A 111,508-nucleotide genomic window follows, 5' to 3' on the forward strand; every position below is an offset into this window, starting at 1 on the left:
CACCTCGCTGGGGTGGCGCACGCGGCGCCAGGCCATGTCGGTGATGTGCAGCAGGCCGTCGATGCCGCCGAGGTCGACGAACGCACCGTACTCGGTGATGTTCTTGACCACGCCGTGCACGATGGCGCCTTCCTTCAGGGTTTCCATCAGCTTGGCGCGCTCTTCGCCCATGGAGGCTTCCACCACGGCGCGGCGGCTCAGCACCACGTTGTTGCGCTTGCGGTCGAGCTTGATGACCTTGAATTCCAGGGTCTTGTTCTCGTAGGGGGTGAGGTCCTTGGTGGGACGGCTGTCGACCAGCGAGCCCGGCAGGAAGGCGCTGATGCCGTTGACCATGACCTTGAGGCCGCCCTTGACCTTGCTGGTGGTGGTGCCGGTGACGAATTCGCCCGACTCCAGGGCCTTTTCCAGGGCCATCCACGAGGCCAGGCGCTTGGCCTTGTCGCGCGACAGCAGGGTGTCGCCGAAGCCGTTCTCGACGGAGTCGATGGCGACGGACACGAAGTCGCCGACCTGCACTTCGAGTTCGCCTTGGTCGTTCTTGAATTCGGACAGCGGGACGTAGGCTTCCGACTTCAGACCGGCGTTGACCACCACGTGGTTGTGTTCGATGCGAACGACCTCGGCGGTGATGACTTCGCCCGCGCGCATTTCGGCGCGCTTGAGGGACTCTTCAAAGAGGGCGGCAAAAGATTCAGACATTGGGTTTTCCTGAAACCGCTTGGTGTCGGCGCACGGAGGCCCGCAGGGGGCGGCGCGGGTGACGACGGGTGGGCGGTGTAGCGTTGTGCCGTGTGGAACACGGCGGGTTGGTTGACGATCCCTGGGACCTGCGGACGGGGAACATCCGGCGGGGTCTTCGGGGCCTGGGGGTGGCTTGCTCAGCGGACCGGGAAAGCCTGTTGGCCGTGCCAGCGTTTCAACACGAATTGCACCGATTGCTCGATGTCCAGTTCGGAGTTGTCCAGCAGCACCGCGTCTTCGGCCGGCTTCAGGGGAGCGTGCGCGCGGTTCATGTCGCGAGCGTCGCGCGCCTTGAGGTCGGCCAGAAGGTCGTCGAGTATAGCCGGTATTCCCTTTGAAATCAATTGCTTATGGCGGCGCTGGGCGCGCTGCTCGGCGCTGGCCGTGAGGTAGATCTTCAGCGGGGCGCCGGGGAAGATGACGGTGCCCATGTCGCGGCCGTCGGCCACCAGGCCGGGCAGGTGGCGCATCTGCAGTTGCAGGTCGACCAGGGCGGCGCGCACCTGGGGCACGGCCGAGACGCGCGAGGCCGCCATGCCGGCGGGTTCGGCGCGCAGGGCTTCGGTGACGTCCTCGCCTTCCAGCCAGGTCTTGCCGGGGGTGAAGCGCACGTCCAGGCCGGCGGCCAGGCGGCCCAGGCGCTCGGCATGGGCGGGCTCGCGCAGGTCGGCTTCGGTGGTGGACAGGCCCTCGCGCTCGGCCGCCAGGCCCACCAGGCGGTACAGGGCGCCGGAGTCGAGCAGGTGGTAGCCCAGGCGCGAGGCCAGCTCGGCCGCCAGCGTGCCCTTGCCGGAGGCGGTGGGGCCGTCGATGCAGATGACGGGGATGCGCTCGGCCGGCGTGTGGCAGACGCCGAACAGGGTTTCGAAGTAGTCGGGGAAGGTCTTGCCCACGCACTTGGGGTCTTCGATGCGCACCGGCAGGCCGGCCGGGTTGAACGCCGCGAGCGAGAAGCACATGGCGACGCGGTGGTCGTCGTAGGTGTGGATGCTGGCCCGCCGCCATCCGTAGGCCCCCACGCTCCCCACTGCGTGTGGTTCGCTACCCTCCGAGGGCGCTGCCCCGCCTTGGGGCGTCCCGGCGGCGGGGCCCGCGGGCGGCGTGACGCGAATGAAGTCCGCGCCTTCTTCGATGGTGGCGCCGAGCTTGCGGCCTTCGATGGCCATGGCGGCGATGCGGTCGGTTTCCTTCACGCGCCAGCTGGCGATGTTGCGCAGCGTGGTGGTGCCGTCGGCGTAGAGCGCCATCACGGCCAGGGTCATGGCCGCGTCGGGGATGTGGTTGCAGTCGAGGTCGATGGCCTTGAGCGGCCAGGCGCCGCGGCGCACGCGCAGGCGGTTGCCGTCGCCCTCGACCTCGGCGCCCATGAGCCGCGCGGCCTCGATGAAGCGGATGTCGCCCTGGATGGAGTCCGTGCCCACGCCTTCGATCACGACGCCGTCGGTCCCTGGCGTGGCGGGCGCGATCGCGCCCAGCGCGATGAAGTAGCTGGCCGAGGAGGCGTCGGCCTCGACGGCGATGCGCCCCGGCGAGGCGTAGCGGCTGCCGCGCGGGATGGTGAAACGCTGCCAGCCCTCGCGCCGCACATCCACGCCGAAGCGCTGCAGCAGCTTGAGCGTGATCTCGATGTAGGGCTTGGAAATGAGCTCTGTGGTGACCTCGATCACCGCGTCGCGCTCCTGCGCCACCAGCGGCAGCGCGAGCAGCAGGGCGGTGAGGAACTGGCTGGAGACGTCGCCGCGCACGCGGATGGGCCCGTCCAGGCGCAGCGGGTGCGTGCTGCCGTCGCCCAGGCGCAGCGGTGGGTAGCCTTCGTTCTGCAGGCAGGCCACCGGGCAGCCGAGTTGGCGCAGGGCGTCGACCAGGTCGCCGATGGGGCGCTCGTGCATGCGCGGCACGCCGGACAGCTCGAAGCGTGCGCCCTGGGCCGTGGCCAGGAGCGACAGCGCGGCCGTCAGCGGGCGCATGGCGGTCCCGGCGTTGCCCAGGAAGAGGGCGGCCTCGCGCACCGGCAGCCGCCCGCCCAGGCCCTGCACGCGCACGCTGGCCGGGCCGGTCTCTTCGATGGCGCAGCCCAGCTGGCGCAGGGCCGCGAGCATCACGCGCGTGTCGTCGGAGTCGAGCAGGTCCTCGACCAGGGTGGGGCCTTCGCTGAGCGCGGCCAGCAGCAGCACGCGGTTGGAGATGCTCTTGGAGCCCGGCAGGCGCACGCGGCCGCCGGCGCTGGTGAGGGAAGGGAGGTCGAGGCTGGGGATGTCGAACATGCGCGGTCGGCGGCTCAGCCCTGGGGCTTGACGGCCGTCATGCGCCAGCCGGCGCGCGCCTCGCTGGCCTGGTCGATCAAGGTTTCGAGCGCGTCGGGGTCGTTGTTCTTGATCGCCGCCTCCAGCTCTTGCAGGGCGCGCAGGAAATGGCGCGACTGCGAGACCAGCTCTTCCTTGTTGGACAGCAGGATGTCGCGCCAGACGGCGGCGTCGCTGGCCGCGATGCGGGTGAAATCGCGGAAGCCGGGACCCGCCAGGGCCAGGAAGTCCTTGCCCTCGTCCTGCTTCTGGATGGCGTTCATGAGCGCGAAGGCCAGCAGGTGCGGCAGGTGGCTGATGGCCGCGTAGGCGGCGTCGTGCCCCTCGGGCGTCATGCGCTTGACCTGGCAGCCCAGCGCGCGCCAGACCTTCTCGGCCTTGTCCAGGTGCGCGGGCAGGGTGCGCTCGATGGGCGTGAGGATGACCTGGCGGCCGGTGTAGAGGTCGGGGTCGGCGTGGTCCACGCCGGCCAGCTCCTTGCCGGCGATGGGGTGGGCTGGCACGAACACGCCCACCTGCTCGCGCAGCACGCGGCGCGCGGCGTCGATGACCTCGCGCTTGGTGGAGCCCACGTCCATGATGAGCACGTCGTTGCGCACCAGGTGGCGGATGGCCTTGAAGGTGGCCTCGGTGGCGGACACCGGCACGGCCAGCAGCACCAGGTCGGCGCCCGAGACGGCGAGCAGCGCGGACGGTGCTTCCACGTCGATCACGCCGAGCTGGCGCGCGCGTTCGGTGGTGGACGGCGACTTGCTGTAGCCCACCACGCGCTTGACCAGCCCGGCGCGCTTGAGCGCGAGCGCGAAGGAGCCGCCCATGAGGCCGCAGCCGATCAGTCCGAGTTGCTCAAACATCATTCCGTCACCGGGTAGGCGCCCAGCACCTTGTAGAAGGCGCACAGGCGTTGCAGTTCTTCGAGCGCGGCCGCGACGTGCGGCTGCGAGGGGTGGCCGGCGAGATCGATGTAGAAGTAGTACTCCCATTGACCGGACTTGGCGGGGCGCGATTCGAAGCGCGTCATGGACACGCCGTGCTGCTTCAGCGGCACCAGCAGGTCGTGCACGGCGCCGGGGCGGTTGGGCACCGACACCACGAGGCTGGTGCAGTCGCGCCCGCTGGCGGGCGGCATGGCCAGGGTCTGCGGCAGGCAGATGATGGCGAAGCGCGTGCGGTTGTAGGCCTCGTCCTGCACCGCGTGCGCGACGATGTGCAGGCCGAACTGCGCGGCGGCGCGCTCGCTGGCCAGGGCGGCGAAGCGCGGGTCCTCGGCGGCCAGGCGCGCGCCCTCGGCGTTGCTGGAGACGGCGCGGCGCTCGGCGTTCGGCAGGTGCTGCGACAGCCAGCCCTGGCACTGCGCGAGCGCCTGGGGGTGGGCCATCACGACCTCGATGCCCTCGAGCGAGGCCTCGCGGCACAGCAGGTTGTGGCGCACCAGCAGGCTCACCTCGCCCACCACGTGCACGGGCGAGCGCAGGAACAGGTCGAGCGAGCGCGCGACCACGCCTTCGGTGGTGTTCTCGACGCCGACCACGCCGAACTGGGCCGTGCCGGCGGCGGTGGCGTGGAAGACCTCGTCGAAGCTGGCGCAGTGGATCAGGTTGGCGGCGCTGCCGAAGAACTCGATGGCCGCCTGCTCGCAGAAGGTGCCCTGCGGTCCCAGCACGGCCACGCGCTGCGGCGTCTCCAGCGCGAGGCAGGCCGACATGATCTCGCGCCAGATGGCGCCCACGTGCTGGTTGAGCAGCGGGCCGGGGTTGGCGGTCTGGATCTTCTCGATGACCTGGGCCACGCGGTCCGGGCGGAAGAAGGGCGAGCCTTCCTGGCGTTTGAGTTCGCCGACCTTCTCGGCCACCAGCGCGCGCTGGTTCAGCAGTGTCAGCAGTTGCTGGTCGATCGCGTCGATCTGAACGCGCAGTTCGCCCAGGGCTTCGGATTGTTGCGGTGAAGCTGCCATCGGATCAGGCCATTTCCTTTTCGAAGTCGCGCAGGTAGTCCACCAGGGCCTGGACGCCTTCGATGGGGATCGCGTTGTAGATGCTGGCGCGCATGCCGCCGACCGATTTGTGCCCCTTGAGCTGCAGCAAGCCGCGCGCCTGTGCGCCGGCCAGGAAGGCCTCGTTGCGCGACTCGTCCTTCAGGAAGAACGGCACGTTCATGCGCGAGCGGCAGTCGGGCGCGACGCGGTTTTCGTAGAAGGGCGACTGGTCGAGGAAGTCGTACAGCAGCTTGGCCTTGGCGATGTTGCGCGCCTCCATGGCCGCCACGCCACCCTGGCGCTTGAGCCATTGGAAGGTCAGGCCCGCGATGTAGATCGCGTAGGTGGGCGGCGTGTTGTACATCGAGGCGTTGTCCGCCACGGTCTTGTAGTTGAAGGCACTGGGGCAGATGGGCAGGGCGTGGCCGAGCAGGTCCTCGCGCACCACCACCAGCGTGAGACCGGCCGGCCCCAGGTTCTTCTGCGCGCCGCCAAAGGCCAGGCCGACGCGCGACCAGTCCACCGGGCGCGAGGCCACGTGCGAAGAGAAGTCGACCACCAGCGGGGCATGGCTGCCCAGGGCCTTGAGGTCGGGCAGCGCCTGGAACTCCACCCCATGGATGGTTTCGTTGCTGCAGATGTGCACGTACTGCGCGTCGGGCGAGAGTTGCCAGCTGGCCGGATCGGGCAGGGTGGTGTGGCGGCTGTCGGCGTTGCTCGCGGCCAGATGGGTCCGCGCGTAGCGCCCGGCCTCTTTCAGCGAGTTCTGGCTCCAGCCGCCCGTGACCACGAAGTCGACCACGCCGCCGTGCGACAGGTTCATCGGCACGATGGCGTTTTCGGCCAGGCCGCCGCCCTGCATGAACAGGATCTTGAAGTGCGAGGGCACGGCCAGCAGTTCGCGCAGGTCGGCCTCGGCTTGGGCGGCGATCTCGCCGAAGGCCTTGCCGCGGTGGCTCATTTCCATCACGCCCATGCCGGTGCCGTGCCAGTCGAGCATCTCGCGCGCGGCGATCTCCAGCACCTCGGCCGGCATCGCGGCCGGGCCGGCGGAGAAGTTGTAGGGCCGCGCCATCACGCGGCCGGCGCGGCGTCGCCGCTGTCGGGTTCACCACCCTCGGGAACGTTGGCGTCGTTTTCGACGATGCGCTGCAGGCCGGAGAGTTCGTCGCCATCGTCCAGCGAGATCAGCGTCACGCCCTGCGTGGCGCGGCCCATTTCGCGGATCTCGGCGACGCGGGTGCGCACCAGCACGCCCTTGTCGGTGATCAGCATGATCTGGTCGTCGGTGTGCACCAGCGTGGCGGCCACGACCTTGCCGTTGCGCTCGCTCTGCTGGATGGCGATCATGCCTTTGGTGCCCCGGCCGTGGCGCGTGTACTCGCCGATCGGGGTGCGTTTGCCGTAGCCGTTGACGGTGGCGGTGAGCACGCTCTGCGTCTCGTCCTCGGCCACCAGCATGGCGATCACGCTCTGGCCGTCCTCCAGCATCATGCCGCGCACGCCGCGCGCGTTGCGGCCCATGGGGCGCACGTCGTTCTCGTCGAAGCGCACGGCCTTGCCGCCGTCGGAGAACAGCATCACGTCGTGACGGCCGTCGGTGAGCGCGGCTCCGATGAGGTAGTCGCCTTCGTCCAGGTCGACGGCGATGATGCCGGCCTTGCGCGGGTTGCTGAATTCGTCGAGCGCGGTCTTCTTGACCGTGCCGCCCGCCGTGGCCATGAACACGTAGTGGTCGGCGGGGAAGCTGCGGAACTCCCCGGTGAGCGCCAGCACCACGTTGATCTTCTCGCCCTCGGCCAGCGGGAACATGTTCACGATGGGCTTGCCGCGCGAGCCGCGCGAGCCGCTGGGCACCTCCCAGACCTTGAGCCAGTACAGGCGGCCGCGGTTGGAGAAGCACAGGATCCAGTCGTGCGTATTGGCGATGAAGAGCTGGTCGACCCAGTCGTCTTCCTTGGTGGCCGTGGCCTGCTTGCCGCGCCCGCCGCGCTTTTGCGAGCGGTACTCGTTGAGCGGCTGGCTCTTGATGTAGCCCGAGTGGCTCAGCGTGACGACCATGTCGGTCGGCGTGATCAGGTCCTCGGTGGCCAGGTCCTGGGCGTTGTGCTCGATCTCGCTGCGGCGCGCGCCCAGCTTGGTCTGGCCGAACTCCTGTTTCACCGCGACCAGTTCTTCGCTGATGATGATCGAAACGCGCTCGGGCTTGGCCAGGATGTCGAGCAGGTCATCGATCTCGGCCATCACGTCCTTGTACTCGGCGACGATCTTGTCCTGCTCCAGGCCGGTCAGGCGCTGCAGGCGCATCTGCAGGATTTCCTGGGCCTGCGTGTCCGACAGGCGATACAGGCCGTCGCCCTGCATGCCGTAGCCGCGGTCCAGGCCTTCGGGTCGGTAGTCGTCGGCGTTGATCGTGCCGCCGTCGGCCTTGGCGCGCGTGAGCATCTCGCGCACCAGCTGGCTGTCCCAGCTGCGGGTCATCAGCTCGGCCTTGGCCACCGGCGGCGTGGGCGATTCGCGGATGATGCGGATGAACTCGTCGATGTTGGCCAGGGCCACGGCCAGGCCTTCGAGCACGTGGCCGCGCTCGCGCGCCTTGCGCAGGTTGAAGATGGTGCGCCGCGTCACCACCTCGCGGCGGTGTTCCAGGAAGACCGTGACCAGGTCCTTCAGGTTGCACAGTCGCGGCTGGCCATCCACCAGCGCGACCATGTTGATGCCGAAGGTGTCCTGCAGCTGCGTCTGCTTGTAGAGGTTGTTCAGAACAACCTCGGGCACCTCGCCGCGCTTGAGCTCGATCACCAGGCGCATGCCGGACTTGTCCGACTCGTCCTGGATGTGGCTGATGCCCTCGATCTTTTTCTCGTGCACCAGCTCGGCCATGCGCTCCTGCAGCGTCTTCTTGTTGACCTGGTAGGGCAGCTCGTCAACGATGATGGCCTGGCGCTGGCCGCGGTCGATGTCCTCGAAGTGGCACTTGGCGCGCATCACCACGCGGCCGCGGCCGGTGCGGTAGCCGTCCTTCACGCCCTGCACGCCATAGATGATCCCGGCGGTGGGGAAATCGGGCGCCGGGATGATCTCCATGAGTTCGTCGATGGAGGCCTCGGGGTTCTTCAGCAGGTGCAGGCAGGCGTCCACCACCTCGTTGAGGTTGTGCGGCGGGATATTGGTGGCCATGCCCACGGCAATGCCCGCGCTGCCGTTGACCAGCAGGTTGGGCAGGCGCGTCGGCAGCACCAGCGGCTCCTTCTCGCTGCCGTCGTAGTTGGGGCCATAGTCGACCGTCTCCTTGTCGATGTCGGCCAGCATCTCGTGGGCGATCTTCGACAGGCGGATCTCGGTGTATCGCATGGCCGCGGCGTTGTCGCCATCGACCGAGCCGAAGTTGCCCTGACCGTCCACCAGCATGTGCCGCAGGGAAAAGTCCTGGGCCATGCGCACGATGGTGTCGTACACCGCCGAGTCGCCGTGCGGGTGGTACTTACCGATCACATCGCCGACGATACGGGCCGATTTTTTGTAGGGCCGGTTCCAGTCGTTGTTGAGCTCGTGCATCGCATAGAGCACGCGCCGGTGCACCGGCTTGAGACCGTCGCGGGCGTCTGGCAGGGCGCGGCCCACGATCACGCTCATGGCGTAATCGAGGTAGCTCCTGCGCATCTCCTCTTCCAGACTGATGGGCAGTGTTTCTTTGGCGAATGAGGTCATGGAAGAAGGGCGCGTGATGGGTCTCTGCAAGGCAACGGAAGATTTTAATCGGCGCCAATCGGGCGCTTGCCTGGGCGGTCATGTTGTACCTGGGCAACGGATGTCGCGTCAGGCCCGTAGGCGTTGTCTGATCTTGGCGCCCCGGGATTGGCGCGATGATCCTTGTGGCACAATGACTTGAGCGTTTTGGAGTGCTCACATCCAGGCGCCTCTATATCTAAATACGTCACGCAGGTCGTCTGCGGCTTACCTAGAGGAAAACCATGAAGAAACTCAACCGAGTGGCAATGCTGTTTGCAACCGCCGCCATGGCAACGGCTGCTGGCGCCCAGACCATCGACAACTGGCGCAATGGCACCAGCGAGCTGGTGTGGAAAAACGGCACCAACGAACTCTGCTGGCGTGACGCCTCCTGGACCCCCGCGACCGCTGCCAAGGGTTGCGACGGCGCCATCGTGCCGGCGGCCGCTCCGGCCCCCGCCCCGGCCCCGGCTCCGGCACCCGCCGCCGCTCCGGCCCCGAAGCCCGCGCCTGCCGCCGCCCCCGTGGCCCCCGCCGCCACCAAGGTGACCTACGCCGCCGACGCCTTCTTCGATTTCGATAAGGCCGTGCTCAAGCCCGAAGGCAAAGCCAAGCTGGACGACCTGGCTGGCAAGGTGAAAGGCATCAACCTCGAGGTGGTGATCGCCGTGGGCCACACCGACTCGACCGGTAAGGCCGCCTACAACCAGACCCTGTCGGTTCGTCGCGCCGAAGCCGTCAAGGCCTACCTGGTGAGCAAGGGCATCGAAAGCAACCGCATCTACACCGAAGGCAAGGGCCTGACCCAGCCGGTGGCCGACAACGCCACCCGCGAAGGCCGCGCCAAGAACCGCCGCGTGGAAGTCGAAGTGGTCGGTACTCGCAAGAACTGATCGATTCGATCGTTCTCAAAGAACCGCGCCTCGGCGCGGTTTTTTGTTGTCTTCTCGATAATTGCCCAATGACTGCGCAAACGAATGCCGATCCGGCCGAACTGGCCAAATTTTCCGACCTCGCCCACCGCTGGTGGGATCCCGATGGTGAATTCAGGCCCTTGCACCAGATCAATCCGCTGCGCATGGCGTGGATTGATGGCATTGCGCCCTTGAAGGGCCAACGGGTGCTTGATGTGGGGTGCGGTGGAGGCATCTTGTCCGATGGCATGGCGCGGCTGGGTGCGGACGTGCTCGGTATCGACCTGGCGTCCAAGGCCTTGCGCGTGGCCCAGCTCCATGCCCTGGAGGCGGGTACGTCCGGCGTGCGCTACCAGGAGATCAGCGTCGAGGAACTGGCGCGCGAGCAGCCGGAGAGTTTCGATGTGGTGACGTGCATGGAGATGCTGGAGCACGTGCCCGATCCATCCTCCGTGGTCCGCGCCTGCGCCGCGCTGGTGAAGCCGGGTGGGCACGTGTTTTTCTCCACGCTCAACCGCAACCCCAAGGCCTTCCTGTTCGCGATCCTGGGGGCCGAGTACGTGCTGGGCCTGCTGCCGCGGGGCACGCACGAGTACGCGCGCTTCATTCGGCCGAGTGAGCTCGCGGCCCATTGCCGCGGCGCCGGCCTGGCGCTGGAGCACACGCGCGGCATGGAATACAACCCGCTCACGCGGCGCTATTGGCTCAGCGGTGACACCAGCGTGAATTACCTGTTCGGCACGCGCAAGGTCTGAGCGATGGGTCAGCGCTTCAATGGCCTGCAGGCCGTGCTATTCGATCTGGACGGCACGCTGCTCGACAGCGCGCCCGATCTCGGCGGTGCGGCCGATAGCCTGCGCGAGGCGCGCGGCTTGCCAGCGCTGCCGATCGGCTCGTACCGCGCCCATGCCGGCGCGGGCGCGCGTGGCATGTTGCGCGTGGCGTTCGACATGGCGCCCGATCACCCAGAGTACGCCGCCCTGCGTTTGGCCTTCCTCGACGCCTATGAGGCGCGCATGCTGCAACTCACGAGGCCCTTCGACGGCGTGCCAACGCTGCTGGAGGCCTTGAGTGGCGCGGACATGCGCTGGGGCGTGGTGACAAACAAGGCCGAGCGGCTCACCCACCCCATTGCCCGGTCGCTGCGGCTGTTCGACGCGGCGGGGGCCATCGTCTGCGGCGACACCACGCCGCACGCCAAGCCCCACCCCGCACCGCTGCTGGAGGCGGCCCGGCGCCTGGGGGTCGACCCAGGGCGCTGCGTCTACGTGGGCGACGACGAACGCGACATCCAAGCGGGGCGTGCCGCCGGCATGCGCACGGTGGCCGCGCGCTACGGTTACCTGGGTCCTGGCGCGGACGTCGCGGCCTGGGGCGCCGATGCGCAGATCGATGCGCCACTCGAGGTCTTGAATCTGATCGAACTGCCCTAAAATCCCACTCTCCTGGGGCTGCACCGGTTTCGACGTGGGTTCGGACGCGCAGCAGGGCATGCCGAGGTTCTGTCACCTCGTAAAACCGCAGAAACAAACCAACTGCCAATACTGAAGCAGCAAACGACAAAGCTTTCGCCCTCGCGGCCTAAGTAGAGTCGTTCGGGGCCTAACCTCCCCGATCCTCGCAACAGCTCGTCGATGGGCTGCGCCGAGGGCCGCAAGGCCTGAAGCCGCGAGGTCATTCACATCGACTGGTTCCGCGCCGGGCAGCTTGGCGCGGGATGAGATCCAAGGCTGCTGGTTGACCGGGTAGCGTGCCACTGCGCGATCCGGCCGGCGAGACCCAAAACAGACGGCTACGCATGTAGAACTGCTCGAAGAAGGCTTGCGGACGGGGGTTCAATTCCCCCCAGCTCCACCACCTTTTCCGCCCGTGGGCCGCTGGCCCGCGGGCTCGCGCTGTTTCAGGCGCCGACGCCTGTCCCAGCGCACGCGCAAGCGCCACGCCGCATGCGCGATGGCGTACGCCACCAGGCCGCAAGCGACGGCCAGGACCGCCAATCCCACGAACAGCGGTTTGCCGACCTGGCCGATCTGCGCCAGCCAGCGCTTGAGCCGGTCGACCAGGCCCAGCCGCTCGGCCTCCGGGTCGGGCGTGGCGGTGAGTTCTTCCACCAGGCGCTCTTCGCTCATGGCCGGCGGCTGAACGGCTTCGTCCTCGCCCAGCACGGCCTTGCCGAGCCGGTAGGCCACGTAGTACACGGGCCCGAAAGTGACGGGGTTGGTGACGAACGTGCTGGCCATGGCCACCGGCACGTTGGCGCGCAGCACCACGGCCAGGGTGGCCGCCACGGGCATCTGGGCGATCGGGATCAGCAGGCCAAAGAAAACGCCCAGCGCCACGCCCAGGGCCACGCCCTTGCGGCTCAGGTGCCACAGACGCGGATGGGCCATGAACGGTGCCAGCCAGCGCAGCCAGCGGTTGCCAAGGATGGTCTCGGGCGTGGGCAGCCAGGCCTTGAGTTTTTGTGAAAAACGGGATGTCACGGGGAAAGGCGGCAGATGGGGGTGGCGGCGGTCTCTCACCGATCCGGCCGGGCGCAGCGAGTTCGCGCGGAGCGCCTGGCGCCATTGTCGCGGCCTGCCGCCTCAGTAGACTCGCGGCCCATGAAACGCTTGGAAGAACTGCTTTTCACCCAGGGCTTCGGCACCCGCCGCGTGTGCCGTGGCCTGGTGCAGCAGGGTCGCGTGCGCGTCGGTTCGCCGCCGCAGCCTTGCCTGGACCCCGACGCGCTGTTCGAGCCGCAGGGCTTCGTGTTCGAGGTGGAAGGGGTGCCCTGGACCTGGCACGAGCGCGCCTACCTGGCGCTGCACAAGCCCGCTGGCTTCGAGTGTTCCCAGCGTCCCGGCGCGCACCCCAGCATCTACACCCTGCTCCCCGCGCCGCTGCGCCAGCGCGGCGGTGGCGCGGCCGCCGGGGTGCAGGCCGTCGGCCGGCTCGACCACGACACGACGGGGCTGCTGCTGCTGTCCGACGACGGCGCGTTCATCCACCGCCTCACTTCGCCCCGCCACCACGTGCCCAAGGTGTACGAGGTCAGCTTGCGCCACGCCATGGACGGTCTCGCCTGTCAGCGGCTGCTCGATGGGGTGGTGCTCGACGACGATCCCCGGCCGGTGCGGGCGGCTGGCGCGACCTTGGTGGACGCTCACCACCTGCGGCTGGTGCTCACCGAGGGCAAATACCACCAGGTCAAGCGCATGGTGGCCGCGGTGGGCAACCGCGTGGAGGCGCTGCACCGTTCGGCCATTGGCGCCTTGAGTCTGCCGCCGGATATGGCCCCGGGCCATTGGCGCTGGCTCACGCCAGAGGAAGTGCAGGGTTTGCGCGGGCGCTGAGCGGCGCACCGCGCGGGCCGTTCAGAGCAGGTCGCCCTTGCGGCTGTCCAGTGGCATCAGGAAGGAATTGTTGTCCTGCCACTGCGAGTGGTAGTCGCTGCTGCGCGCGTCGGGCACGCTGTTGGGCCAGCTGGACAAGGGGTTGAAGTCGCTGTGCGAGCGCGTGCTCCGCTGGCGGTTGAGCGCGCTGCGCAGGTTGGTCTGGGCCGCGATGATGGCGCGCTCTTCCATCTCGCGTTCGCGCATGGCGCGGTTGAGTTCGGACTCGCCCAGGAACTCGGCGCGGATCTCGGCCACCGTGGGCAGGCTGTTGGAGCGCACCACCCAGTACGGCAGGCCGATCTGGCTCAGCAGGGAGTGCTTGAGCGCGCGCGTGCTGCGCGGAATGCCCGCGGGACCCGGCACGTCCAGGCAGCCGATGACGCGGCCATCGGACTTGCAGACGGTGAAGGTGCAGTACACACCGCCCAGAAGCCGGTACCACTCCATGCCTTCCTCGCGTTGGCGAGGCAGGGTGAAGCGCGTCACCGGCAGCTTGATCATGACGTGGTGGTCGTAGAAGGCCCGCGCCAGCCAATGCCAGACGCGGGCTTCCTCGCTGTTGGCCAGCGGGCGCCCGGTCAGCGGCCAATGCTTGGGCAGGCGGCGCTTCTGCCGCGCCTGGCGCTCCGCCCAGGCCCGATGCGCCAGCGCGCCCACCGCCAGCAGGGCGGGTACGAGGGCGGCGATCAGCCAGGGGTGGGTCCAGATGCTCATGCGTTGGGGTCAGGGGCGACCAAGATGTATCAAAGTGTATAGAGGTGCCGGACGCACCGGGTATCCGCCTTGGGGCAAAGCCGGGCCGCTCGTGATTTGTTTGGTGATTTGGCGGCCAGGCTGTGGTCTGCAGGCTGCGGGGCGGGGGTGGGAACGGGGCGTGCGAGGCGATTGTGGGGTGGGATGGGGCGCACTCCGTCCCTCAGGGAAGGGAATCCCCGCTCAGGCCGTGATGGAAGACCGGAACCAGTGTTCAAGTGCCTCGGTGAGTTCGTGTGGTTTGTCACGGTGCGGGCTGTGTCCGCAATCCTGCAGGGTCAGGACGTCGGCGTGGCGCGCTTGTTCCCGCACGCGATGTAACTGTTGCAGCGTGCCGTATTCGTCCTGCTCGCCCTGCACCAGGAGCAGCGGGGCGCGGATGTCCGCGCAGGCGCCCAGGATGTCGAAGTCGCGAAAGGCCGGGCTGAGCCAGATGTCGTTCCACTGCCAGAAGGCGTTGTCCACGTCGCGGTGGTAACGGGCCAGGCGCTGGCGCAGGCCGCGCGGGTCGTCGTGCGTGGCCAGGTACTGGTCGCGCGCCTGGGCGATGGAACGAATGGACACGTCCTCGACGAAGGCGTGCGGCGCGATGGCGATGCAGCCCGCCACCGGGTGCCGGCTGGCGTGCAGCAGGGCGATGGTGGCCCCGTCGGAATGGCCCACGAGCACCGGTTCGCGCAGGCCCAGGCGGGACAGCAGCAAGGGCAGCACCTCGAAGGCCTCGCGGTGCATGTAGTCGGGCTCGTGGCGGCCGACATGCCAGAAGCCGTCCTGGCGCGGCGTGCCGCGCACGTCGGCCACCGGGTCCGACTGGCCGTAGCCGCGACGCGAGAACAGCCAGCCGGCGCGCCCGCTGGCGCGGCACAGCGCCTCGGGCCAGAACAGGTTGCGCTGGGTCCACATGGCGACGCTGCCCAGGCCTTCGTGCAGGAACACCAGGGGGGCGGGGCCGGACGGACCGGGAATGTGGGCGGCCTCCAGCCGCACGCCGTGAATGTCGATGCGATCCATGGGCGACATCCTAGCGGCCGGTTTGTCGGCGCTTGCGGGTATTCTTCGCGCCATGCGAGCGATGTTCGATGCCTTCTGGCGGGCGGTGGCCTACTGCCTGCACCCGCGCGTGATCGCGCTGTCCTTCCTGCCTCTGGTGCTCATGGTGGCCTTGTCGTTCGCCCTGGGCTATTTCTTCTGGGATGGGGCGGTGGCCTCCGTCATGGCCTGGTTCGAAGCCTTCGACCTGGTGCAAGCCTTCCTGGGCTGGCTGGAGCGCATGGGCATGGGGTCGCTGCGCGCGGTGTTCGCGCCGCTCATCGTGCTGGTGCTGGCCACGCCGGTGATCGTGCTGCTGTGCCTGCTGCTGGTGGCGGTGTTCATGACGCCCGCGATGGTCGATCTCGTGGGGCAGCGCCGCTTCCCCCAGCTCGAGAAGCGGCGCGGCGGCTCGTTCATCGTGAGCGTGTTCTGGTCGCTGGGCTCCACGCTGCTGGCGGTGGTGGTGCTGGTGCTGTCCATGCCGCTGTGGCTGGTGCCGCCCCTGGTGCTGATCCTGCCGCCGCTGATCTGGGGCTGGCTCACCTACCGCGTGTTCGCGTTCGATGCCCTGGCCACGCACGCCAGTGGCGACGAGCGCCGGCGCATCATGCGCGAGCACCGCGGCACACTGCTGTTGATGGGGGTGCTCTGCGGCTACCTGGGCGCCGCGCCCAGCCTGCTGTGGGCCTCGGGTGCCATGTTCATCGCCCTGGCGCCGCTGCTGGTGCCGGTGGCGATCTGGGTCTACACGCTGGTGTTCGCGTTCGCGTCGCTGTGGTTCGCGCACTATGCGCTGGCCGTGCTGGAGCACCTGCGCGCCGTGGTACCGGTCGAGGTGGTACCGGTCGAGCCCACGCTGGAGCCCCCAGCGCCGCCGCCCAGCCCCGATCCGCTGCCCCTGCCGCCCACCGCACCCGCGCCCGCACCATGAGCACCAGCTTCGGTCTGATCATCGTCGGCGACGAGATCCTGTCGGGCAAGCGGCAGGACAAGCACCTGCCCAAGGTGGCCGAATTGCTCGCCGAGCGCGGGCTGGCGCTGTCCTGGGCGCAGGTGGTGGGCGACGAGCGCGCGCGCATCACCGACGTGCTGCGGGCGGCCTTCGAGGGCCGCGAGCCGGTCTTCTGCTGCGGCGGCATCGGTGCCACGCCCGACGACCACACCCGCCAATGCGCGGCCGCGGCTCTGGGCGTGGAGCTCGCTCTGCACCCCGAGGCGGCGCGGCTGATCGAAGAGCGCATGCGCGACGTGGCGGCAGAGCAGGGCGTGCCCTTCGAACCCGAGCGGCCGGACAACGTGCACCGCTACAACATGGGCGTGTTCCCGGTGGGCGCCAGCCTCATTCCCAACCCGTACAACAAGATCCCCGGCTTCAGCTGCCGCGGCCCTGGCGGCGCCGACGTGCACTTCGTGCCCGGCTTCCCGGTGATGGCCTGGCCCATGCTGGCCTGGGTACTCGACCAGCGCTACAGCCACCTGCACCGACAAGGCGCTTGGCGCGAGCGCTCGGTGATCGTCATGGGGGCCATGGAAGCGGCGCTGACCCCGCTGATGGAACAGATCGAAGCCGCGCACGCCGTCAAGGTGTTCAGCCTGCCCAGCGTGGACCATCCCACCTACGGCCGCCACATCGAGCTGGGCGTCAAGGGCGCCGCGCCCGACGTCGAACCCGCCTTTGCCGAGCTGCTGGCCGGCCTGCGCGCGTGCAAGGCCGAAATGGGCCCCGAGTTGGTGCGTCCTTAAAAATCTCCAAATCAGTGCATGAGTGCACCAATACGGTGACAAATAGGCCGGCCAGGCGGTCCCAAGGCGGTGCGCGTGCACCCGAGGGCGCCGTTGCATGGCATGGAAACTGCATGTCACGCCCCCGTAGTCGCTTTTCAACCCACCCTTCCAGATACAGGAGCAATTGATGGCCAAGACCGTCGCAGACGTGATGCAGATGGTGAAGGACAACGAAGTCAAGTTCGTCGACTTCCGCTTCACCGACACCCGCGGCAAGGAGCAGCACGTCACCGTGCCGATTTCGGCTTTCGACGAGGACAAGTTCACCTCGGGCCACGCCTTCGACGGCTCGTCCATCGCCGGCTGGAAGGGCATCGAGGCCTCGGACATGCAACTCATGCCCGACCCGAACACCGCCAACATCGACCCCTTCTTCGAAGAGACCACCCTGTTCCTGCAGTGCGACGTGGTCGAGCCCAGCGACGGCAAGGCCTATGACCGCGACCCGCGCTCCATCGCCCGCCGCGCCGAGGCCTACCTGAAGGCCTCCGGCCTGGGCGACACCGCCTTCTTCGGGCCGGAACCCGAGTTCTTCATCTTCGACGGCGTGCGCTGGAGCAACGAGCCCGGCCGCGTGATGTTCGAGATCGAAGAGTACGAAGCGCCTTGGAACAGCGGCGCCAAGCTGGAAGGCGGCAACCGCGGCCACCGCCCCACCGTCAAGGGCGGCTACTTCCCGGTGCCCCCGGTCGACAGCACGCAGGACATGCGCGCCGAGATGTCCCTGATCCTCGAATCGCTGGGCATTCCTGTCGAGGTGTTCCACCACGAGGTGGCGGGTGCTGGCCAGAACGAGATCGGCACCAAGTTCAGCACGCTGGTCGAGCGCGCCGACTGGACCCAGGTGCTGAAGTACGTGGTCTGGAACGTGGCCAACGCCTATGGCAAGACCGCGACCTTCATGCCCAAGCCCTATGCCGGTGACAACGGCTCGGGCATGCACGTGCACCAGTCCATCTGGAAGGACGGCAAGAACCTGTTCGCTGGCGACGGCTATGCCGGCCTGAGCGACTTCGCGCTGTACTACATCGGCGGCATCATCAAGCACGCCCGCGCGCTCAACGCCATCACGAACCCCGGCACCAACAGCTACAAGCGCCTGGTGCCTGGCTTCGAAGCCCCGGTGAAGCTGGCCTACAGCTCGCGCAACCGCTCGGCCTCCATCCGCATCCCGCATGTGGCGAATCCCAAGGGCCGCCGTATCGAGGCGCGTTTCCCCGATCCTTCGGCCAACCCCTATCTGTGCTTCTCGGCACTGATGATGGCCGGCCTGGACGGCGTGGAGAACAAGATCCACCCGGGAGAGGCCGCCACCAAGGACCTGTACCACCTGCCGCCCGAGGAGGACAAGCTGGTCCCCACCGTGTGCCACAGCCTGGACCAGGCCCTGGACTACCTCGACAAGGACCGCGCCTTCCTGACCAAGGGTGGCGTGTTCACCGACTCCATGCTGGACGCCTACATCGAGCTCAAGATGGCAGAGGTGACGCGCTTTCGCATGGCGCCTCACCCGGTCGAGTACGACATGTACTACAGCCTGTGATGGCCGGCCCGCGCGAGCGGGCCCGCATTCGCAGAAGGGACGGCTCCGGCCGTCCCTTTTTTTTGGGCGCACGTCGCTGCGGGTTCGCCCCCGGCACTTTCGCCGGGCAATTGCGTCATACTGCCCCGCGCTCACCCTTGCTGGAGGTTCCGTGTCCGTTGTCCCGTCCCGTCCGATGCCCCGCCTGCCGCTGGTCCTGGCGGCCTTGCTGGCCACGCCGGCCATGGCGCAGGACACCATCTACCGCTGTGGCAACGAATACACCAACAACGCCGCGGTGGCCAAGCAGCGTGGTTGCACGCCGCTGCAGGGGGGCAATGTCACTGTCATCGAAGGCACGCGCCCCAGCCCGGCCGCTGCGCCGCGCAATCCCAGCGCCAGTGGCGGCAGCGGCAGCGCGCCGCGTGTGGACAACGCCGCGCAGCGCGCCCGCGACGCAGACGCCCGCGCCATTCTCGAGACCGAGCTGCGGCGGGCCGAAGAACGGCTCGCCGAGGCGCAGAAGGCCTATGCCAACGGGGAGCCCGAGAAGCAGGGCATCGAGAGCCGGAACTACCAGCGCTACCTTGACCGGGTGGCAGAACTGAAGGCCGCCGTCGCGCGCGCCGAGAGCGACGTGGCCGGCCTGCGGCGCGAACTGCAGCGCCTGGGACCCGCCGCCAACTGAGCCCTGCCGACAGGGCGCTGGCGCCGCGGCTTCTGCCGCACAATGGGTGGCTTGAAAACGCCTGACGCCACTTCCCTCATCCACCTCGTCGCGCGGCGCGGCGCGGCGCCCAAGGAGCCCGCCGCCCATCCGCGCTTCCAGGCGCTCGATCTGCTGGCCACCCTCGTGGCGGTGGTGGACCACCAGGGCCGCGTGCTCTTCGCCAATGCCGTGCTGGAAGACGCGCTGGGCCTGTCCCGGCGCAGCATCACCGGTGCCCAGCTGCAAGACTGCTTCACCGAACCCGTGTTGCTCGACAACGCCCTGAAGGGCGCGCGCGACAACGAGTTCGCGGCCCTGCGCTACGACGCCCACCTGCGCCGCCTCAACCACGACTCGCTGTCCGTGCATGTCGTCGTGGCCCAGACCGAGGGCACGGGCGAGGTGGTGGTGGAGATGCTGCCGCTGGAGCAGCAGACGCGGCAGGAGCGCGAGGCGCGCCTGCTCGACCAGGCCCAGGCCAACAAGGAGCTCATCCGCAACCTGGCGCACGAGATCAAGAACCCGCTGGGCGGCATCCGCGGCGCGGCGCAGCTGTTGCAGATGGAGCTGCAGGCCAAGGAGCTGATCGAGTACACCCAGGTCATCGTCCACGAGGCCGACCGCCTGCAATCGCTGGTCGATCGGCTGCTGGCGCCGCACCGCCGCCCGCACGTGGTGGGCGACGTCAACATCCACGAGGTCTGCGAGCGCGTGCGCGCGCTCATCCTGGCCGAGTTTCCCAAGGGCTTGCGGGTGGTGCGCGACTACGACACCTCCATCCCCGAGTTCCGCGGCGACCGCGAGCAGTTGATACAGGCGGTGCTCAACATCGCGCACAACGCGGCCCAGGCGCTGGCCGAGCGCATCGAGGCGGGCGATGCGCGCATCACCTTCCGCACCCGCGTGGGCCGCCAGCTCACCTTTGGCAAGCAGCGCTACCGGCTGGCACTGGAATTGCATGTCATCGACAACGGGCCCGGTGTGCCGGACTCGATCAAGGACCGCATCTTTTTCCCGCTGGTGTCGGGACGCGAGGGCGGCTCCGGCCTGGGGCTGACGCTGGCGCAGACATTCGTGCAGCAGCACCATGGCCTGATCGAGTGCGAGAGCGCGCCGGGGGAGACGGATTTCAAGATCCTGATCCCTTTGCCCTGACCGATTCGACACGCACGCACTTGCGCGACTGAAGGGACGACCGATACATGAAGCCGATCTGGATAGTGGATGACGACCAGTCCATCCGCTTCGTTCTCGAGAAGGCTTTGCTCCGCGAGAACCTGCCCACCCGCAGTTTCACGAGCGCGCCAGAAGTGCTCAAGGCCCTGAGCGACCCGGGCGACACCGACGGCCCGCAGATCCTGGTGAGCGACATCCGCATGCCGGGGGGCTCCGGCCTGGACCTGCTGGAGAAGGTCAAGGCGCGTTTCCCTCTGCTGCCAGTCATCATCATGACGGCCTTCTCCGACCTCGACAGCGCGGTCGCGGCCTTCCAGGGCGGCGCCTTCGAGTACCTGCCCAAACCCTTCGATCTGACCAAGGCGGTCGAATTGATCCGCCGCGCCGTCGACGAAAGCCTGCGCGAGGAGGTGTCCGAGGAGCGGCTGAGCGCGGCACCCGAGATGCTGGGCCAGGCCCCGGCCATGCAGGACGTCTTCCGCGCCATCGGCCGCCTCAGCCAGAGCCAGGTCACGGTGCTGATCACGGGTGAGTCGGGCTCGGGCAAGGAGCTGGTGGCGCGCGCGCTGCACAAGCACTCGCCGCGCGCCAACGGCCCCTTCGTTGCGATCAACACCGCCGCCATTCCCAAGGATCTGCTGGAGAGCGAGCTGTTCGGCCACGAGCGCGGCGCCTTTACCGGCGCGCAGACCATGCGCCGCGGCCGCTTCGAGCAGGCCGACGGTGGCACGCTGTTCCTCGACGAGATCGGCGACATGCCCTTCGACCTGCAGACGCGCCTGCTGCGCGTGCTGTCCGACGGGCACTTCTACCGTGTGGGGGGACACAGCGCGGTGCGCGCCAACGTGCGGGTCATCGCCGCCACGCACCAGAACCTCGAGCAGCGGGTGAAGGAAGGCGTGTTCCGCGAGGACCTGTTCCACCGCCTCAATGTCATCCGCCTGCGCCTGCCCGCGCTGCGCGAGCGGCGGGAAGACATCCCGATGCTCACGCGCTTCTTCCTGCAGCAAAGCGCCAAACAGCTCGGCGTGGAGCCCAAGCGCATCGCCGAGCCGGCGCTCAAGCTGCTCAGCGGTTTCGATTTCCCGGGCAACGTGCGCCAACTCGAGAACGTCTGCCACTGGCTGACCGTGATGGCGCCGGCCCAGGTGATCGAGGTCAAGGACCTGCCGCCCGAGGTGCTCCATGCCGTCGGAGCGACCGACGTGTCGGGTGGGGTGGTCAGCGCGCCGGTGCCGGTCACGCGGCCGGCGGAAGTGGTGGCCGTGAACGGGCCCGCGATGGTGGCGCCTGGGGCGCCGGCGCCTCAGGCCACCCCCGCCCCCGTGGACGCGCCGCCAGCGGAGAGCGCGCCGGCCGCCTGGGAGGCCGGCCTTCAGGCCGAGGCCCTGGCCTTGCTGGAAAACGGCCGCACCGATGTGTGGGACGTGCTCACGCGGCGCTTCGAAACCCGGCTGATCCAGACCGCGCTCGCGAACACGCGCGGGCGGCGCATCGAGGCCGCCCACAAGCTGGGCATCGGCCGCAACACCATCACGCGAAAGATCCAGGAACTGGGGATGGAGTGATCCATCCCTTGGGGCTCAACCGAGCGTGAGCACCACCGGCGCGTGGTCGCTGGGCTGCGGGTTTTTCCGCGGCAGCCGGTCGATCTGGCAGGCCGTCACGCGGCCGCGCAGGGTCTCGCTCACCAGGATGTGGTCGATGCGCAGCCCCCGGTTCTTCTGGAAGCCGAGCATGCGGTAGTCCCACCACGAATAGCTCTTCTCGGGCTGTTCGAACAGGCGGAAGGCGTCCGTCAACCCCAGTTGGAGCAGGGCCTGGAAGTGCTGGCGCTCTTCCACCGTGTGGTGGATCGTGTCCTTCAGGCCCACGGGGTCGTAGGAGTCGCGGTCTTCGGGCGCGACATTGAAGTCGCCGAGCAGCACCAGGCGGGGGTGCACCTTCAACTCCTCCTGCAGCCAGCGGTGCAGGGCCTCCAGCCAGCGCATCTTGTAGGCGAACTTTTCGGTGCCAGGCGCCTGGCCGTTGACGAAGTAGCAGTTGACCAGGCGCAGGGGCCCGTCAGGTGTGTCCAGGGTCCCTGCGATCACGCGCGACTGGTCGTCGGTGTGCTGCGGGATGTTGCGCACCACATCCGTGATCGGCGTGCGGCTCAGGATTGCCACCCCGTTGTACGTCTTCTGGCCGAAGGCCGCGGCGTGGTAGCCAGCCTCCTTCAAGGCGTCGAACGGAAACTTCTCGTCCACCAGTTTGAGCTCTTGCAGGCCGAGCGCGTCAACGGGGTTGGCGGCGAGCCAGTCCAGCACCTGGGGCAGGCGCACGGCGAGGGAGTTGATGTTCCAGGTGGCGAGCTTCATGGTTCTTGTCTTTGCGTATCGGGTCGAGCGGCCGCACGGTCGTGGCTGACGAAGGCGAAGGGCAGACCGTTCGCGGCGGTGTGGGCCTCGCGCGCCGTTTCGCGCCACTCGGGGCCCAGCGCGGGCATGAAGGCGTCGCCCTCGAAGTCGCGCGCGATCTCGGTCACCACCACGCGCTGCGCGCGCGGCAGGGCCTGGCGGTAGACCTCGGCGCCGCCGATCACCCAGACCTCGGGCGCGTCGGCGCACAGGGCCAGCGCTTCGTCGATCGAGCCCACCCGCAGGGCGCCCTCGGCCCGCCACGACGGATCGCGCGTGAGCACGAGATTGCGGCGCCCCGGCAGCGGCCGAAAGCGCGGCGGCAGCGAGTCCCAGGTCTTGCGGCCCATGAGCACCGGGTGGCCCAGGGTCTGGCGCTTGAAGTGCGCCATGTCCTCGGGCAGGCGCCAGGGCAGGGCGTTGTCCTTGCCGATCACGCCGTTCGCGGCGCGGGCATAGATCAGGTGGAGGCGCGGCATGGCGCTCAGACCGCGACGGGTGCCTTGATGGCCGCGTGGTGCTGGTAGTCCAGGATCTCGAAGTCCTCGAGCGTGTAGTCGAAGATCGAATCGGGGCGGCGCTTGATGCGCAGCGTGGGGTAGGGGTAAGGCGCGCGCGAAAGCTGTTCCTGCACCTGCTCGCGGTGGTTGCTGTAGATGTGGCAGTCGCCGCCCGTCCAGATGAACTCGCCCACCTCCAGATCGCACTGCTGCGCGAGCATGTGCGTGAGCAGGGCGTAGCTGGCGATGTTGAACGGCACGCCGAGGAAGATGTCGGCGCTGCGCTGGTAGAGCTGGCAGCTCAGCCGGCCGTCGGCCACGTAGAACTGGAAGAAGGCGTGGCAGGGCATCAGCGCCATCTTGTTCAGGTCGGCCACGTTCCAGGCGCTGACGATGATGCGGCGCGAGTCGGGGTTGGTCTTGAGCTGCTTGACCACCTCGGCGATCTGGTCGATGTGGCCGCCGTCGGGCGTGGGCCAGCTGCGCCACTGCACGCCGTACACCGGGCCGAGGTCGCCGTCTTCGCGCGCCCATTCGTCCCAGATGGTGCAGCCGCGCTCCTGCAGCCACTTCACGTTGCTGTCGCCGCGCAGGAACCACAGCAGCTCCACGATGATGGCCTTGGTGAAGACCTTCTTGGTGGTGACCAGGGGGAAGCCTTCCTTCAGGTCGAAGCGCATCTGGTGCCCGAACACGCTGACGGTGCCCGTGCCGGTGCGGTCGGTCTTGGGCACGCCCGTGGTGAACACGTGGCGCATGAAGTCTTCGTATTGGGAGCGGGCGGGGCGGGGGGCGGTCATGGGGGTGGCGCGGGAGAGGTGGCGCGGGTCGCCGGCATTGTGCACCGGCCCGCGCCGCTGCCGTCAGCGCTGCGCGGATACCGGCTGCAGCAGCAGGGGCGAAGGCGCCGTCAAGCGGGCGTCGAAGGGGTGCTCGGTGAGCGCGAAGAAGCGCTGGATGCGGCGGACGTAGTCGCGCGTTTCGGCGAAGGGCGGCACGCCGCCGTACTTGTCGACCGCGCCCTCGCCCGCGTTGTAGGCGGCCACGGCCAGCGGCACCTGGCCTCGGAAGTAGGACAGCAGCCAGCGCAGGTAGGCCATGCCGCCGCGGATGTTCTGCTCGGCGTCGAAGGGCTTGCTGACCGCGAAGCGCGCCGCGGTCTCGGGGATCAGCTGCATCAGCCCCTGGGCGTTCTTGTCGGAAAGGGCGTTGACGTTGAAGTTGGATTCGGCGCGGATGACCGCGTAGACCAGCCCGGGCTCCAGGCCGTAGCGCGGCGCGAGCTTGTAGACGATCTTCATGATGCGCTGCTGCTCGGCCGTGTCCACGTGCGCGCGGTAGGCGGTGGACAGGGCCTGCTTCTCCTCGGCCTGGCGCTGCTGCTCGGCCTGGTCGGCGGCGAGGCGGGACTCGCGCGCCTCGGCCTCGCGCACGCAGTCGGGCTTGTCGGCGGGCACTCCAAGGCGCTGGAACATGGCCTCGGCCTTGTCGTCGCCCAACAGGGCGGCGCGCGCGAACCAGTGGGCGGCCAGGCCGTCGTTGCGCGGCACGCCACGGCCGTTGGCGTGGATCCAGCCGAGGTTCCAGGCCGATGGCGCGTCGCCGGCCAGCGCGGCCTGGCAGTACAGGCGCATGGCCGCCGCCATGTCGCGCGCCACGCCCTCGCCGTGCTCCAGCGCCACGGCCTGTTCGCGCCAGGCCTGGCGTTCGCTGGCGTCGGCCGCCGCCTGCGCGGGGCCCGCGAGCAGGCCCAGGGCGAGCGCGCCCAGGGCGAGCCGCGAGGCGCCCCGGGGCCGGTCGGGCCGGCCCGCGGGCACCACTCCCTCGAGGGGGGCGCGCGACGCGTGGCGAAGGTGTGTCACTGGATCACTCGGCCGGGGTTGAGGCGGTTGTGGGGGTCGATGGCCTGCTTGATGCGGCGCATCAGCGCGAGCGCGACCGGGTCCTTGAAGTGCGCCAGGTGCTCCACCTTGAGGCTGCCCACGCCGTGCTCGGCGCTGATCGAACCATCGTAGCGAGCCACGGCGTCGAACACCAGTTGGTTGACCCGCGTTTCCTCCTGTTGGAGGAACTTTTTGGCATCTACGCCGGCCGGCGCCTGCACGTTGTAGTGAAGGTTGCCGTCGCCCAGGTGGCCGAAGTTGACCAGGCGCACACCCGGGATCTCGCGCGCCAGCCGGGCGTCGGTCTCGTCGCAGAAGGCGGGGATGCGCGACACCGGCAGGCTGATGTCGTGCTTGATGTTCAGGCCTTCCTGCGCCTGCGCCAGCGGGATGCTCTCGCGGATGTGCCACAGGCCATGCGCCTGGGCGATGGACTCGGCCACCACGGCGTCGCTCACCAGGCCCCGCTCGATGGCGGCCTCCAGCAGGCCTTCGAACTGGGTGCGGGCGTGGTCCTCGCCCTCGCTGTCGCTGTTTTCCAGCAGCACGCAGTACGGCGACTCCCGCCACAGGGGCACGCGCAATGGAGGCATGTGCCGGTCGACCAGTGAGAGCGCAAACTGGCCCATCACCTCGAAGCCGGTGAGCCCGGCGGCCAGGCGCTGCTGCGCCAGGCCCAGCAGATCGACGGCGGACTGCAGCGTGGGCACGGCCGCCCAGGCCGTGAGCCTGGCCGCGGGCGGCGGAAAGAGCTTGAGCGTGGCCGCGGTGATGACGCCCAGCGTGCCCTCGCTGCCCACGAACAGGTCGCGCAGGTCGTAGCCGGTGTTGTCCTTGCGCAGGCCGGTGAGGCCATGCCAGACCTCGCCATCGGGCGTCACCACCTCCAGCCCCAGGCACAGATCGCGCGCATTGCCGTAGCGCAGCACCTGGGTCCCGCCGGCGTTGGTGGCCAGGTTGCCGCCGATGGTGCAACTGCCCTCGGCCGCCAGGCTCAGCGGGAACAGCAGGCCCTCGGCCTCGGCCGCCTGCTGCACGGACTGCAGCACGCAGCCGGCCTCGACCGTCAGTGTGAGATTGGCCCGGTCGATGGCGCGCACGGCGTTCATGCGCTGCAGGCTCAGCACCACCTGGGTGCCGCTGCCGTCGGGCACCGAGCCCACCACCAGGCCGGTGTTGCCGCCCTGGGGCACCAGGCTGGCGCCGTGCGCGGCGCAGGCGCGGACCACGGCGGCCACCTCGGCGGTGGCGCCGGGGCGCACCACCGCCAGCGCGTGGCCGTGCGCGCGCTGGCGCCAGTCGCGCTCGTAGGCGCCCAGGTCGTGGGTGTCGCGCGTGAGCACATGGGCGGCGCCCACGGCCTCGCGCAGGGCGGCCAGCAAGGCGCCGCTCATGGCTGGCCGGCCGCGCGCTCGGCGGCCTCGTTGGCGGCGGCCACGTCGGCCGCCACGGCCTCGGGGCCGGCGGCGCGCAGGCGGATGCGCACGTGCAGCGCGCAGGCCACGAAGAGCAGCAGGCACAGCAGGGTCTGCCCGGCGGCCAGGGCGGTGGACAGGGCGCTTTCGCCGCTGGTGGCGCGCACCACGCCTTCGGTGAAGTACAGCCAGACCAGCAGGCTGAGCCAGCGGTAGGTGTACATGCGGTTCTTGAGCAGGCCGGCCAGCGGCAGGGTCAGCGGCAGCACCTTCAGCGCCCACCAGGAGCCGCCTTCGCGCAGCGGCGCCAGCCACAGTTCCCAGGCCAGGCCCAGCACGATCAGGCCGACGAGGCAGGCCACCGCGAGGCGGCGGGTGAAGGCCACGCGCGAAGCCGTGGTGGAGTCGATGGAAGGCATGCGGGCGGGGCGAAAAATGAGGCTGGCATGATACCGGCATGACCCTGTCCGAGCGCCTCGACACCCTGCGCGAACTGGCGCGCGACGCCTGGCACGGCGCGCTGCGTTTTCCCTGGCGCACCACGGCCATCACCCTGCGCGAGCGCTTCCGCGAGGACCGGCTGGGCATCACCGCCAGCAGCCTGACCTTCACCACCACCATCTCGCTGGTGCCGCTGTTCACGGTGGCGCTGGCCATTTTCAGCGCCTTTCCCATGTTCGATCGCCTGCAGCGCAACCTGCAGCGCAACCTGGTCGAAAGCCTGGTGCCCGAGAGCATCGCCCGCCCGGTGCTGATGTACCTGAACCAGTTCGCGGCCAAGGCCACGCAGATGGGCGGCGCGGGCGCGCTGGCGCTGCTGGTGACGGCGCTGGCGCTGATCCTCACCATCGACCGCAAGCTCAACGACATCTGGCGCGTGCGCCAGCCGCGCCCGGTGACGCAGCGCATCCTGGTGTACTGGGCCGTGTTAACGCTGGGGCCGCTGCTGCTGACGGCCAGCACGGCGGCGACCACCTACGCCATCGGCAGTGCGCGCCACGCGGCGGCGCTGCCCGCCCCGCTGGGCTTCCTGCTCGACTCGCTGCAGCTGCTGCTGGTGACCGGCGGCCTGGCGGCCCTGTACCGCTACGTGCCGAACACGCGCGTGCGCTGGAGCCATGCGCTGGCGGGCGGCTTCTTCGCCGCGGTGGCGCTGGAACTGGCGAAGGAGCTGCTGGCCTGGTACCTGAAACAGGTGCCGACCTTTTCGGTGCTGTACGGCACCTTCGCCACGGCGCCCATCCTGCTGGTGTGGATCTACCTGGCCTGGGTGATCGTGCTGCTGGGCGCGGTGATCGCGGCCTACCTGCCGAGCCTGCTGCGGGGCGTGGCGCGGCGCGGCGATTCGCCGGGCTGGAACTTCCAGCTCGCGCTGGAGGTGCTGGCGCAGCTCGGCGCCGCGCGCGCCGAGGCGCCGCGCGGCCAAAGCCTGGAGGCGCTGGCCGCCTCCCTGCGCGTGGAGGCCCTGCAGCTGGAGGAGCCCGTGGCGGCGCTGGTCGCGCTCGACTGGCTGGGCCGGCTGGACGAGGAGGGCGAGCGCTACGTGCTGCTCATCGACCCCGACCACACGGCGCTGGGCCCCTTGATGGAGCGCCTGCTGCTGGCGCGCCAGGGCCCCACGGCGCGCCTGTGGGAGCAAAGCCGCTGGGCGGGGATGACCGTGGCCGAGGCCTTGCCGGAGGCGATGGCGCTGCGCTGAGGCGCGGCGCGCCTCAGCCCGCCGCGAACGGTGCCGCCAGAAACCCCCGGAAGCGCGCCCGCCCGCCGCGCGTGGGCGCGGCCGTGAGCCGGTAGTTCGGGAAGCGGTGCAGGAAGCGCCCGATGGCGATGCGGCCCTCCAGCCGCGCCAGGCTCAGGCCGGCGCACTGGTGGATGCCAAAGCCGAAGGCCAGGTGCTTGTTGGGCTCGCGCGCGATGTCCAGCGCCTCGGGGTCGGCGAACTGCGCCGGGTCGCGGTTGGCCGCGCCGATGCACAGCGTGACCAGCGTGCCCGCGGGCAGGTCCACGCCGCCGATGCTCACGTCCTTCACCGCGCGGCGGTTGCCGAGCTGGTTGGACGATTCGTAGCGCAGGAACTCGTCCACCGCGCGGTCCAGCACGGCCACCTCGTCCTCGCCGCCCAGGCGCTGCAGCAGCCGCTCGCGCACCGCGGGGTGCTCCTGCAGCGCCACCAGGGCGTTGCCGATCAGGTTGGTGGTGGTCTCGTGGCCGGCGTTGAGCAGGAAGATGCAGTTCTGCAGCAGCTCCACCTCGCTGAGCTGCTCGCCGTCCGCCTCGCCCTGGATCAGGCGCGTGAGCACGTCGCGCTCCGGGTCGCCCGGGGCCTGGCGGCGCGCGGCCACCAGGATGCGCAGGTAGTCGCACATCTCGGTCACGGCGCGGTGACCGCGCTCGGCCTGGGCGGGGGTGAGGGTGGGCTCCAGCGCCCCCAGGATGGCCAGCGACCAGTCGCGCAGCGGCCCGCGCTCGGCGTGCGGCACGCCCAGCAGGTTGCCGATGATCTCCACCGGAATGGCGGACGCGAAATCCTCGATCAGGTCGCCGCCCTCGTGCACGGCGATGCCGTCGAGCAGGCGGTCCACCAGCTCGATCAGACCGGCTTCCATGTCGGCGATGGCGCGGCGCGTGAGCGCGCCCATGATCAGGCGGCGCACGCGCGTGTGCAGCGGCGGGTCGTTGAACACCAGGCTGGTGGTGTGGTGCTCGAACAGCGGCGTGCCCAGGCCGTACTTGGGCGCGAACTCCACGTGCTTGTCGGAGCTGAACGAGGCCGCGTCGCGGTAGACGGCGGCCAGGTCGGCCCAGCGCGTGAGGAAGACCGAGCCGTCGGGCATGCGGCGCACCGGGTCCTGCTCGCGCAGCGCGCGGTACACCGGGTAGGGGTTGGTGAAGAAGTCGGGCGGCAGGGCGCGCAGGTCGAAGGCCTGCGCGATGGCCTGCGCGCGCGCGTCGCCCATCGGCGGGGTGATGTGGTCGGCGGTGATCGTCATGCCTGGAGGAAGTCGCGGATCGCGAACAGCGTGGCGTCGGGGGTCTCGGTCATCTGGTGGTGTCCCACGGGCAGGGTGACCACCTTCACGGTTTTGCCGGCCGCCTGGGCGGCGTCGATCAGTGGCTTCGCGGCCTTGGCCTGGGTCATCTGGTCCTGCGCGCCGAGCAGGAACAGCACGGGGCAGGTGAGGGCTTTCACCGCGGCCTCGCCGTGGGCATAGGTGTCGCAGGCCACGAAGCCGCGGTGGAACACGTTCACCTTCGGGTTGCTGCGCAGCACGCGCCGGCCCAGGGCCATGCTGGCGCCGTACACCCAGGTGCCCGGCCCCAGCGCCGAGGGCGGCGCGGCCAGGGTGCTGCGGCTGAAGACGTTGATCATGGCCAGCGCCTTCTCGGGCTGGTTCAGCGAGGCCTCGATCAGCGCCGGCGAGACCTTCATCGGGTAGGCCGTGCCGACCAGCACGGCGTGCGTGATGCGCTCCTTCAGCCGGCCCGCGGCCTCCAGCGCGATCAGCGAGCCCCAGCTGTGGCCCACCAGCGCGGCCTTCTGCACGCCGGCGGCGTCCAGCAGCGCGGCGACGAAATCGGCCGCCGCCTCCACGCTGGCCGGCGCCTCGCCCTGGCTGCGCGCGTGGCCCGGCAGGTCCACGGCGAGCACGTTGAAGCCGTGGTGGGCGAGGTAGCGGCTCTGCAGGATCCAGACGCTGTGGTCGTTCAGCACGCCGTGGATGAAGACCACGGTGGGCTGGGCGGCGTCGAAGGGCTTGCCGCCGGTGTAGCAGTAGGTTTTGGCGCCGTTGACGGTGAGTTCCATGTCAGGCCTTCCGCAGGGCCGCCCCAAGGGGGGGCTGCGCCCCCTCGGGGGGCAGTGAATACACGAAGTGATGAACGTGGGGGCACATGTTCAGGCCCCCGTTTTTTCAGCGGCCTTGAGCGCGCGCTTGAGGTCGTCGATCAGGTCGTCGGCGTCTTCCAGGCCGATGGACAGGCGGATGGTGCCCGGGCCGATGCCCGCGCCCGCCAGGGCCTCGTCGCTCATGCGGAAGTGCGTGGTGCTGGCCGGGTGGATCACCAAGGAGCGGCAGTCGCCCACGTTGGCGAGGTGGCTGAACAGCTTGAGCGCCTCGATGAAGGCGCGCCCTTGGGCGCGCGAGCCTTTGATGTCAAAGCTGAACACCGAACCCGCGCCACGCGCGCCGAAGCGCAGCAGCCGGTTGGCCAGCGCGTGGCTGGGGTGCGACTCGATCAGCGGGTGGCCCACGCGGCCCACCAGCGGGTGGCTGGCCAGGAACTGCACCACCTTCTCGGTGTTGTCCAGGTGGCGCTCCATGCGCAGCGACAGGGTCTCGATGCCTTGCAGGATCAGCCAGGCCGTGTGCGGGCTCATGCAGGCGCCGAAGTCGCGCAGGCCTTCGCGGCGCGCGCGCAGCAGGAAGGCGCCCACCGTGGATTCCTCGGTGAACACCATGTTGTGGAAGCCGTCGTAGGGCGCGCTGAACTCGGGGAAGTGGCCGGCGGCGTCCCAGTCGAAGCTACCGCCGTCGATCAGCACCCCGCCGATGACGGTGCCATGGCCGCTGAGGAACTTGGTGGCCGAGTGGTAGACCAGGTCGGCGCCCAGCTCCAGCGGCTTGACCAGGTAAGGGGTTGTCAGGGTGGAATCCACCAGCAAGGGCACGCGCGCCTCGTGGGCGATCTGCGCCACGGTGGGCATGTCCAGCACGTCCAGGCCCGGGTTGCCCACGGTTTCGCCGAAGAGCAGGCGGGTGTTGGGCCGGATGGCGGCGCGCCAGCCATCGATGTCGCCGGGCTTGACGAAGGTGGTGTCGATGCCGAAGCGGCGCATGGTGTAGTGCAGCAGGTTCTGGCTGCCGCCGTACAGCGCCGTGCTGGCCACGATGTGCGAGCCCGCGCCCATGAGCGTGGCCACCGCCAGGTGCAGCGCGGCCTGGCCGCTGGCGGTGGCGATGGCGCCGATGCCGCCTTCCAGCGCGGCCATGCGCTGCTCGAACACCGCGTTGGTGGGGTTGCTCAGGCGGCTGTAGACGTGGCCCGCGCGTTCCAGGTTGAACAGGGCGGCGGCGTGGTCGCTCGACTCGAAAACGAACGAGGTGGTGAGGTGGATGGGCACGGCGCGCGCGCCGGTGGCGGGGTCGGGCGCGGCGCCCGCGTGCAGCGCGAGCGTGTCGAAGCCGGGGTCGGCGTGGCCTGCCATGGGGTGTTGTCTCCAGAAGAACCTGTCAGTGAAAACCGATACGCCGCCGGGCCGCCCCAAGGCGGATCAGCCCCCTCTGGGGGCCGCGACCCGCGCAGCGGCGGAGCGTGGGGGCACGATGATTGTGGGCTATATTGACCCACCCGCTCAGAGCGGAAGCGACACCCCCAGAGGAGACCCACCATGAAAGTCAGCGACATCCTGCGCGTCAAGGGCGGCACGCTCTACACCGTCTCGCCCGACGAACGACTCGACGTGGCCGTGCAAACCATGGCGCAGTTCGACATCGGTTCGCTGGCCGTGATGGAGCACGGCGAGCTGGTGGGCATGCTGACCTTCCGCGAACTGATCGAGACGCTGGCGGCCAACGGCGGCCAGCTGGGCGGCAAGATCGTGCGCAGCGTCATGGACGACCACCCCATGACCTGCACGCCCGAGACCGAGCTGGAAGCCGTGCGGCCCATGATGCTGGAGAAGCACACGCGCTACATGCCGGTGATGGAGGCCCGCATGCTCATGGGCGTCATCAGCTTCTACGACGTGGCCAAGGCCGTGGTGGACAGCCAGAACTTCGAGAACAAGATGCTCAAGGCCTACATCCGCGACTGGCCCGAGGAAGAGACGCCCGCGGACCCGCCGCCGCAGCTGCGCGTCGCGCGCTGATCGCCCACCGCCACCCGTCCCGGGACACGACGGAGCCGGCCTCGCCCGGCCGGTGGTGTGGTCGTGCGTCATCGCCTGCGAAGTGGCGCGGGACCTGGTGTGCGTGGCGCAGCGCGCAGCCCGGGTGGGCGGGCTGAGGGCTGGGGCTGCGACGCTGGGGGCTTCGACGCGCAGCCCTTCGCTGCGCGAAGGGTCCCCTGCGCTCCTCGGCTGCGCGCAGGCGCCCCCATCGTCGCAGCCCCAGCCCTCAGCCATAGGCCGATGAGCGAGCGGAGAAGCCCCGACGCGGTCGGTGCGTCGCGGCCCCAGGGACGGACCGCTTTGCGTCGAAATGGATGGCGGCACACGACCGGGAGCGGTCGTGCATGAGCCGACAATCGGCTCATGCACGACAACTTCTTTGACAGTCCCTTCAAGGGCAAGCTCCTCTCGGAGCAGGTGGCCAACCCGAACATCGAAGTCGGCCGCTACAGCTATTACTCAGGCTACTACCACGGCAGATCGTTCGACGACTGCGCCCGCTATCTCTCGCCCGAGCCCGGTGGCGCGGCCGATCGCCTGCGCATCGGCAGCTTCTGCTCGATCGGCACCGGCGTGTCGTTCGTGATGGCGGGCAACCAGGGACACCGGTACGACTGGGTCTCCTCGTTTCCTTTCTTCTACATGAAGGAAGAGCCGGCCTTCGCCCGGGCGCTGGACGCGTGGCAGCCCGCGGGGGACACCGTGGTAGGCAACGATGTTTGGATGGGCGCCGAGGCGATCGTGATGGCTGGCGTGACCATCGGCGACGGTGCGGTGATCGCCAGCCGCGCCGTGGTGACGCGGGACGTCGAGCCTTACGCCATCGTCGGCGGCAACCCCGCGCGCACGATCCGCAAGCGCTTCAGCGACGAACGCATCGCATTGCTGCTGGAGATGCGCTGGTGGGACTGGCCCATCGAGCGCATCCGCGACGCGATGCCGATGCTGTGCTCCGGCGATATCGAGGCGCTGCATGGATGGTGGCTGGCCGGCGCCGACTGACAGGTACGCGGGCGCGTCGTTTCCCTTACCCTGCGTGCGCTGGGCGATGCCCAGGACATGCTGCCGTGCCGCGGGGAACATCCCGGCCAGCGCCCCGGAGCAGGCCCGGCAAGGGCCTCGCCGATAATCGGCGGCCTATGAGCGGCAACACCCTTGGCACCCTGTTCCGGGTCACGAACTTCGGCGAATCCCACGGCCCGGCCATCGGCTGCGTCATCGACGGCTGCCCGCCCGGCATGGACCTGTCCGAGACCGACATCCAGGGCGACCTGGACCGCCGCCGCCCCGGCACCAGCAAGTTCGTCACCCAGCGCAACGAACCCGACGCGGTGGAAATCCTCAGCGGCGTGTACGAGGGCAAGACCACCGGCACCCCCATCTGCCTGCTCATCCGCAACACCGACCAGCGCAGCAAGGACTACAGCGAGATCGCCCGCACCTTCCGCCCGGGCCACGCCGACTACACCTACTGGCAGAAATTCGGCGTCCGCGACCCGCGCGGCGGCGGCCGTTCTTCGGCCCGCCTTACCGCCCCCACCGTGGCCGCCGGCGCCGTGGCCAAGAAGTGGCTGGCGCAGAAATTCGGCACCCACTTCCGCGGCTGCATGGTGCAGGTGGGCGAGTTCGTGATCCCCTTCGAGGGCTGGGAGCACGTGCCCCACAACCCCTTCTTCGCGCCCATGGCCGACGTCTCGGCCATCGAGGACTACATGAACGCCCTGCGCAAGCGCGGCGACTCCTGCGGCGCGCGTCTGCGGGTCACGGCCACCGGCATGCCCGTGGGCCTGGGCGAGCCGCTGTACGACCGGCTCGACGCCGACATCGCGCACGCCCTGATGGGCCTGAACGCGGTCAAGGGCGTGGAGATCGGCGCCGGCTTCGCCAGCGTGGCCGACTTCGGCAGCACGCACGGCGACAGCCTCACGCCCGAGGGCTTCGCGGCCAACAAGGCCGGCGGCGTGCTGGGCGGCATCAGCACCGGGCAGGACCTGGAGGTGCAGATCGCCATCAAGCCCACGAGCTCCATCCTGGTGCCGCGCGAGAGCATCGACATCGAGGGCAAGAGCACCGAGCTCATCACCAAGGGCCGCCACGACCCTTGCGTGGGCATCCGCGCCACCCCCATCGCCGAGGCCCTGCTGGCCCTGGTCGTCATGGACCACGCGCTGCTGCACCGCGCGCAGTGCGGCGACGTGCGCACGGACACACCGGACATCGCCGCGCGCGCCCGTGGCTGAGCGCGGCCGGCTCTTTGCCTTCTGCGCGCTGTCGGGCAGTTACTTCGCGCACATCGGTTTCTTCAATCCGTACCTGCCGCTCTGGCTCAAGGACCTGGGCTTCGGCCTGCTGGCCATCAGCGTGCTCACCTCGGTGCAGGCGGCCACGCGCCTGTTCGCGCCCTATGGCTGGGGCTGGCTGAGCGACCACACCGGCGAGCGCGTGCGCCTGCTGCGGGTGGGCGCCGGCGTGGCGCTGCTGTGCTCGCTGGGCCTGTGGTTCGAACTGAGCGGCCCGCTGCTGTTCGTGGTGCTGCTGCTGATGTTCACCCACACCAGCGGCATGATGCCCATGAGCGAGGCTGTGCTGGCCCAGCAGGTGAGCCGCGATGGCCGGCTGGACGTGCGCCGCTACGGCCGCGTGCGGGTCTGGGGCTCGCTGGGCTTCCTGGTCACGGTGCTGGCGGCCGGCGCCTGGTTCCAGGCCTTCGGCATGGGCAGCTTCGCGGCCTGGACCTCGCTCAGCCTGGCCGCCGTGGCGCTGAGCACCTGGCTGCTGCCCGACGCGCGCGAGCCCGCCGCGCACCAGGCCAGGGCCGAGCCGATCGGGCCCGTGCTGCGCCAGCCGCGCATGCGCTGGTTCTTCGCGGCCGTGTTCTTTCACGTGCTCGCGCACGTGTTCATCTACGTCTTCTTCTCGCTGCACCTGGACGCGCTGGGCTACCCCAAGTCGGCCATCGGCGCGTTCTGGGCCGCCTCGGTGCTGGTGGAGATCGGCTGGTTCCTCACCCAGGGGCGCTGGATGCCCGCCCTGTCTTTGCCGGGCTGGCTGGCGCTGGGCGGCGCGCTCACCGCGCTGCGCATGGCGGTCACGGCCGGGCTGCCGTCGGTGTGGCCGCTGCTGGCGCTGGCGCAGCTGACGCACGCCATCACCTTCGCGGCGCACCACACGGTCTGCATCGCCTGGATCAGCGAGCACTTCCCGGGTCGCCTGCGCGGGCGCGGGCAGGCGCTGTACGCGGTGCTGGGCTACGGCCTGTCGGGCGTCACCGGCGGCCTGCTGGGCGGCCTGGTGTCCAGCCGCTTCGGCCTGGCCAGCGTGTTCTGGCTGGGCGCGCTCTGCGGGCTGGTGGCCGCCGCTTGCGCGCTCAGGGTGCGGGCGTTGACGCGAGCCAGCGGCGGAACGGGTTGAAGCCCGTCACCAGGCCCGTGGCCACCAGCACCAGCGCGCCGCCGATGAACAGGCCGCTGGAGAGCTCCTCGCCCAGGAACAGGTGACCCCAGGTGACGCCGAAGATCGGGATCATGAAGGCCGGGCTGATGGCCGCCACCGGCGAAACGTGGCGCAGGATGCGCAGGTGGACCCAGTAGGCGGTGCCCGAGGTGACGATGCCCAGCACGCCCACCGCCATGAGCGCGGCCGGCGTGAACGTGGCCTGCGGCCAGGCCCAGGCCGCGCCGGGCAGCAGGAACACCAGGGCGCCGGCGTGCAGGCCGGCCGCGATGGCCAGCGGCTCCATGCGCGTGGTGGCGCGCTTCATCAGCGGCGTGGAGGCCCCGTAGCCGGCCGAGGCGGCGATGCAGGCCAGCACGGCCAGGATGGTCGGGCCATCGAGCCGCACCGGGCCCAGTTGCACGATGAGCCCCACGCCCACGAAACCCAGGGCGCAGCCGATGAGCTTGTGGCGCGTCAGCGTGTCTTCCTTCAGCCAGGCGGCGGCCAGGGTGCCGAACAGCACGGCCGTGGTGTTGAGCAGGGCGCTGTAGCCGGCCGGCAGGTACAGCGCGGCCCAGGCGTAGAGCAGGAAGGGTAGGACCACGGTGAGCGTGCCCAGCCCCAGCAGCTCGCGCCAGTGCTTCCAGGGCCAGCGCTGGCCCAGCGCGCGCATGACGATGGTGAGCACCACCAGCGCCAGCGCCACGCGGATGCCGGCCAGCGGCAGCGGCGTGAGCGCCGGCGTGGCGATGCGCAGGAACAGGAAGGAAGCCCCCCAGAGCGCCGACAGCCCGACGAGCTGGGCGAAGTGGCGGGTTTTCACCGGGCGGCGGCCTTGCGGACCAGCCCTTCGATCGCGAGTTCGTAGCCCGCGACGCCGAAACCGACCACGATGCCCGCCGCCACCGGCGACACGTAGGAGTGGTGGCGGAAGGCCTCGCGCGCGTGCACGTTGGAGATGTGCACCTCCATCACCGGCAGCGGCGCGACGCCGGCGATGGCGTCGTGCAGCGCGATGGAGGTGTGGGTGTAGGCGCCGGGGTTCATCACCACGCCCAGCAGCTCGCCGGCCTTGAAGCGCCGGCCGGCGGCGTGGATGGCGTCGATCAGCGCGCCCTCGTGGTTGCTCTGCAGCGCCTCCAGCGTGTGGCCCAGGCGCTCGGCGGTGGCGCGGCAGCTGGCCTCCACGTCGGCCAGCGTGGCCGCGCCGTAGGTGGCGGGCTCGCGCGTGCCGAGCAGGTTCAGGTTGGGGCCGTTGAGCAGCAGGATGGCGGGCATGGACGGGCTTTCCTTGTGATCCGACCGACTTTAAACCAGCGGCACCGACAGCCGTGCGATCACCTCGCGCGTGCCCGGGCGCACGCCGCGCCACCAGGCGAAGGCCTCGGCCGCCTGTTCCACCAGCATGCCCACGCCGTCGGCCAGCGCGTGCACCCCGGCCTCGCGCGCCTGCCGCAGGAACGGGGTCAGGCCCTTGCCGTAGACCATGTCGTAGGCGAGGGCGCCGGGCGCGAACAGGCCGCCGGGCAGGGGCAGGGCCTCGCCGGACAGGCCGGCCGAGGTGGCGTTGATCACCACGTCGAAGCGCTCGCCCGCGAGGTCCGCGTAGCCGCCGCTCTGCAGCGTGGCGTGGGCGGCGAAATCGGCGCGCAGCGCGTGCGCCTTGTCGGCCGTGCGGTTGGCCACGGCCAGCGCGGCCGGGCCCTGCTGCGCGATGGGCAGCAGCGCGCCGCGCGTGGCGCCGCCCGCGCCCAGCAGCAGCACGCGCCGGCCCTTGAGCGCGTGGCCCAGGTTGCGCTGGATGTCGTTGACCAGGCCGACGCCGTCGAAATTCTCGGCGCGGATGCGATCGCCCGGCTCGAAGCGCAGGGCGTTGGCCGCGCCGGCTAGGCGCGCGGCCTCGCTCGGGTCGGTGGCCAGTTCGCAGGCCTGCAGCTTGAAGGGCAGGGTGACGTTGGCGCCGCGCCCGCCCTGTTCGCGAAAGGCCCGCAGCGTGGCCGCGAAGCCGTCCAGCGGCGCCTCGATGGCGGTGTAGGCGATGTCCTGCCCGGTGGCCTGGGCGAAGGCGGCGTGGATCTGCGGGGACTTGCTGTGCGAGATCGGGTGGCCGATGACGGCGTAGCGGTCGGTCATGGGTGGGGCCTCGGGGCTAACACGCCCTGCGGACAGGGTCTTTGCGGGGAACCCGGCATTGTCTCGCAGCGCCGGGCGGGACAATTCGGCCATGAACACCCCACGCCTCAAGATCGATTTCGTCTCCGACGTCTCCTGCCCCTGGTGCGCCATCGGCCTCGGCGGGCTGGAGCAGGCCCTGAGACGGCTCGATGGCCAGGTTGCGGCCGACATCAGCTTCCAGCCCTTCGAGCTGAACCCGGCGATGGGCGCCGAGGGCCAGGACATCGGCGAGCACCTGACGGAAAAGTACGGCAGCACGCCCGAGCAGCAGGCCCAGATCCGCGGGACCATCGCCGCGCGTGGCGCCGAGGTGGGCTTCAGCTTCAATCCCGCCGGCCGGGGCCGTATCTGGAACACCTTCGACGCCCACCGCCTGCTGCACTGGGCGGCCGAAGAGGGCGCGCCCGGGCGGCAGCACGCGCTCAAGAAGGCGCTGATGGCCGCCTGTCACACGCGCAGCGAGGCCATGGGCCACCACGATGTGCTGCTGGCCTGCGTGCGCGAGGCGGGGCTGGACGAAGCGCGCGCCCAGGCCATTCTGGCCAGCGACGAATTCGCGCAGGACGTGCGCGAGCGCGAGCAGTTCTACCTGTCGCACGGCATCCACGCGGTGCCGGCGGTGATCGTCAACGACCGCCACCTGATCTCGGGCGGTCAGCCGGCGGCGGCCTACGAGCAGGCGCTGCGGCAGATCGCGGCCGGGCAGGTGGAGTGATCGCGCGGCGGCGCGGGGCTCAGCGGGTCGGTTCGCGCGCCTCGCCGCCATGCGCCGGCGCTGCCGCAGGCGCCGAGGCCATGTCCAGTTCGGCGCGCAGGCGCGGCAAGTACTGCGGGTAGGCCCGCTGAAGAAAGTCCACCAGCTTTTCACGCACCTCGCAGCGCAGGTCCCAGGCCGCGCCGGCCGAGCCCGCCGTGACCAGGCAGCGCAATTGCAGGGCGCGTTCGCCGGCTTCCGTCACCTGCAAGAGGTTGAGTCGCTTGTCCCAGTGGGGCGAGGCCTCGCAGATGCGCTGCAACTCCTCGCGCAGAGGCGCCAGCGGCGTGCGGTAGTCCACCCACAGAAAGACGGTGCCGATGAGCTCGGATGTGGTGCGTGTCCAGTTCTGGAAGGGCTTCTCGATCCAGTACTGCAGCGGCACCACCAGGCGGCGCTGGTCCCAGATGCGCACCACCACGTAGGTTCCCGTGATCTCCTCGATCACGCCCCACTCGCCCTCGACGATCACCACGTCGTCGAGGCGGATCGGCTGGCTCAAGCCGATCTGCAGCCCCGCGATCAGGTTGCCCAGCACCGGCCGCGCGGCGAAGCCCGCCACCAGACCCGCCAGGCCGGCAGAGGCCAGCAGGCTGGTGCCGATCTGTCGCGCCTGTGGAAAGGTCATCAGCATGAGCGACAGGCCGATCAGCAGCACCAGGCCCTGCAGCGTGCGCGCGAGCACGCGCGTCTGTGTCTGGATGCGGCGCGCGTGCAGGTTGTCGGCGGTGCTGGTGGGGTTGGTGTCGATGACGCCCTGGGCCACGCCGCGCACAGCGTTGGACACCAGCTAGGTCACGGCGCCGATCAGCAGCAGTGCGCAGAGCTGCTGGGCACCGGCCAGGCCCGGCGCGTTGGCCGGCGTGCCTTGCAGCACGGCATTGACGGGCAGCAGCGGTAGGCCCCATTTCGCGGGTGAGCGGATGGCCCTGGCCACGCTGGCCGCGACGGGCGCATCGCGGGTGGCGCGGCGCACCAGGCGTTCGCCGATGCGAAAGGCCAGGCTGGCGAGCAGCACGCCGACCAGCATGCTGCCCAGCGAGGGCAGCCAGGTCAGCAGGGCGGGTGGCAGCCAGTTCAACGCGTCCATGCGGCCGCAGGTTAACCAGTGTGCCTATCCGCACGCAAGTCTGTGTGCTTTGAAAATCGCAGCAAGGAAGCCGCGCGCCAGATGGACGGCGCCCTCAGCGTCCCAGCTGCGCCAGCGCCGCCTGCAGGCCGGCCAGACCGCCCACGCGCTGGTCGTTGATGAAGATCTGCGGCATCTGGCGCACCGAGGGGCCGCATTTTTCGTAGAACGCGAGGCGCTCGGCCTCGTCGTCGATCTTGATCTCCTCGAAGTCCATTGCGCGGGACTTCAGCAGCATCTTGGCGGACTCGCACTGCGGGCAGGCGGACTTGGAATAGACGGTGATCTTCAGGCTCATGCGGGGAGTGTAGGGGGATGGCCGCTCAGGCCGCCTCGCGCTGCGCCAGCGCCCGCGCGATGCGTTGCTTCTTGACCGTGGGCCGTGGCACCGGGTGCGGCAGGTGCTCGAACCAGGCGCGCACGTCCTCGTCCAGCCCGCTGCCGTGCATGTAGTTGTAGAGCGCCTTGCGCAGGCCAATGCCCAGCGCGTCGTGGTCCACGCCGGTGGGGTCGATGAACCCGATGTCGTTCTTCGCGAAGCTCACCGGCGGCAGCGGCACCAGCTCGATGCCGTAGGCCTTCGGGTCCAGCCCCACGGGTGAGTGCACCGTGCAGGAGAAGCGGTGGAAGAAGCCGCTCTGGATGCAGCCATTGAGGAAGAGCTGGCGCACGTACTCCAGCGCGTCCACCGTGTCTTGCACGGTCTGCGTGGGAAAGCCGTACATCAGGTAGGCGTGCACCAGGATGCCGGCGTCGCTGAAGCCCTTGGTGACGCGCGCCACCTGGTCCACCGTCACGCCCTTTTTCATGAGCGCGAGCAGGCGGTCGCTGGCCACCTCCAGCCCGCCGCTCATGGCGATGCAGCCGCTGTCGGCCAGCAGCTGCGAGAGCTGGGGCGTGAAGGTTTTTTCGAAGCGGATGTTGCCCCACCAGCTGATGGCCAGGTCGCGGCGCAGCAGTTCCTCGGCCAGGGCTTTCAGGGCCTTGGGCGGCGCGGCTTCGTCGACGAAGTGAAAGCCGGTCTGGCCGGTTTCATCGACGATGCGTTCGATGCGGTCGACCAGGGTGCTGGCGGCGGCGGTCTCGTAGCGGCCGATGTAGTCCAGCCCCACGTCGCAGAAGCTGCACTTCTTCCAGTAGCAGCCGTGCGCCACCGTGAGCTTGTTCCAGCGCCCGTCGCTCCAGAGCCGGTGCATGGGGTTGAGCATGTCGAGCAGGCTCAGGTAATCGTGCAGCGGCAGGCCGTCCCAGGTGGGCGTGCCCACGTCCTCGAAGGGCACGTCGGGCTCGGCGAGGTTGAGGTACTTCACCGCGCCGCTGCCGGCGTCGCGCAGGAAGGTGCGCACCAAGCGCTGCGCGCTTCGCCGGCCCTGCAGGTGCTCGATGAGCGCGAGCAGCGGGCGCTCGCCCGCGTCCAGGGTGACGTAGTCGACGAAGTGAAACAGGCGCGCTTCCTTCAGCTCGCGCAGCTCGGTGTTGACGTAGCCGCCGCCGAGCGCGATCGGCAGCGCCGGCCAGCGCGACTTGATGGCCTGCGCGATGCGCAGCGCGCCATAGACCGCGCCGGGGAAGGGCACCGAGAGCAGCACCAGTTGCGGGTTCGCGCGCGCCACCGCGTTCAGGGCCAGCTCGCGCAGCAGTTCGTCCACCAGCGTGGGTGGCGCGGCCAGGGCCTGGGCCAGGGGCTCGAAGGTGGGCTGGCTGCTGGCCAGGGATTCCCCATAGCGCACGAAGGCGAAGCGCTCGTCCACCGCGTCGCGGACCACGTCGGCCAGGTCGTCGAGGAAGAGGGTGGCGATGTGGCGCGCGCGGTCGTTCGTGCCCAGGGCGCCGAAGGCCCAGCCCAGCGGGTCGCCGCTCTCTTCCTCGTTGAGGTGGCTGTACTGGTCCAGCGCCGCAAAGCGCGGGCCTTCGGGCAGCAGCTCGCGCGCGGCGATGCGGTGCGCCAGCGTGCTGTCGCGCCCCTGCAGGAAGGCGATGGTGGGCGCGATGGCGCGGCGGTGGCGCGCAAAGTCGTCGAGGAAGGCGTGCACGCTGGCGCTGCGCTGCCGCTCGGGCAGGGCCAGGGCGCGCTCGCGGATGGCGTCCAGCCCAGCGGGCGTGAACAGCCGCAGCACCAGGGCCAGGGCCAGGTCGGTCTGTTCGGCCTCGATGCCGCGCGAGCGCAGGAAGCCCGTGAGGTAGGCGGTGGAGGGGTAGGGCGTGTTGAGCTGCGTCATCGGCGGGATGACGCTGAGCACGCGGAAGGCGGAAGCGGTCATGGCAGGGCGGAGCCGGGCAGTGTACGGGGCCGCGGCCCGGGCGGCGCGGCGCCCCCGTTCAGTCGAGCGGGCGCAGCGCCTCGACCAGGCCGGCGATGTTGCCCACGCCCAGCTTGCCGTAGATGCCCTGGATCTGGTTGCGGATGGTGGCGGGCGCGCGCTCCAGCAGGCGCGCGATCTCCTTGTGGGTGTGGCCCTTGGCCACCAGGCGCGCGATCACCAGCTCGCGCGGCGACAGGTCGTCGGCCGCGCAGCGCGGGCGCGCGCCCAGGAACAGCAGGCCCTGTTCCACGCGGTGCCAGACCACGGCGCGCACGCCCAGGTAGCGGGCCTGGCCGCGCCGCAGGTGGTCCAGCAGGACGGGGGGCAGGGCGGTGCCGCCGTTCCAGGCGGTCCATTCGGCGCGCAGCGCGGACTCGAAGCCGGCGTCGGCGTGGTAGATCACGCCGTGCGGATCGGCGATGGCCGTGCCGTGCGCCGGCCGGCGCGAGGCCTCCAGCCGGTCGAGGTGGGCGATGCGGTTGAAGGCCAGGGCCTGCATCACGTGCGGCGACAGCGCGGCCAGCAGGCGCTGCTCGTCGCCAGCGCAGCGCGCGCGTTCGTCGGCCCGGAACAGGGTGAGCCAGTGCACGAAGCGCGTGCGTGGGTCGTGCTCGGAGCTGATGAAGAAGTTGGCCTGCTCGAAGCGGCGGCCGTGCTCGCGCAGCGGCGCCTGTTCGCGGTGGTGGAACCAGTCGCGGGCGTTGAAGGCCAGCGTGGTGCGCGGCTGCAGGCCGGCGGCCACGGCGGCGGTGTCCAGGTGCTTGATCTGCTCGTAGCTGGCCAGCATCTCGGGCGGCTGCTCGTGCAGGTGGATGGTGTGGATGTGAATGCCGTCGGGCCGGCTGGTGGCCGTGCCCCACATCGAGGAGTCGAAGGGCAGCGCCTGGCGCAGATGCTGCAGCGCCGCATCCTGGAAGCGCTCCAGCGGCAGCTCGTGCGAGAGGCGGTACAGCGTCAGGACGAACTGGCTGAAGTCTTCGATGGACATGGGCGGGTGGACGGCGGCTCGGGCTGTGGTCTTCTTCGCGGGGGCGGTGCATTTGCACTATGCGGCCGACCCCGGGGGGCTTCCTAGAATGCCCGCGATGCCCGGGGATGATATGCCTGTGATCCGTTTTTCGCCGCCGCGCCTGGGGCGCTGGCTGGCCATCGGCGCGTCGGCGCTGCTCATCGCGGCCACGGCCATCGCCCAGGGGTTGCCCCCCGAGCCGCCCCTGCCACCCATTCGCATCCTGGCGCCCGAGGCGCGGCAGCCGGTGCGGGTGCAGCGGGCCGTGGTGCGAACCGAGATCGTCGGCCTGGCGGCGGCCACGCGCGTGGAGCTGGAGCTGTTCAACCCGAACGCCGAGGCGCTGCAGGCCGAACTGCAGTTTCCCTTGCTGGACGGGCAGGTGGTGACGGGCTTTGCGCTCGACATCGGCGGCCAGCTGCGCGCGGCGGTGCCGGTGGAGAAGGTCAAGGGCCGCCAGGTGTTCGAGGACGTGGTGCGCGCCCGCGTGGACCCGGCGCTGCTGGAAGCCACCCAGGGCGGGCACCACAAGCTGCACGTGTATCCCCTGCCGGCCCGCGGCCAGCGCCGCGTGGTGCTGGAGATCCGCGAGTCCGTGCCCGCCAGCGCCCGGCCGGTCTGGCGCCTGCCGCTGCGCTTCGGCGGCGCGGTGGGTGCCCTGGACGTGGCGGTGCTGGTGGCTGGCGTGGCGCCGCGCGCGCTCTCGGCCACGCTGGGCGCCGAGCGCCTGGACGCCACGGCGCACAACGGCGGTAGCCGCATCGCCTTCGGGCGGGTCAAGCATCAGGGCCACGACGGATTGCGCCTTGCCCTGCCGGCCGCGCCGCGCGAACCCCTGGTGAGCACCGACACCTGGCAGGACCAGCGCTACTTCCTGGCCGAGCTGCCGGTGGCCGCATCGCGCTGGGCCCGCCCGGCACCGCGCCGCGTGGCCCTGCTGTGGGACGCCTCGGCCTCCGGCGCGCAGCGCGACCACGCGCGCGAATTCGCCGTGCTCGATGCCTGGTTCCGCCAACTGGGTGAGGTGCAGGTGCAGCTGGTGGTGGCGCGCAACGAGGCCGAGCCGGTGCAGACGCACACCGTGCGCGGCGGTGACTGGAGCGCCCTGCGCCAGCGCCTGCAGGCCCTGCCCTACGACGGCGCGACGCGCCTGAAGGCCCTGCAGCCGCCGGCCGACGCCGACATCGCCGTGCTGTTCTCCGACGGCATGGGCAACTGGGGCGCCGCCGGCCTGCCCAGCCCGGCCATGCCGCTGGTGGCCTTCTCGTCCTCGGCGGGCGCGGCGGCGCGCACCCTGCGCCACGCGGCCGAGGCCAGTGGCGGCGCCTACGCCGACCTGCAGGCCCTGGACACGGCGCAGGCCCTGCCGCTGCTCACGCACGAGCGCCAGCGCGTGGTGGACGTGCAGGCCGAGGGCGCGCGCGACCTGGAGCTGGGCTCGGTTTACCCGCAGGGCGGGCGGATCGGCGTGGCCGGCGTGCTGACACAGCCGCGGGCGCGCCTGCAGCTCACGCTCTCGGCGCCCGACGGCGCGCGCCAGGTCCGACGCCTTGAGTTGTCCGCCGACGGCGCGCCGCCGCCGGTGCGCGGCGCCACGCCGGTGGCCGTGGCCGCGCACCGCTGGGCCGGCTGGCGCATCGCCCGGCTGGAGGCCGACCTGGAGCGCCAGCGCCAGGCGATCCGCCGCCTGGGCCAGGCCTTCGGCATCGCCAGCACCGAGACCTCGCTGCTGGTGCTCGACACCGCCGAGGACTACGTGCTGTTCGACGTCGAGCCCCCGCCCGATCTGCGCGCCGAGTGGGACACGCTGATGCTGCACCGGCGCGAAGGCGCGGTGCGCCGCCAGCAGATCGCGCTGGCGAAGACGGTCGAGCGCTTCAACGAGAAGCTGGCCTGGTGGGAGAAGGCCTTCCCGAAGGACGCGCCGCCGCCGCCCCGGGTCGCGCCGGGCAGCGGCTCAGACAACCGGCGCGCGGCGCCCGCGGCCATGGCCCGTCCGCCGGCCCCCGCGCCCGCGCCCGCACCCGGTGGCGCGGCCCCGCAACCGGCGCTGCCGGGCGACACCACCATCGCGCTGCGCCCCTGGCAGCCCGACGAGCCCTACGCGCGCCGCCTGCGCGCCGCCAGGGACGAGGACCTCTATGCCATCTACCTCGACGAGCGCCCCGGCTACGCGAAAAGCTCGGCCTTCTTCCTGGACGTGGCCGACCTGCTGGTGGCGCGCGGGCAGAACGCCCTGGCGCTGCGCGTGCTGTCCAACCTGGCCGAAATGGACCTGGAGAACCGCCACCTGCTGCGCATCCTGGCCTATCGCCTGCAGCAGGCCGGCGCCGTGGCCGACGCGCTGCCCGTGCTGGAGCAGGTGCGGCGCCTGGCGCCCGACGAACCCCAGTCCTGGCGCGACCTGGGCCTGGCGCTGGCCCAGTTCGGCGAGGCGCAGCGCGCGGTCGACACCTTGGTGGAGGTCGTCTCGCGGGCCTGGAACGACCGCTTCCCCGACATCGAACTGATCGCGCTGGCCGAGCTCAACGCCATCGCCGCGCGCGCCGAGGCCACCGGCCGGCCGGTGGACCTGTGGCGCCTGGACCCGCGCCTGCGGCGCAACCTGCCGCTGGACCTGCGCGCCGTGCTGTCCTGGGACGCCGACAACACCGACATCGACCTCTGGGTGATCGACCCCAACGGCGAGCGCGCCTATTACGCCAACCGCCTCACCTACCAGGGCGGGCGCATGTCGCGCGACTTCGTCGGCGGCTACGGCCCCGAGGAGTTCTCGCTGCGCCAGGCCAAGCCCGGCACCTACACGGTGAAGGCGCAGTTCTATGGCCACCGCCAGCAGATCGTGGCGCCGGCCACCACGCTCATGCTGCGCCTGTCCACCGACTTCGGCCGAGCCACGCAGAAGGACCAGGACGTGGTGCTGCGCCTCAGCGGCCGGGGCGACGAGGTCACCGTGGGCACCTTCACCGTGGGCGAAGGCGCCAGGCCATGAGGCGCGCCGCAGTGGTCGCGCTGGCGGCGCTCGCCGCCGGGGTGGCGCTGGCGGGCGATGGCGCGCCGCCGCGCTGGCAGCTGCTGTTCTTCCATCCGTTTCGGCCGGGCGTGCTGCAGCAGTGCCAGGACGCCCACCGACGCGAGGACTTCGGCCGCATGGCCGGTGTCGACGCCGCCGATCCTTTCAAGGCCTGGGTGGTGCAAGGGCCGTTGGAGCTGCGCTGGCGGGGCGGCCTGTTGTCGCTGGACGGCCCCGGCGCGCCGCGCGCGCACCCGCCCACCGACCTGTGCTTCACGCTCCGCGTCGACGGCCAGCCGCTGGTCTCGGGCGCGGTGGTGCCGGGCCAGTCGCCGCGGCTGCTGCGCTTTCCCACGCTGGTGCGGCAGTCCGGCGGCCCCGACGCCGCCGTCGAGCGCTACGAGCTGCTGCCGCATTTCCCCGCTTCCCTGAACGACCCCGTGCCGGCGGCCTGGGCCCTTCTGGGCCCGCGCTGATCTCCACGCCACACCCACGATGACCCATTCCCCTTTTCTGCGGCGCCTCCTGTTGGGTGCCGCCCTCGTCGGCGCCGCGCACGCGGCCCAGGCCCAGAACAGCGGCCAGAAAGAGGTGCTGACCGACCCGCAGGCGCGCCTGGACTTCGTGCGCGGGCTGCCCTACAGCGGCGAGCGGCCCACGCTCGCCGGCTTCAGCCCGGCCCAGCCCATCAAGGGCTTCGCGGCCCCGGCGGGCCAGCACGAACAGACCCAGGCCTACCGCAGCGCCAGCGGCTGTGTGGCCTTCTTCTTCCCGCCCGGTCCCGAGGTGGCCGACGTCGCGTTCAAGTGGAGCGGACCGGCCTGCAAGGGCCAGCCGGTCGAGGGCCGCGGCGAGCTGCAGGTGCGTCGGCGCATGGGCGAGAACACGGCCGTGGCCTGGCTGCGCGGCGAGTTCAAGCGCGGCATGCTCACGGGCGAGGCCAGCAAGCGGTACTTCTACTTCGACGGCAAGGGCCAGGCCTTGCCGGGCGTGCACGTGATGGCGGGCAGCTTCGCCAACAGCGTGCTGCATGGCAAGGGCACGGCGAGCTGGAGCGGCGCGCCCGATGCGCGCCCGGCGGCCTGGTTCCGCGAGGGCGTGTTCAAAGACGGCTCCCTGCAGGGCATGGGCGTGCTCGCCCGCCTGCGGCCCTTCCCAGGCGTCGAGGCCGACATCCACGACCTGGTGTTCGCCGAGGACGGCGAGATCTACATCGAGCAGGCGCGCATGAACGGCGGCCGGCTGCTCGACGGCACGCTGTACTTCGAGAACGACCCCGTGCCCTGGGGCCTGGAGCTGGCCTCGTGGCGCGAGGCCGCGCCCGAGGCGGCGCGCCTGAACCGCCTGGACGCGGAGCAGGGCGTGGCCCTGGTGTCGGCCTGCGTGAAATGGCGCTTCGAGGCCGCGCGCCTGGTCTGCGAGCGCGGTTCGGTCAGCAGCGGCACGGCCGCCGGCAGCATCGGCCTGAACGAGGGCGGCTTCACCGTGCGCCTGCCGGTGCACGCGGACGGCGTGCCCTTCCGCCCGCTGGGTGAGCCGAAGCTGAGCGTGGGCCTGGGCCGCAGCGAGATCCCCGTTCGCTGCGACAGCGATCTGCGCCAGTGCAGCGGCCAAGGCGTGCTCACGGTGCTGGGCAGCGCGCTCTATTGGTTTGGCGACATCGAATGGGTGGATGGCGCCCTGCGCCCGGCGCGCGCCGCGCTGTACGCGCACGGATCCAAGCTTGAGGACAGCCCCGACCCCGAGCGCGACCGGCGCCTCGCCACCTGCGAGCGCTTCGACGATGCCCTGCGCTGCCAGCGCGGCAAGGTGTTCTACAACGGCGGCGGCAGCTACTACGGCGGCTGGCGCTACACCGGCGTGAGCTACCGCGGCGAGGGCCGCACGCCGCCGGCCTACGTGGCCCAGGGCGAGCAGGACGTGCTGCCCTTCGGCTGGGGCCAGCTCACCTACCGCGACGGCTCCTGGGCCGAGGTGCACCACGACAGCGACGGCGACATCGACGAGGTCGGCAAGTGCGACGTGCCCAGCGAGAGCGCGAGCTACCGCTGTCACCTGGACGGCCAGACCGTCATGTTCCAGGCCCAAGGCCAGGGCGAGCGCCGCGTGCGCCAGGCCGAGGCCCCGGTGACCGTGCCCGCGTTCCGCATGCCCGACCTGGGTGGCGGCTCGCGCCCGGCGGTGCCGCAGCGCCCGGTGTTCGTGCTGCCGGGCATGCGCTGATGGCACCGCGCTGGTGGCATCGGGGGACCCGCGCGCTGGCCGCCGTCACCGCCGGGCTCGCCTTGGGCACGGCCTGGGCTTCACCCACGTCCGACGAGTTCCGCCACTGCCACCGCGTGGCCGCCGCGGCCCTGCAGTTCTGCCTGGACAAGAACCCCGGCGGCCGGCACGGCGAGGCCTGCTGGACCCAGTCGCGCCGGCAGCAGCAGGCCTGCTACCGCGAGGTGCGCGAGTCGCACCGCCGGCCGGGCCGCTGAGCGGCCGCCGGGTTTGAGCTGCCGCAGGTCCCGGATGCACTCGTGCGCCACATGGCCGTTGTCGCTGGCTGCAGACCGTGGCACCGGCCACCAGGCAGGCCCATGCTGCGCCTGTCCATCGGCTTCGGCAAAGCCACGCAGAAGGACCAGGACGTGGTGCTGCGCCTCAGCGGCCGTGGCGACCAGATCACCGTGGGCAGGTTCACCGTGGGCGAGGGCGCCAGGCGATGAGGTGCGCCCCTTCGCCGGCTTGTGCTTCACGTTCAGCGTCGACGCTCAGCGGCCAAGGAACCTCGGTTTGCGCCTTTCCACAAAGGCGCGGTTGCCTTCGAGCCGGTCTTCAGAGGCGTACGGATTGGGGCCCACGTTCAAGCGCAGAGCCGCCGAGGCCGGCAGCCCGATGCTCTTGAAGGCGACGGCCTTCATGCGCTGCACCGTCAGCGGCGCGTTGTCAGCGATCTGGTTGGCCAGCGCACGGGTTCGCTCCATGAGCTCGGCCTGAGGCACCACGTGGTTCACCAGGCCGATTCGCTGCGCCGCCTCCATGTCGACCAGTTGTCCGGTGTACAAGAGTTCCAGGGCAATGCCTCGTGGGACCAGCAAAGGCAAGACGACACTGCCGAAGTTGGCGCCCATCCCCACCTTGGCTTCCGGCAGGCCCATCTTTGCGCCTTGCGCCGCGATGCGGATGTCGCAAGCGAGGGCGAGTTCGCACCCGCCGCCAGCGGCGACACCGTTGATGGCGGCGATGGTGGGCTTGGACATCTCCAGGACCAGCTCATTGAGGTTTCGCTCCCGTCCGCCCATGGGGTGCGTCATGTGGCCGGCGGCGTTCAGCTCCTTCAGGTCCACGCCCGCGGAAAACGCGCGTTCACCTGCGCCGGTGTAGACGACGACCCGAACCTGCGGATCGTCGTCCAGCGTGAGCGAAGCCTCCGCGAGCTGGGCAAACGTGGCCTTGGCCAACGCATTCATCCGGTCTGGCCGGTTGATCGTCACCCAGGCCACGTGTCCGTCGACGCGGACCTCAACGCCACCGTTGTCCATTTCAGTTCGCCGGTTCCAGGCCGGCAGCCTTCATCACGGGCAGCCAGGTCTGGCGCTCACGCTCCGTGAAGGCCGCGAACTGCTCGGCGGTCAGGTTGCTGGGCGTTACACTCGCGTCGGCCATGCGTTTGCGGGTCGCCGGCTTCGCGGAGGCGGCGCGCAGCGCTTCATTGATGGTTCGCACCACCTCGTCCGGCGTGTCTTTCGGTGCCCACACCGCGTACCAGGCCGTGACGTCGAAGCCGGCCATGCCGGACTCGGCGATGGTGGGCACATCCGGCAGTTCGGGCATGCGGTCCCTGGTGGAGACCGCCAAGGCCCGCATCTTTCCGCTCTTGATCTGCGTGATGACGCTGGGGGCGGTGGAGTACATCATGTCGACGTGTCCACCGAGCGTGTTGGTCACCGCCGGCGCGTTGCCTGAGAACGGGACGTGGGTCATCTTGACCTTGGCCTGGCTCGCGACGCGTTCACCTGTCAGGTGCGGCAAGGAGCCCAAGGCGCCAGAGGCGTAGGTGATGTCCTTCGTCTTGGCGGCTTCGAGCACGTCCTTGAAGCTCTTGTAGGGGGACGCGTCGGCAACGACGACCAGGATCGGCGAGGAGCCCAGGATGCCGACAGGCTTGAAGTCCTTCATGGCATCGAAGGGCAGCTTGCGGTACATGCCCTCGTACATCACGTGCTGTGAGGTGTTCGCGAGCAGCGTGTACCCATCCGGCTTGCTGACGGCGACGTGCCGTGCGCCGATCGTTCCGGAGGCGCCTGCTCGCTGTTCGATGACCAGGGGCTGCCCGATGATGGCCGAGAAATCCTCGCTCAGCAGGCGCGCGAAGGTCTCTGTTGCCCCGCCGGCCGCGTAAGGCGAAATCAGCATGATGGGACGGGACGGGTACTTGTCCTGCGCGTGTGCGGCCCAGATGAGGGCAAGCAGCGAAATGGCGCACAGGGCTCGGCGAATCAACATGGTGTCTCCTTCTGGGTTCAGGTGGTTGTCGAGGCTGACGACTCAGCCTCTTGCTGTGGCCGCATCAGGACGCGGCCGATGACCTCGCGAGAGGCAATCATTTCGAGGGCCTCGCGAAAGTTGACGAGCGGAAGAACGGCATGCGCGCGGGGGCGCAGCTTGTCTTCGAGGACCCACGCAAGCAGTTGGGCGTAGGTGCGCCTCAGCCTCGCGTCGTTGGCGGCTGGAACCGGGTGCTTGCCCCAGCCGAAGTAGTAGCCCCAGTACACCCCGATGACGGTGATGTTCTTGACCAGCACGATGTTGGCCGGGACGGTCGGGATGGTGCCGCTGGCAAAGCCCATGGGAATGATGCGTCCGTCTGGCGCGATGCATCGCAGCGAGAGGTCGAAGGTCTCGCCGCCGACCGGGTCGTAGATGACGTCTGCGCCGCGGGAGTGGGTCGCGGCGAGGACAGCCTCTCGCCAGTTGTCCTTGCGGTAGTTGATGGCCAGGTCTGCGCCATGGGCCCGCGCGATGGCGGCCTTGTCGTCCGAACCTGCTGTGGCAATCACGCGCGCCCCCAAGGCCTTGGCGACCTCGACGGCCGCCAGGCCGCTGCCGCCGCCTGCACCATGGACCAGCACCACTTCGCCAGGCTCAAGGTTCGCCCGCCAGACCAATGCGCCGAAGGCCGTGCCGTAGATCGTGGGGATCTGCGCGCCAGTGTCGAAGCTCACACCGTCAGGCATGGCGAATACTGTCTCTTCGGGCGCAACGACTTCCTGGGCATAGGCTCCAGATGGGACACCTGCGATGACGCGGTCGCCGACGGTGAATCGCGACGCACCTTCGCCGACTTCGGTGACCACGCCGGCCAGTTCCGTACCGGGAATCAGTGGCAAGGGCGCCTTGTTCTGGTGCTTGCCCTCCATAACCAGAAGGCTCGCGAAGCTCGCGCTGCAAGCTTCTACCCGAATGCGCACGCAGCCGGGTCGCATGGTCGGAGAAGGCACGTCCTCCAGCCTGGCTGCGTCTAGGCCGCCGTACTCACGGCACACCACGGCTTTCATTGGGCCTCCCGGGCCGCACCCGCGGCGATGAGTTGGTCTGCCTGCTGCGGCGAATACCCGCATTCCGCGAGGATTTCGCGCGTGTGTTCGCCCAGCCTCGGCGTCGGCCTGGTCGGCCCCGTTGGCGTGAGGGACCAGTTGCTGGTCTTGGCGACCGTGCGGATGGCGCCCTCGCTGGGGTGCTCCAGTTCCTGGAAGAAACCCGTCTTGATCAAATGCGCATGCGACATGAGCGACTGCACCGTTTCCAGCTTGGCCACAGGGATGTCGGCTTCCTGCAGCAGGGCGATCCACTCGTTCGTGGGCCGCTGTTTGAGCACAGAGGCAACGATCTCGTACAGCGCGTCGAGATGCCGGGTGCGGCTGGCAACCGTGGTGAAGCGCTCATCGTTCATCACCTCGGGCTGGCCGGCGGTGCTGAAGAACGTGCGCCACTGCTTGTCTGTCAGGACCATGAGGCAGATGGAGCCGTCGGTGGTCGGGAATGGCCGCCGGATGGACACGTACCGCTGGAAGATGGGTGGGCCCAAGGCGGGCTCGAACGTCAGTCCCGCCATGTGATCGGCGAGGACAAGCGCTGCGATGGTTTCGAACATGGGGACTTCGACGTGCTGGCCCTGGCCTGTGCGCAGCCTGTGCACCATCGCACCCAGTGCGGCGTTCGCGGCGCAGATGCCGGTCACCCTGTCCGCGACGGCAATGGGTGCGTACCGCGCCGGCTCGCCTGGCGCGTGGAGCAAGGGGATGCCCGCAACGGCCTGGATCAGATCGTCATAGGCGGGCTTGTCGGAGTCGGGCCCACCGGCCCCGTAACCCACGATGCTCACGTAGACGAGATCGGGCCTTTCCTTGCTGAGGCTCGCGTAGTCCAGGCCCAGGCGGGCCATGGCCTTCGGTCGCGTGTTGCACACGACGATGTCGCAGGTGCCCGCCAGGCGAACAAACGCCTCTCGTGCAGCGCCTTCCTTCAGGTCGAGAACGATGCTCCGCTTGCTGCGGTTCGTGTGCAGGAACATCGCGCCCATGCCGTCATGGCGGGCGGGGCCCATCCCGCGGATGGTGTCGCCGTCAGGCGACTCCACTTTGATGACATCGGCACCCATGTCACCAAGGATCTGTGTCGCGACCGGTCCCGAAAGGGCGGCGGTCGCGTCCAGCACTCGAACTCCAAGCAATGGTCCAGTCATGACATCCTGCGTTACTTTTCAACATACTAAAAAGTATCTTTTGAATATGGCAATAGGCTGAATAGTTCAATGGATTATTGATACATTGTGGCTGAGCAGGTAGGATACCAATAGGTATGTGAATGTGCGATTGATCTGAAACGAGGAGATGCAGATGTCGGTTCTATGGGAAATGCCGCTGGATGATGAGTCGCTGCACTGGCGGGGTCTCGCGCAAGGGCTCACCGCCCAGTACTTCGCGCCGGCCGCCGATGCGATCGACCGCGAGCAGCGCTATCCGATCGAACATCTGGGCCGGCTGCTGGAGTCCGGTATCTCGGGCATGTTTCTGCCGAAGGCATACGGTGGCGGCGGCGCGTCCCTCGTGTCGCTTGTCGCGGTGGTGGAGGCCATTGGCGCCGGCTGCGGATCGACCGCGGCCATCATGGCTGCGCTGTCTCTTGGCGCCTTTCCGGTGCTCCTTGGCGGCAACGAAGTGCAGAAGCAGGCCTTGCTCGGAGGACTGGCCCGCAAGGGAGAGGCGGTCAACTTCGCGCTGAGCGAGCGTGGCGCCGGCTCCGACGCGGCGGCGGTCGTGACCACGGCCGTCCGCGAAGGCGAGGGCTGGCGCATCCGGGGTGAGAAGTGCTGGCTCGGCAATGGTGGGCACTCGAAGCACTTCATCGTGTTTGCCCGCACCGGCGAAGAGGGTGTGCGCAACAACATCACGGCGTTCTGGGTGCCCGTGTCAACAGAGGGCGCGGTCGTCGATTTCTACGAAGACAAGATGGGCATTCGCGGCACGACGACGACGAACCTGAAGGTGGATGTCTGGGTGCCGCAAGAGAGCATGGTTGGCGAGGAAGGGCACGGCTTGAAGCTCGCCCTGTCGACGCTCAATGTCGGACGGATCGTCGTCGCGGCGCAGGCGCTCGGCATCGCCCTGTGCAGCTACCGGGCGGCCGCCGAGTTCGCGGCGTCGCGCAAGACCTTCGGCAAGCCGATCATCGACCACCAGGGCGTTGGCTTCATGATGGCCGACGCGGCGACCCGCTTCTCCGCGGCGCGCATGATGGTTTTCGAGGCGGCGAAAGCCTATGACGCGGGCCAGGACGTCAGTACGCTCGGCGCCATGGCGAAGCTCTTCTCGACCGAGGCGTCCCACGAGATCTGCGACACGGCGATGTCCGTTCTGGCCGGTCGTGGCTACGTGAAGCCGAATGTCGTGGAGCGCTGCTATCGCGATCAGCGCATCACGGAAATCTACGAAGGCACCTCGGAGATTCAACGGCTGGTGATCGCCCGGGCGGTTAAGCGAGAGGCCTTGGCCTCCCATTCCCAACGATGAAATCCACCTCGAAGATGCCGCAGGAACACCCCATCACAGAGAAGACCGGCGCATGGCGCGCCGTCGCCGAGCTCTACCATGCCTACTTCACCGGCATCGTGCTGTTTGCCGTGTCTCGACTGGGCACGGCCAAAGCGGAGGAGCTGGTGTATGAGATTTTCTGCCGGCAACGCCGCGAGCGATTTCTCCCAGGGCTCAAGAAGCTCGGCATCGATCAGTTGCCGCCCGCGGTCGCTGCGGCGCAGTACCACTACCTCTCGAACCACATTGGCGGCGTTTCCGTGGAGTTCATGCCCGAGACCGAGCGAAAAGCCTGGATCCGGTACGCCGCGCCGCGGTGGATCTGGGCGGACACCGCACTGTGCGGCATTCCTCCCGAGGTCTCCAGGGCCATGCTCCTGGGCTGGCACGCCCAGAACGGGACCATGTTGAACAATCCGCGTCTGGGGTTTGTGTGCACCAAGCAGACAGTCGATGGTCAATCGGGCCTTGAGGGCTACTACTTCGAGTACGACCGTGACCTGGCGCCGCACGAGCGGCTGCGTTTCGCCCGGAACGAGGACGCACCGAACTTCGATCCCGAGAAGGCGCCGAAGCTGCCAACCCAGACCTGGCCGCAAGAGCGCCTTGACAAAGCGCATCGCAACTACGCGATGGAATACGTGCGCTCCGCATTCCCCACTGCTCTCGCGTTGTGGGGACCCGATGAGGCCTCTTCGCGCCTTCGGTTGGCGGCCAAGATGATCGGCATGCAGTTCTATCACGCCACCTCGCGCAGGCTCGGCGAAGACTTCGGGACAGAAGCCGCGGGCTTTGGCCGCTTCCTCCAGTCGATCGCGATCGCCCATGGTGACCGCGCCGATCTGACCAGGCTTGGCGACGCAGCAGAAGTGAGGCAGCAAGGTTGGGCATTCCGGGAAGGGGTAGCTGAGTGGGATCAAGGCCTGGATCTGGCCTGGAACGGTCTCTTCGAAGGGGCATTGCAAGCCCACAACCACCGGCTCTCCCTGGGTTTCGTGCACCAGGAAACCAATGGCGGGCATGAGCTGCGCTGGAGCATCAAGAAATGACGATGAGCGTTGAGAGCCCGTTGCCATCCGGGCAGGGCGCGCTGGCGGGCCTGAAGGTAGTCGATGCCGCGCGCGTGCTCGCCGGACCTTTTGCCGGGCAGATCCTGGGGGACCACGGCGCGGACGTGCTCAAGATCGAAAGCCCGGAGGGCGACGAGTGCCGTGGTTTCGGTCCTCCGTTTGTCAACGGGCATTCGGCTTACTTCAACGCCGTCAACCGCAACAAGCGCAGCGTCGTTCTGGACCTGGGGAAGGCGCAGGAGCGTGATCGCCTTTACTCCATGCTGGAGACGGCCGACGTCCTGCTCGAGAACTTCAAACTCAGCACGCTGCAATCCTGGGGAATTCCCAACGTCCAGTGGTTCACTGAGCGCTACCCGCGCTTGATCCACTGCCGCATCACGGGCTTTGGCGATACCGGCCCCTACGGCGGGCTGCCTGGCTACGACGCCGCCGTGCAGGCGATGGCGGGGCTGCTCTCCATCAACGGCGATCAAGGCGGTGAGCCGGTGCGCATCGGCGTGCCCATCGTTGACCTCACCACCGGGATGAACGCCGCGATGGCGGTCTTGCTTGCCCTGCAGGCCCGTGCCCGAACGGGCCGCGGCCAGATGGCGGACGTCAGCCTCTTCGACTGCGCCGTGTCGGTTGCGCATCCCTTCCTGAGCAACTACCTCCATTCGGGCAAAGTGCCGGTTCCGACGGGAAACCGGCACGTCAACATCGTGCCTTACAACGTTTACCAGACAGCCTCTTTCCCGCTGTTCGTTGCCGTGGCGAACGACCGCCTGTTCGCGAAGCTGTGTGCACATTTACAGACGCCTCACCTGCCCACGGACCCGCGTTTCGCGACGAACAAATTGCGGGTCGAGAATCGCGAGGCGCTTGAAGTGGAGCTCTCCCGGGCCTTCGCCCAGGTGGACGGCGACGCGTTCGGCAAGCAATTGCTGGCGGACGGTGTGCCGGCCGCGCCGATTCTCGACATCGCCAGCGTTGCAGCCTCCGAGCACGCCCAGTACCGGCAAATGGTGGTCCGCCAACCGGGCTATGTGGGGCCCGGCATTCCCATCAAGCTTTCCGACACGCCGGGGAGCATTCGCCGGGCGACGCCCACCTTGGGGAGCATGACGCTGGAGCCCAATGCCGACCCGTTCGACCAAGGCTGACGCGTCCCGGGCCCGTAGTAGGATCGACGACCCTGCGCGCGTGGAGAGAGGCCGATCCTTGGAGTTCCCGGACAACATCATTGCTTGGGTGGACACCGACTACGAGTCGATGCCGGCGACCCAACTGGCACTCCTCGACGCGGCGGCGAGGGCCTTCACGAACTTCGGATTTGCCGCCGCTTCCATCGATGCCATCGCGGCCCAGATCGGTGCCACGAAGGGCAGCGTTTACTACCACTACCGCAGCAAAGCCGACCTGTTCTTTGCCGTGCACAAACGTGCCATGGTGCTGAACCTGCGCGCGCAATTGCCGGTGGTTCAGGACACGTCGCTGGATGCCATCCAGAAGCTGCAAAGCATGTCCTACCGGCACGCGATGGTGATGATGGAGTACCTGCACTACCAGCGCGTCACGGTCCAGGGCGTGGAGCTTCACCAGTCCACCACGACCAGCGCGTCAGAGCGGGAGGCACTGAAGGAAGTCGTCGCGATGCGCGATGCCTACGAACACCTGTTCGAGAGCGTGCTTCGGGAAGGCATCGCGTCTGGTGGTCTGGCGGCAGTGGATCCTTCGCTGGCCTCAAAGGGCATTCTGGGTTCGCTGAACTGGATCACGGTTTGGTATCGGCCCCGAAAAGGTGACACGTTCTCTTCGCGGCACCGAATCGCCGAGCAGCTCGCCAAGCAGGTCACGCACGGCGTTTCGCGCGAGGCCCCACCTCTGGCGGGCGCTGTGACTGCGCGGCCTCAAGGCCAGCAGGCCGGCAGCGGCCATTGAACGACGCCGCATCGGCCCGGCGCGTCGCATGGGGCTGGACGCTCGCTTTCATCGGTTCGTTCGCCTTCAGTGCGAAGGCCGTCCTGGTGAAGCTGGCCTACCAACACCCCGTCGACGCCTTGACGCTGATCACGCTGCGGATGCTGATTGCGTTTCCACTTTTCGCCGGGCTCGCCTGGTGGTCGGGCAGAGGCCGGGCCCACCTGACCTCGCGTGACTGGCTCGCCGTCTTGGGCTTGGGCTTCAGTGGGTACTACCTCAGCAGCCTGCTCGATTTTGCGGGCTTGCAGTACATCAGCGCCTCCCTTGAGCGCTTGATCTTCTACTTGAGCCCGACGATCGTTCTGGTGCTGGGATTCGTCTTGCACAGGCGCGTGATAAAGCCCTTGCACTGGGCCGGCATCGCCGTCAGCTACGCCGGGATCGTCCTGGTCTTCGTGCGTGAACTGAATGCGGATGGGGCCCAGCTGGCTCTCGGGTCTGCCCTGGTGTTCGGCAGCGCATTCTTCTACGCCATCTACCTGGTCTTCAGTGCCCGCCTCATTCCCCGGCTTGGGTCGCTGCGCTTGGTGGGCTTGGCCACCAGCGTTGCGTGTATTTTGTGTGTCGTGCACTTTCTCCTGGTCCGGAAGGTCGACACGCTGTGGGTCGGGCTCGAGGTTCTCTGGCTCGCCTTCCTGAACGCCACGGTGGGCACGGTGGTTCCCGTCGTGCTCATGATGCTGGCCATTGAGCGGATCGGCGCCGCATCCGCCGCTCAGGTCGGCATGGTCGGCCCCCTGATGACTGTCGCCCTGGCCACTTACTTCCTGGGCGAGGCGGTGACGCCGGAAATGGTGGCGGGCACCGTCCTCGTGCTATGCGGCATCTGGGTTTTTTCGCGCGCCGAGTGACCCGGGCCCCGGCGGCACGGCGGGTCGGCCGCGCGGATTCGGTGTCTCGGGCGCTGGCGGCCGCCCACCTCAGTCCGCCAGGTCCCCGATCGGCACGCAGCTGCAGAACAGGTTGCGGTCGCCGTAGACGTTGTCCACACGGCCCACGGGCGGCCAGTACTTGGCGTGTGCGCGCGTGTCCAGCACGGCGGCGCCGGTCTCGCGCGGGTAGGCGCGCGTCCACTCACCCTTGAGCAGGCTGGCCGCGGTGTGCGGCGCGTGCTTCAGGGGGTTGTCGTCCTGCGGCCATTCGCCTTTTTCGATGCGGCGGATTTCCTCGCGGATGGCGATCATGGCCTCGATGAAGCGGTCGATTTCCTCCAGCGTCTCGCTCTCGGTGGGCTCCACCATGAGCGTGTTGGCCACCGGAAAGGACAGCGTGGGCGCGTGGAAGCCGTAGTCGATCAGGCGCTTGGCCACGTCCTCGGCCATCACACCGCTGGTGTCTTTCAGGTCGCGCAGGTCGAGGATGCACTCGTGCGCCACATGACCGTTGGCGCTCGCGTACAGCGTGGGGAAGTGGTCCTTGAGGCGCGCGCTGATGTAGTTGGCCGAGAGGATGGCCGTCTCGGTGGCGTGCCGCAGGCCCTCGGCGCCCATCATGCGGATGTACATCCACGAGATCGGCAGCACGGCCGCGTTGCCCAGCGGCGCGGCCGAGATGGCGCCCACGCCATTGACCGGCAGGCCACCCGCCGCGTGGCCGGGCAGGAAGGGCACCAGGTCTTGCACCACGCAGACCGGGCCCACGCCCGGGCCGCCGCCGCCGTGCGGGATGCAGAAGGTCTTGTGCAGGTTGAGGTGGCTCACGTCGCCGCCGAACTCGCCCGGCGCGGCCACGCCCACCAGGGCGTTCATGTTGGCGCCGTCCACGTAGACGCGCCCGCCGTGCTGGTGCACCAGGGCGCACAGCTCTTTCACCTGGGTCTCGAACACGCCGTGCGTGCTGGGGTAGGTGATCATCACCGCGGCCAGGTGCTTGGAGTGCTGCTCGCACTTGGCCTTCAGGTCGGCCAGGTCGACGTTGCCGTTCTCGTCGCACTTGGTGACCACGACCTGCAGGCTCACCATCTGCGCGCTGGCCGGGTTGGTGCCGTGCGCGCTGCTGGGGATCAGGCAGATGTTGCGGTGGCCTTCGCCGCGCGATCGGTGGTAGGCCTGGATGACCAGCAGGCCGGCGTACTCGCCCTGCGAACCGGCGTTGGGCTGCAGGCTGATGCCGGCGTAGCCGGTGGCCTCGCACAGCCAGTCGCGCAGTTGCCGGTCGAGCAGGGCATAGCCCTGGCGCTGGTCGGCCGGGGCGAAGGGGTGCACGTTCGCGAACTCGGGCCAGGTGATGGGGATCATCTCGCTGGTGGCGTTCAGCTTCATGGTGCACGAGCCCAGCGGGATCATGCTGCGGTCCAGCGCGAGGTCCTTGTCCGACAGCATGCGGATGTAGCGCAGCATGCCGGTCTCGCTGTGGTGGGTGTTGAAGACCGGGTGCGTGAGGAAGCCGCTGCTGCGGCGCAGGCCGTCGGGGATCAGCGGCTCCAGGCCTTTCTCGAAGGCCTCGACCGAGGGCAGGGCCTGGCCGTCCTTCGCGAAGATGGTCCACAGCAGGGCGATGTCCTCGCGTGTGGTGGTTTCGTCCAGCGTGACGATCACGTACTCGTCCCAGGCCTGGCGCAGGTTGGCGCCGTGGGCCACGGCGCGCGCCATGAGCGCGTTCGCCCGGGCCGGGTCCACGCGCAGGGCGAGGGTGTCGAACACACCCTGGTCGCCGTGGTGCGTGTCGGTGTAGCCCAGTTGGGCCAGGCCCTTGGCCAGGATGGCCGTGTACGCCGCCACGCGCTGCGCGATGCGCTTCAAGCCCTGCGGGCCGTGGTACACGGCGTACATGCTGGCGATCACCGCGGGCAGCACCTGCGCCGTGCAGATGTTGCTGGTGGCCTTCTCGCGGCGGATGTGCTGCTCGCGCGTTTGCAGGGCCAGGCGGTAGGCCGGCTGGCCATGGGTGTCCACGCTCACGCCCACCAGGCGGCCGGGCAGGCTGCGCTTGAACCCGTCGCGGCAGGCCATGTAGGCGGCGTGCGGGCCGCCATTGCCCATGGGCATGCCGAAGCGCTGCGTGGTGCCGACCACGATGTCGGCGCCCATCTCGCCGGGCGGCTTGATCAGGGTCAGGGCCAGCAGGTCGGCGGCCACGATGAAGGCGGCGTTCTTGCCGTGCACGGTGGCGGCGTCCGCCGTCCAGTCGTGCAGCCAGCCGCTGGAGGCCGGGTACTGCGTGAAGGCCGCGAAGTAGTCGTCGGCCGCCAGCATGGCGTCCCATTCCTCGCCCGACATGGCCACGCGCACCTCCAGGCCCAGCGGCGCCGCGCGCGTCTGGATCACCTCGATGGTCTGCGGGTGCGTGTCGCCCGACACCACGAAGGCATGGCCCTTGGCCTTCACGGAGCGCTTGGCCAGCGTCATGGCCTCGGCTGCGGCCGTGGCCTCGTCGAGCATGGAGGCGTTGGCGATGTCCATGCCCGTCAGGTCGGTGACCATGGTCTGGAAGTTGACCAGCGCCTCCATTCGGCCCTGCGAGATTTCGGCCTGGTAGGGCGTGTAAGCCGTGTACCAGGCGGGGTTCTCCAGGATGTTGCGCAGGATGACGCCCGGTGTGTGGGTGCCGTGGTAGCCCTGGCCGATGAAGCTCTTGAGCAGCTTGTTCTGGCGCGCGATGCCCTGGAGCTCGGCCAGCGCGGCGGCCTCGGTCAGCGGCGCGGGCAGTTGCATGCCCTGGCGGCGCGCGATCGGGCGCGGCACGATGCTGTCGATCAGCGCGCGGCGCGAGGCCTCGCCGATGACCGAGAGCATGTGGCGCTCGCCGGCTTCGTCGATGCCGATGTGGCGCGCGACGAATTCGCTGACGTTTTCGAGTTCACCCAGGGGCTTGACGGAGGGCATGAGCATGGCGGGCCTCGGTGGCGGGGGAAAGGTCAGGCGTTGTCCTTGACGAACTTCTGGTAGGCCGGCTCGTCCATGAGCGGATCGAACTGGCCCATGTCCTTGATCAGGACCTTGAAGAACCAGCCCTTGCCCAGGGGGTCGCTGTTGGCCAGCGAGGGGTCGGCGCGCAGGGCTTCGTTGACCTCGGTCACCTCGCCGTCCAGCGGCATGTAGACGTCGGCCGCGGCCTTCACCGACTCGACCACGCCGGCGACCTCGCCCTTGGCGTAGCTGCGGCCCACCTCGGGCAGCTCGACGAAGACCACGTCGCCCAGCGCGTCCTGCGCGTGCAGGGTGATGCCGACGACGGCGGCTTCGTGGTCCTCGAGCTGGATCCACTCGTGGTCGGGGGTGTACTTGACGGTCATGGTTGTGCTCCTGCGGCGATCAGCCGCGGTGGTAACGGTTGGGAACGAAAGGCAGGGAGGCCACCTGCATGGGCACGGCCTTGCCGCGCACCAGCGCGTTCAGGCGCGTGCCCACGGCCGCGAAGGCCGGCGGCACGTAGCCCATGGCGATGGGCTGGTTGATGCTGGGGCCGAGCAGGCCGCTGGTGACTTCACCGAGGCGCTCGCCGGCCTCGCTCTGCAGTTCGGTGTGCTCGCGCACCGGCACCCGCTCCTGCGCGAGCAGGCCCACGCGCACACGCGACAGGGGCGCGCTGCCGTCGAGCTGCGCGAGCACGCGCTCGGCGCCGGGGAAGCCCCCCGCGCGCGCGCCGCCTGTGCGGCGCACCTTCTGCATGGCCCAGTTGAGCGCGGCCTCCACGGGCGTGGTGGTGGTGTCGATGTCGTTGCCGTAGAGGCACAGGCCGGCTTCCAGGCGCAGCGAGTTGCGCGCGCCCAGGCCGACGGGTTTCACCTCGGGCTGCGCGAGCAGGGCACGCGCGAAGGCCTCGGTGTCGGCCGCGGCCAGCGAGATCTCGAAGCCGTCCTCGCCGGTGTAGCCGCTGCGCGTGGCGAACAGGGGCTTGCCCTGCCAGCTGAAGGCGCCGCCGGTCATGAAGACCAGCTTCTCCACGCCGGGCACCAGGCGCTGCAGGGCCGTCACGGCCCGCGGGCCCTGCAGCGCGAGCAGGCCGCGGTCGAACTGCGGCTCCACGGTGCAGCGCGCGCCGATGCGCTCGACGATGTGCTGGAGGTCGCCGTGCTTGCAGGCGCCGTTGACGATGACGAAGAGGTCGTCGCCCCGGTTCACGAACATCAGGTCGTCGATGACAGTGCCCTCGTCGCTGAGCAGCAGGCCGTAGCGCTGCTTGCCGGGCGCTAGGCCGATCACGTCCACCGGCATCAGGCTTTCGAAGGCGGCGGCGGCGTCGGGGCCGATGAGCCGCAGCTGGCCCATGTGCGAGACGTCGAACAGGCCGGCGGCTTCGCGCGTGTGCAGGTGCTCGGCCATGAGGCCCGCCGGGTACTGCACCGGCATGCTGTAGCCCGCGAAGGGCACCAGGCGCGCGCCCAGTTCGAGGTGCAGCGCGTGCAGCGGAGTCTTGAGGAGGTCGGTGGGAGCGTCGGCGGACACGGCGGGTTCTCTGGCGGGGGCAGGCCCCTCGCGGGGCGGGACACGGGTTCATCCGTGCGCTGCCCCACTGTCCGCTTTACCTGAGAGATTCACGCGGGCGATGCCACGCTTGCTCCTTCGGTGGACCCCATCGGGTGGGGCCTCTCTCCAGGGGGGATCGCCCGCCGGGTGGCGGGCGTTTGCCAGTCCTTTTGCCTGAGCGTTCGGGGCCTGGTCCGGCCCCTGCGCCTTCGGCGGTTCCCCGGGGGAACGCTCTCCTGACAATGCGGCGGATTCTAGCCGGGAACCCGGCGCGCACGGACAACGCCGCCCGGCGTCCTCAGGGGCGCGAGGGCGCGCTCAGGCGTCCTGCGGGGCGGTCTCGGGCAGCACCTTGGCCAGGCGCTCACTGATCGAGGCGGCGCGCTCGGCGCCCGCGACACGCTCGATCTCGGTGAGCATGTCCTGGCCCACGGCCAACATGCTCGCGGCGTCGCGCGCCTCGCGCAGCGCCTGGCGGAAGCGGTCGGCCAGGGCGCGGTCGCGCGCGGCGAACATGCGGTCGGACAGATCGAACAGGAACATGCGCGCGCTGGCCAGCGAGCGCGGCCCGCTGAAGGTGTCCACCGAGCCGCGCGGTGGCGGCGGCACCGGGCGCGCGGGCGGCGCGGCCGGGGCTTCGTCGATCAGGTAGCCGTCGGCCAGCAGCGCCTCCACCATGGCGCGGCCTTCGCCGTGGAAGAGGGCGTTGAGCGAATCGGTGGACTTGCGGCCATCGGCCACCAGCAGGATGGCGCGCTCGCGCTGGCCCAGCGAGCGATGGCCCGGGAGCAATTCGGTGCGGCCTTTGTCGGTCTTGATGAGCATGGGCGGTGCGCAGGCGGCGGTGGACGCCGCACTCTGGGCGGGGCACATGACGCTCGCGTGTCACGCGGGCGTGAAAAAGCCGCCCGGGGGCGGCTTCGTGGCGATCGCGTGAGGGACGTCACACGTCCCCGCCTCACATGCCCGCGTAGTTGGGCCCGCCGCCGCCTTCGGGCGTCACCCATACGATGTTCTGCGTCGGGTCCTTGATGTCGCAGGTCTTGCAGTGCACGCAGTTCTGCGCGTTGATCTGCAGGCGGTCCTCGCCCGCATCGGTCTTCACGAACTCGTACACGCCGGCCGGGCAATAGCGGCTTTCCGGGCCCGCGTACTTCGCCAGGTTCACCTGCACCGGCACCGTGCTGTTCTTCAGCGTCAGGTGCGCGGGCTGGTTCTCCTCGTGGTTGGTGTTGGAGACGAAGACGCTGGAGAGGCGGTCGAAGCTGAGCACGCCGTCCGGCTTGGGGTAGGCGATCTTGGGCATCTGGTCCGCGGGCCTGAGGTACTCGTGGTCGGGCTTGTCGCGGTGCAGGGTCCAGGGCGGCGCGCTCACGCCGATCTTGGGCAGGAACCACTGCTCGATGCCCGTCATCAGCTTGCCGATGGTCGGGCCCTTCTTGAACCAGGCCTTGAAGTTGCGGGTCTGCCAGAGCTCCTCGTGCAGCCAGCTCTTCTCGAAGGCCGCGGGGTAGGCCGAGAGCTCGTCGCTCGAACGGCCGGCCGTCACGGCCTCGAAGGCCGCCTCGGCACAGAGCATGCCGCTCTTGATGGCCGCGTGGCTGCCCTTGATGCGCGCGGCGTTCAGGTAGCCGGCGTCGCAGCCCACCAGCGCGCCGCCGGGGAACACCGTCTTGGGCATGGCCTGCGGCGTGCCGTTGTTGATGGCGCGCGCGCCGTAGCCCAGGCGCTTGCCGCCTTCGATGTGCGCCTTGATCGCCGGGTGCGTCTTCCAGCGCTGCATCTCCTCGAAGGGCGAGAGCCAGGGGTTGCTGTAGTCCAGCCCGATGACGAAGCCCAGCGTGACCTTGTTGTCCTCCAGGTGGTAGAGGAAGCCGCCGCCGAAGGTGTCGTCCGTCATGGGCCAGCCGGCGGTGTGCACCACCAGGCCGGGCTTGGCCTTGTCGGCCGGAACCTCCCACAGCTCTTTGACGCCGATGGCCCAGCTCGACGGGTCCTTGCCCTTGTCGAGGTCGAACCTGGCGATGAGCTGCTTGCCCAGGTGGCCGCGCGCGCCCTCGGCGAACACGGTGTACTTGGCGTGCAGCTCCATGCCGAGCTGAAAGGCTTCGGTGGGCTCGCCGTCCTTGCCGATGCCCTGGTTGCCCGTGGCCACGCCCTTGACGGAACCGTCGTCGTTGTAGAGCACCTCGGCGGCGGTGAAGCCGGGGAAGATCTCCACGCCCAGGGCCTCGGCCTGCTCGGCCAGCCACTTCACCACGTTGCCCAGGCTGATGACGTAGCAACCCTCGTTGTGGAAGTTGCGCGGCATCAGGAAATCGGGCGTGCGGCTCGACCCCGTCTCGCTGAGCATGAGCAGGTCGTCGCCCGTGACGGGCTGGTTCAGCGGCGCGCCGCGCGCTTTCCAGTCGGGGAACAGCTCGTTGATGGCGCGCGGGTCCATCACCGCGCCCGAGAGGATGTGCGCGCCGGGTTCGGAGCCCTTCTCCAGCACGCAGACGCTGACCTCCTTGCCTTGCTCGGCGGCCAGCTGCTTCAGTCGGATGGCGGTGGACAGGCCGGCCGGGCCGGCGCCGACCACGACCACGTCGTACTCCATGGCTTCGCGGGGACCGAACTGGGCCAGGATCTGATCATGCGTCATGGGGGGTCTCGCTCATAATGTTTGGCAACCTCCGGCCACCCTCCTTTGCGAAGGGCTCGTGTCCCGGAGCGGACCGCATTTTATGCGGCGACCGCACAAAATCGAACGACCGTTCACATTTGGGGAGACTGAGCATGGCCTACACCCTCGACCTGTCGGGCCGCGTGGCCCTGGTCACCGGCGCGTCCAGCGGGCTGGGCGCGCAGTTCGCCAAAACCCTGGCCCAGGCCGGCGCCGCCGTGGTGCTGGCCAGCCGCCGCACCGACCGCCTCATGAACCTGCGCGCGCACATCGAGGCCAGCGGCGGCGCGGCGCACGTGGTGGCGCTGGACGTGACCGACATGGCCTCCATCAAGGCCGCCATCGCGCACGCCGAGACCGAGGTCGGGCCCATCGACATCCTGGTCAACAACTCGGGCGTGAGCACCACGCAGCGCCTGCAGGACGTGGACGAGGCGGACTACGACTTCGTCTTCGACACCAACACCAAGGGCGCCTTCTTTGTTGCGCAGGAGGTGGGCAAGCGCATGATCGCGCGCGCCAAGGGCGCGGCGCCGGGCACCTTCGTCGGTGGGCGCATCGTCAACATCGCGTCCATGGCGGGGCTGAAGGTGCTGCCGCAGATCGGCGTGTACTGCATGAGCAAGGCCGCCGTGGTGCAGATGACCAAGGCCATGGCGGTGGAATGGGGCCGCTTCGGCATCAACGTCAACGCCATCTGCCCGGGCTACATCGACACCGAGCTCAACCACGAGCACTGGAAGACCGAGCAGGGCAAGAGGCTCATCGAGATGACGCCGCGCAAGCGCCTGGGTCAGGCGAGCGACCTCGATGCGCTGCTGGTGATGCTGTGCGCCAACGAGAGCCATTTCGTGAACGGCGCGGTGATCGCCGCCGACGACGGCTTTGGCGCCTAGATGGAATCCCCCCGCGCCGCCTTCGGCGTCACCCCCCAGGGGGCAACACCGGCGGCCCGGCAGAGCCGGTTCCTCGGTGTTTCTGGATTGGGCCTGCTTGCCGGCTTGGGCGCCGGCGCCTTCTGGGGCACCACCTTCGTGGCGCCGCTGGTGCTGCCCGAGTTCGGCACGGTCGATCTCACGGTGGGCCGCTTCCTCGCCTGCGGTCTGCTGTCGCTGGCGCTGCTGCTGTGGGCCGCGCTGCGCGGGGGCGCGCGCTGGCCCACGGCGCCCCAGGCCTGGGCCGCGCTGGGCCTGAGCCTGCTGGGCTACACGGGCTACTACCTGCTGCTGGTGCTGGCCATCCAGGCGGCGGGCGCGGCGCTGCCGGTGCTCATCATTGGCACCATCCCGCTGTGGGTGATGCTGCTGGGCAAGCCGCAGGGCCTGCGCTGGCGCGCGCTGCTGCCCGGGCTGCTGCTGACGGCCGCGGGCATCGCTTTGATGGTGCGTGCCAGCGCGCATGGCGGGGAGGCCGGCGCCGGCTCCAGGCTGTGGCTGGGCGTGTCGTTCGCGCTGCTGGCCACCGCTTCCTGGACGGCCTACGGCCTGCTCAACGCGCGTTGGCTGGCGCGCCACCCCGAGGTGAACTCCACGCTGTGGGCCAACTGGCTGGGCGTGGCCGCCGGCCTGGGGGCGCTGGGCATCGCGGCGGTGGCGGGCAGCGCACCGGCCGAACTCGTCGCCCAGCCGCGCTTCGGCCTGTTTGTGGCGGTGTGCCTGGTCACCGGCATCGGCGCGGCCTGGGTGGCCTCGGTGCTGTGGAACATGGCCAGCCGGCGCCTGAGCCCCAGCCTGGCCGGACAACTCATCGTGAGCGAGACCGTCTTCGGCCTGCTCTACACCTTCGCCTGGAACGGGCAGTGGCCGGTCGCCATGCAGTGGCTGGCGTGCGCGCTGTTCGTGCTGGGCATCCTTGCCTCCATCCGAGCCCACCGATGAAATTCGAACTGCCCGAGAAGAAGAAACAGGTTCACCGCATGCGCATCCCCATCCGCTGGGGCGACATGGACGCGATGGGCCACGTGAACAACACGGTCTATTTCCGCTACCTCGAAACCATCCGCATCGAGTGGATGCAGTCCATCGGCTGCCAGCCCGATCCGCGCGGCGAGGGGCCGGTGATCGTCAATGCCTTCTGCACCTTCCACAAGCAGCTGGAATTCCCTGGCGAGGTGATCGCCACCATGTACGTGAGCGACACCGGCCGCACCAGCTTCGAGAGCTGGTGCACGCTCACGCGCGCCGACGACCCCGAGACGGTTTACGCCTCGGGCGGCGCCACCACGGTGTGGGTGAACTTCCCTCAGCAGAAGTCCGCGCCCATCCCGGACAGCCTGCGCCAGCACCTGGAAGGCTGACCCGGGGTGGCTGGCCGCGCCGTGGCCGTGCCGCGGCGGCCGCGCGCGCTCACTGCTTGTTCTTCTTGAACTCGATGTCGTCGGCGTACAGCCGGCCGTCGCGGCGCTTGATGTCCACTTCCACGTAGTGGCCCTCGCGCAGGTCTTCGAAGCGCTTGTAGTCGTTTTCGTAGTCCGTTTTGTCGGTGACGTAGACCACTTCGCTGTTGATCGTGAAGCTGCGCGCGCTGTGGTCGATGGACTGGATGCGGCCTTTCAGATCCTCGGCGTGCGCGGCGCCCACACCCAGGGCGAGGGCCGAGGCAAGCAGGAAGGCGCGGACGCGGAACGTGTGGCTGAGCGGCATGGTGAACCTCCGAAGTGATGACGAGGTATTGAAACGCCCGGCCGCCGGGTGTTCCGTTTTTTTTGGTTGCCTGGCGGTATCGGCCCGTAAAGGGGGCCTTGTCCTACAGGGGCTCAGGCCGCCGGCTTGGCCTTGGGCACGCGCCCGAGCAGGTAGAACTCGGGGTTGGGCGCCATGCCCGTGACGTTGGCCATGCGGTTGGACAGACCGAAGAAGGCCGTGATGGCGGTGATGTCCCAGATGTCCTCGTCGTCGAAGCCATGCGCGTGCAAGGCCTGGAAATCGGCCTCATCCACCTCGTGCGAGCGCTCGCAAACCTTGAGCGCGAAGTCGAGCATGGCGCGCTGGCGCGGCGTGATGTCGGCCTTGCGGTGGTTCACGGCCACCTGGTCGGCCACCAGGGGCTTCTTTTCGTAGATGCGCAGGATGGCGCCGTGCGCCACCACGCAGTAGAGGCACTGATTGGCCGCGCTGGTGGCGGTGACGATCATCTCTCGATCGCCCTTGCTGAGGCTGCCCGTCTCCTTGAGCATGAGCGCGTCGTGGTAGGCGAAGAAGGCGCGCCATTCCGCCGGGCGTCGCGCGAACGCGAGAAAAACGTTCGGGACGAAGCCCGATTTTTCCTGCACCTCGCGGATGCGGGCCTGGATGTCTTCGGGCAGGCTGTTGAGGTCGGGCAAGGGGTAGCGGGCCATGGCGTGTCTCCTGTGCTGGGGGTGTCGACGGCCACCAGTATCCCCGAGCCGCCGGACGCGCCGCGCGCGCGTGGTGCGGTATCGTTGCGCCGCCCTGAACCCACGGAGCCCGCATGAACCTGCCCGACGACCCCGAATTCCAGCGCGGCCTGGCCGCGCGCACCGACGTGATGGGCGAGGCCTTCGTGGCCAGCGCCCTGGGGAGCATGACCCCGTTCACCGAGCCCATGCAGCACCACATCACGCGCCGCGCCTGGGGCGACGTCTGGCAGCGTGGCGTGCTGGACCGCAAGACCCGCAGCCTGATCACCGTGGCCATGCTCACCGCCCTGGGCAAGCAGCACGAGCTCAAGGGCCACGTGCGCGGCGCGCTCAACAACGGCGCCACGCCCGAGGAATTGCAGGAGGTGCTGCTGCACGCCGCCGTGTACTGCGGCATCCCCACCGCCGTGGACGCCTTTCGAACCGCCGCCAGCGTGGTCGACGGCGAGCCGCGCTGAAGTTTTCGTCCTTTCTTTTCTACCGGAGGTTTTCCATGTCGCGATCGTTCCCCCTGACCCGCCGCGTGGCGCTGCTGGCCGCCCTGGCCCTGGGCACCGGCCTGGCACAGGCCCAGTCCAATGTGCGCATCCTGGTGGGCTTCCCACCCGGCGGCGGCACCGACGCCATCGCGCGCATCCTGGCCGAGAAGCTGCAGCCCGAGCTGGGCCAGGCGGTGGTGGTGGACAACAAGCCCGGCGCGGGCGGCCAGCTGGCGGGCCAGGCCCTGAAGGCCGCGCCGGCCGACGGCAGCACCGTGTTCCTCAGCCACGACCACAGCGTGAGCATCCTGCCGCTGACCATGAAGAACCCGGGCTTCGACCCGGCGAAGGACTTCGTGCCCGTGGCCGGCTTCGCCACCTTCGTGAACGCGGTGGCGCTGTCGGGCGGCACGCCCGCGCGCGACTTCAGGGCCTGGATCGACAGCGTGAAGGCCGCCGGCGGCAAGGCCACCGTGGGCATTCCGGCGCCGGCCTCCACGCCCCAGTTCGCGGTGCAGGTGATCGGCAAGCGGTACGGTCTGGACCTGGTGGCCGCGCCCTACCGGGGCAGCGCGCCCATGATGGGCGACATGCTGGGCAACCAGATCCCGGCGGGCGTGGGCTCGGTGCCCGACTTCATTGAAAACCACAAGGCCGGCAAGCTGCGCGTGGTGGCCGTGATGGGCACCCAGCGCCAGGCCGCGTTGCCCGAGGTGCCCACCTTCAGCGAGCTGGGCATCAAGGGCTTCGAGGACATGCCGTACTACGGCATCTTCGCGCCCGCCGGCACACCGGCGGCGGCCGTGGACAAACTCGGCGCAGCGGTCCAGAAGGTGATTGCCTTGCCCGACGTGCGCCAGAAGCTCTCGGCCATGGGCCTGACGGTGGGCTACATGAGCGGCGCCGAACTCGGCAAGCGCGAGGCCGCGTACCGCGAGGTCTGGGCCCGCATCATCAAGGACAGCGGCTACCAGCCGCAGTGAGGCCCCTCAGCCCGCCATCAGCCGGTGCACCAGGTCCGGCGTGCTGTGCGCCTGGTACTTGCGCATCAGGCGCGCGCGGTGCACCTCCACCGTGCGGTGGCTGATGGCCAGCAGCTTGCCGATCTGCTTGCTGGTGAGCCCGTCCATGATCAGCGCGGCGACCTCGCGCTCGCGCGCCGTCAGTTCGGCGCGCACCGGCCGGTGCGAGCTCAGGTCCTCGAAGCTCCAGATGCCCGCCGCGTGCGGCGCGCCGCGGTCCACCGCGCGGCCCGTCACGTGGCACCAGAAAATCTCGCCCGCCTGGCGGCCGCCCACGCGCTTCATGAGGCGGTTGTCGGCGTAGGTGCCGCTGCGGCCCAGCAGCGGCGCCATGCGCGCGCCCAGGCGCTCGTACTCGTCGGCGCTGGGGTAGAGGATCTGGAAGCTCTGGCCCACCAGCTGCTCGCGCGTGGCGCCGAACATCTCGCACAGGGCCTGGTTGCAGTCGACCATGAAGCGCTCGCGCGACAGCGCCAGCCCCACGGGGGCCAGGTCGAAGGCCAGTCGGTAGTCGATGTCCATCGTGGTTGCCCTTTACGAAATACTACGTAATCCGCTACGTAGTATCGTTGCGCTTTCCCGCATTCCCCAGCACGACTCCCCGGAGGCAATCCCCGTGAACAAAATCTACCCCAGCGCGGCCGCGGCGCTCCAGGGCGTGGTCGCCGATGGCCAGCTCATGGCCGTGGGCGGTTTCGGCCTGTGCGGCATTCCCGAAGCGCTCATCGACGCCCTGCGCGACAGCGGCGTGAAGAACCTCACCGTCATCTCCAACAACGCGGGCGTGGACGGTTTCGGCCTGGGCAAGCTGCTCGACACGCGCCAGATCAAGAAGATGATCAGCAGCTACGTGGGCGAGAACAAGGAGTTCGAGCGCCAGTACCTGGCCGGTGAACTGGAGCTGGAGTTCACGCCCCAGGGCACGCTGGCCGAGAAGCTGCGCGCCGGCGGCGCGGGCATCCCCGCCTTTTTCACCAAGACCGGCGTCGGCACCATCGTGGCCGAGGGCAAGGAGCTGCGTGAGTTCGATGGCGAGACGTATGTGATGGAGCGCTCGCTGGTGCCGGCCGTGTCGCTGGTGAAGGCGCACCGCGCCGACAAGAGCGGCAACCTGCAGTTCCGCTACACCGCGCGCAACTTCAACCCGGCCGCGGCCATGGCGGGCAAGGTCTGCATCGTTGAGGTGGAGGAGATCGTCGAGACCGGCGCCATCCACCCCGATGAGGTGCACCTGCCGGGCATCTACGTGCACCGCATCGTGCACAACCCGAATCCCGAGAAGCGCATCGAGAAGCGCACCATCACCGAAAAGGCCTGACCATGCCCTGGACCCAAGACCAGATGGCCGCGCGCGCGGCACAAGAGCTCGAGGACGGCTTCTACGTCAACCTCGGCATCGGCATCCCCACGCTGGTGGCCAACCACACCGGCACCAAGGAGGTGTGGCTGCAGAGCGAGAACGGCATGCTGGGCATCGGCCCCTTCCCCACGGAAGACCAGGTCGACGCCGACCTCATCAACGCCGGCAAGCAGACCGTGACCACCATCAAGGGCTCGTCGATCTTCGGCAGCCACGACAGCTTCGCCATGATCCGCGGCGGCAAGATCAACCTGTCCATCCTGGGCGCCATGCAGGTGAGCGAGAAGGGCGACCTGGCCAACTGGATGATCCCGGGCAAGATGGTCAAGGGCATGGGCGGCGCCATGGACCTCGTGGCCGGCGTGCCGCGCGTCATCGTGCTGATGGAGCACGTGGCGAAGAAGAAGGACGGCAGCGAGGACCTGAAGATCCTGCCGCAGTGCACGCTGCCGCTCACCGGTGTGGGCGTGGTGGACCGCATCATCACCGACCTGGGCGTGATGGACGTGACCCCGCAGGGCCTGAAGCTCGTGGAGCTGGCGCCCGGCGTCACGCGCGAGTTCATCCAGTCCAAGACCGGCGTCACCCTGGTCTGATGCGCATGGCGGGTATACTCCCGCCCGCACCCGTCATTGGGGAGTAGCCGCCCGGCGCGCCACGCGCCGGGGCTCGCGTCAACAGACTTGGCCCGCAGGCCATGGCGCGAGCAGCCTTCCAGCCTGGCAAGACCTTTGACCGCACCGCCTCCGCACGCGCCGGGGAGGCGCTGCGGTCTTTGGTTTGTTCGCCGGCCGTTGGAGTCCCCCCTTGGAAGCTTTCCTCCTGTCCACCGGCATCGTCGCGCTCGCCGAAATGGGCGACAAAACGCAATTGCTGTCGCTGGTGCTCGCCGCGCGGTTCAAGAAGCCCTGGCCCATCGTCGCGGGCATTCTCGTGGCCACCCTGCTCAACCACGCGCTCGCGGGCGCGGCCGGGGCCTGGGTCATGGCCGCCGTGGGGCCTGTGGCCATGCGTTGGGTGCTGGGCCTGTCCTTCATCGCCATGGCGGCGTGGATGCTGATTCCCGACAAGCTGGATGGCGACGAGGTGAAGGCTTCGCGCGGACTGGGCGTGTTCGCCGCCACGGCCTGGGCCTTCTTCCTGGCCGAGATGGGCGACAAGACGCAGATCGCGACCATCGCCCTCGGCGCGCAGTATGAGCCCCTGTTCGCGGTGGTGATCGGCACCACGCTGGGCATGATGATCGCCAACGCGCCGGTGGTGTTCTTCGGCGAAGCGATCACGCGCCGCGTGCCCATCAAGCTGGTGCACGCGGTCGCGGCGCTGATCTTCGCGGTGCTGGGTGTGCTCGCCCTGCTGGGAGCGGGCCCGGCCTTGACCGGCGCTCAGTAGAGGTAGGCGGCCCCGCTACCGGCGACGCTGTTGTCGGCCGGGTTGCCGTTGACGCCGGTGGCGCTGCTGGATTCGTTGACCGCGCCCACCGCCAGTGTCAGGGGGCGGCCGCCCGAGCCGCCACCCAGCGCCACGCTGCCGCCGAACTGGTCGTTCGCGTCCGGGTTGGACGCCTTCACATAGGCCTGCTGCGCCCAGGTGCTGCCCTGGCGGGCGAAGGTGTAGACGGCGCCGCTGTAAGCGAGGCTGTTGTCGGTTTGAATGCCGTTGAGGCCCGCGGCATGGCTGCCCTCCTGCCACGCCCCCACCGCCAGGGCGTTGCCATCGTTGGACAGCGCGACCGACACACCGAACTGGTCACCGCTGCCGGCGTTGGAGGCCTTCACGTAGGCCTGCTGCGCCCAGCCTGTGCCGTTGTAGGTGAAGACGTAGACGGCGCCGAAGTCTGGGCCGTTGTTGACGTGCTGGTTGCCGTTGAGGCCGGTGGCGCCGCTCTGTTCGGCGGGCGCGCCCACCGCGAGGGTGGTGCCGTCGCCCGAGAGAGCGAGACCGATGCCGAACGCATCGCCCGCTTCGCCGTTGGAGGCCTTCACGTAGGCCTCCTGGCTCCAGGCCGTGCCGCCGCGCCGGAACACGTAGACGGCGCCCGCGTTGGGCGCGCTGTTGTCGGCTGGGTCGGGGTTGGCGACGCCGTTGGAGAAGCCGTCTTCGCCCGGGGCGCTCGCGGTCAGGACGTTGCCGTCGCTGGACAACGCGACCGACGCGCCGAACAGGTCGCCGCTGTCGGCGTTGGAGGCCTTCACATAGGCTTGTTGCGCCCAGCCGATGCCGTTGTGGACGAAGACGTAGACGGCGCCGAAGTCCGGGCCGTTGTTGGTGTGCTGGTTGCCGTTGATGCCCGTGGCGTTGCTTTGCTCGGAAGGCGCGCCCACCGCGAGGGTGGTGCCGTCGCCCGAGAGGGCGAGGCCGCTGCCGAAGGCGTCGCCCGCCTCGCCGTTGGAGGCCTTCACGTAGGCCTCTTGGTTCCAGGCCGCGCCGCTGCGCCGGAACACGTAGACGGCGCCCGCGTTGGGCGCGCTGTTGTCGACCGGGTCTGGGTTCGCGACGCTGTTGGAGAACCCGTCTTCGCCCACAGCGCTCACGGCCAGCACCGTGCCATCGGCGGACAGGGCCAGATGGTCGCCGAACATGTCGCCCGCGTCGTGGTTGGACGCCTTGAGGTAGGCCTGCTGCACCCAGCCGCTGCCGCTGCGCGCGAACACGTAGACCGCGCCGCTGTTGGGGGAGCCGTGGTTGAGCGGGTCGGGTGTGCCGGTCGTGCCCGTGGCGTCGCTGCCGTCCCCGCTGGCGCCCACGGCCAGGGTGTTCCCGTCGCCGGACATTGCCACACGGGCGCCGAAGCCCATGTTCTGGCTCTGTGCGGAGGCCTTCACGTAACCGATGGCGCCCGCGAGATGCCCGCTGGCGTCGACGCTGGCGCGGTTGGCGCAGCCGTTGGCGTTGCAGACCTGCAGCGCGTAGCGCGCATTGACGCGCGCCGGCAGAAATACCTCGTGGTCGTACGCGCGGGTGCCGGCGGGCAGGGTGGCCACGGCCGTGTAGCCCGACTGGCCGTCCGGGTCCTCAAGCAGGACGTAGCTGGTGGCGCCGGCCACCTCGGCCCAACTGAAGTGAAAGGTCTTGACGCTTTGCGGCGTGAGGCTCAGCGCCGCAGAGCCGCCTCCGCCATCCGATGGCGATCCGCCGCCATCGACGACATGCCCGCCGCAGGCGGTCAGGAGGCAAGCGGCCGTCCACACGGTCGCGCAAGACAAGTACCTTTTGAACGTGTTCATCTCGATGGCCCCGATGGGAAAAGAGAAGGGCATTGAAAGAAAAACCCCGACGGAAAGCCATTCACCGGACGGCCTAGTGAGGGCTGTGCCGGGGCATCGGCCGCCCTTTTGGCTAGCATCGGTTCCATGCTTCCCCCGCACTGGCGCACCACGCACGAGATCGACGCCTTCGTCACGCTGACGCTGGCCATCCTGTTGCTGTTCATCGGCAAGGGCCTGATGCGGCGGTACGAGTGGCTGCGCCGCTTCAACATCCCGGAAGCGGTGGTGGGCGGCATGCTCTGTGCGCTTGTGGTGTGCGCGCTGTACTACCTGCTGGACGTGCGCATGGTCTTCACGCTGGGCGCGCGCGACATGCTGCTGCTGTACTTCTTCGCCGCCATCGGCATGGGCACGGACGTGCGCACGCTGCGCGAGGGCGGCCGCCCGCTGCTGGTGCTGCTGGCGCTGGCCAGCGGCTTCATGCTGTTGCAGAACGGGCTGGGCATGGCGGTGGCCGGCGCCTTCGGCATGGACCCGCGCGCGGGCCTGATGGCGGGCTCCATCTCGCTCACCGGCGGCGTCGGCACCACGCTGGCCTGGATGCCGCATTTCACCGAAACCCTGGGCATCGCCGAGGCCGGCGAACTGGGCCTGGCGGCCAACATGGTGGGCATGGTGGCGGCCTGTCTGGTGGGCGGGCCGATGGCCGCCTGGCTGATGCGGCGCCACCGCATCGCGCCCTCGGGCGCGGCCGAGGTGGAGGTGGGCCTGCGTTACCAGGACGAGCCGCACGCGCGGCTGGACTACCAGGGCGTGCTGCTGGCCCTGCTGTGGCTCAACCTGGCGCTCATGCTGGGCGAGGGCCTCAACTCTCTGGTGGCGCTCACGGGCCTGAAGCTGCCGGGCTTCGTGGGCTGCCTGATGGCGGGCATCGCGCTGCGCGGACTGGGGCAGTGGTTGTCACCGAACGGCGAGCGCCTCTGGGACTGGAGCGGCATGCGCCTGGGCGTGGCGCTGATCGGCGACGTCAGCCTGGGCCTGTTCCTCACCATGGCGCTGATGGGCCTTCAGCTGTGGGTGCTGGAGCCGGTGATGGTGTTCATGACCACGGTCATGGCGCTGCAGATCGTGCTGGCCGTGGGCTTCACGGCGCTCGTGGTGTTCCGCTGCATGGGGCGCGACTACGAGGCCACGGTGATCTGCTCGGGCTTTGGTGGCATTGCCCTGGGCTCCACGGCCACGGCCATCGCCAACATGAGCGCCATCGTGCGGGTGTACGGCGCCGCGCCGCGCGCCTTCCTCGTGGTGCCGCTGGTGTGCGGTTTCTTCATCGACCTGGTGAACGCGCTGGTGATCGGGGTGCTGGCGCGCTAGCTGGCGCGGGCGGCCGCTGACGGGGCGCGGGGGGCGCCTAGGCATTCGGATGTAGAGCATCCAAACGATGTACGGGTAGGGGGTGTGGGCATAAGGTGCAGACCTCACGGCTTCCAGCGACCACGCCATGCAAGCGCCCAGCAAAACGCCCATCAAAACGCCCATCAGGATCGGTGTCCATGCCTTGCCCGAGGCGGTTCGGGTGCGGTTCGCGGCCCTGTTCCCGATCGCCATGGCGCGCAGTACCACGCAATGGGCGCTGGTGCGCCCGGCCGATGCCGAGGTGCTGGTGTGCCATGGCCCACCGCCGCGAGGCGCCCAGCTGGTGAACCTGTGCGTCGGGCCGACCCCGGGGCTGGCCTGGGGTGCCTGCCCGGTGCAGTTGGAGGCGGGCTTTCGCGTGCTGTCGCTCATTGCCGCCCTGGAACAGGCCGCGGCGCTGGTGCGCCCGGCGCGCGAGGCCCGGCAAGCGCCGGCCCGCCGCAACCTGGCGGCGTTCGAGGAATGGCTGTCGGAGCTGCGGGAGGAGAACCTGCCGTCCGCCACGGCCTACTGAGGTGGCCCGGCCGCGTTCAGCCGCAGAAGGCGCGGACGATCTTGCCGGTCTTGGGGTCCGTCTCGATCGTGACCCGCTCTTGGCGGTAGTCCAGGGTCACGGGCTGGCCGGGGGCAATCTGCCGCACCAGGCTTGCGCCGGTGAGCTGGCGGGCCTGGTCGTCGCTGACACGGTCCTTGCCGGCGAGCGCTTGCGCGGCATCGGGCCGGCAGGCGCCCGGGGTGGCTGGTGCGCTGGGCATGGGGCTTTGGCAGGCCACGAGGCCCAGGACGGTGAGTGCGGCGGCGCCGGTGGCGAGCGGTTTCAGCTTCATGGCAAGGCCTCCCGGCTCAGGTGGCGGCGAGCGGCGGGCATCGCGGATGGCGCGACAGCGCTCGCGGCAGACGGTGGTGGAGCGGGTGAAGGGAATCGAACCCTCGTATGAAGCTTGGGAAGCTGCCGTTCTGCCATTGAACTACACCCGCATCGGGGCGGATTCTAGCGTCCCGCGCTCAGGCCGCCCCGGTGGCGATGGGCGCGCCGGGCCGGCTGCACCACTCGCTCCAGGAGCCCGGGTAGAGCATCGAGCCGCCCAGGCCCGCGATCTCCATGGCCAGCAGGTTGTGGCAGGCGCTGACGCCGGAGCCGCATTGGTTCACCACGGCCTCGGGTGGGTGGCCATCCAGCACGGCCTCGAACTCGGCGCGCAGCGTGGCCGCCGGTTTGAAGCGGCCGTCGGCCTGCAGGTTGTCGCGGAACAGGCGGTTGCGCGCGCCGGGGATGTGGCCGCCCTGGGGGTCCAGGGTTTCGTTCTCGCCGCGGAAGCGGTCGGGCGCGCGTGCGTCCAGCACCAGCCAGCGCGGCGCGTCGATGTTGGCGCGCAGCTGCCCATGGTCCGCCGCCGTGGCGAGCGAGGGGCGGGCCTTCAGCGCCGCGGGCGTGGGGCGTGGCGGCACTTCCGCCGTCACCGGTTGGCCCGCGGACTTCCAGGCGCCCAGGCCGCCATCGAGCACGGCAACCGCGCCATGGCCGATCCAGCGCAGCATCCACCACAGGCGCGAGGCGTACACGCCGCCGCTGTTGTCGTAGGCCACGACCCGCGTGTCGGTGCCGATGCCCAGCGCGCTCATGGCCTGCAGGAACACCAGGGGCTCGGGCAAGGGGTTGCGGCCGTTGTCGCCGGTGCGCTGGCCGGACAGCGTGCGCCCCATGTGCACGTGGTGGGCGCCGGGGATGTGGCCCGCCTCGTAGGCGCGGCGCCCGATCTCGGGATCGCTGGTGTCGCTGCTGCAGTCGAGCACGGTGGGCGGGTTCGGCGAGCGCAGGGCGGCGGCCAGGTCGTCGGCGCTGATCAGGGTGGTGTGGTTCATGGCGAAACGCAGAGGGAGGGTCAGGCCTTGTGGCCGCTGAGCTGGCTGCCCGCGTCGCGCGGCAGGCGCAGGCAGGCGGGCGTGGCCAGGGCGCCGATGAGGGCGAGCATGAGGAAGGCGATGCCGTAGTCGACCGGCGCGGCCTCGGCCCGGCCGGCGCCGCGCGCCGCCAGCGACACCACCACCGAGGACAGCGCGATGCCGACCATGATGGCGAGCTGCCAGACCATGGTGTTGAGCGTGGTGGCCGCGCCGATGCGCGCCGGCGGCAGTTCGGCGTAGGCGATGGCCGCCACCGCGTTGAACTGCACCGCGCGGAAGAAGCCCGCGATGGACACGGCCAGCGCGATGGCGCCCAGGCCCCAGGATTCGCGAAACAGCGCGCACACCAGCAGACCGGCCACGCACAGGCTGCCGTTGGCCAGCATCACGCGGCGAAAGCCCCAGCGGCGCAGCATGGGCGTGGTCTGTGTCTTGGTGAGCATGGCGACCAGGCCGGCGGCCAGCAGCACCAGGCCGCTTTGCACCGGCGTGTAGCCCAGGCCCAGCTGCAGCATGAGCGGCAGCAGGAAGGGCAGGGCGCCGTAGCCCACGCGCAGCAGCGAGCCCGACCAGAACGAGGCCGCGAAGGTGGGCACGCGCAACAGCGAAAAGTCGAGCATGGGCAGGCGCGCGCGGCGGTGGCGCCAGCCGTAGGCCAGGCCGAGCGCGGCCATCGGCACCAGCCACAAGGCCCCGCTCCAGCGCCCTTCGCGCAGGCCTTCGAGCACAACGATGGCGATGGCGAGCGCGCCGCCGAGCAGCAGCCAGGACAGTGGGTCGAAGCGGCCGTCGGCCGCCTGCCGGATCTGCGGGAAGGCGCGCAGCGAGCCCAGCAGGCACAGCAGCGCAATGGGCACGTTGATGAGGAACACCCAGTGCCACGACAGCCAGGTGGTGAGCAGGCCGCCCAGCGGCGGGCCCAGCATGGGGCCGGCCATGGCCAGCGTGATCATCCAGGCCAGCGCGTTCACCAGCTGCGGCTTGGGCGTGACGTGCACGATGGACGTGCGGCCCACCGGCACCATCAGCGCGGCCGAGGCGCCCTGCAGGGCGCGCGCCGCCACCAGCAGGGGCAGGCTGGTGGCCAGCGCGCACATCAGCGAGCTGAGCGCGAACACGGCCAGTGCGGCCTGGAACACGGTGCGCGTGCCAAAGCGCGAGGCCAGCCAGTCACCGGTGGGGATGAAGACCACGCTGCACAGCAGGTAGACCGTCATCGTGAGGTTCAGGCTGAGCGGGTCCACGCCCAGGCTGGCCGCGATGTCGGGGATGGCCGGCGCGATGATGGTCGAGTCCAGCTGCTCCATGAAGAAGGCCAGCCCCACGGTGAGGGGCAGCAGGCGCGCGTTCATGGGCAGCGGGTGGCCGGGCGGCTCAGTGCGCGCCGGGCGAGAAGGCGCTGGGGCGCAGCACCGTGGTGGTCTGGCGCGCCAGCAGCGGGCCGTTGGCCTCGCTGGCGGCCTTGCCGGCTTTCCAGTCGGGGTCGGCGCCGAAGGCCTTCCAGGCGGCCTCGCTGGCGGCCGCGTCGGCGAAGGCCACCAGGTAGACGAAGGTGTCGGGCTCGCCCTCAGGCTCCCAGCAATGCAGCAGGGTGATGCCGTGGCGCTGGAACAGGGGCATGGTGAGCCGGGCGAAGCGCTCGCGCAGGGCCGGGCCCTGGCCGGGCGCGGCCTCGTAGCGTTTGAGTTCGTGGATCATGGGAAGAGCTTACTGGGTGACCTGGATGCCGCTGGTCTTGACGAACTCCGACCACTTGCGCGCGTCGTCCGCCACCTGCTTGGCGAACTCGGCGGGCGAGTTGCCGCCGGGCTCGGCGCCCACGGTTTCCATGCGCTTGCGCATGGCCGGCGTCTGCAGGGCCGGGCGCAGCACGTTGGCGATGCGCTCGACGATGGCGGGTGGCGTGCCGGCCGGCGCGAACAGGCCGCTCCAGCCGGTGACGTCGAAGCCGGGCACGCCCGATTCGGCGATGGTGGGGATGTCGGGCGTCTGCGGGTAGCGGCGCGCCGTGGTCAGCGCGATGGCGCGCAGCTTGCCCGATTGCATCCAGGTCAAGGCGTCGGAGTAGTTGGCGAAGCTCAGGTGCACGTCGCCGGCCGCGGCCGCCGCCACGGCGGGCGCGCCGCCGCGGTAGGGCACGTGGACCATGTTGATGCCCACCTGGTGCTTCAGGATCTCGCCCGCGAACTGCGTGAGCCCGCCGGCGCCGCCGAAGTTGAGCTTGCCCGGGTTGGCCTTGGCGTAGGCGATGAACTCCTTGAGGTTGGTCACCGGCAGCGAGGGGTTGACCATCAGCACCAGGGGGTTGGTGTTGATGAGCGTGATGGGCGCGAAGTCCTTCACGCCGTCGTAGCCGACCTTGAAGATGTACTGGTTCAGGGTCTGGGGCGCGGCCAGCGCCAGCAGCAGGGTGTAGCCATCGGGCGGGGCCTTGGCCACGAACTCGGTGCCCAGGCTGCCGGCGGCGCCCGGTTTGTTCTCGATGATCACCGGCTGCTTGAGCTCGTCCTGCAGGACGGGCTGGATCATGCGGGCGACGATGTCGCCGATGCCGCCCGGCGCGTAGGGCACGACGATGCGGATGGCCTTGCTCGGCCAGGGGTCGCTGGCCAGGGCAAAGGGGCTGGAGAGCGCGAGGCCGGCGCCGAGCAGCGCCAGCGCTGCCAGGCGGCGCGGGATCGTGGGTGTCATGGGCTTTTGTCTCCGGAAGGGTGGGGGGTCAGAGCGGATAGACCATCAAGGTGTCGACCATCCGCGAATCCAGCACGACGCGTCTTTGCGCGATTCGCCATCCCTGGGGTCCCGGCTTGAGCACGTCGTCGTAGCGACCTGTCGCGAAGACCTCGGTCTCGCCGGTGTACATGGTCCGGTAGATCACGAAGGACGTGCGCACCTCGCAGCACCCGTCGGCCCGGGGTTCGATGAGGGGCCGACCCATCACGTGGCGGTGGGTGTGGCTCTCGAAGATGTTGGCGATGCGCAGCGCCTTGACGCGGTCGTCCAGCATGCCGCGGCCTTCGCACAACACGATGCCGATGGGGCGGCCGGCCAGCTGGTTTTCGCGCGTGGTCACCTGGTAGACGCCGTCCGGCTCGAAGAAGCCGCTCCATTCCTCGACGCGGTCGTCGTCGAGGGCCTGGCCGTAGCGCTCCAGCAGGTCGGCGATGGCCTCGCGCGCCGCCGGGGAAAGGGCCGGCGCCGCGGCCTGGACCGGGGCGGGCGTGGGGGAGAGAACGGCGGCGCTCATTCGTGGAATCCCATGATGGTCTGGTAGCCGTGCCAGAAGCCGCGCACGGCCGCTTCGGTGGCGCGCGAGGACTCGTTCGATTCGGCGAGCCGGCCGCCCATCTCGATGAACGAGGCCTTGTCGTCGGAGCCGCGCGTGCCCCGCTGCACGAAGGAGTTGATGCAGCCGTCCTCCAGCGCCACCAGGCCGGCGGCGCCGGTGAGGTTGGCCTGCATCACGCGCATCTTTTCCTGCTCTGGCGTGTCGGTCTCGTAGCCCAGGAAGACCCAGAACAGCTCGGTCTTGTCCACGCCGCGCGGCACCACGAAGCGCACCGCCAGCGAGTTCAGCGTGAGCTGGCTCACCAGCGTGGGAAAGATGGTCTGGATGCTGTGCGTGATCTGGTCGTCGAAGCCGTCCCAGGCCTGCAGCAGCTGCGGGCCGTCGAGCTCGGAGCTGTACTTGGCCGAATGCACCTCGGCGCTCTGGTACTCGGCGGCGGCGTCCAGCGTGGCGCGCTTGCTGTAGCTGATGTGGTGCCACTTCTTCTCGGACAGGATGATGCCGCCGTCCATGTCGAGCCGGTTCACCTTGAAGGTGGTGTAGAAGGTGTGCAGCAGCGTGGCGTGGTACGAGTCGCGCACGTTCTCGGCGTACAGCTTCCAGTTGTTGTGGATCATCTGGCTGTGCGTGCCGAGGATCTTCAGGGGGTGGTCCATGTTGCGCTTGAGGAAGGCGGTGATGCGATCGCCCAGGAATTCCTCCAGCGGTGGCGTCTCGTCCTGGAAGGTGCCGAAGACGATGCCCGCCATCACCGACACGCGGATCGGCTGCAGGCGGTGCTGGGACACATCGAAGTCCTCGGGCATGCCGCCCTTGCCCTTGACGCCCTTCTGGAAGGCCACGCCGCGCAGGCGGCCGTCGAGCCGGTAGTTCCAGGCGTGGTACACGCAGGTCAGCGACTTCTTGTTGTCGTGGTCCTTGAGGCAGACCAGGGCGCCCTTGTGCGCGCAGCGGTTGACCATGGCGTGCAGCTCGCCGTTCTCGTCGCGCGTCACGATGATGGGTGTGTCGCCGATCCAGGTGGTGCGGATGTCGCCGGGGTTCTTCACCTCCACCGCCAGGCAGAGGTAGTGCCAGATCGGGCCGCGGAAGATCTTGTCCTGCTCCATCTGGTAGATGGCGGGATCGGAGAAGACGCGGTAGGGCACGCGCGTGGCGCCGCCGGCGGGCCAGCGCAGGCTCACGGGCGGGGCCACGGGGGCCTCGGCCGCGCGTGCGCTCGCGGCGCCAGCGCACGCGTCGGCGTCGTGCAGTTCGCAGGAGGTGGTGTCCATGTCTCGTGGGGGCGGGATGAAGAAGGTGTGCGGATGCTAGGTACGCGCCACCCATAAGTCGATAAGATGAAGGCGATCAACAGTATCTGGATTGCAGATGGGACAAGACGCCGCCCCCCGCTTCGACCTCAACCTGCTGCGGGTGTTTCTCGCGGTGTACGACACCAAGAGCGTGGGCGGTGCCGCGCAGGCGCTGAACATGAGCCAGCCTGGTCTGAGCACCGCGCTGGCGCGCCTGCGCAAGCAGCTCGGCGACCCGCTGTTCCTGCGTGGCGCCAGCGGCATGGAACCCACCAGCCGCGCGCGCAGCCTGGCCGATTCGGTGCGCGGCATCATGCGCGCGGTGGACGCCGAGGTGCTCAAGCCGCCGGTGTTCGACCCCACCACCTCCACGCGCGAGTTCCGCATCGCGCTCACCGACATCGCCGAGGGCATCTACCTGCCGATCGCGCTGCGGGCCTTGAAGGAAAACGCCTCGCGCATGAGCCTGCGCTCGGTGTTCATGGCGCCGCGCGACCTGGAGGAGGCCATGGCGGCGGGCGAGGTGGACATGGCGGCCGGCTTCTACCCCGACATCAAGGGCTCGGCCTTCATGCACCGGCGCATCGCGCTGCACTCGTTCGCCTGCCTGGCGGCCGCGCGCCACCCCGAGCTGGGCGAGCGCATGACGCCGGAGCAGTTCGCGCGCCTGCCGCACGTGGTGGTGGAGGCCACCGGCCGAAGCCAGGAGGTGTTCGACCGCTTCCTGCAGCGGCGCCAGCTGCAGCGCGACGTGGTGCTGCGCACGCCGCACTTCATGAGCGTGCCCGTCATCGTGGCGGAGAGCGACGCGGTGGCCGTGGTGCCGCAGGCCTTGGCCGATTTCATCATCGACCACCCGCGCATCAAGCAGGTGCGGCTGCCCTTTCGGCCGCCCACGTTCCAGGCCAACCTGTACTGGCACCGCAGCGCGCACACCGACCCGGCCAACCAGTGGCTGCGCCAGGCGCTGATCCGCGAGTTCCCGCGCCTGCAGGCGCGCGCCTACGACCGCAACGGCCGCGCGGCCAATGCGCCGGGCGGGTGATGGTCGTTGCCTGGGTGGTGAGGGGTGGGTGGTGGGTGTCAGGGCCGGGCGCAGGGCCGTGGCGTGCGGCACCTGAGCTGGCCAATCAACGAAAGAACCTTGCTTCTCGCGCCAGTCCTGTCTGCAGGCCGAGGGTTCGGGCAATGGCGGGGTGGGCGCCTATGCGCAGGCGAGGAGCGCTGGGTGGGCGGCCCGCGCGCGCAGCGCGCTTCGTCAACTGACTCGCGGCGGCTGTTTGAGCGCAGTGGGCGCAGCCCACGCAGCGAGTTCCGCCGCGGGGCCGCTCACCCGAGCACCGCAGCGGACCCCTCGCGCAGCGAGGGGCTGCGCATTGAAGCCCGCCCCGCCATTGCCCGAACCCTCGGCCCGCCCACCCGCAGCCCCTGAAGCCCAAAGCCCAAAGCCCAAAGCCCAAAGCGTGCACGCGGCCTCAGGCCGCCTCGGCGGGCAGCGCGCGCACCCAGTCGCCCAGTACGCGGGCGAGTTCGTCTGGGCACTCGGCCGCGCTGATGTGCGCGGCCTCCACCTCGGCGATGCGCGCGCCCGCGATGTCGGCGGCGATGGCTTGCGACTGCGCCAGCGGCGTGGCGAGGTCGTGCCGGCCCGCGACGACCAGCGTGGGCGTGTGGATGCGCCGGTTGCCCGGGCGCAGGTCCATGGCCGCGATCGCCTCGCAGGCGCGCACATAGCCTAGCGTGTCGGTGCCCAGCAGGCTTTGGCGCAGCCGCTCGGCCACGGCCTGGCCGGCCGGGCTCTGGCGGAACGCCGGCGTCAGCCAGCGGTCGAGCGAAGCGTCGGCCACGGCGGGCATGCCGCTGCGGCGCACGGCCTCGATGCGCGCGTCCCACAGCGCGCGGTCGGCGTAGTGGGGCGCGGAGTTGATGACGGCCAGGCCGCGCAGCAGCGCCGGGTGCCGCGCCGCCAGCGCCTGACCGACCATGCCGCCCAGCGACAGGCCGGCGAACACCACGGGTCGCGACGAGACCGAGCGGATCACGGCAGCGGCGTCGTCCGCCAGGTCGTCGATGGTGTAGGGCGCCTCCGGCGACGGGCCCTGGCCATGGCCCCGGTGGTCGTAGCGCACCACGGTGCAGTGGGTCGCGAGCCGGGCCGTGAGCGCGTCCCACATGTGGCGGTCGAGGGCGAGTGCGTGGCTCAGGACCACGAGGGGCCCTTGTCCTTCCTGACTGATGTTCATGGGGTCTGCCGTGGCGTTGAGGGAACGCCGGGCAGTCTACGGGCGGGGATGGCGCTGGCGCATCGCTCGCAGCGATACGCGGTATCGCGCCGGGCAAGCCCGCCGCGGCCGCTCACGCGAACAGCCGCTGCGCCTGCACGCCCAGCCCCCGGGCCACGCTGGCGTCGCGGTCCCCATGCCAGGCCAGCGCCGCCGGCAGGCGGGCGGCGATGCGCTCGGTCAGGGGCCTGAAGCCGGTGGAGCCGCCGGTGAAGTACACGGCGTCCACCGCGTCGGCGCGCACGCCGGCCGCCCGCAGCGTTTCGTCGGCCGCCGCCACGATGCGCTGCAGCTGCGCGTCCAGCGCCTGCACGGCCTGGGCGCCATCGAGCGTGGCCTGCAGGCCGGGTTCCAGCCGGGCCAGGTCGATGCGGGTGGCGCCGCCCTCGGCGACGGCGATCTTGGCCGCTTCGGCCTGGCCGACGAGGGCGTGGCCCAGGCGCTGCTCCAGCACGGTCATCAGCCGCCGGTACTGCGCGGGGTCGCCGTAGAAGCCGCCCATGCGGCGCAGCTCGGCCATGCGCCGGGGGCTGTAGACCGTGTTGATGAGGTGCCAGGTGGCGAGGTCGAAGTACACGCGGCTGGGCACCTCGCGCGGCGTTTCGCCGGGGCGCCGCGGGCCCAGGCCTTTGTAGCCGCACAGGGGCAGGATGCTGGCCAGCTCGATGTGGCGGTCGAAGTCGGTGCCGGCGACGTGCACGCCATGGTTGGCCAGGATGTCGTCCTGGCGGTCCAGTCGCTGGCGGCGCTCGGGGCCGATGCGCACGAGCGAGAAGTCCGAGGTGCCGCCGCCGATGTCGGCGACCAGCACCAGCTGCTCGCGCTGCACGGTCTGCTCGTAGTCGAGCGCGGCGGCGATCGGCTCGTACTGGACGCTCAGCTCGCGCAGGCCGACGGCGCGCGCCGCGTCTTCCAGCGCCCGCTGCGCCTGGGCGTCGCGCACCGGATCGCCATCGACGAAATAGACCGGGCGGCCCAGCACCGCGCGCTCCAGCGGCGCGCCGGCCTGTTGCTCGGCCAGCGACTTCAGGTGCCGCAGGTAGCCCGAGACCACGTCGAGGTAGCGCACCGATCGGCCGGCGCCCACCTCGGTGCTCTGCTCGGCCAGGCTGGAGCCGAGGATGCTCTTCATCGAGCGCATGAGCCGCCCCTCATGCCCCTGCATGTAGGCGGCCAGGGCCTCGCGGCCGTACGCGCGCTGCGGCTCCTCGTGGGCCGCCAGGCCCTCCACCTGGTAGAAGACCGCGGTGGGCATGGTGCGCCGGCCGGGCTCCACCTCGACCAGCTCGACGCCGCCGCCGGGTGCCGGCAGCGCGATGGCCGAGTTGGAGGTGCCGAAGTCGATGGCGCAGAAAGGGGGGCGCGCCGCCGGGGCGCTCAAAACCCCACCGCTTGCCCGTCGCGCCGCGAATCGCTGGCGGCCACGTAGCCGTCCTCCAGGTCGTCGCTCAGGCGTGCGATGAACTGGCCGCTGCCGAAGTCGAGGTAGCTGTCGGCGGTGGGCTCGAAGCGGTGGCCCAAGGCCTTGAGGCCCTCGCGCAGCGCGGGGTTCATGGTGGACTCGAAGTCCACGTCCAGACCCTTGCCCCACTTCCAACGCGGCGCGTCGCTGGCGGCCTGCGGCTGCTGGCCGTGCACCAGCATGCGCACCAGCGTTTGCACGTGGCCCTGGGGCTGCATGTTGGCGCCCATCACGCCAAAGCCCATCACCGGCTGGCCGCCGCGCGTGAGAAAGCCCGGGATGATGGTGTGGAAGGGCCGCTTGCCCGGCGCCACCTGGTTGGGGTGGCCGTCCTGCAGCGTGAAGCCGTGGCCGCGGTTCTGCAGGCTCACGCCCCAGCCGGGCACCACCACGCCGCTGCCGAAGCCCAGGTAGTTGGACTGGATCAGGCTGACCATGCGGCCCTGCGCGTCGGCGGTGGTGAGGTACACCGTGCCGCCGCGCGGCGGCTCGCCCGGCCCGGGGTCGATGGCGCGCTTGGGGTCGATGCGCTGGGCGCGCTCGCGCAGGTAGGCGGGGTCCAGCAGATCGGCCGCGGTGACCTCGGTCATGTAGCGCTCGTCGGCCACCCAGCGGTAGGTGTCGGCGAAGGCCAGCTTCATGGCCTCGATCTGCAGGTGCTGGCCTTCGATGCTGTCGGCCCCGAAGCGGCCGATGTCCAGCTGCTCCAGCATGCCCAGCGCCATCAGCGCGGCGATGCCCTGGCCGTTGGGCGGCAGTTCGTGCACCGTGTGACCGGCGAAACCGATCTCGATGGGCCGCACCCATTGCGCCTGGTGGGCGGCGAGGTCGCTGGCGCGCAGCTGGGCGCCGTGCTCACGGGCGAAGGCCTCGATGGCGGCGGCGATCTCGCCGCGGTAGAAGGCCTCGCCGCGGGTTTGGGCGATGGCGCGCAGCGCGCGGGCCGCGTCGGGGAAAGCGAAGCGCTCGCCCGCCTGCGGCGCGCGCCCGCGCGGCAGGAAGGCCTGGGCGAAGCCGGGCTTGTCGCGCAGCAGGGGCACGGCCTGCGCCCACTTCTTCGCGATCACCGGCGCCACCGCGTGGCCGCGCTCGGCGAGTTCGATGGCGGGCGCCATCAGGTCGGCGAAGGGCAGGGCGCCGAAGCGCTCGGACAGCGCCGCCCAGCCGCCCACGGCGCCGGGCACGGTGACGGCGTCGAAGCCGCGCAGGGGCATCTGGCCGCCGTGCTTCTGGTCGAAGTAGGCCTTGCTCCAGCCCATGGGCGCCACGCCCGATGAGTTCATGCCGTGCAGGCGCTCGCCGTCCCAGACGATGGCGAAGTTGTCGCTGCCCAGGCCGTTGGAGCAGGGCTCCACCACCGTCAGCGCGGCGGCGGTCGCGATGGCCGCGTCGATCGCGTTGCCGCCCTTGAGCAGCATGCGCAGCCCGGCCATCGCGGCCAGCGGCTGGGTGGTGGCCACCGCGTTGCGCGCCATCAGCGGCGCGCGCGAGACGGGGTAGGGGTTGTTCCAGTCGCTGAACCGCATCGGGGAGCTCACTTCAGAACATCCCCCAGGCACAGGTACTTGATCTCGACGTAGTCGTCCATGCCGTGGTGCGAGCCTTCGCGGCCCAGGCCGGACTGCTTGACGCCGCCGAAGGGCACGTGCTCGGTGGCCAGGATGCCCACGTTGATGCCCACCATGCCGTACTCCAGCGCCTCGCTCACGCGGAAGATGCGGCCCACGTCGCGGCTGTAGAAGTAGCTGGCCAGGCCGAACTCGGTGTTGTTCGCGGCGTCGATCGCCTCCTGCTCGGTCTGAAACTTGAAGACCGGCGCGAAGGGGCCGAAGGTCTCCTCGCGCGCGCACAGCATGTCGGCCTTGGCGCCGGCCACCACCGTGGGCTCGAAGAACTGGCCCTGCAGCTTCTTGCCGCCGGCCACCACCGTGCCACCCTTGGCCACGGCGTCGTCCACGTGGCGCTGCACCTTCTCCACCGCCGCGTCCTCGATCAGCGGGCCCTGCACCACGCCGTCTTCAAAACCGTTGCCCACCTTGAAGGCCTGGACCTTGGCGGCGAACTTCTGCACGAACTCGTCGTACACGCCGGCCTGCACGTAGAAGCGGTTGGCGCAGACGCAGGTCTGGCCGGCGTTGCGGTACTTGCTGGCCAGGGCGCCTTCCACGGCGGAGTCGATGTCGGCGTCGTCGAAGACGATGAAGGGGGCGTTGCCGCCCAGCTCCAGCGCCAGCTTCTTCACCGTGGGCGCGCACTGCGCCATGAGGATGCGGCCGACCTCGGTGGAGCCGGTGAAGCTCAGGTGGCGCACCGTGTCGCTGGCGCACAGGGCCTTGCCCACGGCGATGCTCTGCTGCGAGTCGGCGGTGATGACGTTGAGCACGCCAGCCGGGATGCCCGCGCGCACGGCCAGCTCGGCGGCGGCCAGGGCGGTCAGCGGCGTGAGCTCGGCCGGCTTGATGACCACCGGGCAGCCGGCGGCCAGGGCCGGCGCCACCTTGCGCGTGATCATGGCCAGGGGGAAGTTCCAGGGCGTGATGGCCGCGCACACGCCGATGGGCTGCTTGAGCACCAGCAGGCGGCGGTTGGGGTCGAAGGTGGGCAGGGTCTCGCCGTTGACGCGCTTGGCCTCCTCGGCGAACCACTCGACGAAGCTGGCGCCGTAGGCGATCTCGCCCTTGCCCTCGGCAAAGGGCTTGCCCTGCTCGGCGGTGAGGATGCGGCCCAGGTCTTCCTGGTTCGCCATCAGCAGGTCGTACCACTTGCGCAGCAGGTTGGCGCGCTCCTTGGCGCTGCGCGCGCGCCAGGCCGGCCAGGCCTTGTCGGCGGCGGCGATGGCGGCTTCCGCGTCGGCCGCGCCCAGGTTGGCCACATCGGCCAGCTTCAGGCCGGTGGCGGGGTCGTGCACGTCGAAGCGGGCGCCGCCCTTGACCCACTGGCCGTTGATGAGGCCGTCGGTCTTGAGCAGGCTGGGGTCTTTCAGCAGGGCCAGGGGGGAGGTTTTCATGTCCATGGGTGTCTCCGTCGGTTCGCGAGGCAGCGGGAAGGTGAAAATTTAACTTGTTAAATAATTCAGGGCGCGATTGTGCTCCCGATCCGGGGTGGGAGCATAGCCCCGGGGGGGGGGACGGGGGTGTGTGAGCGCTGGCGACCGCCCACCCGGGGCGGTGGTTTTCCCCGGGATGGGGGCGCCTGTCCCGCATGTTGGAAAATAGCGGGTTCGCGTGCCCGGCGCGCTCCCATTCCGCAGCCCCAAAGGTCCTATGACAGCCCCCACGACCGCTCCCGTCTCCGTCGCCGACATCCGCAAGAGCTTCCTGGACTTCTTCGCCTCCAAGGGGCACACGGTGGTGCCGTCCAGCCCGCTGGTGCCGGGCAACGACCCCACGCTCATGTTCACCAACTCGGGCATGGTGCAGTTCAAGGACGTGTTCCTGGGCACCGACAAGCGCCCCTACGTGCGGGCCGCGTCCGTGCAGGCCTGCCTGCGCGCCGGCGGCAAGCACAACGACCTGGAGAACGTGGGCTACACCGCGCGCCACCACACCTTCTTCGAGATGCTGGGCAACTGGAGCTTCGGCGACTACTTCAAGCGCGAGAGCCTGAAGTGGGGCTGGGAACTGCTGACCGAGGTCTACAAGCTGCCCAAGGAGCGCCTGCTCGCCACCGTCTACATCGACGACGACGAGGCCTTCGACATCTGGACGAAGGAGATCGGCCTGCCGCCCGAGCGCGTGATCCGCATTGGCGACAACAAGGGCGGCAAGTACAAGAGCGACAACTTCTGGATGATGGCCGACACCGGCCCCTGCGGCCCCTGCTCGGAAATCTTCTACGACCACGGCCCGCACATCCCCGGCGGCCCCCCGGGCAGCCCCGACGAGGACGGCGACCGCTTCATCGAGATCTGGAACCACGTGTTCATGCAGTTCGACATGAAGGAAGACGGCAGCGTGGTGCCGCTGCCCGCGCCCTGCGTGGACACCGGCATGGGCCTGGAGCGCCTGGCCGCCATCCTGCAGCACGTGCACAGCAACTACCAGATCGACATCTTCGCGGCGCTGATCGAGGCCGCCGCGCGCGAGACCCACACCAGCGACCTGGCCAACCCCTCGCTCAAGGTCATCGCCGACCACATCCGCGCCACCGCCTTCCTGGTGAGCGACGGTGTCATCCCCAGCAACGAGGGCCGCGGCTACGTGCAGCGCCGCATCGTGCGCCGGGCCATCCGCCACGGCTACAAGCTGGGCCAGAAGACGCCCTTCTTCCACAAGCTGGTGCCGGTGCTGGTGCGGCTCATGGGCGCGGCCTACCCCAACCTGGCCCGCCAGGAGCAGCGCATCGTCGAGGTGCTCAAGGCCGAGGAAGAGCGCTTCTATGAAACGCTGGCCAATGGCATGGAGATCCTGGACGAGGAAGTCGCCCGGATTGATGAAAGGACCGGCCCTGTCAACGAACCGATGGGTGATCTTCCTCCGGGCAACATGAGGATCCTGTCCGGCGAGATTGCCTTCAAGCTGCACGACACCTACGGCTTCCCGCTGGACCTGACCAACGACGTCTGCCGCGAGCGCGGCGTGGCGGTGGACGAGGCCGGCTTCCAGGCCGCCATGGAGCGCCAGAAGGCGCAGGCCCGCGCGGCTGGCAAGTTCAAGATGGACAAGGCGCTGGAGTACGGCGGCGCGGGCAACCAGTTCGTGGGCTACGAGCGGCTCGAGGCCCCGGGCAAGATCGTCGCGCTCTACCTCGACGGCACGCCGGTGGCCGCGCTCAAGAGCGGGCAGAGCGGGGTGGTGGTGCTCGACAGCACGCCCTTCTACGCCGAGAGCGGCGGCCAGGTGGGCGACGAAGGCCTGATCACGGCCGGCTCGGCGCGCTTCGCGGTGGCCGACACGCAGAAGATCAAGGCCGACGTGTACGGCCACCACGGCACGGTGGAGCAGGGCACGCTCAACGTCGGTGACGCGGTGAACGCGCAGGTGAACACCGCGCAGCGCGCCGCCACCGTGCGCAACCACAGCGCCACCCACCTGATGCACAAGGCCCTGCGCGAGGTGCTGGGCGATCACGTGCAGCAGAAGGGCTCGCTGGTGAACGCCGAGCGCACGCGCTTCGACTTCGCGCACAACGCGCCCCTCACCGACGAACAGGTTCGCCGCATCGAGGCCCTGGTCAATGCCGAGATCCTGGCCAACGCGGCCACGCAGGCGCGCCTGATGGACATCGAGTCGGCCCAGAAGACCGGCGCCATGATGCTGTTCGGCGAGAAGTACGGCGACACGGTGCGCGTGCTCGACATCGGCAGCAGCCGCGAGCTGTGTGGCGGCACGCACGTGACGCGCACCGGCGACATCGGCCTGTTCAAGGTGGTGGGCGAGGGCGGCGTGGCCGCCGGCGTGCGCCGCATCGAGGCCGTCACCGGCGAGAACGCGCTGGCCTACCTGCAGTCGCTGGAAAGCACCGTGGCCCAGGCCGCGGGCGCGCTGAAGGCGCCGGTGGCCGAGCTCACCGCGCGCGTGGGCCAGACGCTGGAGCAGATCAAGGCGCTGGAGAAGGAAATCGCCGCGCTCAAGGGCAAGCTGGCGTCCAGCCAGGGCGACGAGCTGCTGGGCCGCGCGGTGGACGTGAAGGGCCTGAAGGTGCTGGCCGCCACGCTGGACGGCGCCGACGCCAAGACCCTGCGCGACACGATGGACAAGCTCAAGGACAAGCTCAAGAGCGCGGCCATCGTGCTGGCGGCGGTGGACGGCGGCAAGGTGCAGCTGGCCGCCGGCGTCACGGCCGACAGCGTGGGCAAGGTGAAGGCCGGCGAGCTGGTGAACTTCGTCGCCCAGCAGGTGGGCGGCAAGGGTGGCGGCAAGCCCGACATGGCCATGGCCGGCGGCACCGACCCGAGCGGGCTGGCGAAGGCCCTGGCCTCGGTGCAGGGCTGGGTGGCCGAGCGCGTCTGATCAGCCCGGCTGGCCCGAGGTGTCCGCCAGGTCCGCCGGGCGCGAGGCCACGAAGCCCAGCCGGCCGATCTGGAACAGCACGTTGCGCAGCAGGCGGGCCAGTTGCGCGCGCGCTTCGCGCGAGGGCGCGAGGGCCATCAGCGAGATCGAGGGCAGGCGGGTTTCCACCGCGTCTTCCTCGGCGGCGGCCCAGGGGCGCAGCAGGTGGTCGCGGCCCATGGCCAGGCGCGCGTCGACCAGGGCGACCGCGCGCTCCAGCTTGCGCATGTCCTCAAAGCCGATGTCCCAGCAGACCTGGCGGCCCTCGTGGCGTTCGATCACGCTGCAGCCCAGGGGCAGCGTCCAGCGCTTGGGCTCGGTCTTGCTGGAGAGCAGGCGGCGGGCGTGTTCCCACAGCGAACCGGTGTCCGCCACGAAGGACTCCAGCGCCTGGCGGATTTCCACCGCCATGTCGCCCTGAGAGCCCGGGCCGGGCACCACGACCACGCCGTCGCCGTCGAGGCGCGAGCCGTCCACCGTGATGCGCTGCGGGTGCCAGCTCTTGGCCACCGAGTCGGCCACGCCGCGCACCAGCTCGCGCGCGGCCCAGGGGGCCAGCATGAGGGTGACGCCACCGGACTGCAGCACGCGCAGGTCGACCGGCGTGGCCGAGCCCTCGCCCAGCAGGCGCTGCAGCACGGTCGCGGCCTCGCGCTGGTCGTGGCGGTCGGCGCCCATCAGCACCACCACCACGTGGGGCACGGTGCGCTTCATGGCCGGCGCGATGCAGACCATGCACTGCACCTTGGCCTGGGTCTGGGAGAACACGTCGCAGGAGCTGCGCGGGGGCAGCACGGCGCCGTCGTGGTTGAGCGCCTGCACGACGGCGGCGGGCGTATCGATGGAAGTGCGGGGCATGTAAGGCGAAAGCGCGACAGCGGGGACAGCGAGGGCGGTGGCCCACCCTCTCGTCGGCAGCTTCGAGGTTTTCTTGACCTGGCGTTCCCCGCCAGCGGATCGCCTGCGCCTGTGGGCGACCGCCGGTCAGGGCAAGGGCCAGTCCAGCGTGCGCGCGCTCTCGAAGCGCCGGGCCTGGCCCGTCACCGGGTCGGTGAAAGCGATGGCGCTCGCCAGCAGCCGCAAGGGTTCGGTGAAATCTTCGACCCCGTCGGGGCCGCGCCGCACGCGCGGGTAGAACTGGTCGCCCGCAATGGGCAGGCCCAGGGCGTCGAGGTGCACGCGCAGCTGGTGGCGCTTGCCGGTGAGCGGTGCCAGGCCATAGCGGGCCCAGGCGCCGCGCACCTCCAGGCGCTCGACGCGCGTCTCGCTGTTGGGCTCGCCCTCGGCCTCCACCATGCGGAAGAAGGCCTCCACGTCCTCTTCGATGCGGCTGCGGCGGGTGAGGGGCAGCGCGAGCGTGGGGTCGTGCGGCGCGATGGCCTCGTAGGCCTTGTCGACCGCGCGCTCGCGGAACAGCGCATGGTAGGCGTTGCGGTCCTGCGGCCGGAGGTTGAACACCACCAGGCCGGCGGTTTCGCGGTCGATGCGGTGGATGGGGTTGAGCGAGTCGAGGCCTGTGCGCTGCTTGAGCCGCACCATCAGGCTGTGCCGCACATAGCGCCCGCTGGGCGTGACGGGCATGAAGTGCGGCTTGTCGGCCACCAGCAGGTGCCCGTCCTGGAACAGGATCTGGGGCTCGAAGGGAATCTCCGCTTCGTCCTCGACATGGCGCCAGTAGTAGAGCCGGGCGCCGGGCTCGCAGGGGGCTTCGGGCGCCAGGGCCTGGCCATGGTCGTCCAGCACCTCGCCGCGCGCCAGGCGCCGCGCCCATTCGCCGGGGGCGATCACCGGCAAGCGCTCGCTCAGGAACTGCAGCACCGAGGCCCAGGGCGCCGGTTGGGTGAAGGGAATGGCCACGCAGCTGGGCGACACGCCCTCGCGCGTGGGAATCAGGGGGTTCTTGGGGCGGTGCGCCATGCGGGTGTCAGACGGGCGAGAGGGACGCTTTGTACAGCAGGCGACGGCCGGGGGCGTCGGGCACGGGCAGCGGGCTGGCGTGGCGCACCCGCGGGTCGTCGCCGAGCCTCAACAGCACGGGGCCGACCGACTGCGCTGCGCACTGCCCTCTTCGTATGAATACATGAACTACCCTCCAAGTCGTCCAAGATTCCATCCGCGCCCCCGCCGGGTCAGTTTTCAGTGGCAGACAGCACTCTACGGGCGCCGCGCTTCAAAGCTGATGATGTCGTCGTCCTTCTGCGGCGCTTTTCCGTGCTGGTAGTTGCCTGACACCACCACATCAGTGAAACCGGCCTCTCGCAACGCGAGCGAGAATTCATGGACACCCCACCAGCGCAATTTGAACAAATCGAGCTCGGTCGCCATTAGGCGTCCATTTTGCCAGTGCTCGTAGCGGAGATAGGAAAGGGTCGTCTGCGAGATGTGGTTGGTTTCGAGCCGATGATCCGTCAATGTCAGCAGGTCGCCGTCTTCCGTCACCCAACTGCGAACAGAAGCGGAAGGCCCAAGAAATCCGCCGATGGCATCGAGGTCTATGATCACCCTCCCATTGGGCGACAACTGATCATGGAACCGCTTCAATAAGGCGCCAGCGGAGGCCACGTCCGTAACCAGCTGAAACGACCCCGCTGGAACGATGATGGCGGCAAAGCTCTTCTCGTAGAAAAATTCTTCGAATGTCTGTTGCTTCAGGCTGGCGGAGAGATTTCGGGCACGGCACTCACTTCGGCAATAATCAAGCATCTCATTGGACGCATCGAAGCCCTCAATTTGAAAACCAGCCTCAAGCATTGGCACAAAAATTCGGCCGTTGCCGACAGCGGGCTCAAGAATAGGGCCGGTCGGGCCATTTTGGAGGCGCTGTCGATAGTATTCGATATCCCCAAAGGAACGGCCGACCGGCTTGTCTAAGTTGTAAACCCAAGAGGCCAATTTTCCATATCGATTGTGCATTTCATCTGTCGGGGGCATGGGTGGTAATAGACTTTTTTGCCGGTTGTTGGCGCAGTTCATATTGCTCCGCCGGAAACGGTGTTAGATGCTGCCGCATATTCAGGGCTTAACCGCGACAAGACCGTACATGAGTGGAATGGATGGCATATTGGCAGGCGGGACCATGCGTCGGCCACCAATGTCGCGCATGCCCTCGAAACCGCGCCAGCCGTTGGCATAGGGGAACTCAACCATTTTTTCGAGTGTCAGTCCTGCACCGATGAGCGCGGAAACCACCTCACCCACCCCCCAATAGAACTCGTACGAGCGGTGCGGATTGCGAAAGCCGACAATTCCTGCCGATTTGTCCCCAGGAATTAGTCCGTCTTCGGACTCGGCCACATAGTCGCCGACGCCACCTTCCTCGATCGGGGCTGTATTGAAATAGTCATGGTGCGGCTGCCACTTCTCATCGAACACCATGGCAAAGGGGTGGAACTCCATGAAGGTGAAACGACCGCGTGACTGCAGGACGCTGGCAATGCCCCGCGCCCAGACATCGAGGTCCGAAAGCCAGCAGATCGTGCCGTAAGAGGTGAAAACCCGGTCGAATAGCCGGCGACTGCTTGCCGCTTGCTCGAACCAGGTAAACAGGTCCTCTCGCTCAAACTGAGCCCATATGCCGCTTTCGACCGAAAGACGCCGAGCAAATCCTATCGCCTCGTCGGAGATGTCGACACCTGTCACCTCGGCACCGAGGCGTGCGAGGCTCAAGCTGTCCTGGCCGGAATTGCATTGCAAATGGAGCAGGCTCAAACCCGCAACCTCGCCAAGAAGGTCGCGTTCTTCAGGGAACAATGTCGAACCACCCTCGCGGAAAAAAGCGGCTTGGTCTGCCTTATGGCTGTTGTGGGCGACTGTCGCGGCATTCCAGGAGAGGCGATTGGCCTCGTGTAGATCCAGGCGCATTGCAATACTCTTTCGATGTGACGCCCCACGCTAGGGGTCGCCTATTCCGGCGAATTCTCGCCAGTATGCCATGAAAATATTTTCGTAAATTTGGAGGGTCAGTCGCTTTCCATCCATCACAACGCGAAAGCCGGCTTGTCTCGGTGCGATAGAGCCGCCATTGCAATGGGGACGAGTTCAAAGCACTCATCCTGGACGGCTCTGCAAATCGTTCCATCGCGCATGTAGATTTCACGCCCTGGAGTCCCGGTAGCGCTTTCTACTGAAAACACGCAACCTCCGCGGGATAGGGAGGCATCCTGTCTGACTCGGGAGGATCTGCACCAACGCTGGCCCGCCCGCGCGATGTGAGGCATTGCCGCATGAGGCAAATGAGCCTGGGCGAAAGCGGATTCGAGCGCAGGACCAAGAGAGCGCGCCAGAAGGGCAAGCAGTGGCACTTCGGGATGCAAGCACACATCAGGGTGGATGCCGACCCGGGCGACCAGGGGGTGGCCCATCCAGCGCCGGTGCAGGCATGTGAAGGTGCGCCACTGCGGCTTGGCCAAGAACACGGCGCAGTTGCACACGCCGCTGACGCTGAGCAATGGTTGGGGCGTGCGCCGAACGCTGTGCGGCGAACGTTGTGCAGAGCTTCCCTAGAGATTTGCGGCCTCCTGGAGGCGCTGGCCCTTCTTTAACCGATCGAAGAAGCCTTGCACGGCGGACTCGGCACGGCCGTCGTCCAGGCGGACGGCGCTTCGCCCCTGGCCACGGCCGCTGTGCTGCTCGCCGACGAGACGCAGGGCCGCCAGCAGGCCCAGCTCCGTCTCCAGCTCGGCCATCGGCTTGCTGGGCCAGTTGTTCATTTCTTTCTCGATCCACTCGGCACAAGCGGTTTCGAGCAGGTGCAGGCCGCTGCAGCGGTGGTCTGCCGCCAGGGCATGAGCTAGGTCGCTCAGCAGTTCGAACTGGCGGGTGAGGGTGGTCGCCGCATCGCCGCCGGCGGGCGCCGCCAGCCGCAGCACCGCGCGCAGGACGAGCTCATTGAAGTCGCGCTTGTTCTTCGGCGATTCCCTGGATTGCTGGAACGCCTGGATGACCTCCGCCATCTGCGCGGCCAGCACGCGGCAGAGCCCGCGCCAGACCGGCCAGTTCGTGGAGGGGCCAGGCGACCACACGCGGTCCAGCGACGCCCAGGCGTTTGGGGTCGGGCGGTGTTCCGGCTTCTGCAGTTCCGACACCAGAGCGAACAGGCGGGGCGTGGGGTCGGTTCGCAGCTGGAAGCGGTGCCGGCGGTGGTAGTGCAAGAAGAGGTCTCGGCGCTCCACGGGGTCGATCAGCGTCAGGATGGCCCGTAGGCACCGCGCGTGCAGCGGGCCGCTTGCGCCGTCGCGCGCCGGCAGTTGATCGAAGATGGCCTCGAACCGCACGAGCCGCTCCTGGGGCGTGGATTGCCGGTCGCTGGCTTGCTGCAGCAGCACAGGCAGCGCGCGCTCGTCCAAGTGGCGGGCACCCGGTGGGCCGGACCGAGCGAACGGCCCCAGGTGGCCCGCAATCACGGCGGCGATGCGCGAAGCGAGGCTGGGGGCTGACGGCGCCGGGTCCGGGTTTCCTGGCGGTGGGGTGCGCCCGCGCGCGCTGGACGAAGGCGAGGCGTTGTATGGACGGGGCTGGGTCTGGCGGGGGATCAAAGGGGGGCTCCGATGGCGGGGTCGGCCGGCCCCGTGCGGCCTTGAGTCGCCACGGCCCTTGCCCGGGTCCTTATGAAGGGCTGAGGGCTGGCGCGCTCAGACCCGGCGCCAGACCAGGTCCCACACGCCGTGGCCGAGCTTCAAACCGCGGTTCTCGAACTTGGTGAGGGGGCGGTAGTCGGGCTTGGGGGCGTAGCCTTCGACCGTGTTGCACAGCAGGGGCTCGGCGCGCAGCACCTCCAGCATCTGCTCGGCGTAGGGCTGCCAGTCGGTGGCCAGGTGCAGGTAGCCGCCGGGCTTGAGCTTGTTCGCCAGGCGGTTGACGAACGGGCCCTGGATCAGGCGGCGCTTGTGGTGCTTGGTCTTGTGCCAGGGGTCGGGAAAAAACACGTGCACGCCGTCCAGGCTGGCGTCGGCCAGCATGTGGTCCATGACCTCGACCGCGTCGTGGCGCAGGATGCGGATGTTCTCCAGCCCGCCGTCGCCGGCGAGCTTGAGCAGCGCGCCCACGCCGGGCTCGTGCACCTCGCAGCAGAGGAAGTTGTCCTGCGGCCGCACGCTGGCGATGTGGGCGGTGGCGCCGCCCATGCCGAAGCCGATCTCCAGCACCAGCGGGGCCTCGCGGCCGAAGGCGGCGCGGGCGTCCAGGCGCTGGTCGGCGGTGTAAGGCAGTAGGAAGCGCGGGCCATACACCTCGTAGGCCTTGGCCTGCGCGGCCGTGGTGCGGCCCGCGCGCAGCACGTAGCTCTTGACCTGCCGCAGGTAGGGCACGTCGCTGGGGGGAGTGCGCGGTTGCGCGTGGCGGGGGTCGGTCATGGTCGGGCCGGGATTTTAGGGGGCGGGCCGCCCAGGCCCAGGTTCCCCCGGCCCGTCCGCGAGACGGCTTCAATCGTGCAGATAGAACGACAGCAGGCCTTGAAGGGCCTGGGCCGCGTCCTCGCGGTGCGTCGACAGCAGCGCATCGGTCTCGACGCGATCGCGCAGCGCGGCCAGCTGGCGCTGGCGTTGCGCGGGATCGGGCGCGTGCAGGGCATAGAACAACTGGGCGAAGGTGGACACTGTGTGGGCCAGCCCTGGCGGCGCGCGCAGCGGCGACGCATCCCCAGAGGGGCCCAGGCCCTTGCGCAGCACGTACAGGGCCCCTTGCAGGGCCAGGAGGTGGACGGGCGGCCGGGCCGGCGTGAAAGGGGCGACGGGGGGGCGCATCGACTGCTGGATCCACGAAGCACAGGCGCCATAGAGCCGCTGCGCGAAGTGCGGTCGATGCGCCACGTCGATCGCGTGCGTCAAGTCGCTGAGCAACTCGAACAGGTGCTGGATGGCCGTCGCGGCATCGCCCCCATCGGGGTCCGACAGGCGCAGCAGCGCGCGCAGGACGAGGTCGTCGAGCCGGCGCTGGTTCGGCGCCGACTGCCGGGACCGCTGGAACGATTGCACCACCGGCGCCAACTGCGCGGCCAGCACGCGGCAGAGCTCGCGCCACACGGTCCAGTCCGTCGATGGGCCCGGGCTGGGTGCGCGGTGCAGGGCCGCCCAGGTGCGTTCGGTCGCTCGGTGCTCGGGCTTTTGCAGGTGGGACACCAGGTGGAAGAGGCGGGCGGTGGGGTCGCTGGGCGCATGGAAGGGATGCCACCGCTCGTAGCCGCGGAACAGGTCCGCGCGCGCCGCGGGGTCTGGTTGCGCCAGCAGCACGCGCAGGACAGCGGCGTGCGTCGCCGCCTGCTCCGGGGTGCGCGCCGGCAAGCGGGGCATGAGCAGCAACCAGAGGGTCGAGGCCGGGTTGGGCGGCCGGTGGTGGCTGAAGGGCGGGGGGTTGTCGCGCACCAGCCGCGCGGCACGCCCGACGGCGAGTGGGCTGTGCGGTGGGTGGGGGCTGGGGGTCGGCAGGCCCGGGCCAGGCCATGGGTGGCGCCGTGCGTGGGAGGTGGAGAAGGCCTTGCTGCAGGACATGGACCGGGTTCAGTGGAGGGGCTTGGGCTTGAACAGCGTGTGGATGAGTTGGGCGATGTCCGGCGCGTGGTTCTTGGTGATGGACCGGTCGAAACGCTGAGACAGGGCGTTCAGCCAGTGCCGCCGGGACTCTTCCTGCTGGTCGCGGGCCGCCAGCTGGCTCAGGAAGCCATGGGCGAACAGCACGGCCGCCTCGTCGACCACGGGCTGGTTCGTCTCCGGCGAGGGCGGCAGATCGCGCAGGGGTGTCGCGTACGCGATCAACGCTTGCAGGGCGCCTTGCCAAGCGGCCTGCAGGGCAGGCGCACCCGGCCACTCCAGGCTCGCGTTGAACAGGCCCTGGAGGCCGGACAAACGATCGGCCGGCGGCAAGGCGTCGGCCAGGTCCCGCACCAGGTCGAACAGCTGGGGAATGGCGATCGACAGGGCGCCCGAGGTGGGTGTCGCCAGGCGGGCCAAGGCGTCGAAGACCCGGTGCGTGGCCGGGCCGTGTTGCGGGTTCTGTTGCATGGCTTGCCACAGGGCGGGCGCGACGCGCGCCAGCAGCACGCGGCTCAAGGCGCGGCAGGCGGGCCATGGGACCTGGGGGGGAAACTGGGGGACCGCCGCCAAGGCCGCCTCCAGCAGGGCCGCGGGGTCGGGCGGCGTCGCTTCGCCCTGTTCGGCGAGGCGGCCGAACCAGCGCCTCATGTCCGAACCCCCGCCGTACGTGGCCACGAAGCCCTCGATGCAGTTGTCGCGCAGGGCGGGCGGCAGCGAGAGGACGGCCCGAACGCAGGCGTCGACCAGTTCAATGTTTTGCGTGGGATGGACCCAGTGCCACAGCCGCTGGATCAGGGCGGCGCGGATGATGTCGTTCAGCTGGCTGTCGCTGGCGATGCCCAGGATGGCCAGCAGGGCCGGCTCATGGGGGCGTTCGTCCTGCCAGGGGGGCTGCAGGTGGTCCAGCAAGACCTTGGGGGCGCGCGCGCGCCGGGCGTGGGCCAGGCAGAGGTCCAGCAGCATCACCCGGTCGATGCGCAGCCGCCAGACGCCTTCCAGGTGGGTGACGATGCCCAGCAGGTCTGACCAGGCATGGGCTTTGTCTTGCAGCGCGACGTCCATCCAGCTGAACAGAAGGGCTTCGAAGCGCGCCTGGTCTTCCTTCGTCGCGGGGGCTCTGGCGCGAGACGTGCGAATCACCGCCGTTCCGTCGCCCGTGGTTTCGAGGGTGAACCAGGCGCCCAGCGCCGCCAGCGCCTGGCCCGCCAGCGGCGCGCGCCGGCTCTGGCGCCATTGGCGTGTTTCCCGCAGCGCCTTGAAGCCTTGGCGCAGATCGTCGTGTGGGCCGAGGTGGGGCTGGGCGGCGTCGATCAGTCGGACGAGGGCGTTCGCCGTGAGGGCGCACTGGGGGTTTTGGCACAGCGCCAGGAGTTGGCCCAGGCGCTCGCGATCGACCAGGTCGGTGGCCTGTGCCTGCGCGAGCAGGTCGATGAGGGGGGTGGCGTCGCCGCGTTGCGCGCAGAGCAGACACAGCGCCCATTCGTTCTTCGCGCTGAGCGCCCAGTTCAGCTCCGCCTGCACCACCTGGTCGGCGGCGAGCTTGTCGCTCCAGGGCATGCCCGACTTGAGGTGGTCGTACAGACGGAGGAACCACTGGCGCCGGGCTTCATCGGGTCCCCAGTCGCTCTCGATGAGGCGAAGCTGCTGGAGCGCGGGCTGCATGTCGCCGTGCCGGCTGGCCTCGAGGGCCCAGGACAGCCAGAGCCCGCTGTCGGGCTGCCATTGGTGCCGCTTCATGGCCGCGACGACCACCCGCGCCACCAGGCCCCAGGGCGCGGGCGGCGGTCCTTTCAGCAGGCGGCCGATGTCTCTGTAGAACAGGACTTGCTCGCGACGCGACGGCTTGTCTGTCAGGCATTTCTCGGGATAGGTCAGCCCCGCCCATGTCCAGGTGCCAGCGACGGGGTCCCATGCGGCCTGCGGTTCCAGCTGGCTCTGCAGGCCGTAGCGTTCGCGCAGCTCGTTCGGCGTGGGCGGCGTGGCGCTGAAGGGGCCGGGGTTGGCGCCGAGCACCAAGGCGGCGGGGTTGGCTGGTGGAGACCCGTGGGTGGGGCCGGGATCGGTGGTGGCGGTGGGTGGTTGTGGGCCCCCCGTCGTCGGTGGCACCGGGACGCGGCGGGTTCTTGTGTTGCCCAGTTGGGGGACTTGGGGGCGCATGGGGGGTGGTCCAGGGGGGTGAGGTGGCGTTCAGTGGTCGATGTGCCGGGCGAGCAGTTCGATGAGCGCGCCGGCCACCTCCCGGGGATAGGGGGATGGCGACGAGGTGAAGTCCCCTCTCTCCTGGGCGCTTCTGTGGGCGTTTCGCAGCGCCTTGAGGTCCCCCGTGCGCGACGCCCGCACGGCACGGAACACGTCGCTGAAGTCCTGCACGGCGCGCTCGACGTTCGAGGGCCGGTCGGTCGCCGGGGGCGTGGCCGCCTGGTCCCCACGCCGCGTGGCCAGGGCGCGCACGGCGCCCTGTAGGGCCAGCAGCGGGATGGGCATGGGCGGCGCCGGTGCGGTGTCACCCGGCTGAAGGGCCGTGGCGATGAGCTGGGTGCAGGTGGCGTCGAGCTGGTGCAGGAAGGCCTCGCGGTGTTCCTCGGGCAGGGCCTGGACGAGGTCGCCGAGCAGCTCGAACTGGCGGTCGATGGCCGTGGACGCGCGGGTTTTGGCCTGGGCCGACAGCCGCCACAGGACCTGCACGATGAGCGTGTTGAACCGCTGCCGGTCCGCCGACGGGAATGACGCGGTCTGGAAGCGCTGGATGCGCTCGGCCATCGACCGGGCGATCTGCCCGCACAGGCGGCGCCAGTGGTCCCAGTCGACGCGGGCGTCCGGGTGGGGGGCCTCGCCGAAGCGCTTCCAGGCGCTCTCGCTGGACCGGTAGTCCTCGTTCTCCAGGCGGGCCACGAGCTCCACCAGGGCGACGAGCCCCTTGCCCGCAGGGGAGAGGCTGTCCCGGTAGGTCCTCAGCAAGACCTTGCCGGTGTCGGGCTCGAACCGGCGGAACAGGACGCGCAGGAAGTCCTCGTGCAGCGCGGTGTGCGCCTCGTAGGGCGGCAGTTTCTGGGCCAGGTGCCTCAGCAGGGCGGCGCGGTCCGCGGTGGGAAAACGGGCCTCGCTGGCGAGCGCCAGCAGCTTGCGCAGCATGGCTTCGTCGAGCGGACGCGCGCGCTGCATGGCCAGGCGCTGGTTCAGCGAGGACAGACCGCCCGTGCGCGACACCTCCAGCAGGCACAGGGCCAGCCATTGCCGGTCGTCCAGCGGCCGTTTCCAGGCGCTTTCGACCAGCTCGAGCAGCGCGCGCATGTCCGCCCAGACAGGCCCTTGCGGGTTTTCCAGTTCGATGCGGACCCATTGGAGCAAGGCCCGCCAGGCGTTCGCCTGTTGTTCGGGCGTGGCGAGGGCCTTGTCGGCGCCGCTCCATCCGTACGTCAGCCTCGCCTGGCCGGCCCGGGGGCTGGACGAGGGCGCGGTGCTTCGTTGCAGAACGAACCAGGGTTGCAGCGCTGGCCTGGCCTGGTCGAACCAGCGCTGCGACACCTCGGTGAACAGCGGCTTCAATGCGGCCTGCAGCTCATGGTCCTCGCCGAGGCGCCGGGCGAGCGCCCGGGCGAGCCTCAGGGTGCGCTGCGCGACCAGGGCATCGTCCTTGCCGATGCTCGCCAGGCTCAGTCGGGTGAGCTGCTCCAGCAGGGCGCGGCCCGTGTCGCCCCGCAGCGGTGTGGCCGGCAGGTGCTGGATCTGGTGCTCGATGGCGCTGAGCTCGATGTGGGCGTACTGGCCCCAGTCGATGGCGCGCACCAGGGTGCGGAGCACCGTGCGTGTGGCGGCATCGGTCTCGTGGGTGTGGCCGGCCGTGGCCCAGCCCTGGCGGGCCAGCCCCGCGATGGCGGACAGGATGCCCTGCCATTGGGTCTGCTGGGCCGCCTGGGGCCGCAGGGCCGCGAGCCGGTCGGCGTAGAGCGTCAACAGGCGGCGGTGCAGCGAGAGGTCCTGGGTGCCGCGCAGCACCGCATCCAGCAGCTTCTGGACCTTCTGCATCTGCATGCCCTGGGCCCAGGTGTCGCACACGGTGATGAGGGCGTCGACCTCGCCGGGGCTGAGCACCGGCTGGTTGAGTTGGAAGGTGTCGGGCCGCTCGTCGCCGGGCGGTGAAAAGAGGCAGGGGCTGTTCTGGAAGAGTGTCTGGTAGGCCTGCGGGTAACCGCCGCCGCCTTTGCGCGGGCTGCGCAGCTCGCGCAGGGCATCGGCGCAGCGCGCTTGCAGGGGCACGTCGCGCAGGTGCTCGTTCAGCAGCGCCTGTGCCGCCAGGAGCAGGCGCCGGCGGTCGCCATGGTTCAGCGGGGCGTTCTGGGCGATGTCCAGGACATCCTGGAACAGCTCCTTGTCGATGAAGCGGTGGTCGTCTGGCGGCGGGGCCTTCAACCAATCGATCAGCGCCTGCGGCTGGCCGCGCTGCCGGGCGTCGCTCAGGCAAAGGCTCAGCCACTCTCCGGGCCCCAGCGGCCAGGGCAAGGCCGGCCACAGCGCGTGGATCGCCACCAGGGGCAGGCCCCCGGTCCGGCCCGCCTGCTCGTGCAGCCAGGCCACGACGCGCGCGCGAGCGGCGTCGTCGCGCGCGTCGTTCGAGGCCGCCGCGAGCTGGAGCTGCTGGCAGGCGGTGCGCAGCAGCGCGGCGCGATCGCTCTCGCTCAGCCGCGGGTCCCCGCACACCGACAGCAGGTCATCGAACAGCGGGCTGTCGGGCGAGTGAATGGACTGGCGGTGTTCCAGCTGGTACTGCAAGGCGTGGGTCTTGCCGGTGCGCTGGGCCTCCGCGACGCACCAGTGCCACCACACCAGGGCATCGAACGGGCGCTCCAGGGTGGCGCTGACGGTGACGGCGAGCTGCACCAGTTGGCCCCAGGGAACGCCCTGCGGATGGGCCAGCTGCCCGTCGATGAAGCCCATGAGCGCGGACAGGGCGAGCGGCAGGTCCTTCGGCCGCTTGAACGCGCCGCCGTCTTGCCGGACCCGGATCCTGGACAGGGTGTCGGGCTGGCTGCCCGAGCCGCGTTTCCATTCGAGCGTGAGCCAGTCCGACAACTGCGCGATGTGCACCTGGGCCAGCGCCTGGTGGCCCGCCCGGACCAACTGGTGGAAGCGCGCCTGCAAGACGGCCGCGCCGCCGGTGGGCCGGGACCCGCAGGCGGCGGCCAGCGCCTTGGCCCCCTCCTGCGCCTGCTTGAGCACGGCGGGATCGTTCTGTTCGCTGCCCAGGCGCAGCAGCAGGCCCAGCAGGTCGGCGAGGTGCTTGCCCTCGGTCGGCGCGGGCGCTGGCACCGGGCGATGGGAGAGGCGGTGGCCCAGCTCGCTGGCGGCGAGGCTGATGGCGGCCACGGGGTCGAAGCGACCCAGCAGTTGCAGCAGCGCCAGGCGCGCGGGGGGAGTCAGGTGGCGGGGGGTGTCCGCCAGGAACCAGCCGCTGGCGCCCAGGGCGCGGATGGCGTCGAGCACACCGCCGCCTTGCCCGCCGGCCCAGGCGCTGGCGGGGCTGTCGTTCAGCGCCGCCGCGTGCGCCGCCAGCAGCGTGTGGTGCGCGCCCAGGTCGTCGACGGCCGACAGGACCAGGCCCAGCAAGGCGATGGCCCGTGGGGCCTGGCCGTCCCGGAACCAGGCCGCGCACAGCGCGCTGACGGCGGGCAGGTGCGGCAGCAGCGCATCGCTTCGGTGGACGGTGAGCTCGAAGGTGTCGTGCTGGAAGTTGTGTCGCAGGGGCGCGGATGCGCCGCTGAACAGCCTGTCGAGCGCCTCGCCGACGTCCGCTTCGCTGGTGGCGAACGCCGGCCCGAACCAGGCGCAGGCCTCGTCCGGCGGCGGCAGGGGGTCGTCGTCGGCGGCGGGTCCGGATGGCCCGGGCGGCGCCTCGTGCCGTGCGCGGTCCTGAAGCCGCTGGCGAACGTAGCCCGAGGGGGCGTTCGGCGGCGCCCGCTGGGGCCGGACCGCCGCCTCGTGCTGTTCGAGCGCGGCGCGTGCCGCGTCGTTGTCGGGCAGTGTGTCGATCAGTTGGCGGTACGCCAGGTGCAGGCGCGGGTCGTCGAAGGGGTGCGGCAGCAGCGGCAGCGTCCCGCGCAGCAAGGCCAGGCGCCGCTCGGCCGGCACGTCGGGACGCCGGTAGCGCTCCAGCAGCTCGTGCAGCAGCCCGGCGTCGGCCGGCGCGCCGTCGAGCCAGCTGCTCAGCAGGTTCAGCAGGGGCTGGGGGTTGAGGCGGAGCAGGGCCTCGTCCCGGCAGAGGGCCAGCCGCTCCTCGAGGCTGAGGGGGCGGTGCAGGCACGGCATCAGCTCATCGACGAGGGCCTGCAGCTCGGCCCAGGGCAGGGCGTCCGTGCCCTGGGCCTGCTGTTCGTGCGCCCACTGCAGCAGTTCCCGGCGGGCGGTCTCCGGGTCCCTGTCGATGAGATCCTGCTTGACCCGGACGTCCAGGAGCCGTCGCCCGTCGGGTCCGGCAGGCCAGGCGATGTTCAGAAAGAGCCAGTCGTTGATCCGCAGCGTGGTCACGACGCTGAGCTCGGGTGGCAGAGACTGGACCATCACGTTGACCAGTGCCTGGACAGTGGCGGGGTTGGCCCGGCCGGTGGGTGCGGCGCCATTGGCCACGCGTTGGGCCAGGTCCACGGCGGTGCGGACCAGCGCATGGCTGCCCAGGTCCAGGGCTTGCCGGCTGAGGTGGTACAGGCGCTGCACCAGTTGCTGGGCGTCGTTCGCGGACAAGGGGGCCTTGGCCTGCTCGAGCGCCTGCACGGTGGCGCTCAATTCCCGCAGCGCGGTGGCGACCTCCGCCTCGGGGTGAAAGGCCAGCACGAGCCGGCGCAATGCGGCTGGGGTGTGCCGCGTGAGCTGGTGGCCGAGCGCGTGGAGGCAGGTGGCGATGGCGGGGAGGCGGCCGCTGTCCCAGGGTGGGGGCGCAAGCGTGAGCAGCGCGTCGCCGTGCCTGTCCAGCAGCTGATGGCTCAGGGTGGGCGTGTCCGCCTGATCGATGACCGCGGCGAGGAAGGCCAGGCCTTCCTGAGGGTCTTGCGGTGCCGGTGAGGCGAACCATTCGGCGCAGGCGGCGGCGATGAGGGCGTGGTGCGTCGCCGGATCGATCGATCGGGTGAAGCGAAACCGCGTTGGCCGCCCGGGGGATGCTTCGCGCACCAGCAGCGGCGGGTCGCCGCCGAGCAGGGCGTCGCGGGCGCTGCCGCCGGGGGCTGCGTCGCGGGCGGGGCGGCGGGGCGTCAGCGGGGTCGGCGCGCCCGGATCGTGTCCCGGGGGCGAGCCGATGACCGTGTGGCGCGACGGCGCCCTGACGCCGGAGCGGCTGGCCGCGATGGGCCGCCACTGGGGCGGACGGTTGGCCGGTGTGTGGAAGGGGTCCGTGGGGTCGGTGCCAGGGACAGGCGGGTGTTGTGGCGCGGGGAATGTGGGGCGCGCGGGGGCCTTGGGTTCGATCGAAAAGCGTCGGCTCATGGCGAAAGCCCGTGCAGCTTGAACAGCCCGTTCATGAGGGCGGTGAGGTCGCGGGTCAGCGGGTCCATTCGCACCTGGAACAGTTGCGCCTGGTGGAGGAGCTTGATGCCCGACAGGTCCGCCGCGCCGGGCTGGCGCAGGGCCGCGAACCAGTCGGCGAAGAAGCGAACGGCCTTGCCGGTGGTGGAGCTGTCCTTGCGCGGCATGGGGCTGGCCGGCCCGTCGCGCAGCGCGGCGCTCAGCACCCGGATGGCGCCGCGCATGGCGAGCGCGGTGACGGGCGCCTCCCGCTGCGGGTGTTCCAGACAGGCCACCAGCGCCTCGTCGATGTGCTGGGCATAGGCCCCGTCCAGTTGTTCGAGAAACGCCGGGCGCCGCTCGCGGGGCAGGGCCTCCACCAGCGCGCCGAGCAGCTCGAACTGGCGTTCGATGGCCTGGGCCCTGTCGCCCCGCTCGGGGTGGGCCAGGCGAAACAGCAGCTGGCGGATGAGCTCGTGGGTGGCCGGGGTCAGGCGGGCGTCGGCCCCTGACTGGCATTCAGCAAGGCGGGGCGCCGCGCCCTGCAGCAGCGCGCCGCACAGCACGCGCCACACCGCCCATACCGCGGTGACTTCGCGCCGCTGAAGGCCGCGCAACAGCGCCAGCCACTCATCGAGCGGTGCGGGCGGTGTGGCCTCTTGCTGCAGCACGGCCTTGATCAGGCGCCCGGTTTCGCTGGACGTGTCGACGTGCTGGCTGTTCAGGTAGTACCGCAGAAGGGTGTGGCGGTCCCCGGGGTCGGGGAGCGTGAGGATGGCGTCGAGGTAGCGGGCGTGCAGCGGGCCCGCCGTGTCGTCGAGCGTGGGCAGCCGCGGCCCGATGGCCTGCAGCAGCGCGCTGCGGATGGGGGGCGCCCAGTGCCCGTTCCTGGCCTGTTCGATCAGGCCGGCCAAGGCGCACTCGGCCGGTTCGCAGCCCTCCAGCAAGTGCAGGAACTGCAGCAGAGGGCCTGGGTCTTTGTGCTCCTCGGCCGTCCAGACGCACAGGGCCAACAGGCGCTGGCGGTCGACGCGGTACTGCCAGGCGCCTTCGATGTCTTTGACGGTGTCCATCAGCGCGGGCCAGCGCAGGCCGCTCGGGTCCGCGAGTTCGCGCAGCACCCAGGTGAGCACGGCCTCCTGGGCCTGCTCCCTGTGATCGGGCGTCTGGGGGGGCCTGGGGGCCGCGCGGTACCCAATAGCGCACCGGGCCCGCGCTGTCGCCCACAGGGTCGGCGCGTTCGATCCGGAACCAGGGGTCCCGTGGATCGGACCTGGCGGTGTCCTGCTCGGGTGGCGGGCCAGGCGGCGTGCCGCAGGGTTGTGGGCCGGTGGGCGGGTTGAGCAGGGGCAGCAGGTGGGCGTTGGCGGGCAGGCGGGCGAAGCCGGGGCGCTGACGCAGCGCTTGGAGCAGCTTGTCCCACTCGGGGCGGTCCGCCTTGGCCTCGTGGCACAGGCGGATCAGGTCGCGCAGCGCGGGGTTGTCGAACCAGGGCATGTGCGCGGGCACGGCCTGGAACAGCCAGAGGCGCAAGGCCTTGGGGTCGGGCGTGCGCATCCGGGCCCGCAGCTGCAGCTGCAGCCACGGCGTGCCATCCAGTGTCTGCTGGACGGCGGGCAGCACGTGCGCGATCAGCTGCTCCATGTCCTCCCAGCTGGGGCCTTCGGGGTCTTGCAAGCGCCGCTCGGCCCATTGCAGGAAGTCGGCCCAGGCCCGCTCGCGGCCCTGCGGCGTGGCCAGCGCCGGGCTTCGGGCGTTGATGTGCAGGGCCCGCAGGCGCCGCGGGCCGGTGCCGTCGACCGGCATCAGGTGCAGCCAGTCGGGGCAGGTCCCCGCGTGGGCCTCGGCGGGCGGGGGCGGGCCGTCGCCGTCGGGAAGCGGTTGCGGGGCGAGGGGCGGCGCGTGCGCCTGGAGGAGCGGCACCAGGGGCTTCTTGGGCGAACGCGCCTGCAGGTGGCCGCGAACCCGATCGGACGGCGAATTGCCCTGGGCCATGGGCCGAGGGGGGTACACCGATGCCCTGGGGGAAGAGGCGCCACCCCCAGACCGGGGAACGGGGCCTGGCGCGAAGCGGGGCGGCGGGTCGTCGCTCAGCACCTGTGCGGCTGGCCGGCCCGTCGGGGGCGATCCGGTGGTCGTGGGGGACGGGTGGCCAGGGCTGGAGGGGTTCGCGTCGGGCGGGGGGCGCGCGGTGTTCACGGGCGGCCCGGACAGTGGGCGTATTCGCCGGCTGGCACCGAGCTGAATGGGGGGCGTTTCTTTTTGCATGCGGTGGTGGCGGGGCGCACGCGTGCGTGCGGCGCTGGGCGGACGGCGGACGACGCGGGGTGCGCCGCCGCACGGGGTTCAGTGGGTGTCGAACGTGAGCAGTCCGGTGACGCGCGCGGCGATGTCATGGGCGTCGGATGAAAGGGCGAACAGCTGCGCCATGGCCTTTTCCGCGCCGCCGGCAAAGGCGGCCAGGTACTGCTGGGCGCAGCGCTCGCGCACCTCGCCCGCCGCCAGGCCCAGGATGGCCGTGACGCAGGCGGTGTGCAGCGCGGCGTCGGCCGGGTCGCTGGCGGGTAGCCAGGGGATGAGGTGGCGGATCAACGCGGCCCGCTGCGCGTCGCTGTGGGTGGGCTGGCCGGCGATGTCCAGCAGGCTGGCCAGAGACGGCTTCGTGGGAGGGCCGCCCGGCCACCGCTGCAGGTGGTCCAGCAGCGCTTGCAGGGTTTTCGTGCGCGCGGCGTGTTCGATGCACAGCTTCAGCGCGAACGCCCGATCGATCGGCTGTTCCCAGGCCGTTTCGATGCCATCCACAGTGTCCGGCGGGCGCTTCTCGCTGGACGGATCGCTGCCGCGCAGGCCGCCACCGGAGAGGCGCACGGGGGAGGGCGGTTCCTTGCGCGGGCCGCGGGCCGACACGATGGGGGCGCGCCAACTGGCCAGCTCCGGCTGCGTGTTGGGCGGTGGCGAGGGGTCCGCTGGAATCGCGTCGCCCCGCTCGCGCAAGGCCTCGCCACAGCGCTGGTGCAGGCGCTCATGGCGCTGGAGCCGCTCGGCTTGCGAGGCCAGGGCCGAGGCGCCATGGCTGGCCAGGTACTGCGTCCAGCCGAGGACGCGCAGCATCAGGGGCTTGTCCTGGTGTTCGTCGGCGCCATGGAACAAGGTCTCCAGCGCGTCCAGAAGGGGGTCGATACCGTCCGGGCCGCAGGCCTGTACCGGCTGCCCGAGCCGTTCGCTCACTTCCTGGTCAAGGGCGACCACCACCGAGGCCCAGTCGCCCAGCGCCAGCAGCGCGCTCCGCACGGCGGGGTCCAGGTAACAAGGCTGCTGGGGCATCCACCAGCCGGGCTTGGCCAGCAGCCGGATGGCCCGGCCGATGCCCGGGCAGTGCCTGAGCGCGGTCGCTTGGCGGGCCAGCGGGATGAGTTGCGGCGTGAGCGCCTTCAGCAGGTTGAAGGGAAAGTGGTGGTTGCTGGCGGCCGCCATCGCCGCATCGAGCAGCAAGAGCGCGTCTGGTGCCCGACCTTGCGCGAACCATTGCCGGCACACCAGGATGAGGTGAGGCTCCCAGCGCTTGATCTGGCCCAGCAGGTGTCGCCGCAGCGCGGGGTCGGTGGTGCTCGACGCCACCGCGGTGAGCAAGCGGACCGCTTCCATGGTTTGCGCACCCTCCAGCCATTGCAGGGCCAGCTGGACGATCGGGTGTTTCCACTGGGGCAGCTCATCGCACCGCAACACCTGGAACGACACCCCCGATCCCTCGCCGGTCTTTCGGATCGGCGGTGAGTCGCCGCCCAGCAGCTGCTGCTGCGCCGAAGGGGGTGCCGTGCGTGGGGTGGGAGCGGCGGTGTCGGTGCAGGGCTTGCCCGCCCCATGGGGGTGGGATTCGCGGCTGGCGCTCAGGGACCAGGACCCGGTCCTGTGGTGGTGCGGGTTCGGCTCGGGGAGCGTGAACCGCTCGGGGCCGGAGGCGATCGCTTCCCTGGCGAGTTGAGGGGTGGAGGGGGTGGAGGCCGAGGCGCGCGGGGACGTCGACGCGCGTGCCGTCTCTTCAGAGCTGGACAGCGCGGTGGTCGGGGTCTGCGAGCGCGACAGGGAGCGGGTTTTGTCCTCTGGGGGGGCCGCTCTGCGTGTCTTCTTGCCAACGTAGGTCGGTGTCGGTCTCATCGGCAGTGAGGGGTGGGTTGGGACGTGGGGGCGCAGGCGCAACCGGTGGCATCAGGCGAACCCGAAGCCCGGCGATTCGGTGCCCCCGAGCGCGATGGCGCCGGGCGGGCGGGCGTCGGCCCAGGCCTGGCGCGC

Annotated in this window: 100 protein-coding genes, 1 tRNA gene, 1 other RNA gene and 3 riboswitches (2 of these 105 only partly in view); of the genes, 39 read left to right on the forward strand and 63 right to left on the reverse strand. The window is 69.8% G+C overall.

What is annotated here, in order from left to right:
• The 6 genes from rpsA to gyrA all read right to left on the reverse strand — a co-directional run.
• Positions 1-702, reverse strand: the beginning of a protein-coding gene (gene rpsA / locus JNX00_RS08235) for a 30S ribosomal protein S1 (protein WP_070398190.1). Its footprint begins 984 nt before the window's first position; 702 of the gene's 1,686 nt are visible here — the first part of the coding sequence; it begins with the start codon at positions 700-702; its stop codon lies off the left edge, out of view.
• Between the two features lie 179 nt (positions 703-881).
• On the reverse strand, positions 882-3,008 hold the full coding sequence (locus JNX00_RS08240) for a bifunctional 3-phosphoshikimate 1-carboxyvinyltransferase/cytidylate kinase (protein WP_204744656.1): 2,127 nt from the start codon (positions 3,006-3,008) through the stop codon (positions 882-884).
• 14 nt (positions 3,009-3,022) lie between these two features.
• Complete coding sequence (locus tag JNX00_RS08245) at positions 3,023-3,901, reverse strand: prephenate dehydrogenase/arogenate dehydrogenase family protein (protein WP_070398188.1); 879 nt, start codon at positions 3,899-3,901, stop codon at positions 3,023-3,025.
• Positions 3,901-5,001 carry a prephenate dehydratase gene (gene pheA / locus JNX00_RS08250; RefSeq protein ID WP_070398187.1) on the reverse strand — a complete coding sequence of 367 codons (1,101 nt, stop codon included), beginning with the start codon at positions 4,999-5,001 and terminating at the stop codon, positions 3,901-3,903. The genes JNX00_RS08245 and pheA overlap by 1 nt, the downstream gene beginning before the upstream one ends.
• Before the next feature lie 4 nt (positions 5,002-5,005).
• Positions 5,006-6,097: a 3-phosphoserine/phosphohydroxythreonine transaminase gene (gene serC / locus JNX00_RS08255; RefSeq protein ID WP_204744657.1), complete on the reverse strand. Its 1,092-nt coding sequence runs from the start codon at positions 6,095-6,097 to the stop codon at positions 5,006-5,008.
• On the reverse strand, positions 6,097-8,733 hold the full coding sequence (gyrA, locus tag JNX00_RS08260; protein ID WP_204744658.1) for a DNA gyrase subunit A: 2,637 nt from the start codon (positions 8,731-8,733) through the stop codon (positions 6,097-6,099). The genes serC and gyrA overlap by 1 nt, the downstream gene beginning before the upstream one ends.
• A gap of 263 nt (positions 8,734-8,996) precedes the next feature.
• Here gyrA and ompA point away from each other — a divergent pair, with 263 nt between their 5' ends.
• From ompA to ssrA, 4 genes are all read left to right on the forward strand, one after another.
• Positions 8,997-9,647, forward strand: coding sequence for an outer membrane protein OmpA (gene ompA / locus JNX00_RS08265; RefSeq protein ID WP_070398184.1), 651 nt, complete (start codon positions 8,997-8,999; stop codon positions 9,645-9,647).
• 68 nt (positions 9,648-9,715) lie between these two features.
• Complete coding sequence (gene ubiG, locus JNX00_RS08270) at positions 9,716-10,423, forward strand: bifunctional 2-polyprenyl-6-hydroxyphenol methylase/3-demethylubiquinol 3-O-methyltransferase UbiG (RefSeq protein ID WP_204744659.1); 708 nt, start codon at positions 9,716-9,718, stop codon at positions 10,421-10,423.
• A 3-nt stretch (positions 10,424-10,426) separates the two neighbouring features.
• Positions 10,427-11,101 carry an HAD-IA family hydrolase gene (locus JNX00_RS08275; RefSeq protein WP_070398182.1) on the forward strand — a complete coding sequence of 225 codons (675 nt, stop codon included), beginning with the start codon at positions 10,427-10,429 and terminating at the stop codon, positions 11,099-11,101.
• 14 nt (positions 11,102-11,115) lie between these two features.
• Positions 11,116-11,525, forward strand: a transfer-messenger RNA (tmRNA) gene (ssrA, locus tag JNX00_RS08280).
• Here ssrA and JNX00_RS08285 read toward each other — a convergent pair.
• Positions 11,504-12,151, reverse strand: a complete 648-nt coding sequence (locus JNX00_RS08285; RefSeq protein WP_239478278.1) for a DUF2062 domain-containing protein — start codon at positions 12,149-12,151, stop codon at positions 11,504-11,506. The two genes, ssrA and JNX00_RS08285, sit on opposite strands and share 22 nt — an antisense overlap.
• 120 nt (positions 12,152-12,271) lie before the next feature.
• On the opposite strand from JNX00_RS08285, the gene JNX00_RS08290 reads away from it, so the two are divergent.
• The gene (locus JNX00_RS08290; protein WP_204744660.1) at positions 12,272-13,003 is read left to right on the forward strand and encodes a 16S rRNA pseudouridine(516) synthase; all 732 of its coding nucleotides are present in this window, start codon (positions 12,272-12,274) and stop codon (positions 13,001-13,003) included.
• Between the two features lie 21 nt (positions 13,004-13,024).
• On the opposite strand, the gene JNX00_RS08295 is transcribed toward JNX00_RS08290, so the two are convergent.
• Positions 13,025-13,759 (reverse strand): DUF2726 domain-containing protein, encoded by a 735-nt coding sequence (locus tag JNX00_RS08295; protein WP_070398180.1) that lies wholly within the window; start codon positions 13,757-13,759, stop codon positions 13,025-13,027.
• Between the two features lie 222 nt (positions 13,760-13,981).
• Positions 13,982-14,809, reverse strand: a complete 828-nt coding sequence (locus JNX00_RS08300) for an alpha/beta hydrolase (RefSeq protein ID WP_204744661.1) — start codon at positions 14,807-14,809, stop codon at positions 13,982-13,984.
• A 52-nt stretch (positions 14,810-14,861) separates the two neighbouring features.
• Between JNX00_RS08300 and JNX00_RS08305 the strand changes: the two genes are divergently transcribed.
• The 6 genes from JNX00_RS08305 (at position 14,862) to ntrC (ending at position 21,590) form a co-directional block, all read left to right on the forward strand.
• The gene (locus tag JNX00_RS08305) at positions 14,862-15,761 is read left to right on the forward strand and encodes an EI24 domain-containing protein (RefSeq protein ID WP_239478279.1); all 900 of its coding nucleotides are present in this window, start codon (positions 14,862-14,864) and stop codon (positions 15,759-15,761) included.
• Complete coding sequence (locus JNX00_RS08310; protein ID WP_204744663.1) at positions 15,758-16,573, forward strand: molybdopterin-binding protein; 816 nt, start codon at positions 15,758-15,760, stop codon at positions 16,571-16,573. Before JNX00_RS08305 ends, JNX00_RS08310 begins: the two co-directional genes overlap by 4 nt.
• 169 nt (positions 16,574-16,742) lie before the next feature.
• On the forward strand, positions 16,743-18,158 hold the full coding sequence (gene glnA, locus JNX00_RS08315; RefSeq protein WP_070398176.1) for a type I glutamate--ammonia ligase: 1,416 nt from the start codon (positions 16,743-16,745) through the stop codon (positions 18,156-18,158).
• A gap of 175 nt (positions 18,159-18,333) precedes the next feature.
• A complete protein-coding gene (locus tag JNX00_RS08320; protein WP_070398175.1) occupies positions 18,334-18,825 on the forward strand; it encodes a hypothetical protein in 492 nt (163 codons plus the stop codon).
• A gap of 42 nt (positions 18,826-18,867) precedes the next feature.
• Complete coding sequence (glnL, locus tag JNX00_RS08325; RefSeq protein WP_239478280.1) at positions 18,868-20,001, forward strand: nitrogen regulation protein NR(II); 1,134 nt, start codon at positions 18,868-18,870, stop codon at positions 19,999-20,001.
• 47 nt (positions 20,002-20,048) lie between these two features.
• Positions 20,049-21,590, forward strand: a complete 1,542-nt coding sequence (gene ntrC, locus JNX00_RS08330; RefSeq protein WP_204744664.1) for a nitrogen regulation protein NR(I) — start codon at positions 20,049-20,051, stop codon at positions 21,588-21,590.
• A gap of 15 nt (positions 21,591-21,605) precedes the next feature.
• Here the strand turns inward: ntrC and xth are convergent, their stop codons facing one another.
• The 6 genes from xth to JNX00_RS08360 all read right to left on the reverse strand — a co-directional run bounded on the left by xth (position 21,606) and on the right by JNX00_RS08360 (position 26,638).
• Positions 21,606-22,382, reverse strand: coding sequence for an exodeoxyribonuclease III (gene xth / locus JNX00_RS08335; RefSeq protein WP_204744665.1), 777 nt, complete (start codon positions 22,380-22,382; stop codon positions 21,606-21,608).
• Positions 22,379-22,900 (reverse strand): dihydrofolate reductase, encoded by a 522-nt coding sequence (locus JNX00_RS08340; protein WP_204744666.1) that lies wholly within the window; start codon positions 22,898-22,900, stop codon positions 22,379-22,381. The genes xth and JNX00_RS08340 overlap by 4 nt, the downstream gene beginning before the upstream one ends.
• 5 nt (positions 22,901-22,905) lie before the next feature.
• The gene (locus JNX00_RS08345) at positions 22,906-23,721 is read right to left on the reverse strand and encodes a thymidylate synthase (RefSeq protein WP_070398266.1); all 816 of its coding nucleotides are present in this window, start codon (positions 23,719-23,721) and stop codon (positions 22,906-22,908) included.
• A 63-nt stretch (positions 23,722-23,784) separates the two neighbouring features.
• The gene (locus JNX00_RS08350; protein WP_239478281.1) at positions 23,785-24,783 is read right to left on the reverse strand and encodes a transglycosylase SLT domain-containing protein; all 999 of its coding nucleotides are present in this window, start codon (positions 24,781-24,783) and stop codon (positions 23,785-23,787) included.
• A complete protein-coding gene (locus JNX00_RS08355; protein WP_204744667.1) occupies positions 24,780-26,198 on the reverse strand; it encodes an FAD-binding oxidoreductase in 1,419 nt (472 codons plus the stop codon). The genes JNX00_RS08350 and JNX00_RS08355 overlap by 4 nt, the downstream gene beginning before the upstream one ends.
• A complete protein-coding gene (locus JNX00_RS08360) occupies positions 26,195-26,638 on the reverse strand; it encodes a DUF2069 domain-containing protein (RefSeq protein ID WP_070398170.1) in 444 nt (147 codons plus the stop codon). Before JNX00_RS08360 ends, JNX00_RS08355 begins: the two co-directional genes overlap by 4 nt.
• Positions 26,639-26,676: 38 nt before the next feature.
• On the opposite strand from JNX00_RS08360, the gene JNX00_RS08365 reads away from it, so the two are divergent.
• Positions 26,677-27,918 (forward strand): YihY family inner membrane protein, encoded by a 1,242-nt coding sequence (locus tag JNX00_RS08365; protein ID WP_070398169.1) that lies wholly within the window; start codon positions 26,677-26,679, stop codon positions 27,916-27,918.
• Positions 27,919-27,931: 13 nt separating this feature from the next.
• Here JNX00_RS08365 and JNX00_RS08370 read toward each other — a convergent pair whose 3' ends face one another.
• The 3 genes from JNX00_RS08370 to JNX00_RS08380 all read right to left on the reverse strand — a co-directional run bounded on the left by JNX00_RS08370 (position 27,932) and on the right by JNX00_RS08380 (position 31,425).
• Positions 27,932-29,209, reverse strand: a complete 1,278-nt coding sequence (locus JNX00_RS08370) for a cytochrome P450 (RefSeq protein WP_204744668.1) — start codon at positions 29,207-29,209, stop codon at positions 27,932-27,934.
• The gene (locus JNX00_RS08375; RefSeq protein ID WP_070398167.1) at positions 29,206-30,024 is read right to left on the reverse strand and encodes an alpha/beta hydrolase; all 819 of its coding nucleotides are present in this window, start codon (positions 30,022-30,024) and stop codon (positions 29,206-29,208) included. Before JNX00_RS08375 ends, JNX00_RS08370 begins: the two co-directional genes overlap by 4 nt.
• A 90-nt stretch (positions 30,025-30,114) precedes the next feature.
• Positions 30,115-31,425: an O-acetylhomoserine aminocarboxypropyltransferase gene (locus JNX00_RS08380; protein WP_204744669.1), complete on the reverse strand. Its 1,311-nt coding sequence runs from the start codon at positions 31,423-31,425 to the stop codon at positions 30,115-30,117.
• A 183-nt stretch (positions 31,426-31,608) separates the two neighbouring features.
• Between JNX00_RS08380 and JNX00_RS08385 the strand changes: the two genes are divergently transcribed.
• From JNX00_RS08385 to JNX00_RS08400, 4 genes are all read left to right on the forward strand, one after another.
• Positions 31,609-32,088, forward strand: a complete 480-nt coding sequence (locus tag JNX00_RS08385) for a CBS domain-containing protein (protein ID WP_070398165.1) — start codon at positions 31,609-31,611, stop codon at positions 32,086-32,088.
• 384 nt (positions 32,089-32,472) lie between these two features.
• Positions 32,473-33,111 carry a type B chloramphenicol O-acetyltransferase gene (gene catB, locus JNX00_RS08390; RefSeq protein ID WP_070398164.1) on the forward strand — a complete coding sequence of 213 codons (639 nt, stop codon included), beginning with the start codon at positions 32,473-32,475 and terminating at the stop codon, positions 33,109-33,111.
• 137 nt (positions 33,112-33,248) lie between these two features.
• Positions 33,249-34,349: a chorismate synthase gene (aroC, locus tag JNX00_RS08395; protein WP_204744670.1), complete on the forward strand. Its 1,101-nt coding sequence runs from the start codon at positions 33,249-33,251 to the stop codon at positions 34,347-34,349.
• On the forward strand, positions 34,342-35,520 hold the full coding sequence (locus JNX00_RS08400; protein WP_204744671.1) for an MFS transporter: 1,179 nt from the start codon (positions 34,342-34,344) through the stop codon (positions 35,518-35,520). The genes aroC and JNX00_RS08400 overlap by 8 nt, the downstream gene beginning before the upstream one ends.
• Here JNX00_RS08400 and JNX00_RS08405 read toward each other — a convergent pair.
• Genes JNX00_RS08405 through aroE form a run of 3 tightly spaced genes read right to left on the reverse strand, consistent with a single transcriptional unit; the run spans position 35,477 to position 37,677 of the window.
• Positions 35,477-36,367, reverse strand: coding sequence for a DMT family transporter (locus tag JNX00_RS08405; RefSeq protein WP_070398161.1), 891 nt, complete (start codon positions 36,365-36,367; stop codon positions 35,477-35,479). The two genes, JNX00_RS08400 and JNX00_RS08405, sit on opposite strands and share 44 nt — an antisense overlap.
• Positions 36,364-36,822: a type II 3-dehydroquinate dehydratase gene (gene aroQ / locus JNX00_RS08410; RefSeq protein WP_070398160.1), complete on the reverse strand. Its 459-nt coding sequence runs from the start codon at positions 36,820-36,822 to the stop codon at positions 36,364-36,366. The genes JNX00_RS08405 and aroQ overlap by 4 nt, the downstream gene beginning before the upstream one ends.
• A gap of 30 nt (positions 36,823-36,852) precedes the next feature.
• The gene (gene aroE / locus JNX00_RS08415; protein ID WP_204744672.1) at positions 36,853-37,677 is read right to left on the reverse strand and encodes a shikimate dehydrogenase; all 825 of its coding nucleotides are present in this window, start codon (positions 37,675-37,677) and stop codon (positions 36,853-36,855) included.
• 91 nt (positions 37,678-37,768) lie between these two features.
• Here aroE and JNX00_RS08420 point away from each other — a divergent pair, with 91 nt between their 5' ends.
• On the forward strand, positions 37,769-38,434 hold the full coding sequence (locus JNX00_RS08420) for a DsbA family oxidoreductase (RefSeq protein ID WP_204744673.1): 666 nt from the start codon (positions 37,769-37,771) through the stop codon (positions 38,432-38,434).
• 19 nt (positions 38,435-38,453) lie between these two features.
• On the opposite strand, the gene JNX00_RS08425 is transcribed toward JNX00_RS08420, so the two are convergent.
• From JNX00_RS08425 to JNX00_RS08440, 5 genes are all read right to left on the reverse strand, one after another.
• The gene (locus tag JNX00_RS08425) at positions 38,454-39,260 is read right to left on the reverse strand and encodes a mechanosensitive ion channel domain-containing protein (RefSeq protein ID WP_345774099.1); all 807 of its coding nucleotides are present in this window, start codon (positions 39,258-39,260) and stop codon (positions 38,454-38,456) included.
• Positions 39,261-39,263: 3 nt separating this feature from the next.
• Entirely contained in the window at positions 39,264-39,563 is a 300-nt protein-coding gene (locus JNX00_RS22575; protein WP_345774100.1) for a hypothetical protein, read from the reverse strand.
• Between the two features lie 94 nt (positions 39,564-39,657).
• Positions 39,658-39,900 (reverse strand): glutaredoxin domain-containing protein, encoded by a 243-nt coding sequence (locus JNX00_RS08430; RefSeq protein ID WP_070398156.1) that lies wholly within the window; start codon positions 39,898-39,900, stop codon positions 39,658-39,660.
• 25 nt (positions 39,901-39,925) lie between these two features.
• Positions 39,926-41,863 carry a radical SAM protein gene (locus tag JNX00_RS08435; protein WP_204744674.1) on the reverse strand — a complete coding sequence of 646 codons (1,938 nt, stop codon included), beginning with the start codon at positions 41,861-41,863 and terminating at the stop codon, positions 39,926-39,928.
• A 58-nt stretch (positions 41,864-41,921) separates the two neighbouring features.
• On the reverse strand, positions 41,922-42,893 hold the full coding sequence (locus tag JNX00_RS08440; RefSeq protein WP_204744675.1) for a LuxR C-terminal-related transcriptional regulator: 972 nt from the start codon (positions 42,891-42,893) through the stop codon (positions 41,922-41,924).
• A 118-nt stretch (positions 42,894-43,011) separates the two neighbouring features.
• On the opposite strand from JNX00_RS08440, the gene JNX00_RS08445 reads away from it, so the two are divergent.
• From JNX00_RS08445 to JNX00_RS22485, 5 genes are all read left to right on the forward strand, one after another.
• Complete coding sequence (locus JNX00_RS08445) at positions 43,012-45,906, forward strand: VIT domain-containing protein (RefSeq protein WP_239478282.1); 2,895 nt, start codon at positions 43,012-43,014, stop codon at positions 45,904-45,906.
• Positions 45,903-46,403, forward strand: coding sequence for a hypothetical protein (locus tag JNX00_RS08450; RefSeq protein ID WP_204744677.1), 501 nt, complete (start codon positions 45,903-45,905; stop codon positions 46,401-46,403). Before JNX00_RS08445 ends, JNX00_RS08450 begins: the two co-directional genes overlap by 4 nt.
• A gap of 19 nt (positions 46,404-46,422) precedes the next feature.
• Positions 46,423-48,150 (forward strand): hypothetical protein, encoded by a 1,728-nt coding sequence (locus tag JNX00_RS22480; RefSeq protein ID WP_204744678.1) that lies wholly within the window; start codon positions 46,423-46,425, stop codon positions 48,148-48,150.
• Complete coding sequence (locus JNX00_RS08460; protein WP_204744679.1) at positions 48,150-48,407, forward strand: hypothetical protein; 258 nt, start codon at positions 48,150-48,152, stop codon at positions 48,405-48,407. The genes JNX00_RS22480 and JNX00_RS08460 overlap by 1 nt, the downstream gene beginning before the upstream one ends.
• 102 nt (positions 48,408-48,509) lie before the next feature.
• Positions 48,510-48,638 (forward strand): hypothetical protein, encoded by a 129-nt coding sequence (locus JNX00_RS22485; protein ID WP_275564523.1) that lies wholly within the window; start codon positions 48,510-48,512, stop codon positions 48,636-48,638.
• 45 nt (positions 48,639-48,683) lie between these two features.
• On the opposite strand, the gene JNX00_RS08465 is transcribed toward JNX00_RS22485, so the two are convergent.
• The 4 genes from JNX00_RS08465 to JNX00_RS08480 are packed head-to-tail and all read right to left on the reverse strand — an operon-like array spanning position 48,684 to position 52,657.
• Positions 48,684-49,454 (reverse strand): enoyl-CoA hydratase-related protein, encoded by a 771-nt coding sequence (locus JNX00_RS08465; protein WP_204744680.1) that lies wholly within the window; start codon positions 49,452-49,454, stop codon positions 48,684-48,686.
• A 1-nt stretch (position 49,455) separates the two neighbouring features.
• Positions 49,456-50,418, reverse strand: coding sequence for a tripartite tricarboxylate transporter substrate binding protein (locus JNX00_RS08470; protein WP_204744681.1), 963 nt, complete (start codon positions 50,416-50,418; stop codon positions 49,456-49,458).
• 17 nt (positions 50,419-50,435) lie between these two features.
• A complete protein-coding gene (locus tag JNX00_RS08475) occupies positions 50,436-51,470 on the reverse strand; it encodes an NADPH:quinone oxidoreductase family protein (RefSeq protein ID WP_204744682.1) in 1,035 nt (344 codons plus the stop codon).
• Complete coding sequence (locus JNX00_RS08480) at positions 51,467-52,657, reverse strand: CoA transferase (protein WP_204744683.1); 1,191 nt, start codon at positions 52,655-52,657, stop codon at positions 51,467-51,469. The genes JNX00_RS08475 and JNX00_RS08480 overlap by 4 nt, the downstream gene beginning before the upstream one ends.
• 154 nt (positions 52,658-52,811) lie before the next feature.
• Here JNX00_RS08480 and JNX00_RS08485 point away from each other — a divergent pair, with 154 nt between their 5' ends.
• From JNX00_RS08485 to JNX00_RS08505, 5 genes are all read left to right on the forward strand, one after another.
• A complete protein-coding gene (locus JNX00_RS08485; protein ID WP_204745023.1) occupies positions 52,812-53,984 on the forward strand; it encodes an acyl-CoA dehydrogenase family protein in 1,173 nt (390 codons plus the stop codon).
• A gap of 14 nt (positions 53,985-53,998) precedes the next feature.
• Positions 53,999-55,054: a hypothetical protein gene (locus tag JNX00_RS08490; protein ID WP_204745024.1), complete on the forward strand. Its 1,056-nt coding sequence runs from the start codon at positions 53,999-54,001 to the stop codon at positions 55,052-55,054.
• Between the two features lie 2 nt (positions 55,055-55,056).
• Positions 55,057-56,220, forward strand: a complete 1,164-nt coding sequence (locus JNX00_RS08495; protein WP_204744684.1) for a CoA transferase — start codon at positions 55,057-55,059, stop codon at positions 56,218-56,220.
• 109 nt (positions 56,221-56,329) lie between these two features.
• Positions 56,330-56,998, forward strand: a complete 669-nt coding sequence (locus JNX00_RS08500; protein WP_204745025.1) for a TetR family transcriptional regulator — start codon at positions 56,330-56,332, stop codon at positions 56,996-56,998.
• Positions 56,995-57,891: a DMT family transporter gene (locus tag JNX00_RS08505; protein WP_204744685.1), complete on the forward strand. Its 897-nt coding sequence runs from the start codon at positions 56,995-56,997 to the stop codon at positions 57,889-57,891. The genes JNX00_RS08500 and JNX00_RS08505 overlap by 4 nt, the downstream gene beginning before the upstream one ends.
• Positions 57,892-57,960: 69 nt before the next feature.
• Here JNX00_RS08505 and gcvP read toward each other — a convergent pair whose 3' ends face one another.
• From gcvP to JNX00_RS08530, 5 genes are all read right to left on the reverse strand, one after another.
• A complete protein-coding gene (gene gcvP / locus JNX00_RS08510; RefSeq protein ID WP_204744686.1) occupies positions 57,961-60,870 on the reverse strand; it encodes an aminomethyl-transferring glycine dehydrogenase in 2,910 nt (969 codons plus the stop codon).
• A gap of 26 nt (positions 60,871-60,896) precedes the next feature.
• Positions 60,897-61,274, reverse strand: coding sequence for a glycine cleavage system protein GcvH (gene gcvH, locus JNX00_RS08515; RefSeq protein WP_070398150.1), 378 nt, complete (start codon positions 61,272-61,274; stop codon positions 60,897-60,899).
• A gap of 19 nt (positions 61,275-61,293) precedes the next feature.
• A complete protein-coding gene (gcvT, locus tag JNX00_RS08520) occupies positions 61,294-62,427 on the reverse strand; it encodes a glycine cleavage system aminomethyltransferase GcvT (RefSeq protein WP_204744687.1) in 1,134 nt (377 codons plus the stop codon).
• 57 nt (positions 62,428-62,484) lie between these two features.
• Positions 62,485-62,588: riboswitch (glycine riboswitch) on the reverse strand.
• Between the two features lie 12 nt (positions 62,589-62,600).
• Positions 62,601-62,697, reverse strand: a riboswitch (glycine riboswitch).
• A gap of 69 nt (positions 62,698-62,766) precedes the next feature.
• Positions 62,767-63,273 carry a hypothetical protein gene (locus tag JNX00_RS08525; protein WP_204744688.1) on the reverse strand — a complete coding sequence of 169 codons (507 nt, stop codon included), beginning with the start codon at positions 63,271-63,273 and terminating at the stop codon, positions 62,767-62,769.
• A 133-nt stretch (positions 63,274-63,406) separates the two neighbouring features.
• Positions 63,407-65,092: an electron transfer flavoprotein-ubiquinone oxidoreductase gene (locus tag JNX00_RS08530; protein WP_204744689.1), complete on the reverse strand. Its 1,686-nt coding sequence runs from the start codon at positions 65,090-65,092 to the stop codon at positions 63,407-63,409.
• Positions 65,093-65,226: 134 nt separating this feature from the next.
• Here JNX00_RS08530 and JNX00_RS08535 point away from each other — a divergent pair, with 134 nt between their 5' ends.
• Genes JNX00_RS08535 through JNX00_RS08545 form a run of 3 tightly spaced genes read left to right on the forward strand, consistent with a single transcriptional unit; the run spans position 65,227 to position 67,409 of the window.
• A complete protein-coding gene (locus JNX00_RS08535) occupies positions 65,227-66,009 on the forward strand; it encodes an SDR family oxidoreductase (protein WP_070398146.1) in 783 nt (260 codons plus the stop codon).
• Positions 66,010-66,990, forward strand: coding sequence for a DMT family transporter (locus JNX00_RS08540; RefSeq protein WP_239478286.1), 981 nt, complete (start codon positions 66,010-66,012; stop codon positions 66,988-66,990). It abuts the gene before it with no gap.
• On the forward strand, positions 66,987-67,409 hold the full coding sequence (locus JNX00_RS08545) for an acyl-CoA thioesterase (protein ID WP_070398144.1): 423 nt from the start codon (positions 66,987-66,989) through the stop codon (positions 67,407-67,409). The genes JNX00_RS08540 and JNX00_RS08545 overlap by 4 nt, the downstream gene beginning before the upstream one ends.
• A 49-nt stretch (positions 67,410-67,458) precedes the next feature.
• Here JNX00_RS08545 and JNX00_RS08550 read toward each other — a convergent pair whose 3' ends face one another.
• The gene (locus JNX00_RS08550; protein ID WP_070398143.1) at positions 67,459-67,755 is read right to left on the reverse strand and encodes a DUF5666 domain-containing protein; all 297 of its coding nucleotides are present in this window, start codon (positions 67,753-67,755) and stop codon (positions 67,459-67,461) included.
• A 113-nt stretch (positions 67,756-67,868) separates the two neighbouring features.
• Positions 67,869-68,450, reverse strand: coding sequence for a peroxidase-related enzyme (locus tag JNX00_RS08555; RefSeq protein ID WP_070398142.1), 582 nt, complete (start codon positions 68,448-68,450; stop codon positions 67,869-67,871).
• A gap of 113 nt (positions 68,451-68,563) precedes the next feature.
• On the opposite strand from JNX00_RS08555, the gene JNX00_RS08560 reads away from it, so the two are divergent.
• Both JNX00_RS08560 and JNX00_RS08565 read left to right on the forward strand, forming a co-directional pair.
• On the forward strand, positions 68,564-68,950 hold the full coding sequence (locus JNX00_RS08560; protein WP_070398141.1) for a carboxymuconolactone decarboxylase family protein: 387 nt from the start codon (positions 68,564-68,566) through the stop codon (positions 68,948-68,950).
• A 35-nt stretch (positions 68,951-68,985) separates the two neighbouring features.
• On the forward strand, positions 68,986-69,954 hold the full coding sequence (locus JNX00_RS08565; RefSeq protein ID WP_204744691.1) for a Bug family tripartite tricarboxylate transporter substrate binding protein: 969 nt from the start codon (positions 68,986-68,988) through the stop codon (positions 69,952-69,954).
• Positions 69,955-69,960: 6 nt separating this feature from the next.
• Here the strand turns inward: JNX00_RS08565 and JNX00_RS08570 are convergent, their stop codons facing one another.
• Positions 69,961-70,515 carry a PAS and helix-turn-helix domain-containing protein gene (locus tag JNX00_RS08570; protein ID WP_070398139.1) on the reverse strand — a complete coding sequence of 185 codons (555 nt, stop codon included), beginning with the start codon at positions 70,513-70,515 and terminating at the stop codon, positions 69,961-69,963.
• 94 nt (positions 70,516-70,609) lie between these two features.
• Here JNX00_RS08570 and JNX00_RS08575 point away from each other — a divergent pair, with 94 nt between their 5' ends.
• The 3 genes from JNX00_RS08575 to JNX00_RS08585 all read left to right on the forward strand — a co-directional run bounded on the left by JNX00_RS08575 (position 70,610) and on the right by JNX00_RS08585 (position 72,745).
• Positions 70,610-71,311: a CoA transferase subunit A gene (locus JNX00_RS08575; protein WP_116957639.1), complete on the forward strand. Its 702-nt coding sequence runs from the start codon at positions 70,610-70,612 to the stop codon at positions 71,309-71,311.
• Between the two features lie 2 nt (positions 71,312-71,313).
• Entirely contained in the window at positions 71,314-71,949 is a 636-nt protein-coding gene (locus JNX00_RS08580) for a 3-oxoacid CoA-transferase subunit B (RefSeq protein WP_070398137.1), read from the forward strand.
• A gap of 26 nt (positions 71,950-71,975) precedes the next feature.
• Positions 71,976-72,155, forward strand: a riboswitch (yybP-ykoY riboswitch).
• Between the two features lie 5 nt (positions 72,156-72,160).
• Positions 72,161-72,745, forward strand: coding sequence for a TMEM165/GDT1 family protein (locus JNX00_RS08585; protein ID WP_070398136.1), 585 nt, complete (start codon positions 72,161-72,163; stop codon positions 72,743-72,745).
• Here the strand turns inward: JNX00_RS08585 and JNX00_RS08590 are convergent.
• Complete coding sequence (locus tag JNX00_RS08590; protein WP_204744692.1) at positions 72,739-74,580, reverse strand: integrin; 1,842 nt, start codon at positions 74,578-74,580, stop codon at positions 72,739-72,741. The genes JNX00_RS08585 and JNX00_RS08590 overlap by 7 nt on opposite strands.
• A 126-nt stretch (positions 74,581-74,706) precedes the next feature.
• Here JNX00_RS08590 and gltS point away from each other — a divergent pair, with 126 nt between their 5' ends.
• Together gltS and JNX00_RS08600 are read left to right on the forward strand one after the other, a co-directional pair.
• Entirely contained in the window at positions 74,707-75,936 is a 1,230-nt protein-coding gene (gene gltS / locus JNX00_RS08595) for a sodium/glutamate symporter (RefSeq protein WP_204744693.1), read from the forward strand.
• A 127-nt stretch (positions 75,937-76,063) separates the two neighbouring features.
• A complete protein-coding gene (locus tag JNX00_RS08600) occupies positions 76,064-76,492 on the forward strand; it encodes a hypothetical protein (RefSeq protein WP_204744694.1) in 429 nt (142 codons plus the stop codon).
• Between the two features lie 16 nt (positions 76,493-76,508).
• On the opposite strand, the gene JNX00_RS08605 is transcribed toward JNX00_RS08600, so the two are convergent.
• From JNX00_RS08605 to JNX00_RS08640, 8 genes are all read right to left on the reverse strand, one after another.
• Positions 76,509-76,805, reverse strand: coding sequence for an I78 family peptidase inhibitor (locus JNX00_RS08605; RefSeq protein WP_204744695.1), 297 nt, complete (start codon positions 76,803-76,805; stop codon positions 76,509-76,511).
• A gap of 77 nt (positions 76,806-76,882) precedes the next feature.
• Positions 76,883-76,956: transfer RNA gene (locus JNX00_RS08610), tRNA-Gly, on the reverse strand.
• Between the two features lie 27 nt (positions 76,957-76,983).
• Positions 76,984-77,841, reverse strand: a complete 858-nt coding sequence (locus JNX00_RS08615) for a sulfurtransferase (protein ID WP_204744696.1) — start codon at positions 77,839-77,841, stop codon at positions 76,984-76,986.
• A 20-nt stretch (positions 77,842-77,861) separates the two neighbouring features.
• Positions 77,862-79,235 (reverse strand): MFS transporter, encoded by a 1,374-nt coding sequence (locus JNX00_RS08620; RefSeq protein ID WP_204744697.1) that lies wholly within the window; start codon positions 79,233-79,235, stop codon positions 77,862-77,864.
• Positions 79,236-79,257: 22 nt separating this feature from the next.
• Complete coding sequence (locus tag JNX00_RS08625) at positions 79,258-79,581, reverse strand: NIPSNAP family protein (RefSeq protein ID WP_070398119.1); 324 nt, start codon at positions 79,579-79,581, stop codon at positions 79,258-79,260.
• Between the two features lie 9 nt (positions 79,582-79,590).
• Positions 79,591-80,574 carry a tripartite tricarboxylate transporter substrate binding protein gene (locus JNX00_RS08630; RefSeq protein WP_070398118.1) on the reverse strand — a complete coding sequence of 328 codons (984 nt, stop codon included), beginning with the start codon at positions 80,572-80,574 and terminating at the stop codon, positions 79,591-79,593.
• 28 nt (positions 80,575-80,602) lie between these two features.
• A complete protein-coding gene (locus JNX00_RS08635; protein ID WP_204744698.1) occupies positions 80,603-81,130 on the reverse strand; it encodes an aromatic-ring-hydroxylating dioxygenase subunit beta in 528 nt (175 codons plus the stop codon).
• On the reverse strand, positions 81,127-82,446 hold the full coding sequence (locus JNX00_RS08640; protein ID WP_239478287.1) for a Rieske 2Fe-2S domain-containing protein: 1,320 nt from the start codon (positions 82,444-82,446) through the stop codon (positions 81,127-81,129). Before JNX00_RS08640 ends, JNX00_RS08635 begins: the two co-directional genes overlap by 4 nt.
• Before the next feature lie 97 nt (positions 82,447-82,543).
• On the opposite strand from JNX00_RS08640, the gene JNX00_RS08645 reads away from it, so the two are divergent.
• Positions 82,544-83,512, forward strand: coding sequence for a LysR family transcriptional regulator (locus JNX00_RS08645; RefSeq protein ID WP_204744699.1), 969 nt, complete (start codon positions 82,544-82,546; stop codon positions 83,510-83,512).
• Positions 83,513-83,942: 430 nt separating this feature from the next.
• On the opposite strand, the gene JNX00_RS08650 is transcribed toward JNX00_RS08645, so the two are convergent.
• The 4 genes from JNX00_RS08650 to JNX00_RS08665 form a co-directional block, all read right to left on the reverse strand.
• Positions 83,943-84,710: an alpha/beta fold hydrolase gene (locus tag JNX00_RS08650; RefSeq protein WP_070398116.1), complete on the reverse strand. Its 768-nt coding sequence runs from the start codon at positions 84,708-84,710 to the stop codon at positions 83,943-83,945.
• 112 nt (positions 84,711-84,822) lie between these two features.
• A complete protein-coding gene (locus tag JNX00_RS08655) occupies positions 84,823-86,130 on the reverse strand; it encodes an Hsp70 family protein (RefSeq protein ID WP_204744700.1) in 1,308 nt (435 codons plus the stop codon).
• Positions 86,127-87,737, reverse strand: coding sequence for a gamma-glutamyltransferase family protein (locus JNX00_RS08660; protein ID WP_204744701.1), 1,611 nt, complete (start codon positions 87,735-87,737; stop codon positions 86,127-86,129). Before JNX00_RS08660 ends, JNX00_RS08655 begins: the two co-directional genes overlap by 4 nt.
• An 8-nt stretch (positions 87,738-87,745) precedes the next feature.
• Complete coding sequence (locus JNX00_RS08665; RefSeq protein ID WP_275564524.1) at positions 87,746-89,224, reverse strand: NAD-dependent succinate-semialdehyde dehydrogenase; 1,479 nt, start codon at positions 89,222-89,224, stop codon at positions 87,746-87,748.
• Between the two features lie 250 nt (positions 89,225-89,474).
• On the opposite strand from JNX00_RS08665, the gene alaS reads away from it, so the two are divergent.
• On the forward strand, positions 89,475-92,162 hold the full coding sequence (gene alaS / locus JNX00_RS08670; RefSeq protein WP_204744702.1) for an alanine--tRNA ligase: 2,688 nt from the start codon (positions 89,475-89,477) through the stop codon (positions 92,160-92,162).
• On the opposite strand, the gene JNX00_RS08675 is transcribed toward alaS, so the two are convergent.
• The 12 genes from JNX00_RS08675 to JNX00_RS08735 form a co-directional block, all read right to left on the reverse strand.
• Entirely contained in the window at positions 92,163-93,059 is an 897-nt protein-coding gene (locus tag JNX00_RS08675; RefSeq protein ID WP_070398111.1) for a hypothetical protein, read from the reverse strand.
• Positions 93,060-93,185: 126 nt separating this feature from the next.
• A complete protein-coding gene (locus JNX00_RS08680) occupies positions 93,186-94,118 on the reverse strand; it encodes a pseudouridine synthase (RefSeq protein ID WP_204744703.1) in 933 nt (310 codons plus the stop codon).
• 237 nt (positions 94,119-94,355) lie between these two features.
• The gene (locus JNX00_RS08685) at positions 94,356-95,174 is read right to left on the reverse strand and encodes a class I SAM-dependent methyltransferase (RefSeq protein WP_239478288.1); all 819 of its coding nucleotides are present in this window, start codon (positions 95,172-95,174) and stop codon (positions 94,356-94,358) included.
• Positions 95,175-95,213: 39 nt separating this feature from the next.
• Positions 95,214-96,062 carry a class I SAM-dependent methyltransferase gene (locus JNX00_RS08690; protein ID WP_204744704.1) on the reverse strand — a complete coding sequence of 283 codons (849 nt, stop codon included), beginning with the start codon at positions 96,060-96,062 and terminating at the stop codon, positions 95,214-95,216.
• 638 nt (positions 96,063-96,700) lie between these two features.
• On the reverse strand, positions 96,701-97,546 hold the full coding sequence (locus JNX00_RS08700) for a hypothetical protein (protein WP_204744705.1): 846 nt from the start codon (positions 97,544-97,546) through the stop codon (positions 96,701-96,703).
• Between the two features lie 285 nt (positions 97,547-97,831).
• A complete protein-coding gene (gene trmB, locus JNX00_RS08705; RefSeq protein ID WP_204744706.1) occupies positions 97,832-98,551 on the reverse strand; it encodes a tRNA (guanosine(46)-N7)-methyltransferase TrmB in 720 nt (239 codons plus the stop codon).
• 69 nt (positions 98,552-98,620) lie between these two features.
• Positions 98,621-99,559 (reverse strand): hypothetical protein, encoded by a 939-nt coding sequence (locus JNX00_RS08710; RefSeq protein WP_204744707.1) that lies wholly within the window; start codon positions 99,557-99,559, stop codon positions 98,621-98,623.
• Between the two features lie 135 nt (positions 99,560-99,694).
• Positions 99,695-101,743 (reverse strand): hypothetical protein, encoded by a 2,049-nt coding sequence (locus JNX00_RS08715; RefSeq protein ID WP_204744708.1) that lies wholly within the window; start codon positions 101,741-101,743, stop codon positions 99,695-99,697.
• A 171-nt stretch (positions 101,744-101,914) separates the two neighbouring features.
• A complete protein-coding gene (locus JNX00_RS08720) occupies positions 101,915-107,200 on the reverse strand; it encodes a hypothetical protein (RefSeq protein ID WP_204744709.1) in 5,286 nt (1,761 codons plus the stop codon).
• Positions 107,197-108,351, reverse strand: a complete 1,155-nt coding sequence (locus JNX00_RS08725; RefSeq protein ID WP_204744710.1) for a hypothetical protein — start codon at positions 108,349-108,351, stop codon at positions 107,197-107,199. Before JNX00_RS08725 ends, JNX00_RS08720 begins: the two co-directional genes overlap by 4 nt.
• Before the next feature lie 1,213 nt (positions 108,352-109,564).
• The gene (locus JNX00_RS08730; protein WP_204744711.1) at positions 109,565-110,863 is read right to left on the reverse strand and encodes a hypothetical protein; all 1,299 of its coding nucleotides are present in this window, start codon (positions 110,861-110,863) and stop codon (positions 109,565-109,567) included.
• A 561-nt stretch (positions 110,864-111,424) separates the two neighbouring features.
• Positions 111,425-111,508, reverse strand: the final stretch of a protein-coding gene (locus tag JNX00_RS08735; protein WP_204744712.1) for a hypothetical protein. It continues 405 nt past the right edge of the window; the window shows 84 of its 489 coding nt (coding positions 406-489); its start codon lies off the right edge, out of view — the gene reads right to left on this strand; the stop codon is at positions 111,425-111,427.

Source organism: Hydrogenophaga sp. YM1 (assembly GCF_016903055.1).
Classification (GTDB): domain Bacteria; phylum Pseudomonadota; class Gammaproteobacteria; order Burkholderiales; family Burkholderiaceae_C; genus Hydrogenophaga; species Hydrogenophaga borbori.

Coding starts and splice junctions, on each gene's coding strand:
- JNX00_RS08675 (WP_070398111.1), bottom strand. CDS start 93,059: ATGCCCCGCACTTCCATCGATACGCCCGCCGCCGTCGTGCAGGCGCTC.
- JNX00_RS08635 (WP_204744698.1), bottom strand. CDS start 81,130: ATGAGCGCCGCCGTTCTCTCCCCCACGCCCGCCCCGGTCCAGGCCGCG.
- glnA (WP_070398176.1), top strand. CDS start 16,743: ATGGCCAAGACCGTCGCAGACGTGATGCAGATGGTGAAGGACAACGAA.
- JNX00_RS08615 (WP_204744696.1), bottom strand. CDS start 77,841: ATGAACCACACCACCCTGATCAGCGCCGACGACCTGGCCGCCGCCCTG.
- glnL (WP_239478280.1), top strand. CDS start 18,868: ATGGGTGGCTTGAAAACGCCTGACGCCACTTCCCTCATCCACCTCGTC.
- JNX00_RS08555 (WP_070398142.1), bottom strand. CDS start 68,450: ATGGCCCGCTACCCCTTGCCCGACCTCAACAGCCTGCCCGAAGACATC.
- JNX00_RS08450 (WP_204744677.1), top strand. CDS start 45,903: ATGAGGCGCGCCGCAGTGGTCGCGCTGGCGGCGCTCGCCGCCGGGGTG.
- JNX00_RS08590 (WP_204744692.1), bottom strand. CDS start 74,580: ATGAACACGTTCAAAAGGTACTTGTCTTGCGCGACCGTGTGGACGGCC.
- JNX00_RS08240 (WP_204744656.1), bottom strand. CDS start 3,008: ATGTTCGACATCCCCAGCCTCGACCTCCCTTCCCTCACCAGCGCCGGC.
- aroE (WP_204744672.1), bottom strand. CDS start 37,677: ATGACCGACCGCTACGCCGTCATCGGCCACCCGATCTCGCACAGCAAG.
- JNX00_RS08640 (WP_239478287.1), bottom strand. CDS start 82,446: ATGGACACCACCTCCTGCGAACTGCACGACGCCGACGCGTGCGCTGGC.
- aroC (WP_204744670.1), top strand. CDS start 33,249: ATGAGCGGCAACACCCTTGGCACCCTGTTCCGGGTCACGAACTTCGGC.
- JNX00_RS08625 (WP_070398119.1), bottom strand. CDS start 79,581: ATGATCCACGAACTCAAACGCTACGAGGCCGCGCCCGGCCAGGGCCCG.
- JNX00_RS08645 (WP_204744699.1), top strand. CDS start 82,544: ATGGGACAAGACGCCGCCCCCCGCTTCGACCTCAACCTGCTGCGGGTG.
- JNX00_RS08500 (WP_204745025.1), top strand. CDS start 56,330: ATGCCGGCGACCCAACTGGCACTCCTCGACGCGGCGGCGAGGGCCTTC.
- JNX00_RS08385 (WP_070398165.1), top strand. CDS start 31,609: ATGAAAGTCAGCGACATCCTGCGCGTCAAGGGCGGCACGCTCTACACC.
- JNX00_RS08490 (WP_204745024.1), top strand. CDS start 53,999: ATGCCGCAGGAACACCCCATCACAGAGAAGACCGGCGCATGGCGCGCC.
- JNX00_RS08690 (WP_204744704.1), bottom strand. CDS start 96,062: ATGCGCCTGGATCTACACGAGGCCAATCGCCTCTCCTGGAATGCCGCG.
- aroQ (WP_070398160.1), bottom strand. CDS start 36,822: ATGCCCGCCATCCTGCTGCTCAACGGCCCCAACCTGAACCTGCTCGGC.
- JNX00_RS08565 (WP_204744691.1), top strand. CDS start 68,986: ATGTCGCGATCGTTCCCCCTGACCCGCCGCGTGGCGCTGCTGGCCGCC.
- JNX00_RS08730 (WP_204744711.1), bottom strand. CDS start 110,863: ATGGAAGCGGTCCGCTTGCTCACCGCGGTGGCGTCGAGCACCACCGAC.
- JNX00_RS08535 (WP_070398146.1), top strand. CDS start 65,227: ATGGCCTACACCCTCGACCTGTCGGGCCGCGTGGCCCTGGTCACCGGC.
- gltS (WP_204744693.1), top strand. CDS start 74,707: ATGCTTCCCCCGCACTGGCGCACCACGCACGAGATCGACGCCTTCGTC.
- JNX00_RS08465 (WP_204744680.1), bottom strand. CDS start 49,454: ATGGACAACGGTGGCGTTGAGGTCCGCGTCGACGGACACGTGGCCTGG.
- gcvP (WP_204744686.1), bottom strand. CDS start 60,870: ATGCTCATGCCCTCCGTCAAGCCCCTGGGTGAACTCGAAAACGTCAGC.
- JNX00_RS08480 (WP_204744683.1), bottom strand. CDS start 52,657: ATGACTGGACCATTGCTTGGAGTTCGAGTGCTGGACGCGACCGCCGCC.
- serC (WP_204744657.1), bottom strand. CDS start 6,097: ATGGCGCGGCCCTACAACTTCTCCGCCGGCCCGGCCGCGATGCCGGCC.
- JNX00_RS08560 (WP_070398141.1), top strand. CDS start 68,564: ATGAACCTGCCCGACGACCCCGAATTCCAGCGCGGCCTGGCCGCGCGC.
- JNX00_RS08245 (WP_070398188.1), bottom strand. CDS start 3,901: ATGTTTGAGCAACTCGGACTGATCGGCTGCGGCCTCATGGGCGGCTCC.
- JNX00_RS08600 (WP_204744694.1), top strand. CDS start 76,064: ATGCAAGCGCCCAGCAAAACGCCCATCAAAACGCCCATCAGGATCGGT.
- JNX00_RS08540 (WP_239478286.1), top strand. CDS start 66,010: ATGGAATCCCCCCGCGCCGCCTTCGGCGTCACCCCCCAGGGGGCAACA.
- JNX00_RS08665 (WP_275564524.1), bottom strand. CDS start 89,224: ATGGACATGAAAACCTCCCCCCTGGCCCTGCTGAAAGACCCCAGCCTG.
- JNX00_RS08360 (WP_070398170.1), bottom strand. CDS start 26,638: ATGCCTTCCATCGACTCCACCACGGCTTCGCGCGTGGCCTTCACCCGC.
- JNX00_RS08545 (WP_070398144.1), top strand. CDS start 66,987: ATGAAATTCGAACTGCCCGAGAAGAAGAAACAGGTTCACCGCATGCGC.
- JNX00_RS08485 (WP_204745023.1), top strand. CDS start 52,812: ATGTCGGTTCTATGGGAAATGCCGCTGGATGATGAGTCGCTGCACTGG.
- JNX00_RS08295 (WP_070398180.1), bottom strand. CDS start 13,759: ATGAGCATCTGGACCCACCCCTGGCTGATCGCCGCCCTCGTACCCGCC.
- JNX00_RS08355 (WP_204744667.1), bottom strand. CDS start 26,198: ATGAGCGGCGCCTTGCTGGCCGCCCTGCGCGAGGCCGTGGGCGCCGCC.
- JNX00_RS08320 (WP_070398175.1), top strand. CDS start 18,334: ATGCCCCGCCTGCCGCTGGTCCTGGCGGCCTTGCTGGCCACGCCGGCC.
- JNX00_RS08475 (WP_204744682.1), bottom strand. CDS start 51,470: ATGAAAGCCGTGGTGTGCCGTGAGTACGGCGGCCTAGACGCAGCCAGG.
- JNX00_RS08420 (WP_204744673.1), top strand. CDS start 37,769: ATGAACACCCCACGCCTCAAGATCGATTTCGTCTCCGACGTCTCCTGC.
- JNX00_RS08370 (WP_204744668.1), bottom strand. CDS start 29,209: ATGACGATCACCGCCGACCACATCACCCCGCCGATGGGCGACGCGCGC.
- JNX00_RS22575 (WP_345774100.1), bottom strand. CDS start 39,563: ATGGACGCGTTGAACTGGCTGCCACCCGCCCTGCTGACCTGGCTGCCC.
- JNX00_RS08470 (WP_204744681.1), bottom strand. CDS start 50,418: ATGTTGATTCGCCGAGCCCTGTGCGCCATTTCGCTGCTTGCCCTCATC.
- JNX00_RS08495 (WP_204744684.1), top strand. CDS start 55,057: ATGAGCGTTGAGAGCCCGTTGCCATCCGGGCAGGGCGCGCTGGCGGGC.
- JNX00_RS08620 (WP_204744697.1), bottom strand. CDS start 79,235: ATGAACGCGCGCCTGCTGCCCCTCACCGTGGGGCTGGCCTTCTTCATG.
- JNX00_RS08435 (WP_204744674.1), bottom strand. CDS start 41,863: ATGACCGCTTCCGCCTTCCGCGTGCTCAGCGTCATCCCGCCGATGACG.
- ubiG (WP_204744659.1), top strand. CDS start 9,716: ATGACTGCGCAAACGAATGCCGATCCGGCCGAACTGGCCAAATTTTCC.
- pheA (WP_070398187.1), bottom strand. CDS start 5,001: ATGGCAGCTTCACCGCAACAATCCGAAGCCCTGGGCGAACTGCGCGTT.
- JNX00_RS08440 (WP_204744675.1), bottom strand. CDS start 42,893: ATGTCCATCGAAGACTTCAGCCAGTTCGTCCTGACGCTGTACCGCCTC.
- JNX00_RS08375 (WP_070398167.1), bottom strand. CDS start 30,024: ATGGAACTCACCGTCAACGGCGCCAAAACCTACTGCTACACCGGCGGC.
- JNX00_RS08310 (WP_204744663.1), top strand. CDS start 15,758: ATGAGCACCAGCTTCGGTCTGATCATCGTCGGCGACGAGATCCTGTCG.
- trmB (WP_204744706.1), bottom strand. CDS start 98,551: ATGACCGACCCCCGCCACGCGCAACCGCGCACTCCCCCCAGCGACGTG.
- gyrA (WP_204744658.1), bottom strand. CDS start 8,733: ATGACCTCATTCGCCAAAGAAACACTGCCCATCAGTCTGGAAGAGGAG.
- ntrC (WP_204744664.1), top strand. CDS start 20,049: ATGAAGCCGATCTGGATAGTGGATGACGACCAGTCCATCCGCTTCGTT.
- catB (WP_070398164.1), top strand. CDS start 32,473: ATGCACGACAACTTCTTTGACAGTCCCTTCAAGGGCAAGCTCCTCTCG.
- JNX00_RS08380 (WP_204744669.1), bottom strand. CDS start 31,425: ATGGCAGGCCACGCCGACCCCGGCTTCGACACGCTCGCGCTGCACGCG.
- JNX00_RS08530 (WP_204744689.1), bottom strand. CDS start 65,092: ATGACGCATGATCAGATCCTGGCCCAGTTCGGTCCCCGCGAAGCCATG.
- JNX00_RS08720 (WP_204744709.1), bottom strand. CDS start 107,200: ATGAGCCGACGCTTTTCGATCGAACCCAAGGCCCCCGCGCGCCCCACA.
- JNX00_RS08300 (WP_204744661.1), bottom strand. CDS start 14,809: ATGGATCGCATCGACATTCACGGCGTGCGGCTGGAGGCCGCCCACATT.
- JNX00_RS08275 (WP_070398182.1), top strand. CDS start 10,427: ATGGGTCAGCGCTTCAATGGCCTGCAGGCCGTGCTATTCGATCTGGAC.
- JNX00_RS08550 (WP_070398143.1), bottom strand. CDS start 67,755: ATGCCGCTCAGCCACACGTTCCGCGTCCGCGCCTTCCTGCTTGCCTCG.
- ompA (WP_070398184.1), top strand. CDS start 8,997: ATGAAGAAACTCAACCGAGTGGCAATGCTGTTTGCAACCGCCGCCATG.
- JNX00_RS22485 (WP_275564523.1), top strand. CDS start 48,510: ATGCTGCGCCTGTCCATCGGCTTCGGCAAAGCCACGCAGAAGGACCAG.
- JNX00_RS08685 (WP_239478288.1), bottom strand. CDS start 95,174: ATGAACTGCGCCAACAACCGGCAAAAAAGTCTATTACCACCCATGCCC.
- JNX00_RS08680 (WP_204744703.1), bottom strand. CDS start 94,118: ATGGCGCACCGCCCCAAGAACCCCCTGATTCCCACGCGCGAGGGCGTG.
- JNX00_RS08430 (WP_070398156.1), bottom strand. CDS start 39,900: ATGAGCCTGAAGATCACCGTCTATTCCAAGTCCGCCTGCCCGCAGTGC.
- JNX00_RS08460 (WP_204744679.1), top strand. CDS start 48,150: ATGGCACCGCGCTGGTGGCATCGGGGGACCCGCGCGCTGGCCGCCGTC.
- JNX00_RS08660 (WP_204744701.1), bottom strand. CDS start 87,737: ATGCGGTTCAGCGACTGGAACAACCCCTACCCCGTCTCGCGCGCGCCG.
- JNX00_RS08525 (WP_204744688.1), bottom strand. CDS start 63,273: ATGCTCATCAAGACCGACAAAGGCCGCACCGAATTGCTCCCGGGCCAT.
- JNX00_RS08580 (WP_070398137.1), top strand. CDS start 71,314: ATGCCCTGGACCCAAGACCAGATGGCCGCGCGCGCGGCACAAGAGCTC.
- JNX00_RS08290 (WP_204744660.1), top strand. CDS start 12,272: ATGAAACGCTTGGAAGAACTGCTTTTCACCCAGGGCTTCGGCACCCGC.
- alaS (WP_204744702.1), top strand. CDS start 89,475: ATGACAGCCCCCACGACCGCTCCCGTCTCCGTCGCCGACATCCGCAAG.
- JNX00_RS08650 (WP_070398116.1), bottom strand. CDS start 84,710: ATGAACATCAGTCAGGAAGGACAAGGGCCCCTCGTGGTCCTGAGCCAC.
- JNX00_RS08345 (WP_070398266.1), bottom strand. CDS start 23,721: ATGACCGCCCCCCGCCCCGCCCGCTCCCAATACGAAGACTTCATGCGC.
- JNX00_RS08340 (WP_204744666.1), bottom strand. CDS start 22,900: ATGCCGCGCCTCCACCTGATCTATGCCCGCGCCGCGAACGGCGTGATC.
- JNX00_RS22480 (WP_204744678.1), top strand. CDS start 46,423: ATGACCCATTCCCCTTTTCTGCGGCGCCTCCTGTTGGGTGCCGCCCTC.
- JNX00_RS08605 (WP_204744695.1), bottom strand. CDS start 76,805: ATGAAGCTGAAACCGCTCGCCACCGGCGCCGCCGCACTCACCGTCCTG.
- JNX00_RS08305 (WP_239478279.1), top strand. CDS start 14,862: ATGCGAGCGATGTTCGATGCCTTCTGGCGGGCGGTGGCCTACTGCCTG.
- JNX00_RS08630 (WP_070398118.1), bottom strand. CDS start 80,574: ATGACACCCACGATCCCGCGCCGCCTGGCAGCGCTGGCGCTGCTCGGC.
- JNX00_RS08570 (WP_070398139.1), bottom strand. CDS start 70,515: ATGGACATCGACTACCGACTGGCCTTCGACCTGGCCCCCGTGGGGCTG.
- JNX00_RS08365 (WP_070398169.1), top strand. CDS start 26,677: ATGACCCTGTCCGAGCGCCTCGACACCCTGCGCGAACTGGCGCGCGAC.
- gcvH (WP_070398150.1), bottom strand. CDS start 61,274: ATGACCGTCAAGTACACCCCCGACCACGAGTGGATCCAGCTCGAGGAC.
- xth (WP_204744665.1), bottom strand. CDS start 22,382: ATGAAGCTCGCCACCTGGAACATCAACTCCCTCGCCGTGCGCCTGCCC.